The organism is Phyllobacterium calauticae, from assembly GCF_019991125.1.
Lineage (GTDB): Bacteria > Pseudomonadota > Alphaproteobacteria > Rhizobiales > Rhizobiaceae > Phyllobacterium > Phyllobacterium calauticae.
In genome coordinates this window covers 1-109,732 of record NZ_JAGENB010000010.1, presented here as the reverse complement: position 1 = coordinate 109,732, position 109,732 = coordinate 1, and the positions used below count along the sequence as shown (strand labels likewise).

The 109,732-nt window shown below is 58.3% G+C and carries 121 protein-coding genes, 1 tRNA gene and 2 pseudogenes; 59 read left to right on the top strand and 65 right to left on the bottom strand.

Translation table 11 applies throughout. The features are described from left to right. Positions 1-98 precede the first annotated feature (98 nt). Both J1W56_RS23825 and J1W56_RS23820 read right to left on the bottom strand, forming a co-directional pair. On the bottom strand, positions 99-728 hold the full coding sequence (locus tag J1W56_RS23825) for an ATP-dependent Clp protease proteolytic subunit (RefSeq protein WP_091883799.1): 630 nt from the start codon (positions 726-728) through the stop codon (positions 99-101). 146 nt (positions 729-874) lie between these two features. Beyond that, a complete protein-coding gene (locus J1W56_RS23820) occupies positions 875-1,978 on the bottom strand; it encodes an NAD(P)/FAD-dependent oxidoreductase (protein ID WP_223615761.1) in 1,104 nt (367 codons plus the stop codon). 40 nt (positions 1,979-2,018) lie between these two features. Between J1W56_RS23820 and J1W56_RS23815 the strand changes: the two genes are divergently transcribed. Together J1W56_RS23815 and J1W56_RS23810 are read left to right on the top strand one after the other, a co-directional pair. Beyond that, positions 2,019-2,171, top strand: a complete 153-nt coding sequence (locus J1W56_RS23815) for a hypothetical protein (RefSeq protein ID WP_223615760.1) — start codon at positions 2,019-2,021, stop codon at positions 2,169-2,171. Positions 2,172-2,173: 2 nt separating this feature from the next. Beyond that, entirely contained in the window at positions 2,174-3,424 is a 1,251-nt protein-coding gene (locus J1W56_RS23810; RefSeq protein WP_223615759.1) for a cytochrome P450, read from the top strand. Between the two features lie 168 nt (positions 3,425-3,592). Here the strand turns inward: J1W56_RS23810 and J1W56_RS23805 are convergent, their stop codons facing one another. From J1W56_RS23805 to J1W56_RS23785, 5 genes are all read right to left on the bottom strand, one after another. Further along, positions 3,593-3,943 carry a cupin domain-containing protein gene (locus J1W56_RS23805; protein ID WP_223615758.1) on the bottom strand — a complete coding sequence of 117 codons (351 nt, stop codon included), beginning with the start codon at positions 3,941-3,943 and terminating at the stop codon, positions 3,593-3,595. Between the two features lie 4 nt (positions 3,944-3,947). Continuing rightward, positions 3,948-5,234 (bottom strand): O-acetylhomoserine aminocarboxypropyltransferase, encoded by a 1,287-nt coding sequence (locus tag J1W56_RS23800; protein WP_223615757.1) that lies wholly within the window; start codon positions 5,232-5,234, stop codon positions 3,948-3,950. A gap of 63 nt (positions 5,235-5,297) precedes the next feature. Continuing rightward, complete coding sequence (locus tag J1W56_RS23795; protein WP_223615756.1) at positions 5,298-5,822, bottom strand: CoA-binding protein; 525 nt, start codon at positions 5,820-5,822, stop codon at positions 5,298-5,300. Between the two features lie 4 nt (positions 5,823-5,826). Beyond that, complete coding sequence (locus J1W56_RS23790) at positions 5,827-6,642, bottom strand: enoyl-CoA hydratase (RefSeq protein WP_223615755.1); 816 nt, start codon at positions 6,640-6,642, stop codon at positions 5,827-5,829. 33 nt (positions 6,643-6,675) lie between these two features. Further along, a complete protein-coding gene (locus tag J1W56_RS23785; RefSeq protein WP_223615754.1) occupies positions 6,676-7,224 on the bottom strand; it encodes a hypothetical protein in 549 nt (182 codons plus the stop codon). Between the two features lie 89 nt (positions 7,225-7,313). Between J1W56_RS23785 and J1W56_RS23780 the strand changes: the two genes are divergently transcribed. The 6 genes from J1W56_RS23780 to J1W56_RS23755 all read left to right on the top strand — a co-directional run bounded on the left by J1W56_RS23780 (position 7,314) and on the right by J1W56_RS23755 (position 11,900). Further along, the gene (locus tag J1W56_RS23780; protein ID WP_223615753.1) at positions 7,314-7,730 is read left to right on the top strand and encodes a PaaI family thioesterase; all 417 of its coding nucleotides are present in this window, start codon (positions 7,314-7,316) and stop codon (positions 7,728-7,730) included. Positions 7,731-8,011: 281 nt separating this feature from the next. Continuing rightward, positions 8,012-8,476, top strand: coding sequence for a 50S ribosomal protein L13 (gene rplM / locus J1W56_RS23775; protein WP_182547164.1), 465 nt, complete (start codon positions 8,012-8,014; stop codon positions 8,474-8,476). A 2-nt stretch (positions 8,477-8,478) separates the two neighbouring features. Next, positions 8,479-8,955 carry a 30S ribosomal protein S9 gene (gene rpsI / locus J1W56_RS23770; RefSeq protein ID WP_182547165.1) on the top strand — a complete coding sequence of 159 codons (477 nt, stop codon included), beginning with the start codon at positions 8,479-8,481 and terminating at the stop codon, positions 8,953-8,955. A gap of 125 nt (positions 8,956-9,080) precedes the next feature. Further along, the gene (gene speB, locus J1W56_RS23765) at positions 9,081-10,037 is read left to right on the top strand and encodes an agmatinase (protein ID WP_223615752.1); all 957 of its coding nucleotides are present in this window, start codon (positions 9,081-9,083) and stop codon (positions 10,035-10,037) included. Positions 10,038-10,117: 80 nt separating this feature from the next. Then, the gene (argC, locus tag J1W56_RS23760) at positions 10,118-11,053 is read left to right on the top strand and encodes an N-acetyl-gamma-glutamyl-phosphate reductase (RefSeq protein ID WP_223615751.1); all 936 of its coding nucleotides are present in this window, start codon (positions 10,118-10,120) and stop codon (positions 11,051-11,053) included. After that, positions 11,046-11,900 carry an aminoglycoside phosphotransferase family protein gene (locus tag J1W56_RS23755; protein WP_223615750.1) on the top strand — a complete coding sequence of 285 codons (855 nt, stop codon included), beginning with the start codon at positions 11,046-11,048 and terminating at the stop codon, positions 11,898-11,900. The genes argC and J1W56_RS23755 overlap by 8 nt, the downstream gene beginning before the upstream one ends. Here J1W56_RS23755 and arsK read toward each other — a convergent pair. Both arsK and J1W56_RS23745 read right to left on the bottom strand, forming a co-directional pair. Further along, entirely contained in the window at positions 11,889-13,103 is a 1,215-nt protein-coding gene (gene arsK / locus J1W56_RS23750; RefSeq protein WP_223615749.1) for an arsenite efflux MFS transporter ArsK, read from the bottom strand. The genes J1W56_RS23755 and arsK overlap by 12 nt on opposite strands. Positions 13,104-13,199: 96 nt before the next feature. After that, positions 13,200-14,297, bottom strand: a complete 1,098-nt coding sequence (locus J1W56_RS23745; RefSeq protein ID WP_223615748.1) for a COX15/CtaA family protein — start codon at positions 14,295-14,297, stop codon at positions 13,200-13,202. Between the two features lie 190 nt (positions 14,298-14,487). Here J1W56_RS23745 and J1W56_RS23740 point away from each other — a divergent pair, with 190 nt between their 5' ends. Continuing rightward, positions 14,488-14,703, top strand: coding sequence for a DUF2842 domain-containing protein (locus J1W56_RS23740; protein WP_105735541.1), 216 nt, complete (start codon positions 14,488-14,490; stop codon positions 14,701-14,703). A 1-nt stretch (position 14,704) separates the two neighbouring features. Here the strand turns inward: J1W56_RS23740 and J1W56_RS23735 are convergent, their stop codons facing one another. Continuing rightward, positions 14,705-15,721 (bottom strand): polysaccharide deacetylase family protein, encoded by a 1,017-nt coding sequence (locus J1W56_RS23735; RefSeq protein ID WP_223615778.1) that lies wholly within the window; start codon positions 15,719-15,721, stop codon positions 14,705-14,707. Between the two features lie 168 nt (positions 15,722-15,889). On the opposite strand from J1W56_RS23735, the gene J1W56_RS23730 reads away from it, so the two are divergent. Continuing rightward, complete coding sequence (locus J1W56_RS23730; protein WP_223615747.1) at positions 15,890-17,020, top strand: GNAT family N-acetyltransferase; 1,131 nt, start codon at positions 15,890-15,892, stop codon at positions 17,018-17,020. Positions 17,021-17,026: 6 nt separating this feature from the next. Here J1W56_RS23730 and J1W56_RS23725 read toward each other — a convergent pair whose 3' ends face one another. After that, entirely contained in the window at positions 17,027-19,252 is a 2,226-nt protein-coding gene (locus J1W56_RS23725; RefSeq protein WP_223615746.1) for a GumC family protein, read from the bottom strand. A gap of 232 nt (positions 19,253-19,484) precedes the next feature. Between J1W56_RS23725 and J1W56_RS23720 the strand changes: the two genes are divergently transcribed. The 5 genes from J1W56_RS23720 to J1W56_RS23700 all read left to right on the top strand — a co-directional run bounded on the left by J1W56_RS23720 (position 19,485) and on the right by J1W56_RS23700 (position 24,563). Continuing rightward, positions 19,485-20,006 carry a polysaccharide biosynthesis/export family protein gene (locus J1W56_RS23720; protein WP_223615777.1) on the top strand — a complete coding sequence of 174 codons (522 nt, stop codon included), beginning with the start codon at positions 19,485-19,487 and terminating at the stop codon, positions 20,004-20,006. Positions 20,007-20,015: 9 nt separating this feature from the next. Further along, positions 20,016-21,152: a glycosyltransferase family 4 protein gene (locus tag J1W56_RS23715; RefSeq protein ID WP_223615745.1), complete on the top strand. Its 1,137-nt coding sequence runs from the start codon at positions 20,016-20,018 to the stop codon at positions 21,150-21,152. Positions 21,153-21,241: 89 nt separating this feature from the next. Further along, positions 21,242-22,786, top strand: coding sequence for an undecaprenyl-phosphate glucose phosphotransferase (locus tag J1W56_RS23710; RefSeq protein ID WP_223615744.1), 1,545 nt, complete (start codon positions 21,242-21,244; stop codon positions 22,784-22,786). Next, on the top strand, positions 22,783-24,042 hold the full coding sequence (locus J1W56_RS23705) for an O-antigen ligase family protein (protein ID WP_404928777.1): 1,260 nt from the start codon (positions 22,783-22,785) through the stop codon (positions 24,040-24,042). Before J1W56_RS23710 ends, J1W56_RS23705 begins: the two co-directional genes overlap by 4 nt. Positions 24,043-24,350: 308 nt before the next feature. Further along, positions 24,351-24,563 (top strand): hypothetical protein, encoded by a 213-nt coding sequence (locus J1W56_RS23700; protein WP_223615743.1) that lies wholly within the window; start codon positions 24,351-24,353, stop codon positions 24,561-24,563. Here J1W56_RS23700 and J1W56_RS23695 read toward each other — a convergent pair. From J1W56_RS23695 to J1W56_RS23680, 4 genes are all read right to left on the bottom strand, one after another. Continuing rightward, positions 24,541-25,341: an ABC transporter ATP-binding protein gene (locus J1W56_RS23695; RefSeq protein WP_223615742.1), complete on the bottom strand. Its 801-nt coding sequence runs from the start codon at positions 25,339-25,341 to the stop codon at positions 24,541-24,543. The two genes, J1W56_RS23700 and J1W56_RS23695, sit on opposite strands and share 23 nt — an antisense overlap. A 13-nt stretch (positions 25,342-25,354) precedes the next feature. Beyond that, entirely contained in the window at positions 25,355-26,053 is a 699-nt protein-coding gene (locus J1W56_RS23690; protein ID WP_223615741.1) for an ABC transporter permease, read from the bottom strand. 9 nt (positions 26,054-26,062) lie between these two features. Continuing rightward, entirely contained in the window at positions 26,063-26,785 is a 723-nt protein-coding gene (locus tag J1W56_RS23685; protein WP_223615740.1) for an ABC transporter permease, read from the bottom strand. A 133-nt stretch (positions 26,786-26,918) separates the two neighbouring features. Beyond that, the gene (locus tag J1W56_RS23680) at positions 26,919-27,758 is read right to left on the bottom strand and encodes a transporter substrate-binding domain-containing protein (RefSeq protein WP_223615739.1); all 840 of its coding nucleotides are present in this window, start codon (positions 27,756-27,758) and stop codon (positions 26,919-26,921) included. Positions 27,759-27,951: 193 nt separating this feature from the next. Between J1W56_RS23680 and hutC the strand changes: the two genes are divergently transcribed. Further along, positions 27,952-28,707: a histidine utilization repressor gene (hutC, locus tag J1W56_RS23675; RefSeq protein ID WP_223615738.1), complete on the top strand. Its 756-nt coding sequence runs from the start codon at positions 27,952-27,954 to the stop codon at positions 28,705-28,707. Between the two features lie 88 nt (positions 28,708-28,795). On the opposite strand, the gene J1W56_RS23670 is transcribed toward hutC, so the two are convergent. Then, positions 28,796-28,872, bottom strand: a tRNA-Pro gene (locus J1W56_RS23670). A gap of 209 nt (positions 28,873-29,081) precedes the next feature. Here J1W56_RS23670 and J1W56_RS23665 point away from each other — a divergent pair. Together J1W56_RS23665 and J1W56_RS23660 are read left to right on the top strand one after the other, a co-directional pair. After that, positions 29,082-29,663: a cysteine hydrolase family protein gene (locus tag J1W56_RS23665; protein ID WP_223615737.1), complete on the top strand. Its 582-nt coding sequence runs from the start codon at positions 29,082-29,084 to the stop codon at positions 29,661-29,663. Next, positions 29,648-30,025, top strand: a complete 378-nt coding sequence (locus tag J1W56_RS23660; RefSeq protein ID WP_223615736.1) for a VOC family protein — start codon at positions 29,648-29,650, stop codon at positions 30,023-30,025. The genes J1W56_RS23665 and J1W56_RS23660 overlap by 16 nt, the downstream gene beginning before the upstream one ends. Before the next feature lie 82 nt (positions 30,026-30,107). Here the strand turns inward: J1W56_RS23660 and J1W56_RS23655 are convergent, their stop codons facing one another. The 3 genes from J1W56_RS23655 to J1W56_RS23645 form a co-directional block, all read right to left on the bottom strand. Further along, a complete protein-coding gene (locus J1W56_RS23655; RefSeq protein WP_223615735.1) occupies positions 30,108-31,250 on the bottom strand; it encodes a GGDEF domain-containing protein in 1,143 nt (380 codons plus the stop codon). 129 nt (positions 31,251-31,379) lie between these two features. Next, complete coding sequence (locus tag J1W56_RS23650) at positions 31,380-32,234, bottom strand: heparin lyase I family protein (RefSeq protein ID WP_223615734.1); 855 nt, start codon at positions 32,232-32,234, stop codon at positions 31,380-31,382. Positions 32,235-32,444: 210 nt separating this feature from the next. Then, positions 32,445-33,422: a LysR substrate-binding domain-containing protein gene (locus J1W56_RS23645; RefSeq protein ID WP_223615733.1), complete on the bottom strand. Its 978-nt coding sequence runs from the start codon at positions 33,420-33,422 to the stop codon at positions 32,445-32,447. Positions 33,423-33,594: 172 nt separating this feature from the next. Between J1W56_RS23645 and J1W56_RS23640 the strand changes: the two genes are divergently transcribed. Further along, positions 33,595-33,783, top strand: coding sequence for a hypothetical protein (locus J1W56_RS23640; protein WP_223615732.1), 189 nt, complete (start codon positions 33,595-33,597; stop codon positions 33,781-33,783). A 442-nt stretch (positions 33,784-34,225) separates the two neighbouring features. After that, positions 34,226-34,555, top strand: a complete 330-nt coding sequence (locus tag J1W56_RS23635; protein ID WP_223615731.1) for a VanZ family protein — start codon at positions 34,226-34,228, stop codon at positions 34,553-34,555. Positions 34,556-34,600: 45 nt separating this feature from the next. Here the strand turns inward: J1W56_RS23635 and J1W56_RS23630 are convergent, their stop codons facing one another. Next, positions 34,601-35,179, bottom strand: coding sequence for an isochorismatase family protein (locus J1W56_RS23630; RefSeq protein WP_223615730.1), 579 nt, complete (start codon positions 35,177-35,179; stop codon positions 34,601-34,603). 886 nt (positions 35,180-36,065) lie between these two features. Here J1W56_RS23630 and J1W56_RS23625 point away from each other — a divergent pair. After that, positions 36,066-37,187: a porin gene (locus J1W56_RS23625; protein ID WP_223615729.1), complete on the top strand. Its 1,122-nt coding sequence runs from the start codon at positions 36,066-36,068 to the stop codon at positions 37,185-37,187. 781 nt (positions 37,188-37,968) lie between these two features. Here J1W56_RS23625 and J1W56_RS23620 read toward each other — a convergent pair. Continuing rightward, complete coding sequence (locus J1W56_RS23620; protein WP_223615728.1) at positions 37,969-38,526, bottom strand: fasciclin domain-containing protein; 558 nt, start codon at positions 38,524-38,526, stop codon at positions 37,969-37,971. Positions 38,527-38,709: 183 nt separating this feature from the next. Here J1W56_RS23620 and J1W56_RS23615 point away from each other — a divergent pair, with 183 nt between their 5' ends. Beyond that, positions 38,710-38,961 carry a DUF883 C-terminal domain-containing protein gene (locus tag J1W56_RS23615; RefSeq protein ID WP_223615727.1) on the top strand — a complete coding sequence of 84 codons (252 nt, stop codon included), beginning with the start codon at positions 38,710-38,712 and terminating at the stop codon, positions 38,959-38,961. Between the two features lie 15 nt (positions 38,962-38,976). Beyond that, the gene (locus tag J1W56_RS23610; RefSeq protein ID WP_223615726.1) at positions 38,977-39,282 is read left to right on the top strand and encodes a hypothetical protein; all 306 of its coding nucleotides are present in this window, start codon (positions 38,977-38,979) and stop codon (positions 39,280-39,282) included. A 331-nt stretch (positions 39,283-39,613) separates the two neighbouring features. Here the strand turns inward: J1W56_RS23610 and J1W56_RS23605 are convergent, their stop codons facing one another. The 6 genes from J1W56_RS23605 to J1W56_RS23580 form a co-directional block, all read right to left on the bottom strand. Further along, entirely contained in the window at positions 39,614-40,171 is a 558-nt protein-coding gene (locus tag J1W56_RS23605) for a MerR family transcriptional regulator (protein ID WP_223615725.1), read from the bottom strand. Positions 40,172-40,302: 131 nt separating this feature from the next. After that, entirely contained in the window at positions 40,303-40,623 is a 321-nt protein-coding gene (locus tag J1W56_RS23600) for an integration host factor subunit alpha (RefSeq protein ID WP_091883889.1), read from the bottom strand. Positions 40,624-40,746: 123 nt separating this feature from the next. After that, positions 40,747-41,718 (bottom strand): beta-ketoacyl-ACP synthase III, encoded by a 972-nt coding sequence (locus J1W56_RS23595; RefSeq protein WP_105735591.1) that lies wholly within the window; start codon positions 41,716-41,718, stop codon positions 40,747-40,749. Between the two features lie 9 nt (positions 41,719-41,727). Continuing rightward, the gene (gene plsX, locus J1W56_RS23590; protein ID WP_223615724.1) at positions 41,728-42,807 is read right to left on the bottom strand and encodes a phosphate acyltransferase PlsX; all 1,080 of its coding nucleotides are present in this window, start codon (positions 42,805-42,807) and stop codon (positions 41,728-41,730) included. A 221-nt stretch (positions 42,808-43,028) separates the two neighbouring features. Beyond that, entirely contained in the window at positions 43,029-43,592 is a 564-nt protein-coding gene (locus tag J1W56_RS23585; protein ID WP_223615723.1) for a YceD family protein, read from the bottom strand. 13 nt (positions 43,593-43,605) lie between these two features. Further along, the gene (locus J1W56_RS23580) at positions 43,606-44,166 is read right to left on the bottom strand and encodes a ubiquinol-cytochrome C chaperone family protein (RefSeq protein ID WP_223615775.1); all 561 of its coding nucleotides are present in this window, start codon (positions 44,164-44,166) and stop codon (positions 43,606-43,608) included. A gap of 123 nt (positions 44,167-44,289) precedes the next feature. Here J1W56_RS23580 and J1W56_RS23575 point away from each other — a divergent pair, with 123 nt between their 5' ends. Then, the gene (locus tag J1W56_RS23575) at positions 44,290-44,796 is read left to right on the top strand and encodes an outer membrane protein assembly factor BamE (protein ID WP_223615774.1); all 507 of its coding nucleotides are present in this window, start codon (positions 44,290-44,292) and stop codon (positions 44,794-44,796) included. A 68-nt stretch (positions 44,797-44,864) separates the two neighbouring features. Here J1W56_RS23575 and J1W56_RS23570 read toward each other — a convergent pair whose 3' ends face one another. From J1W56_RS23570 to J1W56_RS23520, 11 genes are all read right to left on the bottom strand, one after another. Further along, positions 44,865-47,021 (bottom strand): sodium-translocating pyrophosphatase, encoded by a 2,157-nt coding sequence (locus J1W56_RS23570; RefSeq protein ID WP_223615722.1) that lies wholly within the window; start codon positions 47,019-47,021, stop codon positions 44,865-44,867. 279 nt (positions 47,022-47,300) lie between these two features. Then, positions 47,301-47,807 (bottom strand): transcription antitermination factor NusB, encoded by a 507-nt coding sequence (gene nusB / locus J1W56_RS23565; protein ID WP_223615721.1) that lies wholly within the window; start codon positions 47,805-47,807, stop codon positions 47,301-47,303. Between the two features lie 4 nt (positions 47,808-47,811). After that, positions 47,812-48,273 (bottom strand): 6,7-dimethyl-8-ribityllumazine synthase, encoded by a 462-nt coding sequence (gene ribH / locus J1W56_RS23560; protein WP_091883905.1) that lies wholly within the window; start codon positions 48,271-48,273, stop codon positions 47,812-47,814. A 56-nt stretch (positions 48,274-48,329) separates the two neighbouring features. Then, positions 48,330-48,944 (bottom strand): riboflavin synthase, encoded by a 615-nt coding sequence (locus J1W56_RS23555; protein WP_223615720.1) that lies wholly within the window; start codon positions 48,942-48,944, stop codon positions 48,330-48,332. Positions 48,945-48,954: 10 nt separating this feature from the next. Beyond that, entirely contained in the window at positions 48,955-50,064 is a 1,110-nt protein-coding gene (ribD, locus tag J1W56_RS23550; protein ID WP_223615719.1) for a bifunctional diaminohydroxyphosphoribosylaminopyrimidine deaminase/5-amino-6-(5-phosphoribosylamino)uracil reductase RibD, read from the bottom strand. Positions 50,065-50,069: 5 nt separating this feature from the next. Next, the gene (gene nrdR / locus J1W56_RS23545; protein ID WP_105735609.1) at positions 50,070-50,552 is read right to left on the bottom strand and encodes a transcriptional regulator NrdR; all 483 of its coding nucleotides are present in this window, start codon (positions 50,550-50,552) and stop codon (positions 50,070-50,072) included. Between the two features lie 333 nt (positions 50,553-50,885). Next, the gene (gene glyA / locus J1W56_RS23540; RefSeq protein WP_223615718.1) at positions 50,886-52,196 is read right to left on the bottom strand and encodes a serine hydroxymethyltransferase; all 1,311 of its coding nucleotides are present in this window, start codon (positions 52,194-52,196) and stop codon (positions 50,886-50,888) included. A gap of 187 nt (positions 52,197-52,383) precedes the next feature. Then, the gene (locus J1W56_RS23535; protein ID WP_374042779.1) at positions 52,384-53,673 is read right to left on the bottom strand and encodes a L,D-transpeptidase family protein; all 1,290 of its coding nucleotides are present in this window, start codon (positions 53,671-53,673) and stop codon (positions 52,384-52,386) included. Positions 53,674-53,987: 314 nt separating this feature from the next. Continuing rightward, a complete protein-coding gene (gene ldtR, locus J1W56_RS23530) occupies positions 53,988-54,503 on the bottom strand; it encodes a transcriptional regulator LdtR (RefSeq protein ID WP_105735615.1) in 516 nt (171 codons plus the stop codon). A 138-nt stretch (positions 54,504-54,641) separates the two neighbouring features. Beyond that, positions 54,642-55,070 carry a DUF6163 family protein gene (locus J1W56_RS23525; protein ID WP_223615716.1) on the bottom strand — a complete coding sequence of 143 codons (429 nt, stop codon included), beginning with the start codon at positions 55,068-55,070 and terminating at the stop codon, positions 54,642-54,644. Further along, positions 55,067-56,122 (bottom strand): enoyl-CoA hydratase/isomerase family protein, encoded by a 1,056-nt coding sequence (locus J1W56_RS23520; protein WP_223615715.1) that lies wholly within the window; start codon positions 56,120-56,122, stop codon positions 55,067-55,069. The genes J1W56_RS23525 and J1W56_RS23520 overlap by 4 nt, the downstream gene beginning before the upstream one ends. A 159-nt stretch (positions 56,123-56,281) precedes the next feature. Here J1W56_RS23520 and hemB point away from each other — a divergent pair, with 159 nt between their 5' ends. From hemB to J1W56_RS23495, 5 genes are all read left to right on the top strand, one after another. Then, the gene (gene hemB / locus J1W56_RS23515; RefSeq protein ID WP_226904791.1) at positions 56,282-57,319 is read left to right on the top strand and encodes a porphobilinogen synthase; all 1,038 of its coding nucleotides are present in this window, start codon (positions 56,282-56,284) and stop codon (positions 57,317-57,319) included. Positions 57,320-57,458: 139 nt separating this feature from the next. Then, on the top strand, positions 57,459-57,872 hold the full coding sequence (locus J1W56_RS23510; RefSeq protein ID WP_403177534.1) for an RDD family protein: 414 nt from the start codon (positions 57,459-57,461) through the stop codon (positions 57,870-57,872). 47 nt (positions 57,873-57,919) lie between these two features. Next, positions 57,920-58,348 (top strand): hypothetical protein, encoded by a 429-nt coding sequence (locus J1W56_RS23505; protein ID WP_223615713.1) that lies wholly within the window; start codon positions 57,920-57,922, stop codon positions 58,346-58,348. A gap of 142 nt (positions 58,349-58,490) precedes the next feature. Beyond that, positions 58,491-59,237 (top strand): arginyltransferase, encoded by a 747-nt coding sequence (locus tag J1W56_RS23500; RefSeq protein ID WP_223615712.1) that lies wholly within the window; start codon positions 58,491-58,493, stop codon positions 59,235-59,237. Positions 59,238-59,557: 320 nt separating this feature from the next. After that, complete coding sequence (locus tag J1W56_RS23495) at positions 59,558-60,457, top strand: DMT family transporter (protein WP_223615711.1); 900 nt, start codon at positions 59,558-59,560, stop codon at positions 60,455-60,457. Positions 60,458-60,463: 6 nt separating this feature from the next. Here J1W56_RS23495 and J1W56_RS23490 read toward each other — a convergent pair whose 3' ends face one another. The 4 genes from J1W56_RS23490 to parC form a co-directional block, all read right to left on the bottom strand. Next, positions 60,464-63,613 carry an efflux RND transporter permease subunit gene (locus J1W56_RS23490; protein ID WP_223615710.1) on the bottom strand — a complete coding sequence of 1,050 codons (3,150 nt, stop codon included), beginning with the start codon at positions 63,611-63,613 and terminating at the stop codon, positions 60,464-60,466. Further along, positions 63,610-64,812 (bottom strand): efflux RND transporter periplasmic adaptor subunit, encoded by a 1,203-nt coding sequence (locus tag J1W56_RS23485; RefSeq protein WP_223615709.1) that lies wholly within the window; start codon positions 64,810-64,812, stop codon positions 63,610-63,612. Before J1W56_RS23485 ends, J1W56_RS23490 begins: the two co-directional genes overlap by 4 nt. A gap of 48 nt (positions 64,813-64,860) precedes the next feature. Beyond that, positions 64,861-65,559, bottom strand: a complete 699-nt coding sequence (locus tag J1W56_RS23480) for a TetR/AcrR family transcriptional regulator (RefSeq protein WP_223615708.1) — start codon at positions 65,557-65,559, stop codon at positions 64,861-64,863. Positions 65,560-65,672: 113 nt separating this feature from the next. Further along, positions 65,673-67,955 carry a DNA topoisomerase IV subunit A gene (gene parC, locus J1W56_RS23475; protein WP_223615707.1) on the bottom strand — a complete coding sequence of 761 codons (2,283 nt, stop codon included), beginning with the start codon at positions 67,953-67,955 and terminating at the stop codon, positions 65,673-65,675. Between the two features lie 222 nt (positions 67,956-68,177). Between parC and J1W56_RS23470 the strand changes: the two genes are divergently transcribed. After that, on the top strand, positions 68,178-69,377 hold the full coding sequence (locus tag J1W56_RS23470) for a hypothetical protein (RefSeq protein ID WP_223615706.1): 1,200 nt from the start codon (positions 68,178-68,180) through the stop codon (positions 69,375-69,377). Positions 69,378-69,454: 77 nt separating this feature from the next. Here J1W56_RS23470 and aspS read toward each other — a convergent pair whose 3' ends face one another. Continuing rightward, positions 69,455-71,245 (bottom strand): aspartate--tRNA ligase, encoded by a 1,791-nt coding sequence (gene aspS / locus J1W56_RS23465; RefSeq protein ID WP_223615705.1) that lies wholly within the window; start codon positions 71,243-71,245, stop codon positions 69,455-69,457. 225 nt (positions 71,246-71,470) lie between these two features. Here aspS and rnd point away from each other — a divergent pair, with 225 nt between their 5' ends. Both rnd and J1W56_RS23455 read left to right on the top strand, forming a co-directional pair. Continuing rightward, positions 71,471-72,628, top strand: a complete 1,158-nt coding sequence (rnd, locus tag J1W56_RS23460; RefSeq protein WP_223615704.1) for a ribonuclease D — start codon at positions 71,471-71,473, stop codon at positions 72,626-72,628. 96 nt (positions 72,629-72,724) lie between these two features. Then, positions 72,725-73,627: a DMT family transporter gene (locus tag J1W56_RS23455; protein ID WP_223615772.1), complete on the top strand. Its 903-nt coding sequence runs from the start codon at positions 72,725-72,727 to the stop codon at positions 73,625-73,627. Between the two features lie 10 nt (positions 73,628-73,637). Here the strand turns inward: J1W56_RS23455 and ppx are convergent, their stop codons facing one another. Together ppx and J1W56_RS23445 are read right to left on the bottom strand one after the other, a co-directional pair. Next, entirely contained in the window at positions 73,638-75,149 is a 1,512-nt protein-coding gene (gene ppx / locus J1W56_RS23450; protein WP_223615703.1) for an exopolyphosphatase, read from the bottom strand. Then, positions 75,146-77,347 carry an RNA degradosome polyphosphate kinase gene (locus J1W56_RS23445; RefSeq protein ID WP_105735647.1) on the bottom strand — a complete coding sequence of 734 codons (2,202 nt, stop codon included), beginning with the start codon at positions 77,345-77,347 and terminating at the stop codon, positions 75,146-75,148. The genes ppx and J1W56_RS23445 overlap by 4 nt, the downstream gene beginning before the upstream one ends. Before the next feature lie 337 nt (positions 77,348-77,684). Between J1W56_RS23445 and J1W56_RS23440 the strand changes: the two genes are divergently transcribed. After that, positions 77,685-77,933: a zinc-finger domain-containing protein gene (locus J1W56_RS23440; RefSeq protein WP_223615702.1), complete on the top strand. Its 249-nt coding sequence runs from the start codon at positions 77,685-77,687 to the stop codon at positions 77,931-77,933. Then, positions 77,934-79,211 carry an FAD-dependent monooxygenase gene (locus J1W56_RS23435; RefSeq protein ID WP_223615701.1) on the top strand — a complete coding sequence of 426 codons (1,278 nt, stop codon included), beginning with the start codon at positions 77,934-77,936 and terminating at the stop codon, positions 79,209-79,211. Here J1W56_RS23435 and J1W56_RS23430 read toward each other — a convergent pair. From J1W56_RS23430 to J1W56_RS23405, 6 genes are all read right to left on the bottom strand, one after another. Beyond that, positions 79,172-79,903, bottom strand: coding sequence for a TIGR02117 family protein (locus J1W56_RS23430; protein ID WP_223615700.1), 732 nt, complete (start codon positions 79,901-79,903; stop codon positions 79,172-79,174). The genes J1W56_RS23435 and J1W56_RS23430 overlap by 40 nt on opposite strands. After that, the gene (locus J1W56_RS23425) at positions 79,900-80,703 is read right to left on the bottom strand and encodes an amino acid ABC transporter ATP-binding protein (protein ID WP_288194976.1); all 804 of its coding nucleotides are present in this window, start codon (positions 80,701-80,703) and stop codon (positions 79,900-79,902) included. The genes J1W56_RS23430 and J1W56_RS23425 overlap by 4 nt, the downstream gene beginning before the upstream one ends. 11 nt (positions 80,704-80,714) lie before the next feature. Beyond that, entirely contained in the window at positions 80,715-81,872 is a 1,158-nt protein-coding gene (locus J1W56_RS23420) for an amino acid ABC transporter permease (protein WP_223615699.1), read from the bottom strand. A gap of 2 nt (positions 81,873-81,874) precedes the next feature. Next, complete coding sequence (locus J1W56_RS23415) at positions 81,875-83,068, bottom strand: amino acid ABC transporter permease (RefSeq protein ID WP_223615698.1); 1,194 nt, start codon at positions 83,066-83,068, stop codon at positions 81,875-81,877. A gap of 122 nt (positions 83,069-83,190) precedes the next feature. After that, complete coding sequence (locus J1W56_RS23410) at positions 83,191-84,219, bottom strand: amino acid ABC transporter substrate-binding protein (protein WP_223615697.1); 1,029 nt, start codon at positions 84,217-84,219, stop codon at positions 83,191-83,193. Between the two features lie 232 nt (positions 84,220-84,451). Then, positions 84,452-85,249 (bottom strand): phosphatase PAP2 family protein, encoded by a 798-nt coding sequence (locus tag J1W56_RS23405; protein WP_223615696.1) that lies wholly within the window; start codon positions 85,247-85,249, stop codon positions 84,452-84,454. Between the two features lie 134 nt (positions 85,250-85,383). Between J1W56_RS23405 and J1W56_RS23400 the strand changes: the two genes are divergently transcribed. The 3 genes from J1W56_RS23400 to copM all read left to right on the top strand — a co-directional run bounded on the left by J1W56_RS23400 (position 85,384) and on the right by copM (position 87,419). Then, positions 85,384-86,562 carry a cystathionine beta-lyase gene (locus J1W56_RS23400; protein ID WP_223615695.1) on the top strand — a complete coding sequence of 393 codons (1,179 nt, stop codon included), beginning with the start codon at positions 85,384-85,386 and terminating at the stop codon, positions 86,560-86,562. A 55-nt stretch (positions 86,563-86,617) separates the two neighbouring features. Next, on the top strand, positions 86,618-86,977 hold the full coding sequence (locus tag J1W56_RS23395) for a hypothetical protein (RefSeq protein WP_223615694.1): 360 nt from the start codon (positions 86,618-86,620) through the stop codon (positions 86,975-86,977). A gap of 61 nt (positions 86,978-87,038) precedes the next feature. Further along, positions 87,039-87,419: a CopM family metallochaperone gene (gene copM / locus J1W56_RS23390; protein ID WP_223615693.1), complete on the top strand. Its 381-nt coding sequence runs from the start codon at positions 87,039-87,041 to the stop codon at positions 87,417-87,419. 84 nt (positions 87,420-87,503) lie between these two features. Here copM and J1W56_RS23385 read toward each other — a convergent pair whose 3' ends face one another. After that, complete coding sequence (locus J1W56_RS23385) at positions 87,504-87,854, bottom strand: BRA0787 family protein (RefSeq protein ID WP_223615692.1); 351 nt, start codon at positions 87,852-87,854, stop codon at positions 87,504-87,506. 379 nt (positions 87,855-88,233) lie between these two features. Between J1W56_RS23385 and J1W56_RS23380 the strand changes: the two genes are divergently transcribed. Further along, complete coding sequence (locus J1W56_RS23380; RefSeq protein WP_223615691.1) at positions 88,234-88,560, top strand: hypothetical protein; 327 nt, start codon at positions 88,234-88,236, stop codon at positions 88,558-88,560. A gap of 81 nt (positions 88,561-88,641) precedes the next feature. Here J1W56_RS23380 and J1W56_RS23375 read toward each other — a convergent pair whose 3' ends face one another. Further along, complete coding sequence (locus tag J1W56_RS23375) at positions 88,642-89,370, bottom strand: hypothetical protein (RefSeq protein WP_223615779.1); 729 nt, start codon at positions 89,368-89,370, stop codon at positions 88,642-88,644. Positions 89,371-90,106: 736 nt separating this feature from the next. Between J1W56_RS23375 and J1W56_RS23370 the strand changes: the two genes are divergently transcribed. From J1W56_RS23370 to J1W56_RS26010, 6 genes are all read left to right on the top strand, one after another. After that, complete coding sequence (locus tag J1W56_RS23370; protein WP_223615690.1) at positions 90,107-90,286, top strand: Flp family type IVb pilin; 180 nt, start codon at positions 90,107-90,109, stop codon at positions 90,284-90,286. A 343-nt stretch (positions 90,287-90,629) separates the two neighbouring features. Continuing rightward, positions 90,630-91,103 carry a hypothetical protein gene (locus tag J1W56_RS23365; RefSeq protein ID WP_223615689.1) on the top strand — a complete coding sequence of 158 codons (474 nt, stop codon included), beginning with the start codon at positions 90,630-90,632 and terminating at the stop codon, positions 91,101-91,103. Between the two features lie 178 nt (positions 91,104-91,281). Continuing rightward, entirely contained in the window at positions 91,282-91,506 is a 225-nt protein-coding gene (locus tag J1W56_RS23360) for a hypothetical protein (RefSeq protein ID WP_223615688.1), read from the top strand. Positions 91,507-91,801: 295 nt separating this feature from the next. After that, complete coding sequence (locus tag J1W56_RS23355) at positions 91,802-92,056, top strand: hypothetical protein (RefSeq protein WP_223615687.1); 255 nt, start codon at positions 91,802-91,804, stop codon at positions 92,054-92,056. A 45-nt stretch (positions 92,057-92,101) separates the two neighbouring features. Further along, positions 92,102-92,386, top strand: a complete 285-nt coding sequence (locus J1W56_RS23350) for a hypothetical protein (protein WP_223615686.1) — start codon at positions 92,102-92,104, stop codon at positions 92,384-92,386. Between the two features lie 286 nt (positions 92,387-92,672). Continuing rightward, positions 92,673-92,801: a hypothetical protein gene (locus J1W56_RS26010; protein WP_264319180.1), complete on the top strand. Its 129-nt coding sequence runs from the start codon at positions 92,673-92,675 to the stop codon at positions 92,799-92,801. 91 nt (positions 92,802-92,892) lie between these two features. Here J1W56_RS26010 and J1W56_RS23345 read toward each other — a convergent pair whose 3' ends face one another. Continuing rightward, positions 92,893-93,204: a DUF982 domain-containing protein gene (locus tag J1W56_RS23345; protein ID WP_223615685.1), complete on the bottom strand. Its 312-nt coding sequence runs from the start codon at positions 93,202-93,204 to the stop codon at positions 92,893-92,895. Positions 93,205-93,295: 91 nt separating this feature from the next. Between J1W56_RS23345 and J1W56_RS23340 the strand changes: the two genes are divergently transcribed. After that, positions 93,296-93,529, top strand: a complete 234-nt coding sequence (locus J1W56_RS23340) for a hypothetical protein (RefSeq protein WP_223615684.1) — start codon at positions 93,296-93,298, stop codon at positions 93,527-93,529. Between the two features lie 107 nt (positions 93,530-93,636). Here the strand turns inward: J1W56_RS23340 and J1W56_RS23335 are convergent, their stop codons facing one another. After that, positions 93,637-93,948 carry a PepSY domain-containing protein gene (locus J1W56_RS23335; protein ID WP_223615683.1) on the bottom strand — a complete coding sequence of 104 codons (312 nt, stop codon included), beginning with the start codon at positions 93,946-93,948 and terminating at the stop codon, positions 93,637-93,639. A gap of 138 nt (positions 93,949-94,086) precedes the next feature. Beyond that, the gene (locus tag J1W56_RS23330; RefSeq protein ID WP_223615682.1) at positions 94,087-94,629 is read right to left on the bottom strand and encodes a phosphatase PAP2 family protein; all 543 of its coding nucleotides are present in this window, start codon (positions 94,627-94,629) and stop codon (positions 94,087-94,089) included. 265 nt (positions 94,630-94,894) lie between these two features. On the opposite strand from J1W56_RS23330, the gene J1W56_RS23325 reads away from it, so the two are divergent. Beyond that, positions 94,895-95,239: a YnfA family protein gene (locus tag J1W56_RS23325; RefSeq protein WP_223615681.1), complete on the top strand. Its 345-nt coding sequence runs from the start codon at positions 94,895-94,897 to the stop codon at positions 95,237-95,239. A 76-nt stretch (positions 95,240-95,315) separates the two neighbouring features. Here J1W56_RS23325 and J1W56_RS23320 read toward each other — a convergent pair whose 3' ends face one another. Then, complete coding sequence (locus J1W56_RS23320; RefSeq protein WP_223615680.1) at positions 95,316-95,657, bottom strand: hypothetical protein; 342 nt, start codon at positions 95,655-95,657, stop codon at positions 95,316-95,318. Between the two features lie 106 nt (positions 95,658-95,763). On the opposite strand from J1W56_RS23320, the gene J1W56_RS23315 reads away from it, so the two are divergent. Beyond that, positions 95,764-96,219: a pyridoxamine 5'-phosphate oxidase family protein gene (locus tag J1W56_RS23315; RefSeq protein WP_223615679.1), complete on the top strand. Its 456-nt coding sequence runs from the start codon at positions 95,764-95,766 to the stop codon at positions 96,217-96,219. Between the two features lie 274 nt (positions 96,220-96,493). Here the strand turns inward: J1W56_RS23315 and J1W56_RS23310 are convergent, their stop codons facing one another. Beyond that, complete coding sequence (locus tag J1W56_RS23310) at positions 96,494-96,925, bottom strand: DUF2750 domain-containing protein (protein ID WP_223615678.1); 432 nt, start codon at positions 96,923-96,925, stop codon at positions 96,494-96,496. Positions 96,926-97,124: 199 nt separating this feature from the next. After that, positions 97,125-97,313, bottom strand: coding sequence for a hypothetical protein (locus tag J1W56_RS23305; protein WP_223615677.1), 189 nt, complete (start codon positions 97,311-97,313; stop codon positions 97,125-97,127). Positions 97,314-97,739: 426 nt separating this feature from the next. Here J1W56_RS23305 and J1W56_RS23300 point away from each other — a divergent pair. Continuing rightward, positions 97,740-98,101, top strand: a pseudogene (locus tag J1W56_RS23300) (LysE family translocator). A gap of 165 nt (positions 98,102-98,266) precedes the next feature. Here J1W56_RS23300 and J1W56_RS23295 read toward each other — a convergent pair. Continuing rightward, on the bottom strand, positions 98,267-99,970 hold the full coding sequence (locus J1W56_RS23295) for an HAD-IIIC family phosphatase (RefSeq protein ID WP_223615676.1): 1,704 nt from the start codon (positions 99,968-99,970) through the stop codon (positions 98,267-98,269). Positions 99,971-100,332: 362 nt separating this feature from the next. Continuing rightward, positions 100,333-100,575 carry a hypothetical protein gene (locus tag J1W56_RS23290; RefSeq protein ID WP_223615675.1) on the bottom strand — a complete coding sequence of 81 codons (243 nt, stop codon included), beginning with the start codon at positions 100,573-100,575 and terminating at the stop codon, positions 100,333-100,335. Positions 100,576-100,760: 185 nt separating this feature from the next. On the opposite strand from J1W56_RS23290, the gene J1W56_RS23285 reads away from it, so the two are divergent. From J1W56_RS23285 to J1W56_RS23240, 10 genes are all read left to right on the top strand, one after another. Further along, on the top strand, positions 100,761-100,931 hold the full coding sequence (locus J1W56_RS23285) for a hypothetical protein (protein WP_223615674.1): 171 nt from the start codon (positions 100,761-100,763) through the stop codon (positions 100,929-100,931). A 382-nt stretch (positions 100,932-101,313) separates the two neighbouring features. Further along, positions 101,314-101,652: a hypothetical protein gene (locus J1W56_RS23280; RefSeq protein WP_223615673.1), complete on the top strand. Its 339-nt coding sequence runs from the start codon at positions 101,314-101,316 to the stop codon at positions 101,650-101,652. A gap of 56 nt (positions 101,653-101,708) precedes the next feature. After that, positions 101,709-102,161: a DUF2750 domain-containing protein gene (locus J1W56_RS23275; protein WP_223615672.1), complete on the top strand. Its 453-nt coding sequence runs from the start codon at positions 101,709-101,711 to the stop codon at positions 102,159-102,161. Positions 102,162-102,263: 102 nt separating this feature from the next. Further along, the gene (locus tag J1W56_RS23270; RefSeq protein WP_223615671.1) at positions 102,264-102,455 is read left to right on the top strand and encodes a hypothetical protein; all 192 of its coding nucleotides are present in this window, start codon (positions 102,264-102,266) and stop codon (positions 102,453-102,455) included. Position 102,456: 1 nt separating this feature from the next. Then, the gene (locus tag J1W56_RS23265; protein ID WP_223615670.1) at positions 102,457-102,774 is read left to right on the top strand and encodes a hypothetical protein; all 318 of its coding nucleotides are present in this window, start codon (positions 102,457-102,459) and stop codon (positions 102,772-102,774) included. A 244-nt stretch (positions 102,775-103,018) separates the two neighbouring features. Then, a complete protein-coding gene (locus J1W56_RS23260; RefSeq protein WP_223615669.1) occupies positions 103,019-103,267 on the top strand; it encodes a hypothetical protein in 249 nt (82 codons plus the stop codon). 503 nt (positions 103,268-103,770) lie between these two features. Beyond that, positions 103,771-104,445 carry an SOS response-associated peptidase gene (locus J1W56_RS23255; protein WP_223615770.1) on the top strand — a complete coding sequence of 225 codons (675 nt, stop codon included), beginning with the start codon at positions 103,771-103,773 and terminating at the stop codon, positions 104,443-104,445. Positions 104,446-104,457: 12 nt separating this feature from the next. Then, positions 104,458-104,829, top strand: a complete 372-nt coding sequence (locus J1W56_RS23250) for a hypothetical protein (protein WP_223615668.1) — start codon at positions 104,458-104,460, stop codon at positions 104,827-104,829. After that, positions 104,819-105,055: a hypothetical protein gene (locus J1W56_RS23245; protein ID WP_223615667.1), complete on the top strand. Its 237-nt coding sequence runs from the start codon at positions 104,819-104,821 to the stop codon at positions 105,053-105,055. The genes J1W56_RS23250 and J1W56_RS23245 overlap by 11 nt, the downstream gene beginning before the upstream one ends. A gap of 4 nt (positions 105,056-105,059) precedes the next feature. Next, entirely contained in the window at positions 105,060-106,319 is a 1,260-nt protein-coding gene (locus J1W56_RS23240) for a hypothetical protein (RefSeq protein WP_223615666.1), read from the top strand. 417 nt (positions 106,320-106,736) lie between these two features. Here J1W56_RS23240 and J1W56_RS23235 read toward each other — a convergent pair whose 3' ends face one another. From J1W56_RS23235 to J1W56_RS23225, 3 genes are all read right to left on the bottom strand, one after another. Further along, a complete protein-coding gene (locus J1W56_RS23235) occupies positions 106,737-107,039 on the bottom strand; it encodes a hypothetical protein (protein WP_223615665.1) in 303 nt (100 codons plus the stop codon). Positions 107,040-107,129: 90 nt separating this feature from the next. After that, on the bottom strand, positions 107,130-107,408 hold the full coding sequence (locus J1W56_RS23230) for a hypothetical protein (protein WP_223615664.1): 279 nt from the start codon (positions 107,406-107,408) through the stop codon (positions 107,130-107,132). After that, positions 107,408-108,235 (bottom strand): lysozyme family protein, encoded by an 828-nt coding sequence (locus J1W56_RS23225; RefSeq protein WP_223615663.1) that lies wholly within the window; start codon positions 108,233-108,235, stop codon positions 107,408-107,410. The genes J1W56_RS23230 and J1W56_RS23225 overlap by 1 nt, the downstream gene beginning before the upstream one ends. A 169-nt stretch (positions 108,236-108,404) precedes the next feature. On the opposite strand from J1W56_RS23225, the gene J1W56_RS23220 reads away from it, so the two are divergent. Then, positions 108,405-109,286 carry a class I SAM-dependent methyltransferase gene (locus J1W56_RS23220; protein WP_223615662.1) on the top strand — a complete coding sequence of 294 codons (882 nt, stop codon included), beginning with the start codon at positions 108,405-108,407 and terminating at the stop codon, positions 109,284-109,286. A 258-nt stretch (positions 109,287-109,544) separates the two neighbouring features. Here J1W56_RS23220 and J1W56_RS23215 read toward each other — a convergent pair. Next, positions 109,545-109,732 (bottom strand): annotated as a pseudogene (locus J1W56_RS23215) (hypothetical protein); the annotation flags it as partial.

Here is a 109,732-nt window from a genome sequence, read left to right as displayed (position 1 = left end):
AGCGTCTGTTGGCCTGCATGCAAGCCGGATGTGTGGCAAAAAGTCCGCATCCGGGTCAAAAAAAGTTCATTCTCGACCCGGTGCGGCCATTTAGCCGGTTACTTTGCATCCCCTTCGATGATCGCACGGGATTCAAGCACCTTGTCGATAAGACCGAACTCGAGTGATTCCTGTGCCGTCATGAAGTGGTCGCGGTCGAGAGTCTTCTCGATTGTCTCGTAGTCGCGGCCCGTGTGCTTGACGTAGATCTCGTTGAGGCGGCGCTTCATTTTGATGATGTCCTGGGCATGGCGCTCGATGTCCGATGCCTGGCCCTGGAAACCGCCGGATGGCTGGTGCAGCATGATGCGGGCGTTGGGCAGCACGAAGCGCATGTCCTTTTCACCGGCTGTCAGCAGCAACGAGCCCATCGACGCGGCTTGACCGAAGCACAGGGTCGAGACAGCCGGACGGATGAACTGCATGGTGTCGTAGATCGCCATGCCCGACGTGACGACGCCGCCGGGTGAATTGATGTAGAGGTTGATCTCTTTCTTCGGATTTTCCGATTCAAGGAACAGAAGCTGGGCGCAGATCAGCGTCGCCATGCCGTCCTCGATGGGTCCGGTAATGAAAATGATGCGTTCTTTCAGCAGGCGCGAGAAAATATCATAGGCCCGCTCGCCCCGGTTGGTCTGCTCGACGACCATGGGTACGAGGTTCATTGCTGTTTCGATTGGATCTCTCATCGGTGGGCCTCAGCGTTTTGGAGAACAAGGGGTTTGAACGCCCCCAAGATTCGTGGATTACACTTTCGATACATAGGGTGTTGCCACCCTGTTCCGCAAGATGTTCTGCCGCCATCCGGTAAGGAGCGCAAGCGCAGAACCGCTTTTTACGCGGCTTCCGCCCGCAACCAGCGTTGCAGCAGCGGCACATCGCCGGTTCCCAGCGTTTGCGCTACCCGCCGCCCGACCGCCGCGCCGAATTTGTACCCATGTCCGGAACAGGCCGAGACGACGAGGCATTTGTCCCGTTCCACTGCGAAAAACCGTTCATCGGCGGTGAATGTATAGGCGCAGGTGACAACACTGCTCACCCTGTATTCGCCGATCCGCTGCAGCGGCGGGGCGAAGAGATCGCGGATCGCTTCGCCCTCGCCCGGTTCCGCAATGCGGGCGGCGTCGGCATCCGCCGATTTGCGCTTGTGCAGGCCCGAGCCGAATTTCAGGCCGCCGCCGCCGCTGGCCGGAATGATATAACCGTCGGTACGCCCGCCCACATCGAGCACGACGGGAGAATGCTCCCAGGCCGCGTGCAAATCCGCCGGCGGTTCGAGATAGACCACGGCCGTCCGGTAGGTGGTGAGCGAGGAGACGAGATCGGGGAACAGTTTTGTCACCCAGGCACCCGCCGTGACGACCACCCTGTCAGCAGCAATGACCGTACCATCGGCCAAGGTCACCGTCCCTGCGGCGCTGTCGACGGCAGTCACTCCGGTGTTTTCCAGCAGCGCGGCGCCGTGCGCGCGCAGCCAGCGCGCCATATCCCCGGCGATCCTGCGGCAATGCAGCGCGCCGCCCTCCGGCGAGAAGAACGCATAGCGGAACGTGCCCGCTTCCAGATAGCCATAGCGCTTTATGGCCTCGGCGGGCTCATAAAGCTCAAGGGGATAACCGCCCTGCTCAAGCCCCTTGCGGTATTCCTCGGCGTCATCGCCCGCGTCGCGCGATATGCAGATGAAGCCGCGCGGATCGAGATGGCTCGTGCCGATGTCCTGCCACAGCTCGTCCCAGGCCGCATAGGCCTCCGAAATCGCATCCGCGTAACCGCCCGCGGCTCCATAGGCGCGGCGGATGATGCGGTGATGATCGCCCGAGGCTGCCAGCGGATTGGGAATCGGCCCCTGCTCGATCAACGTCACCGCATGACCGGCCTTGGTCAGCGACCAGGCGCTGGACAGTCCGGCAATTCCTGCTCCGACGATGGTGATTTTCATGATGGGGTCCTGCTATGACTGCTGAAGGAGGGAGATTCGCATGCAATATGAAACCATTCGCATCGATTGCTCAAACATTTTCGACGTGGAAAGCTTTCATCCTGTGTTTGCCGCGACCTGCGGCTTTCCTTCCTGCAAAGTGGTGACCCGCCTGTTCCCTGTCCTTCCTTCGTCTGACCCACGGTATATCTGATCATGACCCCTGCCACGCCCGCCTCATTCCAGTTCACGCCTGCCACCCGCCATCTGCGGCTCGATCCGCACGACCAGGTCTTCGTGCAGAATCCCTACGGCACCTATGCCGCGCTGCACGCGCAGACATCGGCGTTCTTCTGGGAGGAATACGGCTTCTGGTGTTTCATCGGCTATGACGGCGTCAACAAACTATTGCGCGACCGCCGCTTCGGCCGGGAAAACCGCCATGGCATCGCCGATTCCCAGGGCAACACCGGTGATCGCACGCATCTGAAGGATTTCGACCACGTCGAAAAATTCTCGATGCTGGAACTGGAACCGCCCACCCATACCCGGCTGCGCACGCTGGTGAACCGGGCCTTCGTCTCCCGGCAGGTGGAAAGGCTCCGCCCGCGCATCGAGACGCTGGCGCACACGCTGATCGACCGCTTCGAAGCAAAGGGCAAAGCCGATCTCATCGCCGATTTCGCCACGCCCATTCCCGTCACCGTGATTGCCGAAATGCTCGGGGTGCCGACGGAAGCGGCGCCGCGGCTTCTCGACTGGTCACACCGCATGGTGGCGATGTACATGCATGGCCGCAACCGCCGGTCGGAAGACAGCGCCAACGCCGCCGCTGCCGAGTTCTCCAGCTTCCTCAGGGACTATGCCGGACGGCGGCGCAGCGAACCGGCCGACGATCTTCTCAGCCTGCTGCTGGCGGCCGAGGCGGATGGCGCGAAACTATCCGAGGACGAGCTGATCACCACGGCGATCCTGCTGCTCAATGCCGGGCACGAAGCCACGGTGCACCAGACCGGCAATGCGGTCAAAACCATCGTGGAAAGCGGCCGCAGCGCCGCCGACCTGTTTTGCGATGCGGATTCGACGGCGCGGACCATCGAGGAATGCCTGCGCTTCGACGCGCCGCTGCACATGTTCACGCGCTATGCCTATGAAGAAATCGACCTTGGCGACGGCATTGCGGTGAAGCCCGGCGACCAGATCGGCCTGATGCTTGGCGCGGGCAACCGCGATCCCAACGCCTTTGCCGATGCCGGAGCTTTCCTGCCGGGACGGTCAGACCAGAAAAACCTCTCCTTCGGCGCGGGTATCCATTTCTGCATCGGCGCACCGCTGGCGCGGCTGGAACTGCAGGTCTCGCTCAAAGTGCTGTTCGACCGGCTTCCCGGGCTGCATTTCAAGGAAGCCCCGCGCTTCAAGGATACCTATCATTTCCATGGATTGGAGCGGTTGGAGGTGGAGTGGTGATTGTGAAGAACGCTTGCACAACCATCATGCGTGGTTCGACAAGCTCACCATGAGGGAATTGGTCTGATTGCAAAGCTAACCAGCAACTTTGCAGAATAAACGCCCTGCAACCCACTCATTTCCCTCATGGTGAGCTTGTCGAACCACGCACAGTGGCAATGCAAAAACTCACAACCTGATCACATATTCCTTGCGCGTTGTTTCGATGACTTCCCAGGTGCCGCGAAAGCCGGGGCGCAGCACAAAACTGTCTCCGGCCTGCAAATGCCGTTCCTTGCCGCCCTCTTCCGTGACGATCGAGCGGCCCGAGAGAATGTGGCAGAACTCCCACTCGTCATAGACGATGCGCCATTTGCCCGGCGTTGCTTCCCAGATCCCGGCGTAGAGGCCGCCATCGGCCTCGTCGCAGTTCCAGGTGCGGAACTGCGGATCGCCCGCGATCACCCGATCTGCCGCCGGAGCGCCGTGTTCGGGATCGATGCTGCCGAAATCGATGGTGACGAAATGCGACGGTGCCATGGGTCTATCCCGCCTTCGTCAAAGCCTGGTCGAGATCGGAAATCAGATCCTCGACGGTCTCGATACCGATGGACAGTCGCACCACATCCGGCCCCGCACCTGCGGCGATCTTCTGCGCATCGCTCAATTGCCGATGCGTGGTCGATGCGGGATGGATGATCAGGGACTTGGTATCGCCGATATTGGCCAGATGCGAAAACAGCTGCAGGTGCTCGACCAGCTTGACCCCGGCTTCGTAACCGCCCTTCAGCCCGAAGGTGAAAACCGCACCGGCACCGCGCGGCGCATATTTCTGCTGCAGGGCATGATAGGGGTCGTCCGGCAGCCCGGCATAGCTGACCCAGGCAACCTTTGCGTGGCTGGAAAGCCACTGCGCCACCTTCAACGCATTGTCCGCATGGCGCTGCATGCGCAGCGGCAAGGTCTCGATCCCCGTCAGTATCTGGAACGCGTTGAACGGCGACAGCGCCGGCCCGAGATCGCGCAGGCCGAGGACGCGGCAGGCAATGGCAAAGGCAAAATTGCCGAAGGTTTCGTGCAGCACGATGCCGTTATACTCGCTGCGCGGCTCGGACAGCAGCGGATAGTTGCCCGACTTCGACCAGTCGAACGTGCCGCAATCGACAATCACCCCGCCCATGGAATTGCCATGGCCGCCGAGGAATTTGGTCATGGAATGCACGATGATATCGGCACCATGTTCGATGGGACGGATGAGATAGGGCGACGCCAGCGTGTTGTCGACAATCAGCGGCAGGCCATGCTTGTGGGCGATGGCGGCGATGGCCTCGATATCGGTGACGATGCCGCCGGGATTGGCAAAACTTTCGATGAAGATCGCGCGCGTCCGGTCGTCAATCTGCGATTCGAACGAGGCGAGATCGTCGGGTTCGGCCCAGCGCACATGCCAATCGAAGGACTTGAACGACTGGCCGAACTGATTGATCGAACCGCCATAGAGCTTTCTGGAGGCAATGAAATTGTCGCCGGGCTGCATGAGTGTGTGAAACACCAGGAACTGTGCCGCGTGGCCCGACGCAACCGCCAGCGCCGCGGTGCCGCCTTCCAGTGCCGCCACGCGCTCTTCAAGCACCGCATTGGTCGGGTTGGTGATGCGGGTATAGATATTGCCGAAGGCCTTCAGGCCGAACAGCGATGCGGCGTGGTCGGCATCGTCGAAAACAAAGGCCGTCGTCTGGTAGATCGGCGTGGCACGCGCGCCGGTTGCCGGATCGGGCTGGGCGCCCGCATGCACGGCAAGAGTTTCAATTCCGGGTGCGCGGTGCGCCATGGTTCATCTCCCTGTCATTCCTGATTTTGCTACACGCTATGGGATCGCGGCTTTGCCGCCAACCTATTTTGGCGATCTGAGGCCAAAACTCTGGAAGCCCTGCCGCATCTGCGGTTTTTTCGCCGACAGGATGCGCGAATTGACGCCGCTCCAGCCGATCTCGCCGCACAGCCGCGCATATTCGATCTTCGGGCAGCGATTCATCACCACCTGGATACCCGCCGCTTCGGCCTTGCGTGCCGCTTCGTCGTGGCGAACCGTCAACTGCGTCCAGATAACCTTCGGCAGCGGCGTCAGCGTCAAGACCTCATCGACAATTGCCGGCACGGCCTCGGAGGCGCGGAACACGTCGACCATGTCGATCGCTTCAGGGATATCGGCGAGGCGCGCAAAAACCTTCTGGCCGAGAATGTCCTTGCCCGCCTGTCCCGGATTGACCGGTATGACCCGGTAGCCCTTGTCGATCAGGTACTTCATGACAAAGAAGCTTGGCCGCACCTCATTGGCTGATGCACCCACCATGGCAATGGTTTTGACGGATGAAAGAATGCCGCTGATATAGTCGTCCGGGTAATGATCGTGATCCATGCGCTTATTCGCCCGTCCATTCCGGCTTGCGCTTTTCGATGAAAGCGTTGATGCCTTCCTCCGCATCGCGCGCCAGCATGTTTTCCACCATCACTTGCGCCGTATAGGCATAGGCCTCGGAAAGTCCCATTTCGGCCTGCCGGTAGAAGGCTTCCTTGCCTGTTTTGACGGTTAAAGTCGATTTCTCCGCAATGGCTTGCGCGTATTTCCTGACAATCGGATTCAGGTACTCCTGCGGCACGACCCGGTTGACCAGACCGAACTCCCGTGCGGTCGAGGCATCGATGGTCTCGCCGGTGAGGAGCATTTCCATGGCCTGCTTGCGCGAGACATTGCGCGACAGGGCCACCATCGGCGTCGAGCAGAACAGGCCGATATTGACGCCCGGCGTGCAGAATGTCGCCTTGTCCGAGCAGATCGCCAGGTCGCAGGACGCGACAAGCTGACAACCGGCAGCCGTTGCAAGACCGCCGACGGCGGCAATCACCGGCCTTGGGTGGTGCACGATGGCCTGCATCAGTTCAGCGCAGAGCAGCATCGTCGTCTCGAAAAAGGCCCGGCCCCGATCAGCATCCTGCCGGTGCGCGGTCAGTTCTTTCAGGTCATGGCCCGCCGAAAACAGCTTCTGCGCCGAATCGATGATGATCACGCGCACCGCCTTGTCATCCCGCGCCGCATGCAAATGATCGAGCAGCAGGCGCATCATGGCGAGCGAGAGGGCATTGGCGGGCGGATTCTGCAATGTCAGGCGCAGAACGCCCGAGGCAAGCTCATATCCGACGATTGGTTCATCCTTGCGGATAATGTGAACTTCTCCCATATCGCTCCTCATTCCCCAGCGCTTGCAACCCGGTCAAAGGCTGGTCCATTGTTTATAGAGTGGTTTGATCGAACTCACGTGCTTTTTGACAATAGCGAGATTCTCCGCCGACGGGCGTGCTTTCTCGACCGTTGCCAATCCGCTCCTCAGGCCGTCGATCATTTCCGCCTTCTGCTTATCGGTCAGGTTGGGCATGGACGGAATGGAGGCGATGGCCTTTTCCACCTCCTCGCGCGGTTCCGGATTGGTCACCCAATGATAGGTCACCATGATCGTTCTTGTGGTTTCGCCCCAGTCATTGAAATCCTTGAAGCCGTATTCCGCCGCCTTTTTGTCCAGCCGCGCCGTTGCTTCCGGTGAAAGAACGGCGCTGCCCGCCGCTTCTTCCTTCATCTGCGCGCCAACGGGGGCAAAGCTGTAGAGAAAGCGCTTGATGATATCCTGGGTCAGCGCCACCGGTCGAACCGGCAGGCTGAAAGGTTCGATCTGCGGCGCGGTCTGTGCAAAGGACGGCACTGGAGCCGTAACAGCGAGCCCGACCATGATAATCAGCGAGCCGGATAGGGATCGAAGCAAAGTCATAACTGGCTTCCTTGCAAAGAAGACACGGATGATTAGGAATACCAGCGATCATCGCCAGAGAACAGATGGAGTGCCCTTTGGAAACGGCAATGGATGTAACAGCGTTAACGGCCTTTCTCGAGCGGGAGTTTCCACAGGTGAACGCCGACGGGGTTGCCTACACCGTCACCGGTGCCGGCCCGGGTTATGCCACGATGCGGCTTGATCCGGCGGACCGGCACCTGCGCCCCGGCGGCACGGTATCGGGACCCACCCTGTTTGCCCTTGCCGATATTGCCGCCTATGTGGCGATCCTCGCGCAGATCGGCCCGGTCGCGCTGGCGGTGACGACCAATCTCAACATCAACTTTCTGCGCAAGCCGCAACTCGGGCCCATCGATGCCACGGCAAAGGTGCTCAAGCTGGGCAAACGGCTCGCGGTGATGGATATCGCGCTCACCAATGGCGACGACAACGAACTGGTGGCCCATGCCACCGCGACTTATTCGATTCCGCCGCGCAGCTAGGGCTGCAAGCGGGCTTAAAATCCCGCAAAACGCTGCAAATCCGGGCAAGAAACATGTGGTAATATAATACCTTTTTCGTAAGCTATTGTTTTATAAAGAATATTTGTCAAAACCGCCAAAAACATCTGCTTGACGCGATCCTGTTGGGCCGGTATTGAACCCCTCGACTGCGGTAGGTTCTTCCTGCCGCATTTAACTGTTGCGTGAATGACTACCATTGACGCAACGCAAGCAACAAGAAAAGCCTTCCTATGTGAAGGATGATCTCAAGGACGAACACAATGGCTACCTTCTCTCAGAAGCCAGCAGATGTGACGAAAAAGTGGATCCTGATTGACGCCGAAGGTCTCGTCGTCGGCCGTCTCGCTTCCATCGTCGCCAACATCCTGCGCGGCAAGCACAAAGCAACCTTCACCCCTCACGTTGACGATGGCGACAATGTCATCATCATCAATGCGGAAAAGGTTGCACTCACCGGTAAGAAGTTTACCGACAAGGTTTACTACTGGCACACCGGCCACCCAGGTGGCATCAAGGAACGCACCGCCCGTCAGCTGCTCGAAGGCCGTTTCCCGGAACGCGTCGTTGAAAAGGCCATCGAGCGCATGGTTCCCCGTGGTCCGCTCGGCCGTCGCCAGATGAAGAACCTCCGCGTTTACGCAGGTTCCAATCACCCACATGAAGCTCAGGCCCCAGAAGTCCTCGACGTTGGCGCGCTGAATTCCAAGAACAAAAGGAGCGCATAAGAATGGCTGAGCTCAATTCGCTCGCAGATCTCGGTACTGCCGCCGCATCGACGCAGGCAGCTGCACCGGTTCATGTCCAGAAGCTCGACGCCAATGGCCGCGCCTATGCAACAGGCAAGCGCAAGGATGCGGTTGCCCGCGTCTGGATCAAGCCAGGTTCCGGCAAGATCATCGTCAACGAAAAGGAATACGGCAAGTATTTCGCCCGTCCGGTTCTGCAGATGATCCTGCAGCAGCCAATCGTTGCCGCCAACCGCGCCGGCCAGTACGACATCATCGCGACCGTTGCCGGTGGTGGTCTGTCCGGTCAGGCCGGTGCCGTTCGTCACGGCATTTCCAAGGCCCTCACCTACTTCGAACCTGCCCTGCGCGGTGTTCTGAAGAAGGGTGGTTTCCTCACACGCGACAGCCGCGTTGTTGAACGTAAGAAGTACGGCAAGGCGAAGGCCCGTCGTTCCTTCCAGTTCTCGAAGCGCTAATCCAGCGTTTCAATTGGACAGAACAAAAAGCGGGCCCTCGGGTCCGCTTTTTTGTTGCCAATAAATGCGTTTGCGGTAGCTTCGCCGCCAAGCTGAAGATGCATTATCCCGGAGTTAGAAATCCAATGCCATCGAAGACCATCGATCACGCCTTCACCGCACGGACCCCGACCAGCGCTGCGACCGATCCCACACATGCAGGCGCACTGTCCTTCATGCGCCGGCGCTATACGAAGAATCTGAACGGTGCGGAAGTGGTGGTCTGGGGCATTCCCTTCGACGCCGCGGTTTCCAACCGGCCGGGTGCGCGGTTCGGCCCGCAGGCGATCCGGCGGGCATCGGCTATTTTCGACAATGACCCGCAGTACCCCTTCCAGCGCGATCTGTTCGAAGACCTCGCGGTGATCGACTACGGCGATTGCCTGCTCGACTACGGCAATCACCAGAAGACTCCAGCGACAATCGAGCGCGAAGCGGCCAAGATCGTCAAATCGGGCGCGTTCCTGCTCTCCATGGGCGGCGATCACTTCGTCACATGGCCCATCCTGAAAGCGCATGCGGCCAAGCATGGCCCGGTGGCACTGGTGCAGTTCGATGCGCATCAGGACACCTGGTACGATGACGGCAAGCGCATCGATCATGGCTCCTTTGTCGGCCGGGCAGCGCGCGACGGCGTCATCGACCCCGCGCATTCGATTCAGGTCGGTATTCGCACCCACGCGCCGGATGATTGCGGCCTGCAGATCGTCTACGGTTATGAAGTCGAGGAAATGTCGGCTGCGGAGATTGCCAAGGCGATCATCAAGCGCACCGCGGGCAAACCCGTCTATCTCACCTTCGACATCGATTGCCTCGACCCGGCTTTTGCCCCGGGAACCGGCACGCCCGTTGCCGGCGGCCCGTCGTCGGCGAAAATCCTTTCGGTGCTGCGCCATCTGACCGAACTCAACATTGTCGGCGCCGACGTGGTGGAGGTCGCACCCGCCTATGACCATGCGGATGTGACAGCCATCGCCGGTGCCACAATAGCGATGTACTATCTTGGTATTCTTGCGGAGAAAAAAGCCAAGCGACGAAGCTGACATTCTGATTCAGGGTTCTTACATAATGAATCCGGTTTTCTCGCTAACTCTCTGAATATCAAGCGCCAAAGGCATCTCACATGAAACCGAAAATCTTTATCGACGGCGAACACGGCACCACAGGACTGCAGATCCGGACACGGCTTGCCGGCCGCCACGATCTCGACGTCCTCTCCATTCCGGAAGCGGAGCGGCGCAACAAGGACATGCGCGCCGACTTCCTGAAGAGCGCCGACGTGGCAATCCTCTGCCTGCCGGACGACGCGTCGAAGGAAGCCGTCGCCATCCTTGAAGGCCATAATTCCACGCGGATCATCGATACATCGACGGCGCACCGGATTCATCCTGATTGGGCCTATGGCTTTGCCGAGCTCGACCGGGCGCAGCGGCAGAAGATCGCCGATGCACGGCTGGTGGCTAATCCCGGCTGCTATCCGACCGGCGCGATTTCGCTGGTCCGGCCGCTACGCGATGCCGGCATTCTTCCCGGCGATTACCCGATCACCGTCAATGCGGTTTCCGGCTATACCGGCGGCGGCAAGCAGATGATCGCGCAGATGGAAGATCCCGCTAATCCGGACCATATCAGCGCCAACAATTTCCTCTACGGCTTGCCGCTCAAGCACAAGCACGTGCCGGAACTGCAGACGCACGGCCATCTCGACCGGCGTCCGATCTTCAGTCCCAGCGTCGGCCGCTTTGCCCAGGGGATGATCGTGCAGGTTCCCGTGTTCACCGGCGACCTCAACGGCAATGCCTCGCTGGAATCCATCCATGCTGCCCTGACAGCCCATTATGAAGGTCAGGATATCGTGCAGGTGGTGCCGCTGGCTGAAAGTGCATCGCTTGCAAGAATCGATGCGGAGGAACTGCGCGATACCGACATCATGAAGCTGTTCGTGCTCGGCACGGAAGGTCAGGGACAGGTGAACCTCGTGGCGCTGCTCGACAATCTCGGCAAGGGCGCTTCCGGCGCGGCCGTGCAGAACCTCGACCTCATGCTGAACCATGGCTGACAGCATCCACGAGACGTTCCCGGCCGAATGGCAGATATCTTCTCCGGAACTGTTCGTTGAAACCCATACCAGCCGCATCATCATGGTGCGGCTGGCGGACGGCACACCCGCCGTGGTGAAGGCACTCAACGAAACCGGCATGCGGGAAGAGTTGCGCGGCGTGCACTATCTCGACTGGCATGACGGCAACGGCTCCATCCGCGTGCTGGCCGAAAATGGCAATCTGCTGCTGCTCGAACATGCCGGCAGCCGCACTCTGCTGGACCATCTGAACGCGCATGGCGACGACGCGGCCACTGCGATTGCTGTCGATGTCCTGCTGAAACTGCTGGGCAATAATGGCCAGGGCAAATCCTTCGCACCGGACCTGCGGCCATTGCGCGAACAATATGCCAGCCTGTTCAAGAAGGCGGAAATCGACCGGAACAACGGCGATGCCAGCATTTTTGTTGCAGCGGCGGGAATTGCCGACACGCTGCTCAGCAACCCGGTCGACGTTCAGCCGCTGCATGGCGATGTCCACCACGAGAACATCCTTTTGGGTGATCGCGGCTGGCTTGTCATCGATCCGCAGGGGCTTCTCGGCGATCCGATGTATGATGCTGCCAACATGTTCTACAACCCGTTGGAACGGCAGGATTTGCGCACCAGCGACCAGCGTGTTGCCACCATGGCCCTCACCTTCTCCCGCGCCTTCAACCGCGATATCGGCACCATCCTCGGCTATGCCATGTCGCATGCGGCGCTGTCGGCTTCGTGGCACACGGAAGACGCGAATTTCGAGGAAGCGGAGCGGAGCCTCGGCGTCGCACGGGCAGTGCAACGGGTGATGGCCTCACTGGGTTGAGCGCCGGACCAGGCGGGCGACCGTCAGGAATGTCAGGACGCCGAGAATGCCAACCATGGCGGCAACGGACAGCGCCAGCGTCGGCCCGAGCTTTTCCATGATGAAGGCGAAAATGAACGGCGCGGACGATGATACGATCAGGCGCGCCGAGGTGATTTTACCCAGAATCTCGCCATAGCCCTGATGCCCGAACAGCGCCAGCGGCAGGGTGCCCTGAACGATGCTGTTGAGCCCCGATCCCATGCCGAAGAGCATGGCGAAGACCACGGCGCCCGCCACCAGCGGCACCGGCAGCGGCGCGATCAGCATCAGGAACGACAGGGGGATGAGGGCCGTCGACAGCACGGCGATCGACATCGCCGACAGCTTGGTGCCAAAAACCATGTTTACCAGACGTGCGGCGAACTGCGACGGCCCGAAGATGGCGCCGACCAGAACGGCAGACGTGCCGACACCCACGGCAGCCAGAACAGGCACCAGATGCACGAGCATGGCAGACAGCGAAAAGCTTGCCAGCGAGAACCCCGCCATGATCAGCAGCAGCGCCGAACGCCTGTTCTCGACGGGCAACTGCCCGCCGACGCCCCTGGCGGGTTCATCCGCGCGTTCCTCATGCAGTTTTGGCGAGCGCCGCGTCATCTGCGACAACCAGAAATGGATGGGAAAACAGATGAAGACCTGCAATCCCGCATAGAACAGGTAAATCTCCCGCCACGTAAACACTGTCAGCAGATGTGTTGCCAGCGGCCAGAACAAGGTCGAGGAAAACCCAGCTATCAGCGTCAGATAGGTGATCCGGCGCGGCGCCGTCTGCGGATCGATCTGCACAAGCACCGCGAAGGCGGTGTTGTAGAGGATGAACGGTGTGGCCATCCCCGTTGTCACGAGTGCCGGAGCGAACCAGATCCAGCTTGGCGACAGGACGCAGAGGATGAGTGACAGCGCTGCGGCGAGCGAGCCGAATGTCATCACCCGCCCCGCTCCGAAGCGGTCGGCCCAGCGGCCGGACCATGGCGAGATGATGCCGCCGATCAGAAGCGTGCCGGAGAAGGCCGCAAACAGCCATTGGCGGGACTGGCCGAACTCCTGCGCCATGGCCGGTTCGAGAATGCTGAAACTGTAATAGAGCGTGCCGTAGCTGACGATCTGCGTGACACCCAGACCTGTAACGGCGGCCAGTGAGCGTCTTGCGCTGAGAATCATGATGGTTGCTTTCGATACGGCGGGAATGCCCCGCTGTCCGTAGCCAGCGAAGCTCTCGAATCACTACACCGAGTCTCGGTGCAAATACAGTTCACCCTATCGCCGGGCAGAAATTTCCGTTGGCAAGGGGTATGCGCCCTTGGTTGCGCGCCAATGGGCAACGGCGAAACCCAGGATGACGATGGCAAATCCCTGATGCAAAAGGCCCAGGCTCATCGGCACCTGCATCAGCAGCGTGGTGATGCCGATGGCTGCCTGCGTGAGGACAAGGACCACCAGGAATATCGCACGCCGCGCATGGGTGGTACCCGGCAGGCGCCGCACCGTCGAGACCGCCTGCCACAGCGCCGCAAGCAGCACGAAATAGGCGAAGCAGCGGTGAACGAACTGCACGGTCTTGGGATTCTCGAAGAAATTGTGCCAGATGGGCTGGATCGGGAACATGTCGCCGGGAATGACGGCCCCATCCATCAGCGGCCAGGTATTGTAGGAAAGACCGGCATCCAGCCCGGCAACCAGGGCGCCGAGGTAAATCTGGATGAAGACAAACACCACGAACCAACCTGCCAGACGTTGGATGCCGCTGCCGGCCGGCCGTTCCGAATAGACGGCAAGACCGCGTGCCACGTACATTACGGCGGCAAAGATGATGCAGGCGAGCGTCAAATGGGTCGCCAGCCTGTACTGGCTGACGTCGACGCGGCCGCTGAGACCCGATGCAACCATCCACCAGCCCACGGCGCCCTGCAGGCCGCCAAGCGCCAGGATGCCGATCATGCGCGGCTTCAGCAGCCGTTCAAGCCGGCCGGTCAGCCAGAAGAAGGCAAGCGGAATGGCGACGAGGAAGCCGACGCCCCGCGCCAGGAACCGGTGCGACCACTCCCACCAGAAAATGCGCTGGAATTCGCCAAGGCTCATGCCCTTGTTGAGCTGTTCGTACTGCGGAATGAGCTTGTATTTCTCGAACTCTTCCAGCCATTGCGCGTGGTTCAAGGGAGGAATGATGCCGTGGATCGGCTTCCATTCGGTGATTGAAAGGCCCGAACCGGTCATGCGCGTCGCACCGCCGACCAGAACGATCGTGGCGAGCACAAGCAGCACGAGATAGAGCCACACGCGGATCAGTCTGCGGTTGCGCGCTTCGCGATCTCCGGCGGAGGACACAGCGCCTTCGGATAGGGTGTGGGCGGCCATTCAAAACACTCCTGTAACTGGCCGGATAGGTGCAGCATATGCGCCGGGATGACAAGCCGGGTTTACGCGACAAGCCGTCGCGTTTTTACCGCAAGGGGGGCTTTTTTGCTTTTCGGCTGCGGCTTAACCGGTTAGATGAGACCCTTGCGCACGTGTTGCAGATGAAAAAGACCAGAACTGGAATGGATTCATGCCCGTAAGGCTCAAGAAACTCATCGGAACCATCCTGCTGGTTACCCTGGTTTGCGTCTACGCTATCGTCGCCACGATCTTCGCCGTGGCGCTGCTTGCCAATGCCAGCCCGTGGATCCACCTGATCTATTTTCTTGGCACCGGCCTGCTTTGGGTCATTCCCGCCATGTTCATCATCAGCTGGATGGAAAAAGCACCAAAGAAGAAAGCCTAACTCAGGCCTGAATGACGCGCCGCCCCGCATTGGCAATCGGCGTCGTCACCCCGCTCATCATCGTCTGGGCGTAAACCAGCTTCTGGAAGCGGCCATTGATGGAGATGCGCGGCAAGGCATGCAGATTGTTGCTGTGCTCGGTATGGATGGTTCCATGCCGGGTCGTAACACCAGACAGGAAACCCTCTGCCGCGGCAATTTCCGCCTCCCGCTTACCGGCCGCCTTGGCTGAGCCGTAGGGATAGGCAAAATGCTGCGGCCGCCGCCCGAGCTGGTCCTCGATCATGCCTGCCGACAGATGCATTTCCTGCGCGACCATGCCCGCCGTCAGCTTTTTCAGATTGTAGTGGTGCACCGTGTGGCCGCCGATGGTGCACAGCGGATCGCGGTCCATCTGGCGGATTTCGTTCCAGCTCATGACATCGCGGTCCGGCGCGACGCTGCACACCATATCCTCCGCCGCGCACATCTCGCGCAGGACAGGCATCTGTTCCAGTTCGGTCAGCGTATATGAGAAATACCGCATAATGGCATGAAAAGCCGATCTTTTCTGGGAAAGCGTCCCGCATCGCCATTCCGGCCCGTCGGGGATTCGGATGAAATCCGCCTTGGCGACAAGACTTTCGACCACTTCCCACCACAGCACCGCCGCCCCTTCGATGAAACCCGGTGCGACATACACGACGAACGGCACCGAATGTTTCTGGAAGACGGGATAGGCGTGGTGGAAATTATCGTCATAGCCATCGTCAAGCGTCACCGCGACGAAACGCCGGTCGGAACGTTTGCCGCTCTTCACCCGTTCGACCACCTCGTCCATGGAAATGAACTCGGTTCCCTCGGATTTGAGCGAAACGATGATCTGTTCAAGGAACGCTGGCGCGATGGACAGGGAGCGCGTCACGCCAAGCGGGCTGACGCAGTCCGGACGGACGCGATGCAGCATGATGATCGAGCCCAGCCCGCCAAAATGCTCGCGCGCCGTCGACGCAAAACCGGTGTGCCACGCCAGTCGCATCACGGCCTTTCGTATCAAGTCGGCCGCGTGGACCATTCCTTCACCAATTCGCGCTAATAGGCATGTTGAAACGGGATCGTGACCGTCATTTCATGCAGATTAAGTGTTTATATATCGTTGATCAACGGCATGGTATTTGACGCAACACCGCTTTCACTGGAACCCGCCATGCCTTTACCCCATCTCGATCCAAGAATCATTGCGGCACCCGGTGAAATCGCAACAATCTGGCGATCCCTGCCGCAGAACCATGTCTGCGGCCCGGCACAGTCCGAAGATTGGGTTTCCCTGTGGCAGTCGAATGTCAATGCGGATTGCCTGATCGCCTGCCTCTGCGCCGGAGAAATACCGGTCTTCGTTCTGCCGCTGGCGATCAGCCGGTCCGGCCCCTTCAGGGTCGCCGCCTACCCCGGCGGGCCGCATGCCAACTGCAATTTCCCCGTTGTGTCCCCCGCGCATGCCGTCAGCCCCGGCGACCTGAACCGGCTCTTCGAGGCCCTGCACCAGTCGCGGCCGGACATCGACCTCGTCACGCTGGAACGGCAGCTTCCGCTGCTCGACGGTTGCGCCAACCCGCTGCTGCAACTGCCGAACCGGGAAAATGCCAATATCAGTCTGGCGATCACGCTGGACCGCAATTTTCAGACGGTTCTCGAGCGCCACAACGCCAAGCGCAAGAAGAAAAAACACCGCAACAGCATCGGCAAGTTTGCGGAGGCCGGCGGGTATCGCATTGTCACGGCAACAGTGCCAAGCGAGGCCGATGCCATGCTTGAGAGCTACCTTGCAAACAAGGCGGAAAAGTTCGCCAGATCCGGGATCAGGAATACCTTTGAACCCGAGGAAATTCAGCGTTTCTTCCAGCAGCTGTTTGCCCGGCACGCGGCGAAGGAACAGCCCTTGTTCCAGCTCAAAGCCGTCGAGGTCGCCGGGCGTTATCGGGCGGTCCTCGGCAAATCCCGGGCGGGAACGCAGACCTTCATCGACTTCATCGGCATTGCCGACGATGACATGAGCAATGCCAGTCCGGGTGAGTTCCTGTTTTTCGAAGACATTCAGGACAGTTGCAACGCCGACCTTGCCTCCTATAGTTTCGGGGTCGGCGACGAGCCGTACAAGCGGAACTGGTGCGATGTCGAAACGCTGCTCCATGACACGCAGCACAGCCTGACGGCCAAGGGCCGCGCCTGTGCCGCCTACCGCGCCGCCCGCGGCAATCTCGTGCGTGCCGTCAAGAGAAATGACCACCTGTGGACCGCGGTGAAAAAACTGCGGTCCCGGCTCTTTGGCCGCGCCTGAACAGTCTCAGTGGCGATGGCTCGTGGCAGCGGCGCGGACGATCAACCCGTCGTCCAGCTCAAGCGAGCCATCCTTGAACGGGGTGAGAAGCTCGGGCTTGATGAACTCGCCGTCAAACAGCGCCATGGATATCGCCTTGACGCCACGGTCTTCAGGATCGACCAGGCTCAGCACGAGTTCGGAACCATCGTCGACAATGTGCTTCAGCTCGGCCGCCGTGGCCGGTCCGCTGTCGATGACCACCAGATCATAGGCGGACTGCAAGGCATTGAGAATCATCGGCAGGCGCCCGATGGACTGCATGGCCTTGACGGGGTCATGGATGCCGAGGGGAATGAGTTCCGCCTGCGAATAATGATCGGCGTGGATGACTTCGCTGAATGACCGCTCATTGGCCAAAAGGTCGGTCATCCCCGCGAGATTCTGGCCATCCAGCATGGAACGGCCGATTTCACCCGATCCGGTCATATCGATCAGAACGACCCGCACGCCGCGATCGGCAAGCTCCCGCACCAGCAATATGGTCAGCGCGGAGGCCTCGTCCCCTTCCGGCGACACGATAACCGCGCGGGCGGCGCCGCTTGCCATCAGGCGGTCGGCAACGCCGGCAACACCCGAATGATCCGCATGGTGATCGGGACTTTCTGCGGATGGCGCGGCAGCCAGAACCGGGGCTGCAACGGATGGCGCCGTGAATACCGGTGTGGCAACCGGCGACGGCTCCGCATGCAGGGGCTTGCTGTTTTCAACCGGAGGCACAGCCGCTGCCACGATTGTCGGGGGAGCGACCACCTTGGGTTCCACCACACCAACATCTGCAACGGCCGTGTGCGCAGGACGCAGGGCCCGGCCGCTGAACAAGGCGCTGAGCAGCGTGCCGATGCTCAGGACCAGCAGCGAGGCGACAAAGGCCGCAGCGGTCATCGGGAAAACCTTGGGGAAATACGGCTCGACCGGCTTGTCCGCACGGGAGAAAATCCGGACATCGGCAGGCAGATAGCCGCGATCCGTGCGTGAGGAAGCCTCGCGGTAGCGCGTCAGGTATGATTCGAGCAGCTGGCGTTGCGCCGTCGCCTCGCGCTCCAGTGCGCGCAATTCCACTTCTTCTTCGCCTGCCTTGGATGATTGCGCCTTCAAACCGTTGAGGGTGCGCGTCAGTTCGGATTCACGCAGACGGGACGTTTCCGCCTCGTTTTCAAGGCTGGCAAGCACCTTGCGGGCCTCCAGCCTGATCTGCTGATCGAGATCGGCCAGCTGTGACCGCAATGCCTTGATGCGCGGGTGGCCGCTGAGCAGGGACGCGGACAGATCGGCAATGTCGTTGTTGAGCTGAACCTGACGTTCGCGCAGCCGCTGGATCAGCGGCGACGCCATCACATCAGGCAGGGTTTCCACCGGGGCACCCTTGGCGAGCGCTGTGCGAATACCCGTCGCTTTGGCTTCACTGGCCGCCTTGCTGGCGCGCACGCGCGACAGTTCCGATGACAGTTCGGACAGCTGCTGCGTGGCCAAAACCGCATTGTTCTGGCCGATCAGCAGGTCAGACGAGCTGCGATAGGCGGCAACCTTGGCTTCGGCATCCTTCACCCGCTTGCTCAGATCGGCAATTTCAGGTTCGAGCCAGCCGGTGGCATCGGCATTCGACTGGGATTTCGACGCCTGTTGCGTTGCCACATATTCATCCGCGATGGCATTTGGCACCGCGGCGGACAGCGTCGGGTCCTTCGAGGAAAACTGGATGACGATGACGCGCGAATTCTGAACGCTGTAGACCACGAGGCGATCGCGCACGGCCTGCAGGATATAATCATCGCGCGCCGTGGCATCGGGATCGGCCGCCAGGCCAAGCTTGGCCAGGATACGCGTCAGCGCTGACGGATCGGCACCAGCAGCGAGTTCAGCATTGTTGCCCAGGTCGAGTTTTGCGATCACCCGCTTCAACAGGTCGGACGAACCGATGAGTTCCACCTGGCTCTTGATTCCCTCCTGATCGAGAATCGGCCGGTCGTCACCCTGCTCGCCGCTGGGGCGGGTAAACACGGATTCGCGCGTCTCGATGAGAATGCGTGTTTCCGCGCGGTATTTGGGCGAAATAAGCGAAAGAACCAGGAACGCCGCCAGCGTCAGCAGAATGGCGCCCAGCAAAACGCGCACCCTGTTGCGCCATAAACTGGCAAACAGCGCACCAACGTCAATATCCACGTCACTATCGACAGAGCCAGCCCGAGGCATTCCCCACTCCACTTTGAATGCCGCAATGGTAAAGACCCATGGTAACCAGCGGGTTAAAATATCCGGACTATAAAGCAGACAGCGCAACAAAAGTGCACGCGCAGTTTACCAGCCATTAACCCTAATGAACTGATAATCCCGCTCAGAGTCGAGCGAATTCGTCGCCATTGTTGCAAGGGTATTTACGGTGTTCAGCAAGCAAATCTTTCTGGTCGCGATCAGCGTTGTGTCGATGACACTCGGCGGCTGCGCCAGTTATCGCCCTGCCCCTGCGGCATTTCACGACGCCATCAACAAACCCTACCTGCTCGATGCGGGTGACCGGGTGCGCCTGACCGTGTTCGAACAGGAAGGCTTGACCAATACCTACAGCGTTGATCAGGCCGGTTATATCTCGGTGCCGCTCATCGGCAGCGTGCCTGCCCGCGGCAAGACAATCCAGCAGATCGAAGCCGCCGTGGCCGCCAAGCTGCGCAAGGGCTATTTGCGTGATCCTGATGTCGCCGTGGAAGTCGACCGCTACCGGCCGATCTTCGTCATGGGCGAAGTCGGCGCCGCCGGTCAGTATTCCTACGTGCCGGGAATGACCGCCCAGAAGGCGATTGCCGCTGCCGGCGGTTTCAGCGCCCGGGCCAATCAGGGGGATGTCGACATCACCCGCCAGCTCAACGGTGAAATCCTCACCGGCCGCGTGACGATTTCCGATCCCGTCCTGCCCGGCGATACCGTCTATGTGCGCGAGCGCTTCTTCTGATCGCGGGAGATGAGCGACAGCCGATCCCTTCGTATTGTTCACTGCTTTCGCGCACCTGTCGGGGGAATATTCCGGCACGTGCGCGATCTCATTGATGCGCAGATAAAGGCAGGACATCAGGTCGGCGTTGTCTGCGACGCCTCGACCGGCGGGGATTTCGAAGAGGCTCTGCTGGCACAGATGCGGGACAAGCTGGCATTGGGGATGAAACGCATTGCCATGCAGCGGCAGATCGGCCCCGGCGATGTGATGGCGGCCGTGCGCACCCGCAAGACGCTCAAGGCAATGCAGCCGGATATCCTGCATGGACACGGCGCCAAGGGCGGCACCTATGCCAGACTGTTCGGCTCGCTGCTGCGGCTTTCGGGAAAGCGCGTTGCGCGGTTTTACTCTCCGCATGGCGGCAGCCTGCACTACAGCCCGGCCACCACGGCCGGCCGCGTGATTTTTCGCATCGAGCGCTTCATGGAAGGGATGACCGACCGGATCATCTTTGTCTCCGCTTTCGAGCGTGACACATACATCACCAAGGTCGGCGCGCCGCGCTGCAAATCCGCGCTGATCTATAACGGTCTGGCGGATGCTGATTTTGAACCCGTCCGGCCGGACAAGGATGCCGCGGATTTCCTGTTCATCGGCGAACTGCGCAGCCTGAAAGGGCCTGATATTTTTATCGACGCCCTGGCAGGCGTGAGCACCATGGGCGGACAGGCGCCGACCGCCATCATGGTTGGCGATGGCGGCGAGCGCGATCCGCTTGTCCGGCAGGCTGAAGCGACGGGCATGCACGCGCAGATCAGGTTCCTGCCGCCCATGCAGGCGCGCACAGCGTTTCGTCTTGCCCGGATTGTGGTCATTCCCTCCCGCGCCGAAGCCCTGCCCTACATTGTCCTGGAAGCGCTGGCCGCCGGCCGGCCCGTCATCGTCAGCCGTGTCGGCGGCATTCCTGAGATAGTGGGTGAGAATTCCGTCGCCCTGGTGCAACCGGATGCGCAGGAGCTTGCCCGCAAGATGGTCGCCGTTCTCGGCGATCCCGCCGCCTATCTGGCTGCCCTTCCCGGTCCCGATCAGATCAGGCAACGCTTCAGCGCCGACAGCATGGCGGCGCAGCTCGAGACGGAATATTTTGCCGCGCTGAATGAATAGGCCGAACCCCGTCCGCATGCATTTTTCAGGCAAGCATTCCTTAGCTCATCCGTGATATGACGGATCAATCGAACTCTTCAAGGTGCAGTATGAAAGACAGAAAAGGGGAAAACAGGTTCTCGCGGGATGCCGTGCGCGATCTTGCGGCCGATGCCGGGTCGTCCAAACCGGCGGAAAAGGTCAAACTCAGCCCTGTCGCCTACCAGATTGCCTCGCAATATGCGCGCAACAGCAATTCACCCGTCATGATCAGCGGCATCATGCGCATCGTGGAATTCCTGATTATCCTGTTGACCGGCATGACGGTCTTTCTGATGTATGTCGGCCCGCAGCGGGGGGCAATCTTCAGTTATTTCTCCGCCGTTCTTGTGACCGCCATTGTCGGCGTGCTCGTCCTGGAACTCACGGACAGTTACCAGCTTGCGGTGATGCGCAATCCGTTCACCCGATTCGGCCGCCTGCTGATGGCGTGGTCCGGCACCTTTGCGCTGATGGCGCTGGCCGCCTTTTTCCTCAAGATTTCCGAGGCCTATTCGCGGGTCTGGCTGGGTACCTGGTATGTCTCCGGGCTGATCCTGTTCATTGCCTTTCGCGTGATCATGTCGCGGCTTATCCGCCGCTGGGCCCGCAACGGCAAGATGGAACGCCGCGCCGTGATTGTCGGTGGCGGCAAGCCGGCCGAGGACCTGATCCGCTCGATCGAGCAGCAGCCCTACAACGATATCCGCATCTGCGGCGTCTTCGATGACCGGGATGCCAAGCGTTCCCCGCCCGTCGTCGCGGGTTATCCCAAGCTGGGCAATATTTCCGAGTTGATCGAGTTTGCGCGCATCGCGCATATCGACATGCTCATTGTCTCGCTGCCGATCACGGCGGAAGAGCGCGTTCTGGCGCTTCTCAAGAAGCTCTGGGTCCTGCCGGTGGATATCCGGTTGTCGGCCCACAACAATCATTTGCAGTTCCGCCCGCGCGCCTATTCCTATATCGGCTCGATCGCCATGATCGATCTGTTCGACAAGCCCATCAATGACTGGGATTCCGTGGCGAAACGGGCATTCGATATCGTCTTCAGCCTGTTCGGCATCATTGTCTTCAGCCCGATCATGCTGGCGACCGCCCTCGCCATCCGGCTGGAGAGCAAGGGCTCGGTCATTTTCAAGCAGCGGCGGCACGGCTTCAACAATGAAATCATCGAGGTCTGGAAGTTCCGTTCCATGTATACGGAAATGTGCGATCCGACGGCGCGCAATGCGGTGGTGAAGAACGACCCGCGCGTCACGAAGGTCGGACGCATCATCCGCAAGACATCCGTCGACGAATTGCCGCAGTTTTTCAATTCCCTGATGGGAACGCTTTCGCTGGTCGGGCCCCGGCCGCACGCCATATCGGCCCATACCCACAATCTGCTCTACAATGAGGTCGTGGACGGCTATTTCGCCCGCCACCGGGTCAAGCCGGGTGTGACGGGGTGGGCTCAGATCAATGGCTGGCGCGGTGAAATCGATACGGAAGACAAGATCAAGATGCGGACGGAGTTCGATCTCTACTACATTGAAAACTGGTCATTGTGGTTCGATCTGAAAATCCTGTTCCTGACACCGGTCCGCCTGCTCAACACGGACAACGCCTATTGAGCGCCGCCGCCGATCCCACTGATTCAGCCCATGTCGGCAGGGCCGCCGGCAACCGTGCGCTGATCCGGATGTTTTCGATGACGGCTGTCGGGTTCGGCGTGTTCCTCAGCGGGTTCGTCATCAACGAACCCGCGCCCTACGAGTTGTACATGGCTACCCTGATCGTGGGCTGGGCACTCTTCGGCCTGCGCTTCTCGCGCAGCGTGGTGGTTCTTCTCGCAACGCTTGTGCTGTTCAATCTCGGCGGCTGGCTGTCGGTGGCGCAGATGGCCGATCTGAAGACCGCACCGATGTATATGGCCGTGTCGCTGTTTCTGGCGCTCACGTCCGTATTCTTCGCTGCGATCATAGAAGGCAACCACCGCATTCTGCGGGCGATCTTCAACGGCTATGTGATCGCGGCGGTCTGCACGACGATGCTGGGGATTCTCGGCTATTTCGACGCCTTCCCGGGGGCGGAGGTTTTTACGCGCTATGGCCGCGCCATGGGCGCCTTCAAGGATCCCAACGTCTTCGGCCCCTTCCTGATCCTGCCGATTGCCTGGCTGGTGCATGGCATACTGGTGGGCGATCTGCGGACCCTGCCGCTGCGCCTCGTGCCCACGCTCATCCTCACCCTCGGCGTTTTCCTGTCGTTTTCCCGTGCCGCATGGGGCATGGCCGTGCTGGTGATTGCGGGCCTTGCCCTGGCGCTGTTCATCCGCAGCCCGAGCCGCCTCTTCCGCATCAGAATCATCCTGCTTGCCGGCCTGGCGGTCGCGATTCTTCTCGTCGCCATCGTCATCGCGCTGCAGATTCCCAGTGTGTCGGAACTGTTCTTTGCGCGCGCCCAACTGGTGCAGGATTACGACAATGCCCAGTTCGGACGCTTCGCCCGCCACTGGTATGGCCTGCTGATGTCGGTCGATCATCCCCTCGGGATCGGACCGCTGGAGTTCGGGCCCATCTATGGCGAGGATACCCACAATATCTGGCTGAAGGCGGCGCTTGATTATGGCTGGATCGGCTTCGTCAGCTACCTGACCCTGACCATGCTGACGCTGGGTCTTGGCCTGCGCATCCTGTTTCGCGACAGGCCCTGGCAGCCCTTCCTGCTATGTGCCTATCTCACCTATCTCTCGCATGTGGCCATCGGCAATGTCATCGATACCGATCACTGGCGCCATTTCTACATTCTTGTGGGTATCATCTGGGGCTGCGTCGCGCTGGAAGCCCGATATTCCCCGGCGCCCGCCGCTTCTGAAGCAAGGGTGTGAAGCCGTCGCGACAGGCTTTACCCGAGCGCATTTTTCCTATGAATTCCAGTTACATATTTAGCGTAAATAGGCACTTCGGAACAACAGCCGGATAATCACTTATAATAGATTTCCAATGTCACCTCCGTGCGTTACCTTGAGAAAGACGCAATTTCTACGCAGCATCAGGCGATTAAATCAAGCTTCTAATACAAGTAGAATTTATAAACTACCGGTTGCATCCAACACATAAAAATAATGGGTGGAAATGGTCATTGACGTTTTTAGATACCGATAATCCGAATTATTCAACGGCCGACGGCGAACTCATGCAGCAGGCGCTGGACGGGGCGGCAAGGACGTTGAAAATCGAGGATGACAACGATCCGGAACGGAAAATTCTGGAGCGTTTTGTCCGTGCCGCATTCATTATCGGCAACCGGGATGCCCAAGCGATAGCCCGATTTGCCGTGAATGCTGTACTCGTCCGGCGGAAAACCGCCAAGGGCAGAATCCGCCCTACCCCCGGAAATTACCGATAAACTGGCGAAATGCGGGCGACGTTGCGCCGCTGAACATCTCCGCCGGCGAACCGTCGCAATCGATCAGCCCTTCGCGCATGAACACGACGCGGTTGGAAACATCCCGCGCAAAATTCATTTCATGGGTCACGACGAGCATCGTCATCCCCTCCTCCGCCAGCGAGCGCATCACCCGCAGCACTTCACCGACCAGTTCGGGATCGAGCGCCGATGTGGGCTCGTCAAACAGCATGACCTTCGGTTTCATCGCCAGGGAGCGGGCAATGGCTGCCCGCTGCTGCTGACCGCCGGACAGATGGGCCGGATAGGCATGGCGCTTTTCCGCGATCCCCACCTTTTCCAGAAGCGCTTCCGCCTCTGCGATACATTCCGCCCGGGGGCGTTTGAGCACGTGAACGGGGCCTTCGATCAGGTTTTGCAGGATGGTCATATGCGACCACAGATTGAACGACTGGAACACCATCCCCAGTTCCGCGCGGATATGGTCCACCTGCTTCGAACTCGCAGGGACATTCCTGCCGTGCTTCCTGACCATGTTGATATGTTCGCCATCCACCCAGATCTCGCCTTCATCGGCAATTTCGAGAAGATTGATGCAGCGCAGGAACGTCGATTTGCCCGAACCGCTCGACCCCAGAATGGAAATGACGTCGCCGTCATGGGCTTCGAGCGAAATCCCGCGCAGGACTTCCAGTGAACCGAATTTCTTGCGGATATTGCGCACGGAAAGCCGGTTGACGGTTGCTGCGGCGGGATCGGCGGAATGTTCATGCACCATAATACAAGGTTCCTTACGGCAAACGCGGAACAGCGCGCCGATGCTGGGAAAGCCGGTGTTCCAGCAGCGCCATGGCCTGCAGGATCAGGAAATTGAGGATGAGATAGATCGCCGCCGCGCACAAAAACACTTCCATGGTGCGGTAGGTCTGCGAAATGAGACGCTGTGCCACGCCCGTGACCTCCCATACCGTCACGAGGCTGGCAAGCGCGGTCGATTTGACCATCATGACGATTTCAGTGGAATAGGCGGGAAGCGCATGGCGGAAGGCGATCGGTCCGATGATCCGCCGGACGAGCAGAAAACCCGACATGCCGATGGAGCGCGCGGCCTCGATCTCCTTGACGGAAACGGCCCGCAGACCGCCGCGAAATATCTCGGCGGTATAACCGGCCGTGCACAGCGCCAGCGAAAGCACGGCGCAGACAAAGGGTTCGCGCAGGAACGGCCAGAGAAAGCTGTAGCGGATGAAGCCGAACTGACCGAGGCCGTAAAACACCAGAAACATCTGGATCAGCAGCGGCGAGCCGCGGAACACGAAAATGTAACCCTTGGCAAAATTGCGGAGGATCGGGTTTTTGGCGACACGCATCCACACGATCAGCAAGGCCAGCAAACCGCCGAAGAAGATCGAGAGGAAAAACAGCGCCAGCGTCATCGGCACCGCTGCCAGCAGGGTTTTCATGGTCTGGAAAATGAAGACAAAATCCATGACCGCTCCTCAGGCGTGACCGAGGGACGACGGCATGGAGCGGTTGGCACGCCGCTCCGCCCGGTTGAACAGCCGGTCCGACAGGCTGGTCAGAACGAGATAGAGACAGCCGCCGGCAATGAAGAACAGGAAATATTGCCGGGTCGATCCGGCGGCGACCTGGCTCGTGCGCATCAGATCCGCCAGCCCGGTCACCGAAACCAGCGCCGAGTCCTTCAGGCTCAGCTGCCAGACATTGCCGATACCGGGAATGGCAAAACGCAGCACCTGCGGCGCGATGATGCGGCGAAAGCGCAGGCCGCGATGCATGCCGATGGCCTCTGCAGCCTCCAGTTCTCCCTTGGGAATGGCCAGAAAAGCGCCGCGATAAACCTCCGCCTGATAGGCGCCGGAGATGATGCCGACCGCCAGCGCGCCCGCGGCAAAGGACGGCAGGCCAAGAAAGCCTTCATAGCCGAGATAGCGCCCGATGGCGGTGACGGCGCCCGATCCGCCGAAATAGATGAGATAGATGATCAGAAGTTCAGGAACACCGCGAAACACGGTCGTATAGGTGTTTCCGAGCGCGCTCAGAACCCTGTTTCCCGACAGTTTCGCCCAGGCAACCATGGTGCCGAGAACAGCGCCGAGCAGCAGGGCGACGATGGTTACGCACAGGGTCATCAGCGCACCGGCGATAAGCAGCCCGCCCCAGCCCTGCTGTCCAAATCCGAGCACCTCGATTATCCACATGCGCCGTGTTCCCGCTCCGCCCGGTTGATCCGGTTTTTCAGAGTATAGGCGGGCATTGTCAGATGCTGCAAATGCCGCGCCTTTCTGACAATGCCCCATTCATCCAGAGGGCGTTACCGCCTCGCGGCGATAGTCACGGGCTGACGTCGGTCTTGAACCACTTCATCGACAGGGTCTTGACCGTACCATCCGCCAGGGCGGCGGTGATGGCCTTGTCGAACATGGCCTTCAGATCCGTGTCGGCCTTGCGGATGCCCAGTCCCTCGCCGATGCCGAAGATCGTACCGCCGAATTCGGGGCCGGTGAAAACCAGCGCGCCGTTGGCCTTTTCGAATGTCGTGCCGAAATACACGGCATCGTCGAAGGCAAGATCAATACGGCCGGACTCCAGATCGAGATCGCGCTCCGCGCCGGTCTTGTATTCGCGCACGGTGGCGATGCTGCCGAAATTGTCATAGATGAACTTGGCATAGACGGTCGCCGCCTGGATGCCGATGGTCTTGCCCTTGAAGGCTGTCTTCATCGCCTCAATTTCGGCAACGCCGGTCTGCCCCGGCGTGAGCTTGAGAACCGAACCGGTTCCGGCCGCATTGGCTAGCGGGCTGTCCTTCTGGGTGGCGAAACCCGCATGGGTATTGGCATAGGGGATCGTGAAATCGATGACCTGCTTGCGCTCGTCGGTGATCGACAGCGCATCCATGATGACATCGAACTTGCCGGCGTTGAGCGCCGGAATCATGCCATCCCAATCGGAAGCCACCAGTTTGCACTCGATCTTCATCTCGGCACACATATGTGCGGCCAGTTCCGGCTCGAAGCCGCCCAGCGTCCCGTCCGGATTGGTGACATTCCAGGGTGCATAGGCGCCCTCCAGCGTGATCGTGACTGTCTTCCAGTCCTTCGCATGGGCCGCAGACATGGACAGCGCGGAAAGCGCCATCGCACCCGACAGCAGGAGCTTGTGTAGTTTCATCAGCCTTCTCCTCTTGAGGTTGGCAAGTGTTGAACCCGTGTTCCCGTGCCACACTGCGGTGGCTTTTGAGCTTTTGTCTTTTGGCAAGTTGTATATGGTACCTTATGACATCCCCTGTGCCGCGCAAGAGGGAAAGTCGCACAGCGAGGCAAATTCTGATCCTGCACAAGGAATGAGCAATGAAGGGCCTGCGATGACCGATGCCATGCTCAAGAAGCAACCCGCCACACGTTATGGTGCGCCGCTTTATGCCCATGTGAAACGGATGATCCTCGGCCGCATTCACAGCGGCGAATGGCCGCCCGAGCATCGCGTCCCCTCGGAGAACGAGCTGGTGGCCGGATTGGGCGTCAGCAAGATGACCGCCAACCGCGCCCTGCGCGAGCTTGCCAATGAGGGTGAGCTGGTGCGCATCCGCGGCGTCGGCTCGTTTGTCGCGGCGCGCAAGGGCCATTCAACGCTGTTCGAAGTGCGCAACATCGCCGATGAAATCATCGAGCGCGGCCATGTCCATAGTGCATCGGTGGTTCGCCTCAATCAGGAAAGCGCCGCCTGTGCCGTCGCTGATGCGCTTGAACTGCCATCCGGCGCACCCGTCTTTCACTCGGTGATCGTGCACCGGGAAAACGGCATCGCCGTGCAGATCGAGGATCGTTTCGTCAATCCGCGCGCGGCTCCCGATTATCTGGCCCAGGATTTTACGGCGCGCACGCCCAACGCCTATCTCAGCGCGATTGCCCCCCTCAGCGGATCGGAACATATCGTCGAGGCTGCCATGCCGTCGGCACGCGACCGCAAGCTGCTCGGCATTGCACGCAACGAGCCATGCCTTGCCATCCGCCGCCGCACCTGGTCGGGCGATACCGTGGTCTCGCTGGTCCATCTGGTCTATCCCGGCAATCGCTACCGGCTGGAATCGCGGACGGGTGCCACGCCGGACAAGCTTTGACGCACTTTACCAAGCAAAAAAGCCAGACCCAAGGTCTGGCTTTTTGATAACCGATCTATCCAGCCAATGAATGATCTGGCGGGATAAATGGTCGGAGCGGCCGGATTCGAACCGACGACCCCTTGACCCCCAGTCAAGTGCGCTACCGGGCTGCGCTACGCTCCGCCGGTGCCGAACCCCTAGAATACTGGGGTTTTTTTGGCAATAGCCGATTTGGAAGAAAAAGAACAAACTGCACACAAATGCACGGCGTGGGCGTTTTCGGCACGGATCGTCCCACGGATTTCTTTACGTTCCCCACCCTTACCTCATACTCGCCGGGCGAAACGGGATGATTCGAATGCGGAATTCGGATTTCATTTTGGAGGACTGTCATGTTGATCGATTTCCAGGGCCGCTATATCGAGAGAGCGGCCCTCGTCATTATGCACTATCAAGCCGACGTGTTTGCAATCCTGTTCGGGGAGCAGCCGTCGCCCTTGCTGGATCGGTGCAACACTCTGATCAGGCGCTGGCGCGCCACCGGCCGGCCGGTGCTGTTCCCCAACTTTTCACTGGGCGAAGCGTATGAACACGCACCGCCGGCAAGCAACCGCCAGATCTCGCCCTATATATCGTCCGGACATTTTCGCACCGGCCGCCCCGTTGCGGGGCTTGCGATCCAAACGGGTGACCTTTTCTATGCATGTCCGCGAGCCAGCGTTTTTCACGGCACATCGCTCGATGCCGATCTTCGGACGCGCGGTGTAAGCACCCTTGTCATGGCCGGGATAAGCACGACCGGCGTCGTTCTTTCAAGCGTCGCCTGGGCCAGCGACGCGGACTACGATGTGCGTCTGGTCGAGGACTGCTGCTATGATCCGGATCAGGATGCACACAACGCCCTGTTTCGGTCCGGGTTCGGCGGACGCGCCCAGGGCCACACACTTCAGGAGAAACCATGTTTGACCATGTGAAATTCGGCGTAAGCGACTATGCAGCCAGCAAGGCGTTCTACCTCAAGGCACTCGAACCGCTCGGTATCGCTGTCGTCGCAGAGGGGACGACACCGGCGCAGGGTGTCGAGCTCAGCCCAAAGGGCAAGGCCTCCCTGTGCCTCTACCAGACCGAGGAGAAGCCGGCGCATCTTCACCTGGCGTTCACGGCCGGGAATCGCCAGCAGGTCGAAGCTTTCCATCGGGCGGCTCTGGCCGCGGGCGGCAAAGACAATGGCGCGCCGGGTCTGCGCCCGCGCTACCATGCGAACTACTATGCGGCCTTCGTCATTGATCCGGACGGGCACAACATCGAAATGGTTTGCCACGAACCCGAGGCCTGAGGGACGACCACGGAAAGACAGGGCGCGCTAAGGTCCTCGCCCGTCTCAAAATGGACAGGGGATATGCCATATTCAGCTGGACCTAAAGCGCGATCGCGTGCCTGTTCTTTCCCGCAGCTTTTGCCTGATACAAAGCTTTGTCGGCCTTATCCAATAAAACGCCGGCTGCACTTCCGTGCCGCGGAGCAAGGGCAATTCCCATGCTGGACCCCACTTCCACGCTGCTGCCGACGTTCAAGCGGATGCGCTCGCCTATGTTTTCAGAGATTGACGCCGCAAACGCCGTAAGGTCCTGATCGTCGCCGCCCGCTTTCACAACAACAAACTCATCACCGCCAATACGGGCCGCTGCGTCTTCGGGCCCGAGATTGGCTAAAATCCGCCTCGACACTTCAAACAGCACCTCATCGCCGCTTGCGTGGCCATATTGATCGTTGACGAGTTTGAAGCCATCCAGATCGAGGTAAAGCACGGCAAAGCCTGTCTGATCCTGCTGCAGCGCCGACAAACGATCATTGATGTGTGCCAGCAGGCCCGTGCGGTTCAGCAGGCCCGTCAGCGCATCTTCATTTGCCCGGCGCTCATTTTCGCGTTCAGCCAGCTTTGTCGCAATCAGCATCGCGTTGAGCTTGTGCGAGGCCATGGCCATGCTGATGAGATAAAGCGGAATTTGCAAAAGCGTGACGTATAAGATCGGCTCGCCGGACATCGCACCGCCGAGGCAAGCAGGTCCAAGGCTCAAGATGATCATGACCGAGGCAAGACGCGGCGCGCCAAAATTGCGAAAGCAGATGCCCCCCACCATGGCGCCGGCGGATAGGCAGGCGAGCGTTGCCACCACCCAATCCCCGCTCATCATGCTGATGAAACAGCCGTAACCGACGGCGCCTGACCAGGCTAGAGCCAGCAGAATGTAAATGTCGGTAGGCGTGGCTTTACCCGCTTTGGCATTCCTGTGGCTGATGAGCAGCACCACGAGCCTCATGCCGCAAATCAACAATTCACATCCCAGCCAGAAGATGAATTCCGGTCGAGGTATCCGGTATGCGATGAATGCCGATACCAGAATTGTATTGATAACGCCGCCGGCAAAAATCGGTAGTGTTCCGAACAGGCTCGCAATCAATTCCGATCGAATATAGCCAGGCACATTGGATCCAGCATCGGCCAGCCAGCGTGTCAGCCGCCATCTCGGTACACTGAATCCTGAAATATCCTCGCGCATAGGCACCTGCTCCGCTGTCGGCGAGATGCGTAGCGAAGAGTCGTCAAGAATTAGAGAATCCCGTGATAGTTCCGAACCGGATAGTTAGAAATGCCTTAAGATGTGAACAGCGGTGTTGATGACCGGGCATCATCGCATCGGCAACGGATTTTCCGACCACGAGGGATCGCCTGCCGGATTTGCGGACCAAAACCGAATACCCGTGAAATCGATCGATTGCACATTGTCCGGCAGGGCATCACGATAAATGCCAAAGCGCGGCTGGACGTCGATAAACGGGCGGCCGGAATCATCGCGGACACCATGATCGGGATAGCCGAGAAGCCCTGTATACGGATCGCAACCGCGCCCGTTGAGCCAGACCTGCACCTGGCTTGCCCCCTCCTTCAGACTGGGCTTGATCATGACCTTCACATCATTCCAGTGGTCCAGGTCCAGGTGCCATGGACCGCATATTATTGTGGATTCCCCGAGATTGCAGTCGCTGGTTCCGCGCACCTTGACCAGGAAATCCGCCCCCGTGGCCGACGGGCGGGCCTCGACCTTGAAGAGGGGATTGGCGGCGGGACACGCCCCTTGCGGCTTCTCGTCACGCGCCTGGATGTTCTGTTTTACCTGATGAATGACTGTCCGGTTGCCAATGCCCTGCCAGGGACGTTCAAGACGGAACCGAAAACGGTACCAGGTCGGCGCATCGAACTTGACGACCTCCTTTCGCATCTGGATTTCCACACGTTCCGTCGATTTTTCGTCGGACTCTTTTTCAACGGCATCGCCCGGATGCACGGAGAGACGCAACACCGGCCCGGACGAAGGGGCAGCGCCGGAATCACAGGACAGACGCGACCGCCATGCCCCCTGATCCAATTTCTTGCTGATCTTCCATAGGCTTGGGGGATGCTGCGGATCGGGTGCGCACAGCTCGGCAAGGTCACCTGACAGAGCCGGAGCCGCCTCCTGCGCTGTGACTGACCCCACAACCATCAAGCTTAGGCTGAAGAAAACACAAGCTATCCACGAAAGACGTGCGTTCACGAAACGAACTCCCCCTGCCCCATATCCTCTCATTCCCCCTGGTCATAAGCCGCAATCCCAATGGCAACATGACACAGAAGTGTAAACCTGTATAAAACTTTACATTGCCTGGGCCGAGTGGCCAGGCGCCGGCAGTTTGCCTATGACGCTTGTCCTTGCTCAGGCAAATGTGCGGATCGCCGGATGTTGAAACCGGCGCAGATTGGCGCCGAGCTGTTCAAAATCCTCTGTCCGGGGATCGCTGCGCCGCCAGGCCAGGACAATGGTGCGCGCATATCCGCTGCCCTGCAGCGGCAGGTAGTGCAGCCCATGAACGTCACTCACCGCAAGGACGGGCAGCAGGGTACATCCCTCGCCTGCAGCCACCATATATTTCAGGGTCTCCAGACTGGTCGCGTGCCGGTTGGTGGTGTCGATCTCCGCACAGGCGGCAATGGCCTGATCCCGCAGGCAATGCCCCTCCTCCAGCAGCAATCGCTCATGGGCAGACAGATCTTTCCATCCGGCACCGCCAGCCAGCGTTGCCGCATGTCCCTCGGGACAGGCCATCACGAACGGTTCGTGAAACAACGGGATTTCGCTCAAGCCCGGCTCTCCGGACGGTGTCGACATGAGCACGGCATCGAGGTCACCGCGCAGCAGAGCCGTGACGAGGTCGTCGGTGCGCCCTTCACCCAGCACGAAGGCAAGCGCCGGATAGTGCGCGCGCAAGCTCTGGAGAATGCGCGGGAAATAATAGGGGCCAAGCGTGGCGATTGCCGACAAGCGCAACGTGCCGCCGAAGGCCTCCGCGGAGCGGACGGACAGATCCAGCAGCCGGCGCGCCTCCAGTACCACACGGCGCATCTGGTCAAGGAGTTCGTGGCCCTGCGGCGTGACGATGACCCGCCGCGTCGTGCGTTCGAAAATCACCGTCTTCAGCCGGGTCTCAAGCTTGCTCACCTGTACGGAAAGCGAAGGCTGCGCAACCCGGCACTGTTCGGCGGCCTTGCCGAAGCTGCCCAGATCCGCAACCGCAATGGCATATTCCAGATCGCGAAGCGACAGGCCGGACAACGTCATGACGATCATACTTCTTTCGATACAGGCCAATGGTTGAGTCACCTTCACGCGATTGGCCCATCGCACGGCAAGCATGAACTACTCATAGTCTATGCCTATTAGAATATGACAATTCTTATATTATGCCAATGTATATCAGCGCGGTATATCGGACATGCCTGACAGGGCGCGCATGAGCAGCGCCCGGGGCAAACGAGCCAGGCCCGGTAAGGGCCAAGGCATTTCCCGTTGTGTAAAGGAACGAATGATGACAACGAACGAGCAGATACCGGTCAAGGAGATGGAAGTCGCGGCCACGATCAAGGCACTGAATGCCGCACTGTCTGAAGCGGGTGTAGAGGCCGACAAGATCATCTCGATCCATTTCGTCCTGGGGGTCAAGGCAACGGTTGGACAGCCGGTCGAAGACAGGTACCGGGTCCATTACCGCAGCTGAATGAACGGCATGGGACGAAGCGGGAAACATGACGGCTTGATTGTGACAAACGCCTTTGGCAAGTGAGCGTCGCTTGAGCAACCCAAGCATGGGGTCCAGTGCAGTGCCTGCCTTCGCCTGGCACTGCACTGGGCCTCGCCACGGGCGCATCCGCGCGCCGGCAGACATGCTGTCCCCGTGGCCGGACTGCATCTCAGTTTCGCCTCAGGTTCGGATAATCTTCTGCTCAGGTTCTCGTGTTATCACCCGCACGTTGTCACCTTCGGGCAACGGAGGCTCGGCATCTCATCACCCCCCGATGCCCCTTGCCGGGCCTCACCCGAAGGATACGGGTACCGCGCAACATGAAGTTTGCGCCGCCCGCACGCCGACATCCGGCTTTACCCTAAATTGCAGATTGTGACGGATTGGAACCAGGCGTTGAATGCGCTATGGGGTATGCATGAAGCTCATTCAAATCGCCGCCTGGCTGCTGTTCGCAGCCATACTTTTCATCACGGTCGACCCCATCAGCCTGCGGCCGGAGAGCGGCTTGCCGGTCAATGTCGAGCGCTTTGCAGCTTTTGCCGTGCTTGGCTTCGTCTTTGCGGCGGCCTATCCGCGGCGGTGGCTGCTCATCCTGGTTTTGGTGGTTGGCGCGGCTTTCGGTTTCGAGCTGGCGCAGATGCTTGCCCCAACCCGGCATGCCCGGCTGCTCGATGCCGTGGTGAAGGCGGCCGGCGGAACCTTCGGGGTTGCCGCAAGCACGCTCTTCCTGCGCCTTTTGCGCTAAGGGGATTCGCCCTGCCATTAGCCAACGGCAAGCCCCGGAAGCATTTTACCTGCGGCGGGCCGTCTGGAAGCGGATATCGCCCGCAGCGGCCAAAAGGATAATATCGTCGCCCAGCGACCATTCTGCCGCCCGCGCCGCCAACCGTGCGGGAACAGCCTCTGAATTGCCCGGACCAACCGGCACATCGTAGGTTGCGTGGCCATCATGGGAAAGGATCACCGCAAATCCCTTTTCCAGCGCAGCTCGCGCCGTCGCCGCCAGGCACATTTCCGACAGCATGCCGCAGATCGCCATCGACCGGACGCCCTGCGCCCGGAGCATATTCTCGAGCCCGGTGCCATCGAAGCCATTATCTCTGGACTTGCGGATCACCGTTTCGCGCGCCTCCGGCGGAAAGAACAATTGCCAGCCATCGGTATTCGGCGCGTCAACCGCGCCGGCAGGACCGTCATTCTGCAGGAAGACAACAGGCACCTTGGCCGCGCGCGCATTCTCGAGAAGCCTTTTCACCGCACCCTGAAGCTGGACGCAATCCGGGACGGCTTCGGCTCCCGTAATGAAGGCATTTTGCACATCGACGATCACCAGGGCGTGGGCAGTTATCTCATCTTTTGTAAACGCCAAGTCTCCACCCTCCTCCGTCCGCAGCGCCAACCGATACGATAGTCCCGCGCCGAGGTTTATTCACTGTTTCGTGTACGGCCAGCCCGGCATTTGAACACCGGATATATTCCAAACCACCCGGAATCATTGCATATATTAGGTCTCTCAAAAAAAGTCATAAGACATGAGGGGTGTGGAACATGCGAACAAGAATTAAGTTTCTGGGACGACAGAGCTGCAAGGAAAAAATCATCGTTCAGGCGGAGGAGCGGAGTCGCGCTGCCGAGATGAATTTTCAGGATTGCACGGTCGATGTGCCGGCGCTCGTCAGGCGTATACGACGAAAGGCGAGAATTAAACTTCTGACAGCGCACAGATAATCCGGATTTCGGATGTGGCTTTCACCCATGCGCGCGTTGCGGCTGGCTGCAGCCATTGTTGAATGGCGTATCAATTGCGCTCAGAATCAGCCACAACCAAGCTGCCCGCAAGGGCAAGGCGCGACTGCTATCAACTTAAGGATAGGGTCGGGCGGGCTGATTGACGTCTCACCCGCTGCCACGAACGGACGTGGCCGCCTCTAGACTCATGCCGGGCGGTCAGGCACGGGAAACAGCATATCCACCAGACCGCCGGACGCCACGCAGCTGACGGAAATACCAAGCGAAAACCTGATAATATTTACAAGCCCTATCACAATTTTGTTACAATAGCATGATATGCTTATACTTTAAAGTATTCATACTGATTATACTTGATATTAACCCTGTGTTAACTTATAGTTGCAAATCCGCAACAATAAAAATCCCATCGCTCCCGGCATTAAAGATTTGTAATTTGACATTTGACTCTACGACCAAAGTCGCAGAATACCGAATTGTCACTACCAATCTCATGGAGAGCAACAATGAACATTAAGAGCCTGCTACTCGGCTCCGCTGCAGCTCTGGTTGCAGTAACTGGCGCGCGCGCTGCTGACGCAGTTGTCGTCGCCGAACCTGAAGCTGTCGAATACGTTCGCGTTTGCGATGCATACGGCAAGGGCTTCTTCTACATTCCTGGCACCGAGACCTGCCTGAAGATCGGCGGCTATGTCCGTTACGACGCCAAGGGCGGCGACAGCGTATACACCGGCGGCCATGTCAGCGGCATCAAGGGCTCCGACGGCCTCAACGAAGACACCTATTACAAGCGCACACGCGCCACAGTTCGTTTCGACGCCCGTTCGGAAACAGAACTCGGCACACTGCGTTCGTACATTGAAACACGTTTCAACTACACGAACGGTTCCAACAGCGGTGGCCTGATTCCTAACGCGTTCATCGAACTCGGCGGTTTCCGCATCGGTGTTGCTGACGAACTGTTCGGTTCGTTCACCGGTTATGCCGGTAGCGTCATCAACGACGACGTGATCAACTATCAGTCCGGCACATCCAACCAGGTTAGCTACACGTTCGCAGCTGGCAATGGCTTCTCGGCCATGATCGGTGCTGAACAGGGCGAATCCGAATCCGACAACGACGGCGTTTCGCACGACTACCGCATCAACGATTACATGCCGCATGTAGTCGGCGGTGTGAAGTACGAGCAGGGTTGGGGCGGTATCTCGGCTGTTGCTGGTTATGACTCGGTTATCGAAGAATGGGCCGGTAAGGTTCGTTTGGACGTCAAGTTCACCGACACTGTCAAGGCATTCGTCATGGGTGGCTATCAGTCGAACTTCGACGATAACTACGCGCATGCACGCAGCCTGAACTGGTTCGGCCGCTGGGAAGGCGACTGGGCTGTTTGGGGTGGTCTGTCTGCCAAGGTTACAGATAAGGCAACTGTCAATGCACAGGTTGCATACGAATCCGAAGGCACCGTTGCTGGTACTTTGAACGTTGCTTACGAGCTCGTTCCTGGCTTCACAGTTACGCCAGAAATCAGCTACACCAAGTTCGACGGTCATCGTAAGGATGTATCGATTGCCAACGGCGGCAACGACGATGCATTCGGTGGCATGATCCGCTTCCAGCGCAACTTCTAATCCTTAACAGGATTTGAAGATGTATCCGGGGCCCGTCCCCGGATACTCAGGCCTTGGCCCAACAAACATATGAATTGTGTTTGGCAATGGAGAAGGACTGCATTGCTGAACTGCGATGATGAGATCTCCAGTCACGTCATTTTTTTGAAACGGTGGGCTTCGCGGCTCACCGTTTTTTACATGTGCAGCGTTGCGCGCGCTGCACGCCGGCCGGATCGACATGTTGTGATTTGGAAACCGGCGCGTTTCCCGCTATATTCCGCCCTGGAATGCAGGAGGTTACGGATATGCGTGATCTTGATTTCTTGCTTGCAGTCATTGTGATTATCTTGCTGGCGTACCAGGCGAAACCGTCGCACCGGGTGTAAACGGCAAGAGTTGACTGACCTCTCCATAGAATGATCCAGGCAAGGATCGACTGTCCGTCGTATGATCCGGGAATATCCGTATACGAACCACAGCATTGGGCTTTCGGCATGGGCCGGGAGCGGAACGTCGTCAGGGAGCGAATGAACTATGGGAGAAGCGATTCTTCACACGCCGCACCATGCACAGCCTGCATCGCCCAAAACGATGCAAAAGGTGAGCAAACAAATTCCTAAAACTGCCTGTGACCCGACAAAACTCTCTTCAATCCTGCGGTTGGCCAAAGGCGGATTCAGCCACCGGCGCTTCAAGCATGACACCAAGTAGGTTTTGACCGGAGAAACAAAAAGCCCGTTATCGGAACGCCGATAACGGGCATGCGGGGGTGTCCGCCGGAGCAGCGTTTGCCGCTGTCTTATTTTGGCAGGAGAACCTTGTCGATCACGTGAATGACGCCGTTCGACTGCTTGACATCAGCGATCGAGACATGAGCGACGTTGCCCTTCTCATCCTTGATCGAGATTTTGCCGCCCTTTTCGCTGACGGTCAGAATGCAACCACCGACCGTCTTTACCTTGTGCGAGCCGCCATCGTCCTTGATCATCTTCTTGATCGTCATGGACATGGCGTCAGCAGCCACCACATGGCAGGTGAGAACCTTGGTGAGCGTCGCCTTGTTTTCTGGTTTCAAAAGCGTCTCGACAGTGCCTTTTGGCAGCTTGGCGAAAGCTTCGTTGGTTGGCGCGAATACCGTGAACGGTCCCTTGCCCTGAAGCGTTTCGACAAGACCGGCCGCCTTGACTGCGGCGACAAGTGTTGTGTGGTCCTTGGAGTTGACCGCATTCTCGATGATATTCTTGTTGGCATACATCGGTGCGCCGCCAACCATCGGGTTGTCCTTTGCCAATGCTGCTCCGCTCAGTGCTGTAACCGCCAAAAATCCGGCGAAAATACCTGCAGTCAATTTACCCATTGTATTGCTCCGCGTTTGCCTCCCCTTCCTGGGGAATGCAAACAAGAACGAGGGCTTGACCGGGAAAGTTTCCGGCAGGTGCATTTATTATTTTTCCGGGCGCTGACATTCGAACAAAGCCCGAGGGGAACCTAAGGGGCCCCTGCCCGTTATAGGCTTGTCATGCACAGGAGCAGATAAAGAATGGCAATATTTTCCAAAACCACCGATGATATCCAGGACGATGTCGAGGCTCAGATTGCAGCCTTGCGCAAGGAAGTGTCGAAACTCACGGCCAATCTCGCCGACATGGGCGGTGAAAAGCTGGACGATGTGAAACGCGTTGCCACCAACCAGGTGCGCTATGCCGCCGATGCGGCCAAGGAAAACCCGCTGGCAACCCTTGCTATCGTGGCGGGCGCAGCCCTGCTCATCGGGCTTGTTTCAAGACGCTAACGAAGGGTGATGGCCATGGACAGTGCTGAACCAAGCCATAACGATGAAGATCGCGCACGTTTGCAGCGCGAAATCGAAGATCTGAAGCGCGATCTGGCGGCGCTGACGCAGTCGCTCGCCGACAAAGGCGTGCAACTGCTCGATGATCTCGAAGGCGATGATTCCTCGGCCTTTGACGCCATCAAGGACGGCGGACGGCGGGCAGCACATGCTGTCGGCCATCAGGCCCGCAAAATCGGCGGTATCCAGACGCAGAATTCCGTCTCGACGCTGATGGTCATTGCAGGCCTCGGCATCGTCATCGGTATGCTGGCCCGTTGAATCAGTTCCAAATTTTTTCAAAATATTTTGGAACTTTTGGCGGATGGCGGCGTTTCCACAATACTGGTCCCCCAACCAGCTAGGCTGAACCCCACAGCCAACCCCAAATCCCAGCTTTCACTCCCCGTGGAAGCTGGGTTTTTTTATTGGCGGGAGCGCGGTGCGCGGTTCGACAAGCTCACCATGAGGGAATTCATTTGATTGCAAGGCCAATCGGATACGTTGCAGCATATGGCTCCCCGCAATCCTCAACCTCCCTCATGGTGAGCTTGTCGAACCACGAACAACCTATTTGCCAGCCTGCAACCCTGCAGCGAATTGCGCGGTGAACCTAGCGGACCTGATCCAGCAGGCGCTTGCATTCCAAGAGGTCGAAAAGCGTTTCCTGCAGCAGGGTCCGGTTGTCCTTTGACAGCCGCTTGCCGTCGGCAGCCACCGGCCCGTCGTCGTCGCCCTTGATCAGGCCAAAGAGACGCCGGCCATGGGACGATGATTTCGGCGATCCCATGACGGCGGCTTCTTCCGCCGCGTCGGCGCGTTCCTGCTCGGCGGAATGTGCTTCCTCCTCGCGAACGGCCGCCTGCTTCTGCTGGCTGATGGCTTCGGCGGCAGCGGTGTCGCCGCTGCCGAGCGCGATGATGAACTGCGCGCCATTTTCCCGCAAAAGCCGCTGCACGCCCTTGATCGTATAGCCCTGATCATACAGCAGATGGCGGATGCCCTTGAGCAGGTCGACATCGAGCGGGCGATAATATCGTCGTCCGCCGCCGCGCTTCATCGGTTTGATATGGGTAAAACGCGTTTCCCAAAAACGCAGAACATGCTGGGGAAGATCGAGATCTTCAGCAACTTCACTGATGGTTCTAAAAGCGTCGGGACTCTTGTCCATGTTTTCACCCTTTCAGGAGAAAATCTGATTCGACGCCCATTTCAGCGGTTTATCAAGTGGTTTTCAAGTACAACGCGAGATTGCCCCACAGCAATCTCGCCCAGGGAACCGAAGCGCCCTGCATAAATCCGCTATGCAGATTTCTTCTTGCGTGCCTGATGCGAGCGCAAAATGCGCTGTTTGAGCACATTGGACGCCTTGAACGTCATGACCCGGCGAGGCAAAATGGGCACCTCTTCACCCGTTTTCGGGTTGCGGCCGATGCGTTCGTTCTTGTCCCGGACCTGAAACGTGGCGAACGATGACAATTTGACCGTTTCGCCACGAACAATGGCATCACATACTTCATCGAGAATGGTTTCGACGAGTGAAGCTGACTCCGTGCGTGAAAGCCCTACCTTGCGATAGACTGCTTCGGCCAGATCAGCGCGCGTAATGGTCTTACCCCCCATACGATCTCTAAGCTCTCGTTTGTTGCAAAACTATCAAGGTGGAAGCGGAAGTTATAGGATCAAATCCGATAGGGCAAGCAGGTAAAACAGTTGATAAAACAAACTGCTGACCCAACCGGACCATCACCACCGTAGCAGAACTGCACCCCACGTAAAGCCCCCGCCCATGGCTTCAAGAAGGACAAGATCGCCCTGCTTGATCCGCCCGTCGGCAACCGCTGTCGCCAGGGCCAGCGGGACGGACGCCGCGGAGGTATTGCCATGCTGGTCAACCGTAATGACCACCTTTTCCTCGGCAAGGTTCAATTTCTTGGCGGATGCGTCGATGATGCGCTTGTTGGCCTGGTGCGGAACGAACCAGTCGACATCCTCGGCGGTGATCCCGGCTTCCGAGAACGAGGCTTCGATGACGTCGGTGATCATACCGACCGCATGCTTGAAAACCTCGCGGCCCTCCATGCGCAGGTGACCGACGGTCTGGGTGCTGGATGGTCCGCCATCCACATACAACTTCTGCTTGTGCGAACCGTCGGACCGCAGGTTGGCGGTGAGGATGCCGCGATCGGATGTCAGGCCGCGTCCCTCATTGCCCTCAAGCACGACGGCACCGGCGCCATCGCCGAACAGGACGCACGTCGTGCGGTCATTCCAGTCGAGAAGCCGCGAGAACGTCTCCGAACCGATGACCAGAACGCGCTTGGCCATGCCGCCGCGAATGTAGAGGTCGGCAGTGCTGATGGCATAGACAAAGCCGGAGCAGACCGCCTGCATGTCGAAGGCAAAGCCATGGGTCATGCCGAGGCGTGCCTGGATGTCGACGGCGGAGGCCGGGAACGTATTGTCGGGCGTCGAGGTCGCCAGAATGATCAGGTCGATGTCGTCCGGTGTCATGCCGGCATTGTCGAGCGCTGCGCGTGCTGCTGCCTCGCCCAGCGAAGCGGTTGTTTCGCCCTCGCCTGCGATATAGCGCTGACGGATGCCCGTCCGCTGCACGATCCACTCGTCGCTGGTTTCGACAATGCCTTCCAGATCGGCGTTCTTGACCAGGCGCGCCGGTTTGGCCGCCCCTACACCTCTAACAACGGACCGGATCATTTATTTTTCCTACGCCTGTGGTTCTATTTCAGCTTCTGAATCATTTTCGGTCTCGCCCTGAAAAGCGACCCCGACCGGGCTTTTGTGAAAATGGCTCAGATCCGAGGCAATTTTGCTCAGGAGCTTGTTGCGCGCCATATCATAGCCGACATCGACGGCGGACGCGAAGCCCAGCGCATCGGTTCCGCCATGGCTCTTGATGACAACGCCATTGAGCCCAAGAAACACGCCGCCATTGATCTTGCGCGGGTCCATTTTCTCCCGCAGATGATTGAATGCGCCCCTGGCGAAGAGATAGCCGATCTTGGCCATCAATGTGCGGCCCATGGCATCGCGCAGATACTGCGCGAACTGCTTGGCCGTCCCCTCCGCCGTCTTCAGGGCGATGTTTCCGGTAAACCCTTCGGTGACCACCACATCGACGGTGCCCTTGCCGATGTCGTCGCCTTCGACGAAGCCGTAATATTCAAGGCTTGGCAAGGGAATCTCGCGCAAAATGCGCGCAGCATCCTTGACGTCGTCCTGTCCCTTGATTTCTTCAACCCCGACATTGAGCAGGCCGATCGTCGGGCGTTCGATCTCGAACAGCGACCGGGCCATGGCGGCGCCCATGACGGCATAGTCGACCAGCTGCTGCGCGTCGGCACCGATGGTCGCGCCGATATCGAGCACGATGCTCTCACCGCGCAATGTCGGCCAGATGCCGGCAATGGCCGGACGTTCGACATTGGCCATGGTGCGCAGGCAGAATTTCGACATGGCCATCAGCGCGCCGGTATTGCCCGCCGATACGCAGACATCCGCCTCGCCGGTTTTCACCGCCTCGATGGAGCGCCACATGGATGACTTCCAGCGGCCGTTGCGCAAGGCCTGGCTGGGTTTTTCGTCCATACGCACCGACACGTCGCAGTGGTGGAATGTCGAGCTCGCAAGCGTGGGATGACGGTCGAGAACCGGCCTTACCTCTTCCTCACGACCGAAGATCACAAACCGGATATCAGGATGGCGCTCCAGCGCCGTTGCCAGACCGGGAATGACGATCTCAGGACCGAAATCACCGCCCATGGCATCAATGGAAATTCTGATCACTCTCGATTGTCCTGTTCAGTGAGTATGCTTGCTGGGTTTATCAATTGCTCAAAGACTCGGCGAAAATAGTCAATTTCCGTCGCTGTACAACCGGAATCTGCCGGACCTCCGGCACATGGACTGGAATCATTGTGAAAAACACTGCCCCTTTTTGGGTATTTTCCGTTGTTATAGCCCATCAGGGCAGTATTTCGATAGTCAGCCTCAGGAAATCGTCACAATCAAGGCTTCTGTTTCCAGTCCTTGAGGCCGGCAAACGGACTGACAGGCTTTTCCGCTGTTTCGTCATCACCGAAGACAACCTCGATGGGCGTATCCGATACGCCCTCCTTGCGGGGGTATGGATCAATGGCCAGCTCGAAAAACTCCTCGGCTATGGCACCGGCATCCAGCGTATCGCCGGAAAATGTCTCCGGTATATCGGGACCGTCGGCGCTGATGATCAGCTCGCCGTTCTCATCGAGCGGCAAACGCGCCAGCTTGGAGTTCTCCGGCACGAACAGCGTATCCACCTCCGCATTGACGACCGCATCGACAGGATCCGACGTGACAACGCAGGACTGGACGATCCGGGCCTTTACCACGCCGCGCACGCGTATGCCGTCCTTCTTCCAGGGAACAATCTGCAGATCGGCCTTGAACGACGTTACATCCTGCAATTCGTGAAAGTCCCGCAGCGCTATGCGCTCGCGCTCGTCCGCTTCGATCTTGACGGTCAGTCCCTTCTGCGGAAGCCGTTTGACCGAGACCGGGAAACTGAGTGCGCCATCGATATTTCTTGTCATTTTGCTCCCCTTCCTAATTCTGCAGGGTTTCTGCATCGGCGCTGGCGTCCGGAAAGGCCAGCTGCCCGCGGGCTATATCTTCATCCGACTGGTTTTCCAGGAACAACGCCGCTTGGATGGTGTATCCGGCCAGCGCGAAGGCGCCTGTCCATTCGCGGGTGTCAGGGCGGACATTGCGGGCCAGTGCGGCCGCCAGGGCCGGATGGTCGTTGGTCTGGAGCGCCTTGTCATAGGACTCCACCCGGCCATAGAACATGCGCGCCAGCTTTTTCATCCGCTTCGGGATACCGGAGTCGCCGATCCCAAGCTCCCGCAGCGAGTGATCCACGTCCCGGAAGAATTCATCCGTCACTTCCTGTCCGATCATCTTGAGAGCTGGTGTCCTGCCCTTTATCCGGCGCATGAAAAGAAAAACGTGCAAAGATACCATTTCATAGCGTCCGAGCGGCGAATCCGGCACATCAATGTCAGAATAGAGGTATGGCTGCCGCGCCGCCGCCACGATCACATCGTAGAGGGCTGTGGTAATCGCCTCATTTGCTTTGGCCTTACGGCTGAATAAATTGAGAATCATATATGTGCTTTCACTTGGGTCGGACCGCAACACGAGTCGCCGGTTGCATCGGACTTCAAGGTGGTTTACCGAAGTTCTGCGGGCAGCGAAAGACGTGGCCCCACTATTGAAATGGAGATGTCGTTGTTGCAGCGGATTTTCAAGGCCGATCGTTCCCGGGAATATCTTCTCGCCGGAGCTCTGTTTTTTGTCGTAGGGCTTGCCGGCTGTAATACCGCCAACCTCAATCCATCCGAAACATTGTCGGAAGGTTATATTCTCGACGAGAAGGCGCTGGCGTTCGTTCCGGTCGGTTCCAGCCGCGAGCAGGTCATCCTGTCGCTTGGCAGCCCGTCTTCGACGGCAACGTTCGACAACGAAGTCTTCTATTACATTTCCCAGAAGCGCAAACGCAGCGTCGCCTTCATGCAGCCGAAGGTGACCGACCGTCGCATTCTTGCGGTTTATTTCGACCAGAAAAGCAAGGTCGCCAGCATTTCCAATTACGGATTGCAGGACGGCAAGGTTTTCGACTTCATCTCCCGCACCACGCCGACCGGCGGCAAGGACCTTTCGTTCCTCGGCCAGCTGCTTGCGGGCGTTGGCAAGGCACCCGGTTCCATTGGTGCAGGCGGACCTCCCGGTCAGTAATTCCTGCGCTGAAAACAAAAAACCCGCGAAACCGGATTTCGCGGGTTTTTCTTTGACGTGACGGGCGGTTATCCGTGCGCAAGCACCGCCAGCAGCAGCAAGGCCACGATGTTGGTGATCTTGATCGCCGGATTGACCGCAGGGCCAGCCGTGTCCTTGTAGGGATCGCCAACCGTATCGCCGGTCACGGAAGCCTTGTGGGCATCCGATCCCTTCATGTGACGAACGCCATCCTTGTCGACAAAGCCGTCTTCAAAGGACTTTTTGGCATTGTCCCAGGCACCGCCGCCGGATGTCATCGAAATGGCAACGAAAATGCCGTTGATGATCACGCCGAGAAGCGAAGCACCGAGCGCGGCGAAGGCCGAGGCTTTTGAACCGGAAATCAGCAGAACGCCGAAATAGACGACGAGCGGCGCCAGAACCGGCAGCAGCGACGGCACGACCATTTCCTTGATGGCGGCGCGGGTGAGAATATCCACCGCCCGCGCATAGTCCGGACGCTCCGTACCGGCCATGATGCCCGGCTTTTCACGGAACTGCCTGCGCACCTCTTCCACCACGGAACCTGCTGCCCGGCCAACGGCCGTCATCGCGATACCGCCGAAGAGGTAGGGGATGAGACCGCCGAAGATCAGACCGGCGACAACGTAGGGATTGGACAGTTCGAACGATACGGCGCCCATTCCCTTGAAATAGGAGAAGGCCGTCGAACCATCCTTGTTCGCTTCGCTGATGAAGAACTGCAGGTCGTTGGAATAGGCGGCAAACAGCACCAGCGCGCCCAAACCGGCCGAACCGATGGCATAGCCCTTGGTCACGGCTTTCGTCGTGTTGCCAACGGCATCCAGCGCGTCGGTGGACTTGCGCACGTCCGGATCAAGCCCGGCCATTTCCGCGATACCGCCGGCATTGTCCGTCACCGGACCGAAGGCATCGAGCGCAACGATCATGCCGGCAATGCCGAGCATGGCGGTAACGGCGATGCCGGTGCCGAACAGCCCGGCAAGCTGGTAGGTCGAGATGATGCCGCCGACGATGACCAGGGCGGGCAGCGCCGTCGATTCAAGCGACACGGCCAGACCCTGGATGACGTTGGTGCCGTGACCGGTGACCGATGCCTGGGCAATCGAATTGACGGGGCGCTTGCCGGTGCCGGTGTAGTACTCGGTAATCACCACGATCAACCCCGTCACCACAAGCCCGACCAGGCCACAGTAGAAGAGATTGATGCCGGTGATCGATTTACCCGCAACAATACCCACCTCGCCCCAGCCGACAGTCATCGACGTGGCAAGGGCAAGACCGGCAATCGACAGAAGACCCGTCACGATGAGGCCCTTGTAGAGCGCCCCCATGATCGAGTTGTTCGCACCGAGCTTGACGAAGAACGTCCCGGCAATCGAGGTGATGATGCAGGCGCCGCAGATCGCCAAGGGATAAAGCATGACCGTGCTCAGGACGGGCGTTGCGGCAAAGAAGATGGCACCCAGAACCATGGTGGCAACAATGGTCACCGCATAGGTTTCGAAAAGGTCGGCGGCCATGCCGGCGCAGTCGCCGACATTGTCGCCCACATTGTCGGCGATGGTTGCCGGGTTGCGCGGGTCATCTTCGGGAATTCCGGCTTCGACCTTGCCGACGAGATCGCCGCCGACGTCGGCACCCTTGGTGAAGATGCCACCGCCAAGACGGGCGAAGATGGAAATAAGCGACGCACCGAACCCGAGGGAGACAAGCGCGTCAATGACAACACGGTCCGCAGGCAGATGGCCCATCGGGCCGGTCAGGATATAATAATAGACCGAGACACCCAAAAGGGCGAGACCGGCCACGAGCATGCCGGTGATCGCGCCGGATTTGAACGCGATCTCGAGACCGGCGGCGAGACTGCGGGACGATGCCTGCGCCGTGCGCACATTGGCACGGACGGAAACATGCATGCCGATGAAACCGGCAAGCCCCGACAAGACGGCACCGATCATGAAGCCGACTGCCGCGGTGGAAGACAAGAGGTACCAGACTGCTAGAAAGACAACGACGCCAACCATGGCGATCGTGGTATACTGACGTGTGAGATAGGCCTGTGCACCTTCGCGAATTGCACCGGCGATTTCTTGCATGCGCGCATTGCCCTGGTCCGCTGCGAGCACCGATTGGGTAGCCCAGAAAGCGTAAACGACAGACAGCAGACCGCAGGCGATGACGAGAAACAGTATAGTCATGCCACTCCCTCAGATTTTGACCCGAAAAATACCCCTCCCCAGGTCAGGTTCGGTACGGCACGCAAAATCTGCCAGGCCGGCAGAAACGCGACCGTATGTACTAGGAGTAACGAAGCGGATGCGAAAAGGTCAAGGCCTTTCGCTGAGGCGGCTCAGGGTTGGGATAGACCGATCTGATTCAGCAGGTTTGGCGCATTGTGTTCTGGCTGGCGCGTGGTTCGACAAGCGCACCACGCACCACGCCAAAGGCGGGTGTCCGCCATTTTCAATGAAGGGACGTCAGCCGCGCGGGTTCTTCGCGCCGCGGCTTTCACCGCGCAATTCGAAGGCCAGACGGTCGAGCACGGCATTCACCAACTTGGGTTCGTCTTCCGTGTAGAAGGCCTTGGCGATGTCGATATATTCCGAAACGATAACCGCCGTCGGCACATCGGGACGGTTCTTCAGTTCCCAGATACCGGCGCGCAGGATCGCCCGCAGCGTGGAATCGAGCCGTGACAGCGGCCAGTCTTCGGTCAGGGCCTGGCGGATCATCGGGTCGAGGGATGTCTGCTCAGCAACCACACCGGCGACAATGGCACGGAACCATTGCGGATCGGCATCCAGATACTGCGTACCGTCGACTTCCTTGCCGAGACGGTGCGCTTCATATTCCGCCACCACCTCGATCACGCCGGTTCCGGCAACGTCCATCTGGTACAGTGCCTGCACCGCCGCCAGGCGGGCAACGCCGCGCTTGTTGGCGGGCTTTACAGCGGGACTTTCCCCATCTTTGGAAGCAGGCATCCGGTCAGGCTCCGAGTTTTTCCTTGAGGGCAATCATGGTCAAGGCAGCGCGCGCTGCAAAGCCACCCTTGTCCTTGTCCTCGCGGCGGGCACGGGCCCAGGCCTGCTCTTCGTTCTCGACGGTGAGAATGCCATTGCCGATGGCAATGCTTTCATCCACCGCAAGCTCCATCAGAGCACGGCAGGATTCATTGGCAACGATATCGAAATGATAGGTTTCGCCGCGAATGACCGTACCAAGCGCCACGAAGCCATCATACTCCGTTCCGCCGTCTTCCGCTGCATCGAGGGCAAAAGAAATGGCGGCAGGCACTTCAAGCGCGCCGGGAACGGTCACGACATCATAGGTTGCCTTGCCTTCATCGAGCGCCAGTTTGGCACCGTTCAGCAGGGCATCCGACAGGTCGTCGTAGAATCGCGCTTCCACGATCAACAGATGGGGCGCATGCGCCTTTTTTTTGGACATGGAAAACTCCAGAACTCAATGGGGGTGGCGAAGATGCTCCGCCTCTGCGTGTGGTCCTAGGCTGATTTCGGATATTCCGCAAGCCGTGCAGCGTATCTCGCCATCTGATCGATCTCGATATTCACCTTGTCACCGGCCTTGCGGTCGCCCCAGGTGGTGACTTCGAGCGAATGGCGGATCAACAAGACGTCGAATTCATTGCCATTGACGGCATTGACCGTCAGTGACGTGCCGTCGAGCGCCACGGAGCCTTTCGGCGCGATGAACCGCGCCAGTTCTTCCGGCACCCGCAGCGTGAAGCGGACGGCATCGCCCTCATCCTCGCGCTTGACGATCTCGGCCATGGCATCGATATGGCCGGAGACAAGGTGCCCGCCCATCTCGTCGCCCAGCTTCAGCGAGCGTTCCAGGTTGATCCGCGTGCCGTTCTTCCAGTTGGCGATGCTGGTCAGGCGCAGAGCCTCTTCCCAGGCTTCCACCTCGAACCAGCGGGCATTCGAACCCTTTTCCGGCAGCGTCACGACGGTCAGGCACACGCCTGAACAGGAGATGGAGGCGCCGATCTCGATCGTCTGCGGATCGTAATTGGTCTCCACGCGCAGAAGCACGCCTTCATTGAGCGGCTTGACCTGACCTATCTTGCCGATATCCGTTACAATTCCCGTAAACATGCATAGTTCCTCAGATGGGTCTTACGTATTCGCGATAGTGATCGTCACCGAAGCGGTCATCCCGCGACAGCGTGAAGTCACGAGCGATATGGGAAGAAAGTTCCGGTACTGCAAGACCGCCGTTCGATCCGATTGCCAGCGGGCCTTCAAAAAGCGCAATGCGGTCAACGAGATCGTCCTGCAGAAGCGCAGACGCGACGGCGGCACCGCCCTCCACCATCAGCGTGGCGATGCCCTGCGCCGCCAGATCGTCGAGCAGTTCCGGCAGCGCGGTTGCGCCGCAGTCGGTTTCGGTCGCGAGCATACGGCAGCCCGCCGCGACCAGCGCCTGGCGCTTGGCCGGATCGGCCTGGGCGCTGGCGGCAATCCACAGGGGAACGCTACCCGCCGATTGCACCAGCTTGCTGTCCAGCGGCAGACGCAGCCGGCTGTCGAGCACGACGCGCACCGGCGAGCGGTTTTCCAGCCCCGGCAGGCGGCAGGTCAAGACGGGGTCATCGGCCAGCGCCGTGCCGATTCCCACGAGAATGGCATCGGATTCAGCCCGCATCAGGTGCACCTGCGCCCGCGCGACCGGGCCGGTGATGGCAATCTGGCCCGTCCCGTGCCTGCCGATATAACCATCGGCGGAAAGTGCAAGTTTCAGAGTCACTTCCGGGCGCTTTTTCGATGATCGAATCAGGTAGCCGGCGAGATAATCGGCGGCTTCGGCCGCCAGAACGCCGGTCACCACCTCGATGCCGCCATTGCGCAGGATGGCATAGCCCCTGCCCGCCACCCGGTCATCCGGGTCATTGGCGGCGGCAACGACGCGGCTGACGCCCGCTGTCACAAGCGCATCGGCACAGGGCGGCGTCTTGCCGTGATGGGCGCAGGGTTCGAGCGTGACATAGGCCGTGGCGCCCCTCGCCCGGTCGCCAGCCTCGGCCAGGGCTTGTGTTTCCGCATGCGGCCGCCCGCCGATGGCGGTCACGCCGCGCCCGGCAATGACACCGTCCTTGTCGACAATCAGCGTGGCGACGGACGGGTTTGTTCCCGTCAGCCCCTGATGGCTGCGCGACAGACGAATGGCCGCAGCCATGTAGCGCCGGTCAAGCGCACTCTGCTCCGATGGGTTCATGCGGTTCACTCATCCTCGACCGGATCGGACGCAACATCGCCAGCGGTGATTTCGTCGATCACATTGTGGAAATCCTTGGCCTCGCGGAAATTGCGGTAGACCGAGGCGAAGCGGATGTAGGCGATGTCGTCGATGCCTTTCAGCGCATCCATGACCAGCCGGCCGATTTCGTCGGAGCTGACCTCCGGTTCGCCGGAGCTTTCGAGCTGGCGGACAATGCCCGACACCGCGCGCTCCACCCGTTCCGGATCGACCTGCCGCTTGCGCAGTGCCACTTCCACCGAACGCATCAGCTTGTCGCGGTCGAAAGCCACCTTGCGGCCGCTCTTCTTGATCACGCTGAGATCGCGCAGCTGCACGCGCTCGAAGGTGGTGAAGCGCCCGCCGCACACGGTACAGATGCGCCGTCTGCGGATCACCGCCCCATCTTCGGCGGGGCGGGAATCTTTCACCTGAGTATCCTCAGACTGGCAGTAGGGACAACGCATCGTTTGGCTTTCCGGAGATGATTCTGAAATCGTTAGGGAAGATAGTGGCTTTCGGTACGATATAAAAGCACCCTGGCCGCAACGATGTGTCAAAGAAATGGTTGGTCTGGCTAATCTTGACCGGCTGGTGGCAAAGCTGCTGTGCGTGGTTCGACACGCTCACCATGAGGGAGATGGAGGATTGCAAGGAGCCATACCCTGCAACCGTTGCGATTAGCTTGAAGCCAACTCACCTCCCTCATGGTGAGCGTGTCGAACCACGCACTTCCGCCCGCACCCGCAAACAAAAATGGCGGCGCTCAAGCACCGCCATTTCCAGTATTTCTCCCGGATTTACTGTCCGAGATAGGGGTAAAGCGGGAAGCGGCCAGTCAGCTCGACCACCTTGGTCTGCACGGCCTTTTCAACCGCTGCATTGCCCTCGTCGGAATTGGCAACCTTCAGGCCATCGAGCACTTCCGAAATCAGATTGCCGATCTCGGTGAATTCGGCCGCGCCGAAACCGCGCGTCGTGCCGGCCGGGGTGCCCAGGCGCACGCCCGAGGTGACGAACGGCTTTTCCGGGTCGAACGGGATGCCGTTCTTGTTGCAGGTGATGTTGGCGCGGCCAAGCGCGGCTTCCGCACGCTTGCCGGTGGCATTCTTGGGACGCAGGTCCACCAGCATCAGATGGTTGTCGGTGCCACCCGAAACGATGTTGAGGCCGTTCTTCTTCAGCGATTCCGCCAGGGTACGGGCATTGTTCACGACATTCTGGCCGTAGGTCTTGAATTCCGGCTTCAGCGCTTCGCCGAAAGCCACGGCCTTGGCGGCGATGACATGCATCAGCGGTCCGCCCTGCAGGCCGGGGAAGACAGCCGAATTGATCTTCTTGGCAATATCAGCGTCGTTGGTCAGGATCATGCCGCCGCGCGGGCCGCGCAGGGATTTGTGCGTCGTGGTGGTGGTGACATGCGCATGTGGCAGCGGCGACGGGTGCACACCGGCAGCCACGAGACCGGCGATGTGCGCCATGTCGACCATGAGATAGGCGCCGACCGCATCGGCGATCTGGCGGAAACGCTCGAAATCCCAGACGCGCGAGTAGGCCGTGCCGCCGGCAATGATCAGCTTTGGCTTGTGCTGATGCGCCAGGCGTTCGATTTCGGCCATGTCGAGCAGGTTGTCGTCCTGGCGCACGCCATAGGAAACGACATTGAACCACTTGCCGGACATGTTGACGGGCGAACCGTGGGTCAGGTGCCCGCCGGAATTGAGGTCAAGACCCATGAACGTGTCGCCCGGCTGCAGCAGTGCCAGGAATACGGCCTGGTTCATCTGGCTGCCGGAATTCGGCTGCACATTGGCATATTCGCAATTGAACAGTTTTTTGGCGCGCTCGATGGCCAGTTCTTCCGCGATATCGACAAACTGGCAGCCGCCATAATAGCGCTTGCCCGGATAACCCTCGGCATATTTGTTGGTCATGATCGAGCCCTGTGCCTCAAGCACGGCACGCGAAACGATGTTTTCCGAGGCGATCAGCTCGATCTCGTGGCGCTGGCGGCCCAGTTCCTTACGGATGGAGCCAAAAATTTCCGGATCGATGTCTTCGAGTGATGCGTTGAAAAATGTATCTGCAACGGAAGCGCTTGCATTCGACATGGTGCCTGGACCCTCATTTGCCGGTAAGTGAGTAGGTATTTCCGGCGCATTATCATACTTAAACGATCAAGGCCAATGGCCGGTGGGCGAAAAGCACTAGCCCGAAACCGCCATCCACCATTCAAATGCAAAAAGACCGCCCGGAGGCGGTCTTTGCAATATCAGCATATTCAAGCAGATGCAGCGATCAGGTGTTGGTGCCGATCGACAGGGCCTGCTGGCCATCGCGCTCGTAAATATCGTCGCGCAGCTGGACGACGCCGTCGCCGGTCGACCAGGCGCTGACATAGACGAAATGCAGGGGAACCGGATCGGCAACGGCGATCGGCGTGTTGACGCCGGATTTGATCGTCGCATCCATGGTCTGGCGGTCCCAGCCCGGCGTGTTGCGCAGCAGCCAGACATTCAGGTCGCGCACGTTCTGCACGCGCACGCAGCCGGAGGAATCGAAGCGCATCAGCTTGTTGAAATTGCCCTGCTGCGGCGTGTCATGCATGTAAACCGCATAGGGATTGGGGAAGTTGATCTTGGTCGAGGACATGGCGTTGATCTTGCCCGGGTCCTGACGGAACATCAGCTTGACCGCATCGTCGGTGTTCCAGTCGACGCTTTCCGGCGGCACTTCCTGGCGCTGTTCGTTGAACAGGCGGATCTTGTTGCGCGTGAGGTATGTCGGATCCTTGCGCATCAGCGGGATAATGTCCTTCTGGATGATCGACTTCGGTGCCGTCCAGTAAGGGTTGAGAATGACTTCGGAGATCTTGGAGTCGAGAATTGGAGTCTGGCGGTCGATCTTGCCGACAATGGCCGTATGGCGCTGCACGACGCGGCCGCCCTCGACGGCTTCGATCTGCGCGGCCGGAATATTGACCATGACATAGCGGGCGCCCTGGTTGGCAGCGGCGAGCGTGCGCACGCGCTCCAGATTGGTCTGCAGCTGGCCGAGCCGGATATTGGCCGGAATGTTCATGGCGGCAATGGTGAACTGGCCCATGACACCATCAGCGGGAAGGCCGTGACGGGTCTGGAAACGCTTCACCGCCGCATCGACATAGGTGTCGAACGAATTGGAAATGCCGGCGCTCGCGGACAGATCGCCCGATACCATCAGGCGCTTGCGCAGGATGGAAACGGAAGGATCGACAACGCCGAGTTGCAGTTTGGTGGTAACCGGCACGTTCGGCCAGCCGCCACCGGCAACGATCTGGTTGTAGCTGTTGATGGCCGCCTGAATGAAGGACACCGTCTCGGGGCTGGCAATCGGCTGGAAGCTGGCCACCTTGGCATGGGCGCTGGAGCGTGCGTCGAACTGGTCGTCCCAGTTGCCGCGGCGTGGAGAAGCAAGGATGTCGTTGATTGCGGCATCTTCCGCCCAGGCGGACGATGCAATGGCAGCCAAACCAGCTGTTGCCACGCCCGTGAGGAATGTGCGGCGATCAAGCGCTGATGATCCTAGTTTCTTCATAGTATTGCCCAACCCAATTGGAAGTTCTGTAACCAACCCGTCGCCTCATAACGCAGAACACGGATTATGGTTTCCAAAATTATCAGGAACACCCTTAATAAACAGCAACTTTTGCACTGATCGCGTTATCGTGATGGTTCGAGCGCCGATCAGCCCGTGCGGAGGCCGCTATTTAAGCTTCACTGAATTATGGAATAACTCAAAACGCCTTTCCACGCCATTATGGCGGATTGATGACTTTTGGCCCGTTGGCACAGCCCTGCACAGCAAAGCCCGCCTTCGCTGTCACGCGAAGCCGGGCTTTTGTTTGACAGTGGTTTCGAGGATTACATGCGGTAGGCGATGGTATCATTCCAGAAGCGGTCGAGACGCTGCAACGCCTTGTTCATCGACTGGAATTCTTCCGCCTTGATACCGCCGACATGCTCGATCGACGCCACGTGACGCTCGTAAAGGCCTGCAACCAGTTCGGCCACTTCATTGCCCTTCTCCGTCAGGCTGACGCGAACCGACCGGCGGTCGGTGCGTGAACGCTCGTGGGAGATGAAGCCGAGCTCGACCAGTTTCTTCAGATTGTAGGACACGTTCGAGCCGAGATAGTAACCGCGGCTGCGCAGTTCACCGGCGGTCAGTTCAGCATTGCCGATGTTGAAAAGCAGCAATGCCTGGATGGCGTTGATGTCGCTGCGGCCGTTGCGGTCGAATTCATCTTTGACAACGTCAAGTAAACGACGATGCAGACGTTCGACCAACTGAAGTGCTTCAAGATAAAGAGTCCGCAATGCTGTATCATTCACGGTCGCATGCGGGCTCGTGCCAGACTTTCTCTGTATGTTGTTCATAATACCTGCCTCACTGTTGTTTCGGTGTATTTTTCTCACCGTTGAGGCAACACTATCGAATACGCATAAAATTCGAATTAAAACTCAGACTTAACAGTACCTTACCACGAGGCATGCAATTTCAGGCTTAATGAAGACTTACCGCTGCGGCATGGCCTGCTGGCGCTTCTGCAGCAAAAGCACGATACGGAAGGCGATATAGAGCAAGGCGACGCAGCCATGGATAACGGCGATTGCGGGCCGGTAATAAAAGTATTCCCAGAACACCGTGAACATCAGCGTCTCACCCGCGGCAGCCACGAACCAGATGACGGGACCCCAGGAAACCATCATCCAGAGCCCGGTCGCCGCCACGGGAAACAGCATGGCCAGCGACACGGACGCCACCTTCCATTGCCAGGGCATCAGGTCGAAGCGCCAGAGCAGCCCGTCGTAATAGCCCATGATCTGCACCCAGTAACCGACACCGGCCGCGAGGCAGTACAGCGACACCAAACGCAGCAGCCAGATGAATCCGGTCTGGGCCAGGGTCGAATCGAAGGGCAGATGGGTGGGCTTCTCGATCATGTAAGCTGCAGTTCCCGCTCGCCCAGCGGCGCGAAATAAGCGTCCACCAGCTCCGGCGTCACGTCTTCGACCGTTGCCGGCTGCCAGACCGGCGCATTGTCCTTATCGACCAGCAGCGCCCGGACACCTTCATAGAAATCATGGTTTTCCAGCATTCGGGACAGGATCCGGTATTCCATCTGCATGCATTGATCCATGTCGAGATCACGTCCTTCTTCGATCTGCCTGAACGTCACGTGCAGGCTGGTGGGAGAACGTGTCCTGACGATATCCAGAACGCGCTGCGCATCCTCGTTTCCGTTCACGCCGGCGGCAGCCAGGCGGATGAGACAACCGCCAAGCGTTTGCGAATCGAAGAGCACGCCGATCATATCGCGTATTTTTTCACTGGTTTCATAGTCCGGATTGATCGTTTTGCCGTGCAAGGCTTCCGCCGGGTCGCCTGTTTTGATCAGGCTATGGCGGATCGCCTCCTTGTCCTGCGCCCGGATCGCATGGGTGGCAATGCCGCTCTGCAGGCAATCGCCCTGGCGGATACGGTTGCCGGTCAGGGCAAGATAGGTGCCGAAATGCTCTGGCAAATGCGGCAGGAAGGCGCTGCCGCCCACATCGGGAAAGAAGCCGATACCGACTTCCGGCATGGCGAACATGACATTTTCCGTGACGATCCGGTGTGAGCCATGCACGGAAATGCCGACGCCGCCGCCCATGACGATGCCGTCGATCAGGGAAACATAAGGTTTTGGAAAATGGCGGATGAAGGCGTTGAGCCGGTACTCGTCGTAAAAGAAGTCATAGAGCGGCTTGCCCGCCTGCCCCGCATGGTAGACGGCAAGAATATCGCCGCCCGCACAAAAGGCGCGGCCTTCCCCCTCAACGATAACGCAGGCGATATCGGGATCGGCGGCCCAGGCCTGCAGGGCGCGATGCATCGCCCGGACCATGATCGGGGTCAGGGCATTGAGGGCTTTCGGGCGTGTCAAACGAACCAGTCCGGCCTTGCCCCTGGTTTCGAATACTACTTCGCCTTCGCCGCCGAAATCGATTTCCATGCACCCCTCCTCATTGATTATTATGAGGTTAGGAAACTCCGGCGCACCGCGTCAATGGATCACATCTGTTGCCAAGCATCTTGGTCCGAGGGGGGAAGCCTGTTAAAACACTTCTAAACAACAGCAGAAAGTCCGCTGCACGCGGATAAGGCAGCCATCATGAACAAAGTTTCCCCTTTTCATGCCAGCACCGGCAGGACCGTCGATGAAATCACGCAGAGCCGCCGCCTGCGCCGCATGCGCAAGGCCGACTGGTCGCGCCGCCTGGTTCAGGAGAACCAGCTGACGGTGAATGACCTGATCTGGCCGATCTTTCTGTGCGAGGGAACGAATCGCCGTGAAGACATTGCCGCCATGCCCGGCGTGCAGCGCTTTTCTGTGGATATGGCCGCGCGCGAGGCGGAGCGTGCCGCAAAGCTCGGCATTCCGGCCATTGCCACCTTCGCCAATATCGACCCGGCGCTGCGCGATGAGACGGGATCGGGCATTCTCGATGCCGACAACCTGATCAACCGCGCCACCCGCGCCATCAAGGACGCAGTGCCGGAAATCGGCATGATCACCGATGTGGCGCTCGACCCGTTCACCAGTCATGGCCATGACGGCATTCTGCGCGACGGCATCATCGTCAATGACGAGACGGTGGCGCAGATCACCCGCGGCGCCGTGCTGCAGGCAGCGGCCGGTGCCGATATCATTGCACCGTCCGACATGATGGATGGCCGTATCGGCGCCATCCGCGAAGCGCTGGACCAGAATGGTTTCCAGGATGTGGCGATCATGGCCTATGCCACCAAGTTCGCATCGGCCTTCTATGGCCCCTACCGCGAAGCCATCGGCACGTCGGGACGCCTGAAGGGCGACAAGAAGACCTATTACATCGATCCGGCCAACACGGACGAGGCGATCCGCGAAGCGGAGCAGGATCTGGCGGAAGGCGCCGATTCACTGATGGTCAAGCCCGGCCTGCCCTATCTCGACATCATCCACCGGCTCAAGCAGACATTCTCCGTCCCGACATTCGCCTATCAGGTGTCCGGCGAATACACGATGATCAAGGCCGCCGGCGCCAATGGCTGGATCGACGAGGAACGGGTGATGATGGAAACGCTGCTGGCGTTCAAGCGTGCCGGTTGCGACGGCATCCTGACCTATTTCGCCCCGCTTGTCGCCGAGCGCCTGAAAGCCGGCCTGTAAAAAATCTGCTTGAATTTCCATTCTGGAGTTCCCACGTTCTGCAGCACGGCACTGTGTCCGTGTGTTTGAAACGGGAAACGAAATGAATACGAGCGCGCTTGACGGCGAAATAATCACCAACCGCCTGGATGACTGGCGGATGTATCAGGGCGTGCGGTCCAGCCGCATTTTCGCGTTCCTGATGGATTATGTCATCGTGTTTTTCCTGTGCATCCCGGTCGCGATCGTCATCGCCATTCTGGGTGTTGCAACGCTTGGCCTTGGATGGATGCTGTACGGCATCATGTTCCCGGCCGTGGCGCTCGCCTATGTGGCGACAACACTCGGCGGACCGCGCCAGGCAACCAAGGGCATGCAGATGATGGGCCTCCGGCTCGAACGTCTTGACGGCCAGAAGGTCGATGGCCTGCTTGCGATCGTCCATACGGTCCTGTTCTGGGGATTGAATGTGGTGCTGACACCGCTTATCCTGCTCGCAACTTTCGTTGTCGACCGCAAACGCACGGTCCACGATCTTCTTCTTGGTACGGTCGTCGTACGCGCATATCATTAATCCAGAAGGCTCCCGTCGGGAGCCTTCTTCCTTTACCGGCCACATCCATGACACATCTCAGGCTTGCTGCTCTCGCCGCAATGGCATTTGCATTCTATGGTTCCGGACTTGGCGACAGCATCGCTGCTTCGCCGGCCGGACGGTTTTGCGGCGAGGTGATTTCAAGCGGCGACTACCGGGATGTCGTCACGGCGCTCAATGTGGATCGTGATGGCCGCATATCGGGCACATACCAGATCGAAGCGCGCGATGGCCTCGTCATGGGAACCCTCGCGGAAAAAGATCCGGCCAAGGGTACCGAGCGCACGATGGTCTGGGTCGACAAATACGGCTCGGGTCTGCTGACCATTCGCTTTTCCAACGATTACCGTTCCTTCGCCGGCCGCTGGGGCCGTACGGTCGACGGCAAGGCGGACGCGCCGAGCCATTCATGGAACGGCCAGCCCTGCTACAATCTCAATGACGAGCACGGCTGACATTTTGCTTGGCACCTCGGTCCTGGCCGTAACGTTTGCAACGACGACCCGCGACATTCACATCTGAATGCAATATAATTGAATTGACGTTTTCGGGGGTCTTACGATTCTATAGGGGTTGCAGACTGTTCCAGGATAACGAATGACGCATCAACCGCAGCAATCACCGCAGTTCTTCCTGACAGCACCCTCGCCCTGTCCTTATCTGGAAGGGCAATTGGAGCGCAAGGTTTTTACACACCTCGTCGGCGGGCGCGCCGCCGAGCTCAATGATCTCCTGACCCAGGGCGGTTTCCGCCGCTCCCAGAACATTGCCTACCGTCCGGCCTGCGAGAATTGCCGGGCCTGCGTTTCCGTGCGGATTCTGGCCGGGGAGTTCAAGCAGGACAAATCCATGCGCCGGGTCTGGAACCACAACCGGGACCTGATCGGCAATATCCACCAGGCGGAGCCTTCGACCGAACAATACGCCCTCTTCCGGCGCTATCTCGATGCGCGGCACAACAAGGGCGGCATGTCGGAAATGACGGTGCTCGACTATGCGATGATGGTCGAAGACACCCACGTCCCCACCCAGATCATCGAATACCGCCGCCGCGGGCCGGATTCCTTCATCACCAAGAAGGGCGAAGGCGAGCTGATCGCCGTGGCGCTGACCGATGTCATGGGCGACGGGTTGTCGATGGTCTATTCCTTCTTCAATCCGGATTACGCCGACCGTTCGCTCGGCACCTTCATGATCCTCGATCACATCCAGCGCGCCGCTGCCGCCGGCCTCCCGCATGTCTATCTCGGCTACTGGGTCGAGGGCTCGCGCAAGATGCAGTACAAAATCCGCTACAAGCCCCAGGAACATCTGGGCCCGAAGGGCTGGGAACGCCGCGATTGAGCTGGGTTGCAGCACATCCTATTGCAATTCACCCCCCTCTGGGCTGCCGCCCATCTCCCCCACAAGGGGGGAGATCACATCGACATCAATAGTTTACCAGTTTTGCTGCCTTTGAGATTAACTGAAACAGCTTTGAAGGCTGATCTCCCCCCTTGTGGGGGAGATGTCCGGCAGGACAGAGGGGGGTGACCGATTGGTTCCAGCACCGCTTACCCGTTTCCTTCGAAACAGATTAATGAATCCCGGCCCTAGAATAAGCCAGCGCTTGCGGCTAATGCTCGGGCCTCAAAACAAGAAAAAGACTTGGAAAGTCAGAGGAAATGTCCCAACCGCATCTCGATCACCGCAAGGGCCTGCTCATCACGGGCATAGGCGGGCTGATACTCTCCGTCGATATCCCGCTGCTGCGCCTCGGCCAGGGGGAAACCTGGTCGACGCTGCTGCTGCGCAGCGGCACGACCTTTATCTGCGCCCTGATCATCTGGGCGGTGTGGAGCATGGTGACCGGCCGGGTCAAAACCATTCTGCCGGGGCGGATCGGCTTTGCCGTGGCCGGGCTTTACGGCCTGGGCTCGATCTTCTTCATGATCGCCGTCTACAACACCTCGACGGCCAACCTTGTCTTCATCCTGGCGTTCAACACGGTGTTTGCCGCGCTGCTTTCCTGGATCTTCCTGAAGGAGCGCCCGAAAACCGCAACCTTCGTCGCCATGTTCTTCATGCTGATCGGCGTGGGGATTATCGTGCGCGAGGGCCTGTCATCGGGGCACCTGTTCGGCAATATCATCGCCCTGATGTCGACATTCTTCCTCGCCTCCGCCATCACGGTGACCCGCGCCTCGAAGAAGGATATGAGCTTTGCGGCCATTATCGGCACCGTCCTGCCGATGACCGTGGCGATTTTCATGGTTTCACAGCACGGATTTTCCGTCGCGGCGCCCGGCTGGATCATCTTCAACGGCGCCGTGGTGACGACAATCGCCTTTGCCTGCCTGGCAACCGGCCCCCGTTTCCTGTCCGGGCCTGAAGTGGCGATGTTTTATCTCCTGGAGACGGTTCTGGCGCCGATCTGGGTCTGGCTGGTCTTTGCCGAACGTCCGAGCGACCCCACCCTGCTCGGCGGCATCATCATCATCACCACGCTGGTCAGCCATTCGATCTGGCAGATGCACAGCGCCCGCAAGCGCTCGCGGATGGCGGCGTTCCGCCACCCGATCTGAGAACCCCTATTCGGCTGCCTCGCTGGCATAGCCCGGTGCCGGATAGGCGGGCACGGTACGCACGCCAGGGCGTGCGGCCGCTTCGGCTTCGTCCGGCTTGTTCGGACGGAAGCCCCAATGGAACGCACGCGCCATCCAGCGGCTGAGATCGTCCATGATCGTGTAGAAGGACGGCACGAAGACCAGCGACAGGACGGTCGAGATCAGCAGCCCGCCGATCACCGCGATGGCCATGGGCGCCCGGAACTCGCCGCCGTCGCCGAAGGCCAGCGCCGCCGGCACCATGCCCGCGGACATGGCAATCGTCGTCATGACAATGGGACGGATGCGCTTGCGGCCCGCATCGATGATGGCCTCATTGCGCGGAATGCCGTGCTTGACCTCTTCAATGGCAAAATCGACCAGCATGATGGCATTCTTGGTGACAATGCCCATCAGCATGAGAATACCGATGACCACGGCCATGGATACGGAATTGTTGGTGAGCAGCAGGGCGGCGGCCACGCCGGCAATCGACAACGGCAATGACATCAGAATGGTGAAGGCATGGAAGATACTGCCGAAGAGCAGGATCAGCACCACGAACACCAGCATCAGGCCCATGATCATCGCATCGCGGAAACCGGCAAAAACTTCGCCCATGACTTCAGCGTCGCCGGTTTCCTGAATGCGCACGCCATCCGGCATGGATTTGACCTGCGGCAAGCCCTTGACGATGGAAAGCCCCTCGCCGATCTCCTTGCCGCCGGCCATGTTGGCGCCGACGACGACGCGCCGTTGGCGGTTGAAGCGTTCGATGGACGACGGTCCCTGACCGAAACTGACCTGCGCGATGGATGCCAGCGGCACCACGACGCCGGATGGGGCGGTCACGGTCAGCGTGTTCAAGACGGTCAGATCGCGGCGGGCGTCCTCGGTCAGCTGAACCCGGATCGGAATCTGCCGGTCACCCACGGTGTATTTCGCCAGATTGGCATCGAGGTCGCCAAGCGTCGCCACGCGCAGCGCATCGGAAACGGCCGACGTGGACAGGCCAAGCTCGGCCAGCTTGTCCATGCGCGGTGTCACGATGATTTCCGGACGGTCCAGCGCAGCGCTGGAGGACACCGCCTGGAAGCTGCCCGTTGCCGTCATGCCGCTCTGCATGGACCGGGCCTGCTCGCTCACCTTCTGCCCGTCCGTGCCGATGACGCCGACGGCAAATTCGCGCTCGCCGCGATCATTGACAAAGTTCGCGCGCAGATCCGGCACTTCGGAAAGCTTGGCGAAAATCTCGGCTTCGATCTGCTTCTGGCTCCGGTTGCGCTCGCTCTTGTGGCTGAGCTTGACGATCATGGTCGCGCGGCGCGTGTCCGTCTCGCCCTTTGGCGACGACCCGCCGACGACATAGGTCTGCTGCACTTCCGGGATTTCCCGGACCCGCAGCGCCGCTTCATCGGTGACGCGGCGGGTTTCATCGATGCGCGAACCCGGCGTCAACTCGAGATTGACCGCCACGCGCGCCTCGTCCTGTGCCGGGACAAACCCGGATGGCAGGAACCCCATGGCCCAGATGGCCGTTGCAAACAGCAGGACGCCGCTGATCAGCGTGAGCCAGCGATAGCGCAGCGTCACGCCAAGGAAGCGTGTATAGGCGCCAACCCAGCCGGTGTCATTGTCCTCATGGTGCAGGTTCTTGCCGTCGCGCAGGAGATAGGCGGTCATCATCGGCGTGATCAGGCGGGCGACCAGCAGCGAGAAGAACACCGCCACGGCGACCGTCAGGCCGAACTGCTTGAAATATTGTCCGGCAATGCCGCTCATGAAGCTGACCGGGGCAAACACCGCAATGATCGTCACGGAAATCGCGATAACCGCAAGTCCGATTTCGTCGGCCGCCTCCAGCGACGCGCGGTAAGGCGATTTGCCAGACCGCATGTGCCGGACGATGTTCTCGATCTCCACGATGGCGTCGTCGACGAGAATACCCGTCACCAGCGTGATGCCGAGCAGGCTGATCAGGTTCAGCGAGAAACCGAGCATATCGATGGCCCAGAATGTCGGGATGGCGGACAGAGGCAGGGCAATCGCCGCGATCAGCGTTGCGCGGATATTGCGCAGGAACAGGAAGACCACGACGATCGACAGCAGCGCGCCTTCGACCAGCGAGCTCATGGCGGCTTCATAATTGCCGTAGGTGTAGTTCACCGCATTGTCGATGATGCTGAACCGCACATCGGGGTATTTCTGCGTCAGCAGGTCCATGCGGTCCTGAACCCGCTTGAACACATCCGCATCGCTGGCACCCTTGGCGCGGAACACGCCGAGGGACACCACGGTCTGGTTGTTGACCCGGGCAAAGGATTTGGGTTCCTGGAACGAATCCGACACGGTGCCAATGGCATCCAGCCGGACAGAGCGGCCGCCGGCCAGCGGAATTTCGACGCTGCGCAGGTCGTCCAGCGTGCGGGATGCGCCAAGGGTGCGGATGGTCTGCTGGGTTGAACCCAGATCGCCGCGCCCGCCGGTCAGATCGGCATTCATCGATTTCAGCGCGCGGTTGACGTCAAATGCGGTCACGCCCAATGCCGTCAGACGGTCCGGATCGAGCGAGACGCGGATTTCCCGCGTCACGCCGCCATAGCGTTCGACACGGCCGACACCCTTGACGCCCTGGATATCGCGCAGAATCTTGTCGTCGACGAACCAGGACAGTTCCTCGGATGTCATCGCCGGCGCGGAAATCGCATAGGTCAGGATTGATGACCCCTCGACATCGACAGAGCTGACAATGGGTTCCTTGATCGTGGCAGGCAGATCGCTGCGGATACGGGTAACCGCATCCTTGACATCGTTGAGCGCCTTCTGCGTATCCACTTCGAGGCGGAACTCGACGAGCGTCGTCGAAATGCCTTCGGTCAGCGTGGTGGTGACGTTCTTCACGCCGGTGATGTTGGCAACCGAATCCTCGACACGCTTGGCGATCTGGGTCTCCAGCTCGCTCGGCGCAACGCCGGGATCGGTGACCGCCACGGAAATCAGGGGAACATCGATATTGGGAAAGCGGGTGATCGGCAGCTTGGAAAAGCTCATCAGGCCGAGAACGACGAGCACGACAAACAGCAGGATCGACGGAACCGGATTGCGGATCGACCAGGCGGAAATGTTCCAGTTCATTTGACTGCCCCCGTCGTTTCCGCTGCAATGCGCAGGGGCGTCACCCGGTCGCCATTGGCAACGAACGTACCGGCCCGCGCGACAACGTCTTCGCCGTCGGCAAGCCCGTCGAGCACTTCCACAGCGCGGTCATTGCGAATGCCGAGGGTGACCTTGCGCGTGTCGACCACGCCGTCCTTGACCACCTGCACAAGGGCCGTCGTGCCGCGATAGACAACGGCCGAGAGCGGGACGCTGACACCATTGCGCCGGGTCAATTCGATGACCGCACGGGCAAAGTTGCCGGGCCGGATGGCGTCATTGTGCTCCAGTGAAATCTTCACCGCACCGAGGCGCGAGCTTGCGGTGATTTCCGGGGAGATGAGGCGCACCCGGCCGGAAACCGGCTGCTCCATGCCGGACACGCGCACAGCCACCGGCATGTCAGGCTTGAGGCGCGGCAAATCCACTTCCGGTATATTGGCCGAAAGTTCGAACTCGCCGTCGCGGGCGATGCGGAACAGCGGACCGGCATTCATCGATACAATGCCGCCAAGCAGTGCATTGCGGCTGAGGACGACACCGGTCGTCGGTGCCTTGACGTCGGCCTTTTCGATGCGCAGCAGGACATCGCGTTTCTGCGCGGCCACCAATTGCAGCTGTGACTGGCTGGCAACCAGCGCCTGCCGGGATGTGTTGAGCCGGGCATTGGCGCTGTCATAGGCGTTGGTGGCATTGTCGAAATCGGCTTTGGAGGTGATGCCCTTGGCCGACAGGGCGCGGGCGCGGTCGAGCGCTTCCTGGGCCTGCCGGACGGCGATCTGCGCATCGACGATCTGCGCCTCCGACTGGGCGATGGATGCTTCGGCCTGGGCGCGCTGCGCCTCGATCTGCGCCAGCTGGATTTCGAGGGATGATTTGTCGAGGCGGGCGATGATGTCGCCCTCCTTCACCCGGTCACCCTGATCGGCGCCGAGTTCGAGCACGATCAGCCCCGTCACATCGGTTCCCACGGCAACTTCCTGACGCGGAACGATGGTGCCGGTGACGGTGATGGACGCGACCATCTCGGTCTCGACGGCCGGAATGACATTGATGACCGGTGGCTTGACCGCCTGTACGGCCGTCTTGTCTTCGGCCATGGCGGCAGGGACGAGCGCGGCGGTGAGGCCGAGAGCCAGAACGACGGATGCCAGAAGTTTAGTGCGACGGTTGCGCATCGGATTACCTGATCAAAAGAGGTATTTGCTGGATCGTTATGTCAGTATTTATGCTTGCACGGGGCGCAGGATGCCGACCGCAAGAGCGCGGAACATCGGCTCCAGCGCCTCGACAGGCACACCCTGTGCCGGAAAATTCCGCATGATGATCCCCTCGCCCATGGCGGCAAGGCTCGCCACGACAAGCTCAAGGTCACCGACGGGATCAATCTCGCCCCGGGCCTTGGCGGCACCGACGGCCGACAGAAGCTTTTCGCGCATCTGCCCTTCATAAAGCTCGCACTGGGCCGCAACGGCTTCGTTGCGGATGGCTTCCGCCCGCACCTCGGCGAAAAGCCGCGCGCTGGCGTCGTCAACGCCGTTCGCCGACTTCTGGCGAACGTGATCGAGACCCACCATCACAAGCGCATCGATGATGTTGCCGTACCCGCTCATGCGGTCGAGAATTTCGGCGCTTGCCTTGCGATGGCCCGCGACGATGGCTTCGATCAGGGATTCTTTGGAGGGGAAGTAACGGTAAAGCGCACCGGGGCTCATGCCGGCCTCGGAGCAGATGTCATTCATCGATGCGCCACGAAAGCCCGCACGGACAAAACAGTTGGTGGCGGCTTCAAGGATGCGCGCTTCCTGCACTTCGCGGTTCTGCGCCCGCTTGCCGAACAGCTTGGCGACAAAACAGCCGGATTCCCTGTCCGATCCGTCATCGGTCAGGAGCTTCGATTGCTTTGGCAGAATACTGTCGGTCACGAGGCACCACAAAAAAGAGCGAATGTTCACTCTCATTTATAGCGAAACGTAAAACCGGTCAATACGAGAATGAACGCTCTCGTTTAATTTTTCAATCGGCCGTCACATCGATGTCAGGAAAACTTGCCCGAGCGCGGGAAACCCTTCGGCACCATGCGGCCGGCGGAAGCACGCGGCCCGATCCATTCGGCCAGTTCTTCCCGGCTGCGCGTGAACGTCCGGTCCGCTGCATCCTGCCATGTGAGCCCCCGCTCCATGGCAAAGACGCGGATATCGGAGACGCCGCCATCCTTGTAGCGCTGCAGGCGTACGCCTTTGCCACGCCCGAGTTCGGGGATTTCCGACAGCGGGAACACCAGCATCTTGCGGTTCTCGCCGACGATCGCCACGCTGTCGCCGGTGACGGGAATGCAATGGCGCGCCTCATCCGGCGCCTTGACGTTCATCACCTGCCTGCCCTTGCGGGTATTGGCCATGACATCCGCCTCCGGCACGAGGAAGCCGTTGCCGTCATGGGATGACAGCAGCAGCTGGCGTCCGGGGTTGTGCACGAAGGCCGTGACGATGTCCTGATCGTTCTCCATATCCACGATGATGCGGATCGGCTCGCCATGACCGCGCCCGCCGGGCAGGCTGTTGGCGCCGATGGTGTAGAACTTGCCGCCGGTGGTCAGGATCAGAATCCGGTCCGTGGTTTCCGCGTGGAATGCCAGCTTGAGCTTGTCGCCCTCCTTGAAGGTCAGCGACGAGAAATCGGGCAGATGCCCCTTCATAGCGCGCAGCCAGCCCTTTTCCGAGACGACGACCGTCACCGGCTCCTTCTCGATCATGGCATGGTGAATATCGGCCTGGTCATGCTGCGGCGCATCGGCAAAGGTGGTGCGTCGCTTGCCGAGCGGTGTGTCGGCCGCATATTTCTTCTGCATTTCGGCGATCTGCCAGGAAATGGTCTGCCACTGCTTGGCATCGGAACCCAGCAACTGCTCGATTTCGCCCTTTTCGGCGGTCAGCCCGTCGAATTCCTTGCGGATCTCGAATTCCTCGAGCTTGCGCAACGACCGCAGGCGCATGTTCAGGACCGCTTCCGCCTGAACATCGCTCAGCCCGAAACGGGTCATCATTTCCTGCTTGGGCTCATCCTCCTCGCGGATGATGCGGATCACCTCGTCCAGGTTGAGATAGGCAATCAGGAAACCGCCGAGAATTTCCAGGCGGCGCTCGATCTCGGCCAGCCGGTGGCGCGAACGGCGGATGAGGACGTCCTTGCGGTGTTCGAGCCATTGCTTGAGCACGTCGCGCAGCGACAGGACGTTGGGCACCTTGCCGTTCGAGAGAACATTCATATTCAGGGGAAAGCGTGTTTCCAGCTCGGACAGCTTGAACAGGGATTCCATCAGAATGTCGGGATTGACGCTGCGGCTCTTCGGTTCGAGCACGATGCGCACATCCTCGGTGGATTCGTCGCGCACATCATCCAGCAAGGGAATTTTCTTGGCGATCAGGAGCTCGGCGATCTTTTCGATCAGCCGGGATTTCTGCACCTGATAGGGAATTTCGGTGATGACGACGATCCAGGTGCCGCGCCCCTGATCCTCCACATGCCAGCGGGCGCGCAGGCGGAAACCGCCGCGCCCGGTCTTGTAGGCATCGAGAATGGCATCGGCGCTTTCGACAAGCACGCCACCGGTCGGGAAATCCGGCCCGCGCACCCTGGTCCTGGTGTGATCCTCGGGATCGTCCTCCAGCGACATCAGCTCTTCGACCGTCGCCTCGGGATGCTTGATCAGGTGCAGGGCAGCGGCGCAGAGTTCCGACACATTGTGCGGCGGGATCGACGTGGCCATACCAACCGCAATACCGGACGAGCCGTTGGCGAGCAGGTTCGGGAAGGCGCCGGGAAGAACGATCGGTTCTTCGTCTTCCTCGTTGTAGGTCGGGCGGAAGTCGACGGCATCCTCGGTGATGCCTTCGAGAAGCAGCATGGCGACGTCGGTCATCCGCGCTTCGGTATAGCGCATTGCCGCGGGGTTATCGCCGTCGATATTGCCGAAATTGCCCTGCCCGTCGACAACCGGATAACGCACGGCGAAATCCTGCGACAGGCGCACCAGCGCATCATAGATCGACTGGTCGCCATGCGGGTGGAACTTGCCCATGACCTCGCCGACGATGCGGGCGCATTTGGCATAGGACTGGTCGGGCGAAAGCCGCAAAAGCCGCATCGCATGCATGATTCTGCGGTGGACGGGTTTGAGCCCGTCGCGCACATCCGGCAGGGCACGGTTCATGATTGTCGAAAGCGCGTAGGCCAGATAGCGTTCTTCCAGCGCGGCTTTCAGATCAACCGGTTCAATATTATCGTCGCCATTGTCTGGCGGAATCAGGCTTTTTCCCATGTCAATGGGTTATCAACTCACCGATTCACGGGCAAGCAATGATTCGCTCAGATCACAGCCTGTTGCCTATCGTGATGGGCAAAAAATGGGCAGGGCTTGCGTCCACCCGCCAAATCTGACTTTCTACCGCCCAATTGGCCCGATTTCGCAGGGAAAGACTGTCATAGTTTTGCCGCGCGGCATGGGATAGATTTGTTTACCGAGCAAAACAAGGAACACACTATGCGTCCAACCTACTCTCTGAAATCCGGCTTGCACCTCATGGCTGCGACCACTGCACTTGTCGTTGTCTTTGCCGGTTCAGCCTATGCGGTGGACGGCAATGCGGTGGCTGCCCGTCTGAAGGGTATCTATTCCCAGTATGGTGCTACGCTTGAGTACGGCAATGTGGAAAGCAGCGGCACAACGGTTGTTCTGAAGGATACAAAAGTATCAGGCAAAGACGATAAGGAAAGCTTCAAAGTTGGCGATGTGACGCTTAGCGATATTGCTGATGCTGATGGCGGAGCATTCAAAGTCGGACTGATTACCGTGCCGGATATTGATCACACATCCAAGGAAGAGGCCAACGGCAGAGTCATTATTCAGGGCATCAGTATTGAAGGTGTTATGCTTCCGCCTGAAAACTCGACCGACCCACTCGCACAAGTTCTCCAGTTCGAAAAAGCCGAGATAAAACACGTCGCTGTCTCCGCGAACGGCAAGGAGGCTCTTACTCTGGATGCTCTGTCTGGTATCCGTTCGCCCCTTTCCGCAACGACGCCAATGAAATTCACATCCAACATCGGAAGTTTTAAAGCTGACCTGTCTGAAGTCCAGGATCCGAAAACCAAAGATGCTCTGAAAGCGCTTGGTTACGAGACTCTTTCCGGAAAGTTCGACATGGGCGGCACCTGGAATACCTCTGATGGCCGCATCAACGTCGAGAAAATGGACGTCACGTTCGATAATGCGGGTGCTTTGGGTATAAAAATTGATCTTGCCGGCATCACTCCCGATTTCGTCAAAAATGTCAAAGAGGCGACAAAGAATGTGGACGGCAAGCCAGACGATGCCAAGGGCATGGCCATGCTCGGCCTGATGCAGCAGTTGAGCTTCACTGGCGCATCGATCCGCTTCGACGATGCTTCGCTCACCAACAAGGCTCTCGACTACGCTGCCAAGCAGCAGGGCGCCAAGCGCACCGACCTGGTCAACCAGGGCAAGGCCATCCTGCCGATGATGGCAGCGCAGCTCGGCAATGCCGAATTTGCCCAGGCCCTGGGAACAGCGGTCAGCGCCTATCTCGACAGCCCGAAGAACATCGAGATCAAGGCCGCCCCGGCCAAGCCCGTGCCGTTTGCCATCATTGCAGCCGGCGGCATGGCCGATCCGAAGTCGTTGATCAAGACGCTCGGCGTCACGGTCAACGCCAACCAGTAATCGATAGAGACGGCAAAGAAAAAGCCCGGCGAGATGCCGGGCTTTTTTGTTTGTCCAGAGTCGGTTGGAAAGGGTTTTTAATCCTCTTTCTTCATCGGTGCGAGGCGGATGTTGAGGTCGCGCAGCTGCGCGGGCGACACATCCGACGGCGCGTTCATCAGGAGATCGTAGGCCTGCTGGTTCATCGGGAACATGGTGATCTCGCGCAGGTTCTTGGCACCCACGAGCAGCATCACGATGCGGTCGATACCGGCCGCCATGCCGCCATGCGGCGGTGCGCCATACTGGAACGCGCGGTAGAGGCCGCCAAAGCGCTCTTCCACGGTTTCCCGCGAATGGCCGACCGCCTCGAAGGCCTTCACCATGGTTTCCGGCAGATGGTTGCGGATGCCGCCCGAGGAAATCTCGAAACCGTTGCAGACGAGATCGTACTGGAACGCCTTGATCGTCAGCGGGTCCTGGTGCTCCAGCGCGTCCATGCCGCCCTGCGGCATGGAGAACGGGTTGTGGGCGAAATCGATCTTCTTCTCGTCTTCCAGCCATTCGAAGAACGGGAAGTCGACAATCCAGGCAAGCTTGAACTGATCGCGGTCGACGAGGTTGAGTTCTTCGCCCGCACGGGTGCGTGCGGCACCGGCAAAGGAGACGAACTTCCTGGGATCGCCCGCAACGAAGAATGCCGCGTCGCCATCGTCCAGACCCAACTGCACGCGCAAGGCTTCGGTGCGTTCCGGTCCGATGTTCTTGGCCAGCGGACCGGCGCCCTCAAGCGCTTCACCTTCCTTGCGCCAGAAGATATAGCCGAGGCCCGGCTGGCCCTCGCCCTGCGCCCAGGAGTTCATGCGGTCGCAGAAGGCGCGCGAGCCGCCTGTCTTGGCAGGGATCGCCCAGATTTCCACCTTCGGATCGTTGGCGATCATGTTGGCGAAAACCTTGAAGCCGGAACCGGCGAAATGCTCGGTCACGGCCTGCATCTCGATCGGGTTGCGCAGGTCTGGCTTGTCCGAACCGTATTTGCGCATGGCATCGTCATAGGCGATGCGCGGGAACTGCTGCGTGACCGGCTTGCCCTCGGCAAATTCCTCGAACACACCGCGCAGGACCGGTTCCATCGTCGACAGCACGTCTTCCTGCTCGACAAAGCTCATTTCGATGTCGAGCTGGTAGAACTCGCCCGGCAGGCGGTCGGCACGCGGATCTTCGTCGCGGAAGCAGGGTGCGATCTGGAAGTAGCGGTCGAAACCGGACATCATGATCAGCTGCTTGTACTGCTGCGGCGCCTGCGGCAGGGCATAGAACTTGCCGGGATGAATGCGGCTGGGCACGAGGAAGTCGCGCGCACCTTCCGGCGACGATGCCGTCAGGATCGGCGTCGAGAATTCGGTGAAGCCGATCTCGGTCATGCGGCGGCGCATGGCGGCGATGATCTTGGTGCGCGACATGATGTTCTTGTGCAGCGTGTCGCGGCGCAGATCGAGGAAGCGATACTTCAGGCGGATGTCTTCCGGATAGTCCAGCTCGCCGAACACCGGCAGCGGCAGTTCCTTGGCGGCGGACAGGATTTCGATCTCGCGGGCGAACACCTCGATCTCGCCCGTCGGCATGTTGGCATTGACCGTATCATCCGTGCGGGCCTTCACTTCGCCGTCGACGCGGATCACCCATTCGCCGCGCACCGTCTCGGCCAGCTTGAAGGCGGGCGAGTCGGGGCTGGCGACGATCTGGGTCAGACCGTAGTGATCGCGGATGTCGATGAAGAGAATGCCGCCATGATCGCGGACGCGATGAACCCAGCCGGAAAGACGAACTGTCGAACCAACGTCGGATTTCCGCAGGGCGGCGCAGGTATGGCTGCGGTAACGGTGCATGATATGTGCCTCTGAGATGCTTGATGCTTGCTGCCGGAAGACGTGAAGAAAGCCCCGGCCATGATCTTGGAATTTGCGCGGACAAGCGCATTTTGACGGCGATTTGTCAAGATTGCGAATGACTGGAGGACGGATTTGTGGGCCTATCAACCATATAGACGCGACAAGCAGCGAAGAAACTCGGACAGGCGAGACAAATGCATTTCCATTCGCTATAGAAATTTCATGACCATGATTACAACCACAGATCAGCTTGACCAGGCTGTAGCCGCCCTTTCGCAATCCGATTTCGTAACAGTCGACACGGAGTTCATCCGGGAGACCACGTTCTGGCCGGAGCTTTGCGTTATCCAGCTCGCATCCCCTGATCATACTGCCATTGTCGATGCCCTCGCACCGGGCCTCGACCTTGCGCCGTTTTTCCGGCTGATGGCGGATGAGACCATCGTCAAGGTGTTCCACGCGGCGCGGCAGGATATCGAGATCGTTTTCCATCTCGGCAATCTGATCCCCCACCCGGTCTTCGACACGCAGGTGGCGGCAATGGTCTGCGGCTTCGGCGATGCCATTGCCTATGACCAGCTGGTGCAGCGGGTGAATGGCGCGCAGATCGACAAGTCCTCGCGCTTCACCGACTGGCGCCGCCGCCCGCTCTCCGACAAGCAGCTCGACTATGCGCTGGCCGATGTCACCCATCTGCGCGACATCTATCTGCACCTCAAAGCAAAGCTCGAGGAAGAAGGCCGCACCGACTGGGTGCTCGACGAGATGAAGGTGCTGACGGCGCGCGAGACCTATGACATGCATCCCGACGATGCGTGGAAGCGCCTGAAGATGCGCCTGCGCAAGCCGCAGGAGCTCGCCGTGCTGCGCAGCGTTGCCGCCTGGCGCGAACGCGAAGCGCGCGAGCGCAACGTGCCGCGCGGCCGCGTCCTCAAGGACGACGCCATTTACGAGATCGCCCAGCAGCAGCCGCGTGACGTGGAAGCGATGGGCCGGTTGCGCACCATCCCCAAGGGCTGGGAGCGCTCCAGCATCGCCACGGGGCTGCTCAATGCCGTCAACATCGCGCTGGACCTGCCGAAGGAAGACATGCCGCGCCTGCCGAAATCCGTGCAGTCGCCGGAAGGTGCGGGAGCAGCGGCCGAACTGCTGAAGGTTCTGCTGCGTCTCGTGACGGAAGAACACGGCGTTGCCGCCAAGGTTGTCGCAACGTCAGACGAGATCGACCGGATTGCCGCGGAAGGCGATGCGGATGATATTCCGGCCCTGCAGGGCTGGCGCCGCGAGGTTTTTGGTGAAAAGGCGCTGCAGCTGATCAATGGCGAGTTGTGCCTGAAGTTCGAGAACAAGCGGATCCGGGCCGTGCCCTGCACGGACTGATACTTCGGCCTCCACCGAAGTACCGGCCCGCCAAAACTGGCTAGCATCGGCCCGTTGAAACCATGCTGATGTGAGGCAATGATGTCTGCTACCCCCGTGCAAACCCCGTCTCTGGCCAAAGAACTGGCGCTTCTCGCCATTCTTGCCACGCTGTGGGGCGCCTCCTATACCTTCATCCGGGTCGGGGTCGAGACGATCCCGCCGGTCACATTCATCGCTGCCCGCACGCTGATCGCCGGCGGACTGCTGCTGGCCATCATCAAGCTGCGCGGCCTTGCCCTGCCGCGCGATCCGGCGATCTGGAAACGCTTTCTCATCCAGGCCTGCATCAACAGCGTGATCCCCTTCACCCTGATCGCCTGGGCAGAATTGACCGTCAATGCCGGTCTTGCCACCATTCTCAATTCGACAACGCCGATCTTCGCCTTTCTGCTGACGGTCCTGATCACCCGCCACGAAGCCGTGACCACGCGAAAAGTCTTCGGCGTGGCGGCCGGTGTCATCGGCATTTCCCTGATCATCGGGCTCGAGGCATTCAACGGCATCGGCAAGGAACTGGTGGCGCAGCTTGCCATCGTTGCGGCAACGATTTCCTATGCGGCGGCCGCCATCTTCGGCAAGGGTTTCAAAAATCTCGATCCGATGATGCCCGCCGCTGGCTCGATGCTCTGCGGCGCCGTCATCCTCATCCCGGTCAGCCTCGTGGTCGACCGGCCATGGACACTGGCGCCCTCTGCCCACTCGCTCCTCGCGCTGCTCGGCCTTGCCGTGTTCTCCACCGCCCTCGCCTTCGTGATCTATTTCCGGCTGATCAATACGCTGGGCACGGTCGGCACGACGTCGCAGGCCTATCTGCGCGTACCGATCGGCGTCGGCATCGGCGTGCTGTTTCTCGGCGAAAGCCTGGCATCGACCGCATGGATCGGCCTGATCTGCGTGATTGCCGGTGTCGCGGCGATGACCCTGCCCGGACGCAAGAAGGCGGCCATCGCCGCCTGAGCACCGGCACTTATTTGCCGATGGCCATTTTCAGCGGCTTGCCCGTCAGTTTCGCCAATTGCTGCAAGCGGCCTTCCGGCACATCGCCGATCAGGTCGGCATTCCTGGCCGCCACTTCGAGATAGATGCCGTCAGACGCCTGTTTCCACGAGAGGTTGGGAACCACCCCCGCCATCGATGCGGAAAACGGATAAACAATCCGCATGATCGCCGCCAGTATCTTCGAATATTCCAGCAGCCGCGGCGTAGCGAGCGCCGCCAGTTCCGGGTCCGCCGCGCTGTTGGCAATGCCCTCATGGCGGAAGAAATTGGCAAGCGCGATATAGGCCCGGCCCGGATGATCAATGCCGACAAAAGCAGCGTTGGAGATCATGTTCAGCGCCTGCGAACCGCGATAATCGGGGTGGGCACGCCAGCTGATATCGGCGATCAGGCAGGCCGCGCGGCGATAGCGCTTCTCGTCCTCCGTCTCGTCATAGCCGAGCGCGGCAAAGGCATCGCCGCTCCACTCCGCCAGCTCGCGCGCATAGGCGGGCGAGCGGGCGCGCAGCACGGCCAATTCGTCGGCTGCGGCAATCAGCGGGTCTTCCAGCTGCTCGGATTCCGACAGCAGCGAGAACAGAAACCCTTCCCGCACGCCAAGGGCCGAAAAGACAATCTTTGACGGACGCATCTTGCGGATGGTCTCAAGCAGGGCGATGGCGCCGTAGGACAGCAATGCACGGCGGTTCTTCGAGACATCCTCGATCCCGCGCATATTGTCGAGATTGCCGTCCGCGACGCGCTTGAGAAAGCGCTGTGCTTCCTCGAAAGGAATTTCATAGTGGTGCATGACGTGCAGCGGATAGTGCTCGGCACTCATGTGCAGCTTGGCGAGGTTTCGCCAGGTGCCGCCCACGGCGTAGAACGCCCGGCCCTTGCCCTTGGCCAAAAGCTTCGCCGATTCCAGCGTCTTCTTGGCGATATCGGAGGCGGCGGAAAGATCGCCGTTCGACATATCCTGCAGACGCAGGCCGCCCAGCGGCAGGGTGATGCCGTCGCCGATGGTGCGGCCCTTGACATCGACCAGTTCGAGACTGCCGCCGCCCAGATCGCCTGCGATACCATCGGGATCATGAAAGCCGGAGATGATCCCCAGCGCGGAATAATAGGCCTCTTCCCGGCCGGACAGAACCTTGATCGGTTCTCCCAGAACGATTTCGGCCTGGGCGATGAAATCGGGACCGTTTTCGGCTTCGCGCGCTGCGGCCGTCGCCAGCACATCCAGCGAGCGGGCGCCCGCCTGATCAGCCAGGGCGCGGAACCGGCGCAGCGCCCGCAAGGCGCTTTGCACGGCCTTTTCATTCAGCTTGCCGGTTTTTACCAGGCCTTTGCCAAGGCCGCAGAGAATCTTTTCGTTGAAAAGGACGGTCGGCGAACGGGTAACCCCCTCATAGACGACCAGACGTACAGAGTTCGAGCCGATGTCGATGACACCGGCCGGATGGCGTCCTTGCACACGCCCCTGCGCTGCGGATATCATGCAGTCTTGTTTTTCGCTGCTTTGGATCGCTTGCGGTGAGCGATCAAGCGTGGTGCTGAAGACTTCAGCGACTTGCCGCGGCCGGACAGGCTGGGATTTGTCATGAAATATTCCTGCGCGTTAAAAGCATCTTCTCCATCCGCCGGAACAATCCGGCGCGACGTACCGTCTGCTAGTAACTCGTAACTCTGCTGGTTGTCGAGAAGGTTTGCCAGCATAATCTGTGAAAGAAGCTGTTGATGCACAGTTGGATTGGTGATCGGAACCAGCGTTTCGACGCGGCGGTCGAGGTTGCGGGTCATCATATCGGCTGAACCGATATAGACGAGCGCCTTTTCCGACGGCAGTCCCGCACCGTTGCCGAAGCAGAAAATACGGCTGTGTTCGAGAAAGCGGCCGACGATGGATTTTGCCCGGATCGTGTCGGAAAGCCCCGGAACCTGCGGGCGCAGGCAGCAGATGCCGCGCACGATGAGGTCGATGTCGACGCCGTGCGTGCTGGCATTGTAGAGCGCATCGATGATCTGCGGATCGACCAGCGAATTCATCTTCATCCAGATTGCCGCCGGACGGCCGGCCTTGGCGTGCTCGATTTCTTCGGCGATGTGCTGGAGAATGCGCGGGCGCAGGGTGGTCGGCGACACGGCAATGCCCATCTCGCCGGATGGCTGGGTATAGCCGGTGATGAAGTTGAAGATCTGCGCAACGTCGCGCCCGATCGACGGTTCGCAGGTGAAGAACGACAGATCCGTATAGATCTTGGCGGTGATCGGGTGGTAATTGCCCGTGCCGAGATGCACGTAGCTGCGCAGCTTCTGTTCCTCGCGGCGCACGACCAGCGACATTTTCGCGTGGGTCTTCAGCTCGATGAAGCCGAAGACGACCTGAACGCCGGCGCGTTCCAGATCGCGCGCCCAGCGGATATTGGCTTCTTCGTCGAAGCGCGCCTTGAGCTCGACCAGCGCCGTCACCGACTTGCCGGCATCGGCGGCGTCGATCAGCGCGCGCACGATGGGGCTGTCATTGGAGGTGCGGTAGAGCGTCTGCTTGATGGCAACCACTTCCGGATCCGCCGCCGCCTGGCGCAGGAACTGCACCACGACGTCGAAGGATTCGTAGGGGTGGTGCACCACGATGTCCTTTTCGCGGATCGCGGCAAAGCAATCGCCGCCATGCTCGCGCACCCGCTCGGGGAAGCGCGGGTTGTAGGGCACGAATTTCAGGTCGGCGCGCGGAATGCCGACGATTTCGGAGATGGTGTTGAGCGCCAGAAGGCCTTCGAGCACGCTGATGCGGTTGTCGGGAACACCGAGCTCCGTCGCCACGAAAGCACGCAGCGATTCCGGCATTTCATCATCGAACTCGATGCGGATCACCTGGCCGCGGCGGCGGCGCTTCAGCGCGCTTTCGAACAGGCGCACCAGATCCTCGGCCTCTTCCTCCACCTCGATATCGCTGTCGCGGATGATGCGGAATGTACCGGCGCCCTTCACCTCATAGCCGGGGAACAACCGCCCGGTGAACAGGCTGATGGCATCCTCAAGCGTCAGGAAGCGGAAACGGCCGGCATCGTCGGGAATCTGGATGAAACGTTTCAACGCCTGCGGCAGGCGCAACAGCGCCGTCATCGGACGGTTGTCGATGCTGCGGCTCAACAGCATGGCGATGGTGAAACCGAGATTGGGAATGAACGGGAACGGATGTGCCGGATCGATGGAGAGCGGGGTCAGGACGGGATAGATGGTTTCGAGGAAGTGATCCTCGAGCCAGAGGCGCTCGCTTTTGGTCAGCTTGTCCGGGCGGACGATTTCAATATTTTCGGCCAGCATCTCGACGCGCAGTTCGTTCAGGCGCAGCTGCTGGGCGGCCTGCAGCTTGCCGACTTCATCGAGCACGAATTCCAGCTGTTCCTGCGGCGTGCGCCCGTCCGGGCTGCGATTGGCTACCCCGGCACGCACCTGCCCGGCGAGACCGGCAATGCGCACCATGAAGAATTCGTCGAGATTGGCGGCGGAGATGGACAGGAAGCGCAGGCGCTCCAGCAGCGGCTGGTGCACATTGTGGGCTTCTTCCAGCACGCGGCGGTTGAACTGCAGCCAGGAGAACTCGCGATTGACGAAACGGTCGACACTGGTGTGCAGATCCGGCAGACCGATGGCTTCGACTGCATTCGTTATGGCGGGTGACTGATCGTTCATTGTCATTCTCCGATTGGAATAGTCCCGTCAAAAGCGGAATCACAGGCCACATTAGTCAAGTCTCTTGAAGGTTTTATAGCAATCGCGGCCCAATCCCTCCTCAGCCCGATAAAAATCGGCACGCGGCAGCTTACACCGGAAACAAAGCCTTTCGCGATGAATTTCTCATGCGGCACCAGGCTGAAGACCCGCCATAATGCCGGTTGCGGCGGAACCAGCCGCCACTTGTGTCAGATTGCCTCGCTTTAGCGCAGCAGAAGCGATTTTCTTCGCCGCGGAATTGCTCTATGAGAATGACAACACCTTTGCCTATCGACTGAAAGCCCAGGAGCGACACATGGCCGGACACAGCATTCCCCACTTCCAGAACAGCGCTGGTCACGCCGCCATTAGCATTGGCGTCAAGGAATTCATGTGCGTCGGCGCCAATCCGCCTTTCGATCACCCGCATGTCTTCCTCGACCTCGGCGATGACAATGAAAAGGTCTGCCCCTACTGCTCGACGCTGTACCGTTACGATGCGGCGCTCTCCGCCGGGGAAACGGTTCCTGCCGGCTGCACCTATGTGGACAACAAGGCTGCCTGATTGCAAACGCCCGTCATCGATCTGAAGACGGCTCGCAACAGGCGAACTCCCAATCCTGATCAAATCATCATTGCGGGTGCCGGTATCGCCGGCCTGACACTGGCGCTGGCGCTGAGCGCCAAAGGCTTTGCCGTCCAGATCTTTGAGAAGAGCGCCATTCTGGCTGAAGCGGGCGCCGGATTGCAGCTTTCGCCCAATGCCACCCGCCTGCTCGGCCGCCTCGGCGTCCTGGACAGGCTGATGCCCCATGCCGTGCAGCCGGATGCGGTCTGCCTGCAGGACGGCGTGAGCGGGGAGAAGCTGTTGCACCTGCCCATCGGCAAGGCCGCGGTACAACGCTGGCACGCGCCCTACATCGTCTGCCACCGCGCCGACCTGCAGCAGGCACTCCTTGCCGAAGTGCGCCAGCGCGGCAACATCGCCATGCAGCTGGAATCGGCCGTTACCCATCACAACAGCGACGCTCAGGGCGTGCTGGTTCGCGTGCAATACAACGACCGCATCGAAGAGCATCGCGGCGCCCTGCTGGTGGGCTCCGACGGTGTCTGGTCGAACACCCGCAATGCGCTGTCAGACCTTGATCGCGCCCGCTATACCGGCTCCATCGCCTGGCGCGTGTCCGTGCCTGCCAATCGCCTCCCTGCTTCGTTCAGCGCCCTCCTGCCTGAAGGAACCAATGTCGTTGCCTGGACCGGCGGCAATGCGCACCTTATCGCCTACCCCATCCGTTCGGGCGAGCTGATGAATTTCGTGGCGGTGGCGCGCGACCGGAAAAACCCCGGGCGCTGGGAGATCGAAGTCAATCCCCAGGCGCCGAACCAGAATTTTACCAGGGATTTCTACTGGTGGCATCCGGGCATCCGCGACCTGGTGCTGTCGGCCGGGCAGTGGACACCCTGGCGCCTGTTCGAAATGAAGCGGTGCAGCTTCCTGCGGGATGAGCGGCTTGTGCTGATCGGCGACGCGGCCCACGCGATGACGCCCTATGCGGCCCAAGGCGCAGCCATGGCCATCGAGGACGCCTGTGCTCTTGCCGCCGCACTCGGCCATGGCCGCGAGGACTGGCCCGCAGCCCTGGCGGCCTATGCCAGGAACCGGACAAAGCGCATCGAGTCGGTGGTGCGGCGCGGCGCGCTCAATCAATTGGCCTATCACGCCAAGGGGCCGGTGGCGCTTGCCCGCAACCTGCTGCTGCGCAACCGGCCTGCTGAAAAGTTCGTGGCGGGTTTCGACTGGCTTTATGGATTTGATGCGGAAAAGCCCAACGGCGAGATTTGATCGCCAGTCGCATTGTTGTAGCGCTTGAGTGACCAGACCAGGCTTTGCGGCAAGGGATTCCAGGCGCCGGTGCGCAGGCCGCCGGCCCGCAATACGGCGCCGGTCCAGGTATTGCAGCCGAGCAATGCGGTGAAATAACCATTGGCTTCGAAGAAACGGTCATTCAGACCATATCCGGCGCCTTCGATCATCATCGCCTTGCCCTCGGCGTTCAGCCGGAAACTACCGAGCATATGCGCAAGCATCGCTTCGAAGGCTTCGGGGCCGACCGTCAACCGCTCGATACCGGGCTGGTCCGTGTTGACGACCCCGATGGGCTCCACATGCATCGTGGAACGATCAAGCGTCAAACCACGCATCAGGGGCATGAATTTGAGTTCGGCCCAGGTGGGGGTTTCAAGATAGAAGCTGCGCCCTCCCCAGCCCACAACAATCCAGGCAATACGCGGGTCGGTCAGTTGGAAATTCTCCCCGTTCAGGATGGACAGCCGCGCCATGACATCGGGATCGGCGGGAAATGCAATGTCCGTATGAATGGGATTGGACAAGAGAAGGACGGTACGGCCAGCGAGCGGCGGAGAGGCTGTCTGCACGAAGAACGCCCGCGGTATCAGGGCACCCGCCACAAACAGCAAAACAGCGGCCACGAGGGCCGCTGCGATGGATGTCACGACGATGCGCAGAATTCTCAATGCAGGATCTGGCTGAGGAACAGCTTGGTGCGCTCGTGCTGCGGATTGTCGAAGAATGCCGCCGGTTCGTTCTGCTCGACGATCTGGCCCTGATCCATGAAGATCACACGGTTTGCCACCTGACGGGCAAAGCCCATTTCGTGGGTGACGCACACCATGGTCATGCCCTCTTCGGCCAGTTGCACCATGGTGTCGAGCACTTCCTTGATCATTTCCGGATCGAGCGCCGAGGTCGGTTCGTCGAACAGCATGATGCGCGGGTTCATGCACAGCGAACGGGCGATGGCTACACGCTGCTGCTGGCCGCCGGACAGCTGGCCGGGATATTTGTTGGCCTGTTCCGGAATCTTGACGCGCTCGAGATAATGCATGGCAATCTCGTCCGCCTTCTTCTTCGGCATCTTGCGCACCCAGATCGGCGCGAGCGTGCAGTTTTCCAGAATCGTCAGGTGCGGAAACAGATTGAAGTGCTGGAACACCATGCCCACTTCGCGCCGGACTTCATCGATCTTTTTCAGGTCGTTGGTCAGTTCGATGCCGTCGACAAGGATCTTGCCGCTCTGGTGCTCTTCGAGGCGGTTGATGCAGCGGATCATCGTCGACTTGCCCGACCCCGACGGTCCGGCAATGACGATGCGCTCGCCGCGCATCACCTTGAGGTTGATGTCCTTGAGGACGTGGAAATCGCCATACCACTTGTTCATGTTGGTAATCTCGACGGCTACATCGGTCTTGGAGACCTGCATGAGCGAGCGGTCGACATGAATTTCGGATGGATCGACAACGTTTTGAGTGGTCATGCAGATGCTCCTTAGCGTTTATGTCCTGTGTCCAGCCTGCGTTCCATGAAGATGGAATAACGCGACATGCCGAAACAGAAAATCCAGAATACGAAACCGGCGAAAATCAGGCCGGATATGGGGGTTTGCGGGGATGCCCAATTGGCATCGTTGAAGTGCTGACGCACGGTTCCGAGCAGATCGAACATGCTGATGATGGACACCAGCGATGTATCCTTGAACAGACCGATGAAGGTATTGACGATCCCCGGGATCACCATTTTCAGCGCCTGCGGCAGGATGATGAGGCCGGTTTTCTGCCAGTAGCTCAATCCCAGCGAGTCAGCACCTTCGTACTGCCCTTTGGGAATTGCCTGCAGGCCGCCGCGCACCACTTCCGCCATATAGGCCGATGCGAACAGCGCCACGCCGATCAGGGCGCGGAGGAACTTGTCGAAGGTCACGCCCGGCGGCAGGAACAATGGCAGCATGTAACTGGCCATGAACAGCACGGTCACCAGAGGGATGCCCCGCACCATTTCGATGAAAACGACGCACAGCATCTTGATGACGGGCATTTTCGACCGGCGTCCCAAGGCCAGGACGATGCCGAGCGGCAAGGACACGGAAATGCCGACGAAAGACAGGACCAGCGTGACAAGCAGACCGCCCCACGTCGCCGTTTCGATATAGGGAAGGCCAAACCAGCCGCCAACCAGCAGGAAGAATGCAACGATCGGGAAGACAAAGAAAAACACGATCGCATTGGCGGATTTGAAGGGAATCCTCGGGATCAGCAGCGGAACCAACAGGACGACGAACATGACGCCGACAATGTTGACACGCCAGTGCTGGTCCTGCGGATAGCGGCCATACATGAACTGGTTGAAATTGGCGTTCACATAGGCCCAGCAGGCACCCGACCAGCCTTCCGGCTGGGTACCGCCCTGGGACACCGTCGCGCAGACCGCCCGATCCACCCCCGACCAGGAAGCCTGGACGAACAGCCAGTTGATCATCGGCGGCACGAACCAGACGAGAAGGAAGAGCGCAAACACCGTCAGAGCGGCATCGACGGGCGTTGCCATCAGGTTGATGCGTATCCAGCGGACGATTCCCCGCTCGCCCAGCGGCGGCGTCTGGCCCTGCAGCATTTCAGTACGAACGAAACTCAGATTGTTATCGGCCATGATCAGCGCTCCACCAATGCCATTTTGGCGTTGAACCAGTTCATGAACAGCGATGTGAGCACGCTCAGGCTGAGATAGATCACAATGAAAATCGCCACCACTTCAATGGAACGGCCGGTCTGGTTGAGGATGGTTCCGCCGACGGCAAACAGATCGGGATAGCCGACCGCGACCGCAAGCGACGAGTTCTTCGTCAGGTTGAGATACTGGCTGGTCAGCGGCGGAATGATGATGCGCAGGGCCTGCGGCACGACGACAAGCCGCGTCGTTGTCCCTGCGCGCAGCCCGAGCGCATGCGACGCCTCACTCTGGCCTTTTCCCACACCGCGAATGCCGGCCCGGACAATCTCCGCAATAAAGGATGCGGTGTAGAAGGACAGCGCGAGATAGAGCGACATGAACTCCGGTCCGACCAGAGCGCCGCCCTTGATGTTGAAGCCGCCGAGTTCCGGATAATTCATGGTGACCGGAAAGCCCTTGAGCGCGAATGCCAGGAAAGGCAGGCCGATGATCAGCGCCAGCGAGGTCCACAACACCGGAAAGCGCTGGCCGGTCGCCATCTGCCGTTTATTGGCCCAGCGACGGACCAGAAAGGCGCCGATGACGGCAAGCACAAAGGCAACGCCAGCCAGCCAGGCACCCTGGCCGAAAACCGGCACGGCAAAGAAGAAACCGCGATTGTTCAGGAAACTGAACGGCAGCGCGATGCTCTGGCGTGCCTGGGGCAAAACCGCCAAAACGCCGGAATACCAGAAGAAAATAACCAGCAGCGGCGGAATATTGCGGAAAACCTCGACATAGACCGTGCACAGTTTGCGGATAAGCCAATTGTGCGAAAGCCGCCCGACGCCGATGATGAAGCCGATGATCGTCGCGGTGATGATACCGACGACGGCAACCAGCATCGTGTTCAAAATACCGACATAAAGCGCCTTTATATAGGTCGAGTCGCTTGAGTAGTCGGTGAACGGATGCGAGCTGATATCAAATCCGGAGCGGCCATCGAGAAAACCGAAACCCGTTGCCAGATTGGCGCGCTGCAGATTGGCAATAGTGTTGTTGACAAACCAGTAACCCACAGCAACCAGTACAACCAGAACGACGAGCTGATAGATATAGCCGCGAATTCTCGGATCGTTCAGAAGTGATACTTTGGCGCTGCCTGTACCGGCAGGCGTAATATCCTGCGATGCCATTGACCCCTCATTTCTTTTAACCGTTTATTTTTATTATTTTTATTTTTGTTATTTTTTTAATTGTTCCCCCGGAAAGGAGGACGAGCCCCCTTCCCGGATTTCAGATCGATGACTTCAAAAAATCAGCGGATCGGCATTGCGTATTGCAGGCCGCCCTTGCTCCACTGAGCATTGATGCCGCGCGCAATCTTCAGCTTGCTGCCGGAACCGATATTGGATTCGAACACTTCGCCGTAATTGCCCACAGCCTTGACGATGTTGACAACCCAATCATTGGTCAGGCCGAGATCGGTGCCAAGCTTGGTGTTGGCTTCCTGGCCGAGCACGCGCTTGATTTCCGGGCTGTCGCTCTTGATCAGATCCTGGACATTGGCCTTGGTGATGCCAAGCTCTTCGGCCGTCAGCATGGCGTAATGCACCCAGCGGATGACGTGCGCCCACTGGCTGTCGCCCTGACGGACAACGGGACCGAGCGGCTCCTTGGAAATGATTTCCGGCAGAACGACGTGATCGTCCGGTGCCGAGAGCGTCAGGCGAATGGCGTACAGGCCGGACTGGTCCGTGGTGTACACGTCGCAACGTCCGGCATCATAGGCGGCGTTGACCTCTTCAAGCTTCTCGAACACGACGGGATTGTATTCCATCTTGTTGGCCTTGAAATAGTCGGCCAGATTGAGCTCCGTCGTGGTGCCGGACTGAACGCAGACCGAAGCGCCCGAAAGCTGCAATGCGGAATTGATACCCGACAGCTTCTTGGCGTTGATCATGAAGCCCTGGCCGTCGTAATAATTGACGCCGGTGAAATCAAAGCCCTGCGAGTCACGGCTCAGCGTCCATGTGGTGTTGCGAATCAGAACGTCGATTTCACCGGACTGCAGCGCTGGCAGGCGGTCCTTGGCGGAAAGCGGCGTAAATTTCACCTTGGTTGCATCGCCAAAAATGGCGGCGGCGACAGCGCGGCAATAGTCGACGTCAAAACCGGACCATTCGCCCTTGTCGTTCGGCGAAGCAAATCCGGCCAGACCGGTGTTGACGCCGCATTGCAGAAAGCCCTTTTTCTTGACGTCATCCAGCGTGCCGGCAGAGGCCGCAGAAGCCAGCAAGAGCAGCGCCGATACCCCCAGAACGCTCTTCAAAACAAGATTTTTCATAACGACTAAACCCTTTTAATTGTTGCCCGTGGTTCCCAAGAGAGAAATTTTACATGCCAGCGGGTTCCCCCACACCCTTTTAAGGCTCCAGCATGTCTCCCATTCACCCCTGTATCGAAGGCCATTCTACGTGTTTGGTCAAGGGATAATCTTTGCTCAATATTTTTGCAGAAACGGCGGAATGGCTGCTTCGGAATGGAATTTTCGATTATTTCTTGGTCAAAAACCCCGATCAGCGCCAGAAGCGCTCGCGAAAACGCAAAACCGGGAAGAATCGAGTGCCATCGAACAGGAAAGCCGCCCGGCGCCCGGCGAGGAATCTGGCAAGCGCAAGAGTGAATAGGAAGCCCACGCTGTAGCCCGCGACCACATCCGTTGGATAATGCGCCCTGGCGATGATGCGCGTAAAGGCAATGAACATGGTTGCCAGGATGATCGGCACGCGCCAGCGCGGAAACCAAAGCGCCAGAACCGCACCGACCGCACCCATCGTGGTTGAGTGCCCCGAGGGGAAACTGGCGAAATCATACCCTGCGTGAAACGGCGAAAAGCCGTTGGCCCCAAGGGTGTCGATGAATTTCGGCCGGGCCCGCCCGATGCAGAACTTGGCGATATTGGTGAGAATTCCCGACAGCGCCACGGACCAGAAGGCAAACGTCGCCTGAGCATAGATGAGGCCGAGACGCACGCGTTTGGCATGGGGCAGCTTGCGCCAGTCGATGCCGATCAGACAAACCGCAATGACAAACGCCGGGATCAGATACCATTGCGACAAACCGATATCCGTCAGCAGCCGCAGGGAACTCAGCGGCCCCTGATGCGAGGACAGGTTGCGCGACAGCGGATCGTCGAAGGGATGCAGCAGCAGAATGAAGAAAAAGATCAGGACCGCCGCCATCGACATGCCCCCGGTCCAGGCTGCCGGGCTGTTCGGATAGGCCGGTGCCCGCATGCGGCGCAGGAAATTGACGATCGAGCGGCGCGCGCGCTTCAGGCCGGACAGGGATTGCGGATTGCTGGCATCAGTCATTGTTTCTCCCATCGACCCAAGCGGCCTTATTCTTCCACGCCCGCTGTGCTCGCCTGTTGCAACAGGAACGCCGTGGCTTTATCGACTTCTCCCAGCAGTTACAATTGTTGGCATCGCAGTGCAGAGGATATTCCATGGGCAGAGAGTCGGACAAAATGGCAAAATTCGGGATCAACACACGCCTGGCCCATGGAGGCTACGATCCCAGGGATTATCACGGTTTCGTCAATCCGCCCATTGTCCATGCCTCGACGGTGCTGTTTCCCGATGCGGAAACCATGGCCAGCCACAAGCAGAAATACGGCTATGGCACGCATGGAACCCCCACGACCGACGCGCTGTGCCAGGCCATCGACGAACTGGAGGGCTCGTTCGGCACGCTGCTCGTGCCGTCCGGCCTTGCCGCGGTAACCATTCCCCTTTTGGCGTTCCTGTCGCCGGGCGATCACCTGCTGATGGTCGACAGCGTCTACGGCAACACGCGCTATTTCTGCGATACGACGCTCAAGCGGCTCGGCATCGAGGTCGAGTACTACGATCCGCTGGTCGGCGCCGGCATCGAAAAGCTCATCCGTCCCAACACGGCTGTTGTCTTTACCGAATCCCCCGGCTCCAACACGTTTGAAATTCAGGATATTCCGGCAATCGTCGAGAAGGCGCACGCGGCAGGCGCCATCGTCATGATGGACAACACCTGGGCAACGCCGCTCTACCTGAAGCCGCTGGATTTCGGCGTCGATATCTCCATTCACGCGGCAACGAAATATCCGTCCGGCCATTCGGATATTCTCATGGGCACGATTTCCGCCAATGAAAAATGCTTCAGGCAGCTGGACGATACCTATACGGCCATTGGTCTGTGCGTGGGCGGCGACGATGCCTATTATGTCCTGCGCGGCTTGCGCACGATGGCACTGCGCCTGGAGCGCCATGGCGAAAACGCGCTCGAAATAGCGCGATGGCTGGAAAAGCAGCCCGGCGTGATCGAGGTCCTGCATCCGGCGCTTGAGAGCCACGCGGGGCATGCCCTGTGGAAGCGGGATTTCAGCGGCGCTGCCGGCGTGTTCTCGATTGTCATCGAAGGCGAGACAAAACAGGCCCGGGCTTTCCTCAATGCCCTTGATATTTTCGCGCTCGGATATTCCTGGGGCGGCTATGAGAGCCTCGCGCTTCAGGTCAACCTGTCCGACCGGGTGCTGACGGGCAAGCATTACAAGGGTCCGCTCATCCGCCTGCAGGTTGGCCTCGAGGATACCAAAGACCTCATCGCCGATCTGGAAAAGGCGCTCGCCGCGGCAAGAAGTGCGCAATAACGCAATAAACAGAAGGTGATTTCGTCTTCCCGATTGTTCCTGTTATGAAAACGCCATGAGCAGGCTTGCCATTCTTCTGACGTTCCTCACGGCGTTTTCCGTCGGCTGGGTGCCGGTGTTTGCGGCGCCCGTCCGGTTGGCCGACGAAATGGCGGCACAATCGACCGGTCAGATGGCCGGCCACGCCCATGCCTGTGCCGGCGACCAGAAGCATTGCACGGACACGGCCAAGCTGCCCCATCCCGCGCTATGCTCCGCCTGCATCGCCATTCCCGCCATCGGCATTGCCGCCGTGACCACGGCCTCGACCCGGATGCTGGTGCCGCACGGCATGGAGCTGCCCCTCATTGCCCAGGCCAGCGCACCGCTGTCGCCGCCGCCCAAACCGCTATTGATCGCTTCCTATCCTTCATAACGCACGGGTGAACAGGTCATAGCCTGTGCTTGTCTGTCTGACCTAAGGAAAGATCAATTCGATGAAAACCTCTTATCTCTCCGCCGCAGCCCTTGTCTGCGCCCTCGCCTTCACCGCACCAGCCCTGGCGCAGGAGCATAAGATGATGAAGCATGATGCCATGGCGATGCAGCCAACCGGCGATCAGGGCCCGTCATCCAAGGCATTTGCGCAGGCAAACACCAAGATGCACAAGGACATGTCCATCAAATTTTCCGGCGATGCCGACAAGGATTTTGTCCGCGGCATGGTTGCGCACCATCAGGGCGCAATCGACATGGCCAAGGTGGAGCTGAAATACGGCAAGGATGAAGAAATCCGCAAGCTTGCGACCGATATCATCGCCGCGCAGGAAGGCGAAATCAAACAGATGAAGGCGTGGCTGGCCAAACATGGCGGCTAAACCGTCGCGCCATCCATAAGGCATGCGAAAAAAATTACCCGCCGGGTCAAAGCGGCGGGTAATTCAAAAAGCGTCCAATGTGTCTCAGGAGGCGTTGTGATGCTGCATTTCGTAGGAGGCCGCGCGTTTCTGCAGGCTCAGTTCCCATAGACTATGGGCAGCATCGGCATAGGTTGACGTGCCGGCCTTGAACTCCGCCGAACGCAATGGCAGCAGGTCTTCCACGACATCCAGCGTTCTCGATGGAAGAATGTCGGTGCAGGTCCACAGACGCCGGAACACGGCGCTGATCAGAACCTGCCGGTCGTTGACCTCGATCTGAGGTTCATCGTGCCCGAGTTCCCAATCCTCCAAAGCATCAAGGGCGTCTTGAAAGGCACTATGCAATATGATGGGCGCGTGGCCGTCATGAAGTGGGTGCAGCAAACCAGGCATTCCTGTCTCCTCACTCTTGCGTTGCAATGCCGGGTGCTCCCGGAAACAGAATCATAAGGGCGAGCGGGCGTCATCAGCAAGCCAAAACTTCAATACAAGACCAATTGGCTAGAGATTTCTGATTAAATCGATATTTCACTACAGTTTTAAGCATCGACGTTGATATATTCATTATGAAAATCAGCACAACACGTTGATAAATTTGAGTTTACAGACAAATCATACGGCAGCGACGTTGCCGCCGTCCACCACCTTCCCCTGGCCCGGAGCAATGCTGCGCTGCCGCAAGTGCCGGCGAACTGATTCACGCTGCCATCTTGCCAAAACGGCGGCATTGGCCCATTCATGTCCCGCTATTCGTGATCGAGGAAACTGGCACATGACGACGAAACACCTTCCGCTGATTATTGTGGCTGTGCTGCTGGCCGGCTGCGGCAATATACAGGGGCAGCTTGATCGCGAGAAAATTTCGTCCCTGCACTACGATACGGTCGAGTGCCCCGCTTTGATTGCGCAAAAGAACAGCGCGATGGCCGAGATCAGCAGCCTGACCAATGGCGCGGGCTACCGGGAACCGAGCGTGATCACGGGCTTCGGTCCCATTCTGCCGGATTATCGCACCGCCAACCAGAAGAAGGCCGGCGCCCTGCAAGGACAGGTTGATTCCATGACCCGCTCCATCGCACGGCGGAAATGCACGGGCTGATTGCCCGGCAGACACCCGCCGCGCCGGTCCCGGCAAAGAAATGGCCCCTGTCGGGGCCATTCTTGTCTCATGTGCCTGTTCTCATGAGCCGCGCAGCAGCTTGCACAGGGCAACCAGCGAGCTGTCATAGCTCATCGCGTTGGATGAAATTTCCGCACAGCGGATTTTCAGCTTCATCCTGTCCTGAGCCGTGAGCTGTGCCAGTCTGGCGGCGATCGCCTTGTTGTTCACACCGGGATTGAGGCTGCCCGGCTTGGTGCCGCCGCCAAGAATACCACCACCCGTCGTGACCCCGCCAGTATTGACCCCGCCAGTATTGACACCGCCGGGACTGGTACCGCCCGGGCTGGTGCCGCCCGAATTGGCGCCACCACCAATGCCAACGCCGACCCCGGCGCCAATGCCACCGGTTCCACCGACATTGGCTCCAACTCCTGCGCCGATCCCGCCTGATCCGATATTTGCACCAGCTCCAGCTGTCACACCTTTGGATCCGCCGACATTGGCGCCAAGTCCGGCACTAACGCCATTGTTGACGCTGGCGCCCGCCCCCGCATTGATTCCGTTTGAACCGCCGACCGATGCGCCCACGCCCGCGGCAACACCCTTGGAGCCGCCAACCGATGCATCAGCACCCGCCTTTACGCCGCCGAGATTGGCGCTGGCACCAACGCCCAGACCGCCATTCTGCGAACCGCCGACTGAAACGCCGCCCACCGACAAACCGCCGGCAAGCGCCGACGTCGAAAGGACCGCAAGTATGAAAGAGCCAGCTACAATGCAGCTCGTCTTCTTTTCGAACTTATTCATTACAACCTCCCGATTATTACTATTATACCCAAGCATTCACAAACCAAGAACACCGATATATGCATCATTAATTGAAATAAATCAATACAACACTTGATATTCGATACATATTTTCTAAATAACATTATTAAAACACAAAGATTTTTACGCGAAACAATGATGCGTTTCGTATTTTCACTTATATCTATTCATATATTTTCTTAAAATTCTAAACTTCCATCGATCTCCACCGCAAAAAACCTCCAAAATCAGCTGGAATGGATATATTGCGATACGTAAGAACATGGCGTTTAGTTTCATTTCTCAATATTTTTTCTTTCTTATTATAAATTACGTCACATTTTCTTTAGTTAAGCGCATGGTAAAATTGAAAAACACATGATTACTTACATTTTTAATGAAAACTTATTTTGAAGGGCTGCCTCGAACGCCACAGGACGATTGCACCTGCCTGCCCAAGCGAAGGCATTGCCGGGGATCGGGCTGATAGCGCAGCGGTTTTGAGGGGCCGGCGTCGGGGTACGCCGCACGGCACGGCGCGGGAAATGCCCGACCTGCGGTCATGACTTTCATTTTACTTAAAATATTCAGGGCGATGTAAGCGATGATTAAGCAAGAAATCCGGTGATACTTTGCTAACCAGTTTTTTTAAGTCAGCCGAAATTGTTGAAAGCCTAAATTCACGACGGTTCAACGAAACCGCGTCACAAGCAACGCTTCAACAGGGATACAGAACATGACAAATCTTTTCACACGTTTTCTCAAGGATGAGTCCGGCGCAACAGCCATCGAATACGGCCTGATTGCTGCCCTCATCTCCGTCGGCATCATCGCCGGTGCAAGCTCCGTTGGTACAAACCTCGGCACGCTGTTCACCAACCTCGGCACAAAGTTCAAGAATACGACTGTTAACTAACATGTCGTTGGGGTTGCCTGGCCACAGGCAACCCCAATTTCATATCCAACGCCAATGCCGTTGACGTTGGATATGAAATTATCCGGACCGGCCCCAGCCCGCCATTTCCATGGCTCCGGTCAGCCTGGGCCAAAATCAGCCCGATCAGCTATATGCATGCATAGGCCTGCTGATTACTTCGGGCCTTGATCTATTCCTCTAATAATATTGACTATTTTACTCATATATCGCTTCACGGCGCTATATATTTACAATTTCCCTTAAACGTTGTTTCGTCTTCCCAGTTTTGATTCAGAATGCGCTTGAACAAAATCATGGAGGGGACCGCATCATGATCTTTGGCATGACTTTCTTTACTTTCGTTCACGTCCTGATCAGCCTGATCGGGATCATATCGGGGCTGATCGTTCTCGCCGGACTGCTTGCGTCCGACAGAAAGGACGGATGGACACTGATCTTTCTGGTAAGCACGGCAGCCACAAGCCTGACGGGCTTCGGCTTTCCCTACCAGGGTTTTACGCCCGCCATCGGCGTCGGCATCCTCTCGATCATCATTCTCATCATCGCGATCGCCGCCCGTTACCCCCTGCATCTCGCCGGGCCGTGGCGGTGGGTCTATGTGGTCGGCGCCGTGATCTCGCTGTACTTCAATGTTTTCGTGCTGGTCGCCCAGTCATTCCAGAAAATACCAGCTTTGAATGCCCTGGCGCCCACCGGCTCGGAGCCGCCTTTTGCAATCGTGCAAGGGATTGTGCTGCTCCTGTTCATTGCCGCCGGCTTTGCCTGCCTGCGGCGGTTTCATCCCGTCATACGGTGAAAACCCGGACCGGATACCCGGCAGCTCCGGGTCATCGCACCGCACCGGCCTGCGCTTTGCCGCTCTCCCCGGCCCATCAAAGGGCCGGGCTCCTCAATCGGATGTACTAGAATATTACACCTCCCGATGCCGCCGGGTCAGTGTTATGATCGTGTCTTGAAATTGTTCTCGAATTGCCATGCTGGTCGAACGTGACTTGCTCCTCACCGCAATTGCAGGTTCAAAGTCCGTTAACCCCTGCCTGGCCAAGCCCATGCAGGAGAAAGCAATGGAGGAGGAGGACGAAGAAAGCAGGGAGAAGGACGACTACGCGCCCTATATGACATCCATATGGGGCTATCTCGTCGTCTTCCTGATCATCATTCCCCTTGTGCTGATTCTCGGCCGCAAATTCGGGCGATGACCCCGTTCCATCGGTCTTTGCCCCGGCCCGCCCACGGCGAAATTGCGGTTCACCGGCAGGAACATCAGGCCACGCAATGTGGCTTATCTATCGGATTTCACGTGGTTTTGTCATATTCATCCCCCGCGTGGAACCGTGCAACACGACACAACTGAAGAATGACGACAAAAGTACCAAAGCTTGTCGCTGGCGGGCCTTTTGTGGCGCATATCGTCTTGTGCTTCACCCCGTCGTCCAATTTGCTGACACCCACCTGCATTGCGTTGGCAGGGGATGTTTGGAAAGGGTCATCTGAGTGCTTACTTTGTACTTTTTGGAAGACTACCGTAATCCGGGCCATTCAAATCGCGAGACCGAAATGGCAACACATCGCCCCGAGAACCCAAAGCCAGTCAAAAAGGCCGGGAAAGTCAAACCCGTCAAAGCCGCGGCGGTGACGAACTGGGATGAACTTATCGCCCGGAACGTCAAGCTCGAAGACAGGCTTATCAAGAAGCTGAGATCGCGCCATATTGTTCGCAAGCTCAAGGTGAGGTTTCTGACCAAATAGGACTTCGGTATCCGACACGGCACCGGTGCAATGGAGCGATGATCGGTGCCATCGATGCCCGGCATTCGACCGGATTTGTTCACGGCGCCTCAGCTCGAAACGCTGGCGTCGGCGGCCGGACACAACATTTCACCTTCCATAGTTACAGAAGTTCTCATTGCATATTCGCGCAATAGTTGTATTCATTTCGATAAAATTTTAATCGCTCTGGAATCTTCAATGTCTGATGATAACAAACAACCCGGCGTATTCGCAGGTTCCTGGCGGCTTGCGATTATCATGCTTGTCATTCTGGCCGCCGTCTGGATACTCGGCCGCGCCTTCGCATAACAACCCTAGGTTTAGTAAACGATGATTCAACCGGATATTACCGCTCCGGTGGGATGCATTCCGGCTGCGCTTGCAACCGCAATCCCTGCCGCGTCCGGTGACGGCACATGAGAATCCCCGTTTTTGATGCACTGCAGCACGCTTCTGTGGGTCGATTCCGCAACACTTCTCTGCCCAACAGGTCATTTTCGGTGCATTTTCTGAATTATTTTCATGCACACGCTTTGACATTTAACTTTCATGTTGATGGAATAGGCACCTGCAGACGAATTAGGGGAACATTCGAATGTATGAAGATGATGAGGACGAACAGCACTTGCACTATACCACGCCCGCGTGGTGCCATTTGCTTGTGTTTGGCTTTGCCCTGGCAATCGCCGTGCTGATTAGTCAGATTTGTTCTTCCATGGCCTGACGGGCTCCCGTCAGTTCAACCGTCGATCCATCGGGATACTGTCCCATAAGGCCCTCACCTGATCGCCCGGCCAGACCTGGAGTGCTGACCCCTAGATCGTATTGGCGGGTTTTCCCGGCTGATCGGTCGATGCGCCGAGCGTGGTCCCCAATTGCGATCCGGTGCGCTCGCTGACATCGATACCCGCTTCCAGCGATGCGGCGACAAAGGCTGCGCGTGCATCCTCGGCGGACAATTTTTCCTCAAGGGCATTGCGGCATGCGTCACAGGCGATCCTGTGCTTTTCACCCCGGCGCCTCGACCAGTACTGCGTCAGCATGGTCAGCGCGTCGCGCACGTTGCGCACAACGATGACGCGGCCGGTACGCGGCGACTTGATGGTCACATGCGTGAATGAAAGCATTTCCATAAGCTTCAAATGCATCAGAAGGCAAGTGGTTCCATCGACCTTGATTGACGAACTGTCCGGCTTGAATGACACTGGGTTTTTCCGAATGAAAGGGCTGCCCATGGAATATGACAAGGAGACAATCAAAGGCTCGACCAATGGCTACGGGCTTGGGGTAAAATTCGAACTCACCAATGGCCAGGTATGGGAGCAGACCAGCAGCGACGACGAGTATCTGCACCAGTTCATGCCGGAAGTTCTGCTCGATACGGCCGGAAACATCGGAAAACTCAAGATCAACGACATGAATGACTGGGTGGAGGTCAAGAGAATTCTCTGACACTCACTCATGGCGCGCCGGACCACAGCGCGGGTGTGACGGCAAGCAAACGAAAACGCCCCGCCATCCCCTGGGGGCAGCGGGGCGGATAAAGCTTCAACCCGGCGTTAATTGACCGAAATCACTTCTCCGGTTCGACGATCAATGGAGACACTGATGTCGTCGCCCTGATAGTCCGTTCCTTCCACGATGATGCGCGACCGCGTCCGCCGGATATCGTCGACTTCGCGCACGCCTTCGGACCGGGCGATCCGCACCGCCGTCCGATCAGTGATGCTGACGCTGCGATAAGGACGATCCATTTGCGGATCGACGAGGCGAACGCCGCCGGGACCTATTTCGATTGATTGCGCGAATGACGGCGCTGAAGCCAATAGCGTCAGAGCCGTTACACCCGCCATTGCCAGAACTTTGAACATGACACTCTCTCCTTAACACGACCCACCAAAACCATACACCACATATGCCTTTGCCGACGCCCCCCGAAGCAGGGTTAATGATTAGTTTAGGGCTATAGTGTGGCTGAATTTGCCGCGACATTGCGTTCCGGATAACTTTCAGAATACGCGTGTTACGAAGCGATCGATTTTCGACCCCTCCCGATAAAAAACGGCAACCGCCAGGGCCCCCAGCAGGGCCGTCACACCGCCGCCGATCACGTCGGAAACATAGTGCGTGCCGACATAGATGCGCGACCAGCAGACGAAAAAGGCCATCAGCCCCAGCAGAATGGTGCGGCGCGCCAGACCGTGAAGCGCAAAGGCCGCGACGATGGCAAGCGATGCCGTCGCATGGTCCGACGGAAACGACCAGTCGGCGCTGGGGGGAACGAGGAGATGCGTGATATCAGCATCATAGGGCCGGATGCGCTGCACAAACAACAGAATGATCTGGTTCAAGCCCAGTCCGATCAGAAAGGTCAGCCCGGCCGAGACGCAGGTATGCCGCACGTGCAGCCTGTCCGCCTTGCTCCACCATTGGCCAATGACAGCCACGATCATCAGCGGTACGCCGAAGCTGGTGACGGTCAACATTATTCCGTCGAGAACCGGAGTATGGCCAGCGGGCGAATTGAGCCATTGCGTGATCGTTTGATCCATTCTCTTCTCTGCTTCCTTAACCTCGAGCGGACTGCGAAAGCCCCGGAATGGCATGTCCTGTCCATCCGGTCTTTCGAATCGGTTTTTCCTGCGTCCTCACTGACCGTGAATCGCAACGATTTCATGGCGGAGAACTGGTTCCGTCGACTGGCACGCTGCGGATTACCGGTCAATGCCGGCTTGGCATGCGTTGTTGCCGCCGCTTCAATTTCCGCAGTTGTCTGCTATGCAGGATCGATCCGCTGTCAGGAAATCCGGGGGCCCCATGCAAACCTACGTCACAACCGCACTGATCTACAGCGCCGCCGCCCTGGCCGAGATCGCCGGATGTTTCGCATTCTGGGCATGGCTGCGCATGGAGCGATCGGTGTTTTGGCTGGCGCCGGGCACATTGTGCCTTGTCGCCTTTGCCTATTTGCTGACGCTCGCGCCGTCGGGCGAAGCGGGACGCGCCTATGCCGCCTATGGCGGTGTCTATATCTTTGCATCGCTGATGTGGCTTTGGCTTGCGGAAGGGCAGTGGCCGGACCGCTGGGACATGGCCGGCGCCATTCTTGCGCTTGTCGCCGCGGGGATCATACTTTTTGCGCCGAGAGGAAGCGCCGCCTGACGCCTGCGGCATGAATCGGGTGGCTGGCCATCAAGGGCAAGCGATACACTGAATCCACACCCCAGGGAGTGTGAGTTCAATGTTGTCTCTCTTGAATGCTTTGCATGCAATGGCCGCCCGACGCGGCGAGGGTCTGCACCCCGAATTGGCCGCGCGGCTGGAACAGCACGCCCGCAACAGCACGGAGCGACCGGGCGCGGCTCTGCACCCGGATCACACCGGCCAGCAAGAGGGCGGTCAGGTCGTTCAGGTCGATCTCGGTGTGATGCTGTTCAGGCACGGCCGCGGTCGTATCGACAAAACCTGAGACGACAAGCGCGCAGATCCTTATGCTGATCGCCTCGTTTGCGTGAACACGCAAGCATGAAGGCTGGTCAACCCACGCCTCCCCTGCATCCTCGCACATAGGGTGACGCATCACATTGCCCTGCCAAAGTCATTCACCTGTTTGACAACGAACAAAGCGCCCTCAATAATTATCGCGGCGGCAGTCCGCCTGTTCAAGAAGTCCAGGAGCAACCTCGATGATCATTAATGAGATGACGAAGGCGGAGATCAATGCCTTGCTGAGCCGCGCGAGCATTGGCCGCCTGGCCTGCTCCAGGGATGATCACCCTTACATCGTTCCGCTCAGGTTCGCCTATCACTCCGTCTTTCTCTATTCTTTTACAACGGTCGGCCGAAAGGTCGAATGGATGCGCAATAATCCGCACGTCTGTGTCGCGTTCGATGAGATCGACGCAACCAATCGCTGGCAAAGCGTGATCGTCAACGGGCTGTATGAAGAACTGTCGAACGATCCGTCCCATGTCGACGCGCGCGCGACCGCGCACCACCTTCTGAGCGCATCCGCCGAATGGTGGCAGCCCGGGTACACGAAGACGGTCATTCGCGATGCGGAGCGTCCGCTTGAACCCGTGTTTTTCCGGATATCGATCCTCGAAACAAGCGGGCACAAAGCCGTCAAAACCGCGAGCTAGCGGTCCGGCACAACCCGGCAAAGGAATTGGCACCGGCATTTTTCAACAGCACCGTCCTGCGGGACTTGACGCGGCGAATGATCGTATCGCCAAAATTGCTGCGGAACCTCTCACGTCCCCCGCCGTTTACCCCATTCAATTGGAGGTAATACGATGCTTACAGCAGCAGTTTTATGGTGGCTGGGCGTTCCGCTCATTGTTGTCGTTTTGATTTTCTTCATCTTTTTGCGGCGCCGCTGAATGGGACGCCTGTTCGGTGCGGCGGGGTCAGCCCCTATGGTTTCAGGTAGGAAAACCCCGTCTGGATCTCATGCCTGATATCGGCGATCACCTTGTGGACGGACTCAATGCGTCCGTCGCTTGCCTGATCGAAGCAGATCCCGACTTTAAGTCCGCGTTGCCGCAATGCCGGCAGAAAATTCTTGAGCACCGCGTCAAGTTCCATCTCAACGATTTCTGTTTTGATTTGCAGGCCTGTACCGCGGTCAAGTGGCCCCAGCCACAGCTCCGCCAAGATGGCATCCGGCCAGAGCGGGCAACACATCGATGTCCCGGCTGCGTCATTGAGAATGAGATAATTCGAACCAAGATTGATGGTGTATACTTTGTAGGTCTCAACCGACTTCTTGATGAAATATCTGTAACGCATGGCGTGTGAGAGTTTGAGAACTCTTGTTGCCTCTTCAATACTCTGTGTTGACTCCATGTGCCCACCCTCGTTGCTGAGGATAGACCAGAATATTAAAGATTGAAGGACAATAATTCCAAAGCGAGCGTTTATTCCGGCCGCGTAGACCGAAATTGATGATCGAGGGTTGGAGAGCGCTTATTCCAGCGCCTGGGGACGATCGGTTTTATATGGATGGGAGCGATGCAACCATGTTGCGCACCCCCGCTGGGTCCATTTAATTCACCCTCTGCAAAGTGACTTTATCTTGCTGCTCGGCATTCAAACGATGAACGCCCGCGTCTGCTGCAGTTCTTGTTGCCGCATAATATCGGCCGAGGCCAAATGACAGTGCCGCCAGAAACAGGACAACGCCGATATATTTCCAAGCATTGGCTTGATAGGGCTGCGGATCAATCGAATACATTCTAAACTCCAGGGTGACGGCATTGAGCGGGGAAAGCTGGCGCTGTAAAAACCCCACCATCCCGAAAGACGGTGGGGTAAAGTTTGTCTGGAACAGGATTTTGCAGCACGTCCTTCCATCGATAAGTCAATTGACCCAACTCCCTGCACCCGATGGGAGCTTGGATTTCGTTCTTCTCAGGGAACGTGTTGTGGCAGTGTCGTTTCCGGCATATTTGAATTATTGACGGGCAACAGAACAACGTTGCCAGTCATGGACATATCATCAAAACCGGCGTGACGTGAGCGTGACGGAAATCCCGGATCAGATCGGCATTGTTGGGCAAAAAGCGTCCATGGCCGTCTTTACAGGAATGACGAGCCAACCCCTTGTCAATCAACGCACAAATGCTAGACAGGAATTCCGGCAAACTCGCAGGAAAACGATATGCCGGACTTCTCAACACTCCTGCTTTTTGCCGCCGCGTCCGTGGTTCTCACGGCCACGCCCGGTCCCGATATGCTTCTCATTGCCTCAATCTGCTCAATCCCAAAATGGCACTGTTCGTGCTGGCGCTGTTTCCGCAGTTCGTCAAACCTGAAGCCGGTTCTCTGGTCGTGCAGATGCTTATTCTCGCCACCGTGCTCAATGGCATCGGCTTTGTCGTCAATGGCACGGTGATTCTGCTGAGCAGCCATATCCGCAGCCGGGCCGGCAGCTTCCCTCGCTTCCGCAAACTGCCGCAATATTTGCTGGCAACGGTCTTCACCGGACTTGCCTGCAGCCTTGCGCTTGGCAGCCGGAACTAGGTCGTACACGGTGTGGCAGCCGGATTTTAGCTGCAGCCCATGCGAGGCACGCTGCAAAGCAAGCCTTGGACACGTCGTTCATCTCGAATTGCACCGGGAGCCTGTGAGACTCCCCGAACCGTGATGCCGTCGATCATGTGCGGCCGGTCGTTGGTCAGCCCCAGCTCAACAAGGGTCGCCGCGAGCCAAGTCTGACATCTCACGGAATTTGACGTGCGGCGGGGCTGTGACGGTATTGTCCTGCAACGTCCATATCCCGCCGTCCAATGTAAATCCGTGTTTTTGGTACAGGTCGCGGCACAGGCCGTTGGCTTCGGTCGGCGTATAGACGCCCTTCAGGGGAAGGTGGTTTGCGGCAAGCCCGGCGATAATCGCCTGCTCAACACCAAGGCCAACCACCCGGCAACTCATCACGAACTGGATGATGATGTGATCTCTGACAATGGCGATTCCCACCAGACCATAATCGGTGTATTTGTCGCCGACTTCGAAAGTCTCGAAGATGGCACCCGAGAGAAAGGCCTGCTGACATTCACCGATGGTCCAGCGCTTGCCCGTGGTGTTGAACTGGTTGGATTTGTTGAGCAGTTCCAGCGCGCGTGGAAAACGTTCGTCATCTATGGTGTTGATCGGGCGGATGCCGACGGAAACGTCGAGGGAAGCCAGAAACTCTTCCCGGGTCATAACGGCCTTCGCGGTTTCCCGCTGTACCTGAGCCTGCATCATCTCGGTGCGCCTGCTTGACTCCGGCGTGACGTACGGAACCTGCGTTTCCGGGGCCCAAAGCAATGTGCTGCGGATCGAATACAACTCGTCGCCAAGTACCCGCATGGCCGGAAATGCCGCTTGCACGCTTTCCCGCTCAACGGGATTATCGTCAATGAAGAGAGCGTTCTTCGGCAAGAGATTGGTTTCGCTGAGAATATCCTGGATGTTTTCCGCTTTTGGCCGCCAGTTTATTTTCCGGACCGCGAAGTCATCGATATTCAGTCTGTGCTTCAGGAACTGAGGCCACAAGTCGAGGATTGTCGCTTCGTCATTCTTGCTGACGATCGCCAGGACGATACCGCGCTGCTTGAGAAATTTCAGGGCTTCGATCAGGCCGAGCGGCCATCCTTCCAGGACAACGCGATTGTGTATGCCTTCTTCCGCGATAACCCCGCGCCAGAGCGTATCGTCCAGATCGAGGATGACCAGCTTCACGCTGTCTTGCTGCGTGAGCGTGCGATACATGGCATGTATCTCGCTCCAAAACCCGAAGATGAAATCTTCTATGTTGATCGGGTAAAGGCTGGTGAGTTTGGTTGGCTGGACAATACGGGTTGTGTCGTGGATGCAATCCCAGTCATTGGCATAGCTGGCATGCGACCAGTTCCAGACGAGATCCTCTTGAATGAACTTTCGGCCGAATGTCTGCGCGATGGCATCGGCCTGGACCATATGTGCCGCATGTTCCCGCGCCAGCTCATGCAGTTTGCGGTTCAACTGCTCGACGAAATAGGTGGGGTTGCGCAGGTCATAGCGCGGCAGAAGCCGCCCCATGTGGTTCTGCTGCGGTATGAAATATTCGGAAACGAAGGTCATGAGCTTGGTGTTTTTTGCAAACGCCAGCGCGCCCGTAAACGTTTGGATCAAACGCTGCTCGCACTCCCGCAGTTTTTCCTCGAACGGTTCCTCGCTGGTGTGCGGTATATCCGAAAGCATGGTTTCCGGCACAATCGTCCGCAACGGCAAATGTATAAGCTGGAAAGCATACTCTTCGATTGGATGCGGCGGTTCTGTCAGGTCACCGGGATAGTTGTACAGGACATGATCGACTTCCGCGCCCTTGAAAATGACATGAGCGTAGTGGAACAGACCCGCTGCCATGCACGATCCGACAACGAGGATCCGCTTAACAGCGACGGGTGTTGCCTCCAACGTGTCGGGTGTTCTGAATTTATAGGCAACCTTTTGATTTCGCACAGAAGCCATGGTTTCAAGCATTCAGAGCATCTCCAATCAATCGCAGATCAAGCTAAGCGGTGCCATTCAATCGCCGCAAGACAGATCGCGAAGGCAAAGGACGAAAAACGCAGCATTGAGAATTGGAGTAAACGCGCATCCCGATGGCCTTGCCGCATAACCGGCTTCTGCGGGGAATAGCGTGGACGACAGGCCCCGCACGCGGCTGGGCGGTATCAGGACGTGTTCATTTCACCGGGAAGACTATGTTTTGTGCAATTTTGTGGTCATTTTAACAACAATTGCATTGACACGGCGGCCATAGCCATCTCGATTTCGTGCAACTTGTCACCTGTTTGGATTGCAACGAAAATGATGAAAATACTCGTTATCGCCATATCCGCCCTTACCCTATCAAGCGTTGTGCTTGTCAGCACAGCGGACGCAGCGCGATTTGGATTGAGTTTTGGCGGGCCCCGCAAAAGCACCGGCAAGGAAAGCGGAAAGGCAAAGAGCAGCAACCCGGGCAAGGGAAGCTCCCGTGGTGGCAGTGGTGGCGGTGGTAACGGTGGCGGACACAGACGATAGATGTCAACGTCACCCGCCGACGCGGCTTCGGCGCTGGGCGCGACACACAGACAGGGACATCGTTGTCACCTTGATTTCCCGATTTGGACTATGTTGTTCTGTCTTCCAAAAACCTGGGAGAAGAAGCGTGGGCGACAACAACAGATCCGATGAGATTGACTCTCTGCCCGCTGCTCTCGAACTTATCAACACTGTTGACGATCCGGAGCACAAGGTGGCGTTTCTCAAAGACGTTGTCAGTACGCTGGTGGAGGAAGTATTAGAGCTTCGCAAGAAAGTTGCCGAACTCGGTGGCTGAGACCTTTCCTGCTTCGACCGGCTTCTATGAAAGCTTGTTGGTTTGCACGGCAGACCAACGGCTGGATTGCCTCGCTATCCGGGAAACAGAACTGGTTTTCTTGGGTAAGTGGCGATCCCGGCTGTAACGAAATAAATATTTGAAAACAATATATTAGACGTCTCACTTGGTGTTCATGGCGCTATTGATTCAATTGAGGAATTACCGGCAGCTGTCGCACCTGTTCCCGCGGCATCATTTGCTGAAACATTGTTGAACGGAATGTTTCGACTGCGGGCATTTCCAATCTGCTTTCGATACATTTTGAACGTTTGTTTAAATTTCAAAACAATGAAACTTTGGTAGGTGCATGGTCAAAGATGACGCATCAAAGGGAGCGACTATGAGCAGATCAAAGTCCACTGTTCTTGCCATGGTATCCATAGCGGTTTTGCTTCCCGCCTTTTTGTATTGCCGCTTTTTCTTGAGTCCAGAATGGGCAATCCCTGTGTCCATATTTCTTCTGTCGGCGTGGTTGCTGGCCTATCTTTGGTATTGCGTTGGGTTCTTTTTTGGAATCAGCGTAGCCGCAGTGTGTTCTGCCACCATGGTGCTCAGTGTTTACGTGAACTTTTATGTGTCTTTGATTGCCGGAGTTGCTGCGATCTATGTTGCAGATAGAACTCAATTTATGAAACGCGTGGGTGCGGCGTCCAAGCAAGATGGAGCCGATCCCTCTTGACTCTCGCACCACATGAGAACAAATATAGAACATTGAGTACATAAGGAGGTACGGCAATGTCGGGGTTTATCGTCACGACAGACACGCGCACCGATAGGCAGAAGGCCAACGAACCTGATATGGCCGAGGTTTTAAAGGTCGTTCAATATGCCCCGATGAAACGCTACAAGTATTTCATCAACAAGGTGGTCCAAACTGAAATGCTCTGGGCTTGTGGTGCGGACGACCGTTGGGCAATGATGGACGACGAAAATCGTGTGCCGTTCATGTTCCCGGTCTGGCCCGCAAAACTATTCGCCTATTTGTGGTTGCCACCCCAACCGGACATGTCGGAGATCGAGGTAAGGGCAATCGCTCTTGATTTCGCACTCGAAACGCTACTGCCGTCGCTTGAAGTAGACCAGATTGCGGTCTGTTTCGACGCAAGCGACAAAGGTCCAATCGTTACGGTTGAGAAGCTCATTACGGATCTGAAGAAGGCATTGTCAGCAAAGAAGCGGCTCAACTGACACTGCAGAACACTCACTAATCACAACTTGAAACTTGATAACCCCTACTGTCTCGCGTGATGGGGAGCGGACAGGCTTTGTCTCTTGAAGGAGAAACGGGCTATGAATGAGCCGGTACTGAAACACGATGATGAAATTGAACAAATCATTGCCGACCACGGCGGAGATTTCCGGGCAGCGATCGACGCGCTCCTGAAGGACAACGCCTTCCTGATCAGAGAGATTGAGTATGCCTCGCTGATTGCCGGGCACGGCTATGCCCGTGGATGGAAGCCCAGAACATTCAGGAATTGAGATGGCCGGCCGTAGTAGAGGTGCTGTCTCGGCATCATCGGTTGACCTGGAATACCCGTATCAAGTGGCATTGCTTGCGTGCGAGGTGAGATACCGATTCGACAACGTCGAATTTCTCTCAGCAAAGCTCGGCAGATACCGCCTCAATCACTCCTATCATGACGATGGCGAAGATTTTATCATCTACTGCTTTCCCGAGCAGGAGAGCGCCGAGGTATTCCTGAAGGCGTTTGATGGGCGCTGGATTACTCCAGAACAACGCAAGAAGCGCACATGGAAATCTCCATGGGTTCGGCAGTTGGTCGGCCGCTATGGCTAGGAAGAAGTTCTTGGACGGCCTGAAAGACACAGACCGCTTCTGTGATCTGGAAAGCTGGGATGACCTCTATGGCTATTGTGGAGACTGTTGCCGGGCTGGAATGATCGATCGGTATGAGCTTGAGCGGAAGTACGGCAAGTACACCAGGATCAATGATCTGATCCCTCGCCTCAAATGCAATCTTTGTGACGGCAAGACTATGAATGAGTTTGGCCGCCGGAATCGGGTTCGGGATTGAGGCGTGATGGCAAAGCTGCGCGTCTATATGGCGTTCGTGACCAACTTGGATGCGTTCATTGATCTGGCCAGCTACGAGATACTGTTTGCTGTTTGCACGGAATGCGGACGGGCCAAGCAAATCGACCGCTACGGGCTCGCAAAGAAATACGGGGTGTACTCACCAATCAATGTAATCAGGCCAAAACTCTTCTGCAAAGCGTGTGACAGGAGGACTGTTTCCGTTGTCGGCAGAGCGAATGGACCGCGAGACTGAGCATCTTGTGATCGCAGTGAGATCAAGTATCATTTGCCAATGGAAACAAACCCGAGTGCGCCACTTGATCCAGAAAAAAACGAAGGCATCGTACTTCTTTGCCGTTTCCTTTTATTCTTGGTTGGCTTCTTATTTTTTGTTTCCATTATAAGTGGAATCACAACGTACTTTTACGTTGGCTGGCAGGGCGGCAAGAATATCGTTCCTGGTATAACAATCGATAGCGGATTCGAAATGGCCGTCTTCGTGGCAATATTGCTTTCGATTTTTTCATTCATACCAGCGGTGATCATGACCGTAATTACATTCTACCAGTCGCACAACAATGCCATACCACTTGCCTTGTTGGGCGGGATAACCGGGGTAGTGGCCGCGGCCCCTTTCTTGAGCACGAAGCTTGCAACGATCTTGGTTCTGCCTGGAGTTGGATGGGCATCTGGCTACATTCTTCACTTTATTTCCGTCCGTATTTCGGACTATTTCTGGAGAAGGTGGTAAGTGAGATGTGCAACCTTTACAGAATAACCACCGGCTTTGAAGCAATGCGCGACCTCTTCAAGGGGATCGGCAACCGTACGAACAAGACCGAGTTCGATGACAATATCTATCCGGACTACCCCGCCCCAATAGCGCGGAAGGATAAGGACGGGGATCTGGAGCTTGCGATGCTCCGCTGGGGCATGCCGACTCCGCCCATGTTTGTAAAGGGTGAAACCGATAGCGGCGTGACCAACATCCGAAACGTGAAGTCTCCCCACTGGCGGCGCTGGCTTGGCACTGACAGCCGCTGTGTCGTTCCGGCAACCCGATTTTCTGAATATGGCAGTGTCCGCGATCCCGAGACAAAAAAGCTGCCGCTTCACTGGTTCGCGCTGAACGAGGAAGAACCGCTGTTCTGGTTTGCTGGTGTGTGGACCAAATGGCACGGAACCCGGAAGAAGAAGGAAGGCCCGGTCGATACCGAGATATTCGCTTTCCTGACCACCGATCCAAATGCAGTCGTGAAGCCGATCCATAAGAAGGCAATGCCGGTCATTCTACGAACAGCAGATGAAGTCGACGTGTGGATGAATGCGCCGGCGGAAGAAGCCCTAAAGCTTCAAAAGCCCCTGCCCGACAATGATCTGATTGTCCTGGCGCCCGAACCTCCCAAACCTGAAGAACCAACATTCGCCTGATGGAGGAAAGACATGCCCTTTGCTGTTAAATTCCGCGGGAAGGATTTCACGCTCGACTTCAACTTCGCGGCTGAAGACATCGACAATCTGCTAGATGGCATGCCGGATGTCCAACAACTCCCCGGGTCGTTTAATATTATCTTGCATGAAGAGCATGACCGCATAACCGATATCACGTTCGACGAGTCCGCCGTCCCCGACCAATTACCGTTCACGGGAGTGCATGGAACCCACGATGGCGATCCATCTTTTGGTGAGGTCTACATTTTCACTGGCGTGCCTGATGAGGGCGAAGGCGAGGTCCTTGTGTTGCATTCACGTGAATTCGAACCACCAGCAAACGCAGTGAGATTCCCAAAGCAGGAACACTCCCATGAAAATTAAAGCCCCCAAGGCGACAGGCAACTACCCTGACCGTTTCGAGGATTGCCAGACTGCAATCGAGGAAGTGTTCGTTCAGCTGGTTGTCGAAGCGACCCGCGCTGGATGGCGCCATGAGGAAGTGCTTGCAGCAATTACATCGGTTGCCGATATCACCGCAATTGCCCTAGATACAAATGGCAAGGCAGACGTTGAGATTCGCCTGTTGAAATTGATGAAAAAGAAATAGCTTTATGGAATCCAATAGTCGGCGCAACTTGAAAAGCACGCTTGAAAATATTCATCATTATAAGTGGCTGTATCCACTCGTTGCCATAACTGCCCTGTTTTGCACCGCGCCATTTCTATTTCTTGACCCTCGCTTTTGGGCCGAGGAAGGCAGCGTATACTATCAAGCGGCAATTGCATCGAACTATACCTTTGTGTTCACATTCATCGCCCAAGGCAATTACCAATTTCTCACGAATTTACTGGTTTTTCTATCCACGCACGTTGATACAAAATATGCTCCAGCCGTAACGACTTACCTTTCAATTGCACTATTTGCCGTTGTGGCGATGCAATTCAATGTCATTGCTAAGCAGTATAAGATACCGCCAGAGGCATCCATTTTGTCATTGGTTGCCTTCAGTCTATCTCCTGCAACGGCTGAAATTTTTGCGTCGGCTACGAACATTCAATGGATTGCCGCCCTATCGATTACGTTGATGACAATCACAGATTATTCCGAGGATCAGCAAGGGCGGCGACTATGGATTTATGGGTGGGTGCTCGCTTGCGGCATGACGGGCGTTCCATCGCTACTATTGACACCATTCTTCTTTATACAAGCCTACCTGAATAAATCTCGAACCCACTTCAATATCGCCTGCGTCTTAGTTGCCTGCATAGCCGTCCAAGCCATAGTGATGACTGGAACCAGCCACCCCACGCGGCAGCTAATTTTCGCCCCTCGCTTATTGTTCGGCCCATTCCTATTGCAGACGGTTTTCACGCAATTTACGGGGCCGGGCTTCACCAAAACATTGGGAGCTATGGTTGTCGGAAGCCGGGCATTTTTCCTAGCGATCGCAACGATAGGTGTCACCGTTGTTGGCGTCCTTCTGTACTTCTCAAGGGAGAAATCGACAAGGAATGCAGCAATAACACTGGTCCTGACATGGATATTTGTGTCCATACTACAAACCTTAGGAGCACTTGGAGGTGTACCAGAAAAGCTGCGATTGCTTTCGGGAGCCGGTGCGGCGCGTTACTATGCGACTGGAACGCTTGCCATACTCGTTCTACTAAGTTTCACGGCAAGGAGTCGTGGCCGCATTATTGTTGCGATTGCATTCGTTGTGGTTGTGATCAATGGGGCATCCTATTCCCAAAGTACGCAAAGAAACAGAGCTGCACATTCTTTGTCGTGGAAGGACCAAGTCCAATCATGTCAGTTCCCATGTACCGTTAAGATTTGGCCGGAAGGCTGGACGGTAACACTACAACATTAAGATGTCTGGTTCGCTTCACTTACCGATTCAAGTCAGTTTGCCAAAGCGAGGCAATCAACCTGACTTAATTTGCCGAATTGAAGGGTTTCTGCGCTTGAGTACTGTCCACATACCGCGCAAGCATGAGGCCCCGGTTCGCGCCTTCCTTCGATAAGCAGTTGCTGCCGGGCCTCTTCTTGAAAGAGCGTCACTTACCGCAAACGTCAGCCCTTTGATGATTCTCGACAATATAATGTCCCGAAGACTGATCATAGCATTGGTCAACATAATCGTTGGTGACCCAACAAGAAACCCCGGCGAAAACAATCGCGGCAAGCGATAAACCCGATAATATCCAATAGGCATACCGTCGCATTGTGTTGCTTCCTTCGTAAATCCCCATTCAATAGATGATCGGAAAATCTGCCTGTGACAAGTCTACTGCCGTTTTCCCGGTGCTAAGGCAGCAAGAACTGCATCCAACCGCCGATTGGTCTCCCGCTGCCCTTCTCGCATTTCATCGCGCAATTCCTTGATCGCATCGTCGGTTCGAGTCTGTTGCCCGTCGTGATCCACACGCCGAACATATTCGTCACGAACCCGGTTGATCCGATCATGGAGCGCATTGTCTCCAGCCTCGCGCGATGCCGTGAGCGAGCGAAAGGCGGCAATGATTGTCCCGCCTAGAAAGGTGAACAAGCCCGCAGAGATGCCGATGAGCCATTGCAAGTCTTTATCCATCACCAGCACTTTCGTGTTTTGCCGAAGGCGTTATGCGAAGCGACCTGATTGGCAAACGGCCGATCTGTTTTCAGAAACGAGACCGACGTCTCAAGGCTTGGAGTTAGCTTCGAGAAGCCGTCGCACACATTTTGCTTTGTCGTCGACAGACAGCCCGAAATCACCGCACAAAGCAGCAGCACCGGAAGAAGATACCGTTTCATTGATTTCATTCCTTTTGCGGAGAACCTGGACCGGTGATTCAAGCGCCGACACAGCAGCTTGCTGACGGCCTTCATGCTTGCCGTAGAGATAGACAGGGGTCGAGGCGATCAACGCGCCCAGCACAGCCCCTGCCCCGATCTGCCAGTATTTCAGAGCGGTCAGCATCAGGTCAGCCCCAATAGCTTGCGGACCTGCGGCATGGAGGTGACGGCATAAACACCGACGCCGGTCACCACAGCAACGAGGGCAAGCTGCACGCGCCAGTCAAGGGAACCGAATGCGGCAAGCGGAGTGCCGATGATGGTAGCAAACCATGTCCAGAACCGCTTTGACGTGCTCAATGACTTGGCAGCATCCTTCTTTGTTCCCGTGATCGGCACGTCAGGCTTGTCGACCTTGCCCTCAACTATAGGTGCCCGTCGTGCCGCCTTGACCCGATCAAGAACGGCCTCGACGGTCTCAGGCTTAACAAGCGATTTGTTGAGACCGTCGCCAGCGTAGAACGACTGGCCACGCCTGACCGACCGCTCGCTGCCCTTTGTATCCGCAAGCACTGGCAGCGATGCCCATTCCTGCGCCAGGCGCTTACCGAATTCGGTTCGGTCGATATTGCCCGCCATGAACTCGTTGTAGCCCCGGCGTTTCAAGAGGTGATACGCAAGTCGATCCTGAAAGTCTGCGTCAAACACCAGCGATCCCGACAAACCAAGTTCGCGCGATAAGTCTTGAAGTGTGGCCCGCATGAATTGGGCCGCGCCGGACGCAGATGATGCCGTGCCATAGCCCCAATAATGCTTCACCCAGACTTTGTTTGACCAGTTACGCTGTGCGTCGATCAACTCGCCCAATGTCATCTTTGTGATGGGCTTGGGGAGCCTGTTCTGGCGATTGCCGAAGATGGTTTCATAGCAATCAGGGGGCGGGCTGCCGGCGTCTGTTCGATACACGAAGTCGAGCAGCAGCGCCGCCCCGCGAGGGATGGTTCTGTCCATGATGATTTCCTGTCTTGGTGGTGGAGAGAGAAAAGTGTTATGACGCCCTGACAATTCTGGTCGGGGGATCGATCGTGTTTTGACTAGAGTGAATGGCTATTTGGATGATGAGCGAAATTATCTACGCAGCCGGAATACAAGTCGGAGATAACAAAAGTGGGGGGAAAACGTGGACTATACATCTGAAACCAACTTTTCATTGTTTTCGCACACCAGACCGATTCTCAAACAAGCAGAACTTCTGGCGGAACAGAACAAGCCTTTGGAAGTCATGCTGGATGTTCTACGGAAGCTAAGTTTGGAGGACTTTGGCCTCCTATTGATCTCAATGCCCAACTCACGCTACCCGTCGTTGTCGAAGGTCTTGCCCAAAATGGCGGATGCAGCCATTCAACAGCAATGGACTGGTATTACCGGATTAGAACTGTTTTCGCAGACCGCCGCATTTGCCAGACAACTTGAAACTGCCTTCGTGCGCTTTGTCGGACGACCACTTCAAGGCTCTAACATCCTTGACCTAGGGGTCGGGTACGGACGCAACATGCGCTCCATGCTATACTATTCTAATCCAGATAAGCTTTGGGGGGTGGACCCTTGGCAGTCGTCACTAGATCTATCCATAAACGATGGAGTTCTTGCGCATCTTGTCAGAAGTGATCCAATCCCCGAAACTCTCCCGGTAAAAGGGACAAAATTCGATCTTGCTTTTGCGTTCTCAGTCTTTACTCATCTCTCACAGGAGGCAGTGATAGGTGCTTTGAAAGCCGTCAGGAAATCTATTGAACCTGATGGCATTTTTGTTTGTACAATTCGGCCTATTGAATATTGGTCTGTCAAAGGTCAGCTCTTTACGCCTGAACAAAGCAAGCAAGCCATTGATGACCATCGCGAACACGGATTCGGGTTTTATGCTCACGAATGGTCAGATGGCTCGTATGGGGACACATCGATTGATCTACGATTTTTTGAGCGTGATGGATGGACGGTGGCTGGATATGATACAACGGTGTCCGATACCTATCAAATCGCAGTCATTCTGAAGGCAGTTTGATCGATTTCACAGTGAGATCCTGTTCAAGGCCTACGTGCTCGATTGCTTGCCCCAACTCGTAAACTTCGTTGCGTGCTTTTCCGGGAAACTGCATGTGATCGAGCAGCAATCAGCGAGCTCATTTCATCTCGCCGACAAGAAATCCTACAAATTGCTCAAAACGGCGCAAATCCCGGACCAATCAAGAACCTGATGGAGATCCAAGGGGCTATTGACGCATTACTTCGGGCGCGCGAGCAGGAACAGGCAACTTAGCCGCTATATAGCAGCAGCCGACATGAAAAAAGCATCGACCTGTTCCGGCGTGAAGCCGAGAGATGTAAAGCCTTGCTGCAGCATTTCATCAGTGCGGACGAATGAGCCCGCCTTTTCATAGACAAGACGGATGGCGCGCGGCTGCGATGCCACCCAGTCTTCGACCTGATCGTAAATACCCGGATGGGTTG

What these genes read in the sequence shown, in the direction of transcription:
- J1W56_RS23265 (WP_223615670.1), top strand. Translation starts at nt 102,457, where the DNA reads ATGGCCGGCCGTAGTAGAGGTGCTGTCTCGGCATCATCGGTTGACCTG.
- J1W56_RS23735 (WP_223615778.1), bottom strand. Translation starts at nt 15,721, where the DNA reads ATGCGACTGGCGTGGCACACCGGTTTTGCGTCGACGGCGCGCGAGCAT.
- J1W56_RS23270 (WP_223615671.1), top strand. Translation starts at nt 102,264, where the DNA reads ATGAATGAGCCGGTACTGAAACACGATGATGAAATTGAACAAATCATT.
- J1W56_RS23380 (WP_223615691.1), top strand. Translation starts at nt 88,234, where the DNA reads ATGACGACGAAACACCTTCCGCTGATTATTGTGGCTGTGCTGCTGGCC.
- J1W56_RS23755 (WP_223615750.1), top strand. Translation starts at nt 11,046, where the DNA reads ATGGCTGACAGCATCCACGAGACGTTCCCGGCCGAATGGCAGATATCT.
- ldtR (WP_105735615.1), bottom strand. Translation starts at nt 54,503, where the DNA reads ATGAACAACATACAGAGAAAGTCTGGCACGAGCCCGCATGCGACCGTG.
- J1W56_RS23330 (WP_223615682.1), bottom strand. Translation starts at nt 94,629, where the DNA reads ATGGATCAAACGATCACGCAATGGCTCAATTCGCCCGCTGGCCATACT.
- J1W56_RS23815 (WP_223615760.1), top strand. Translation starts at nt 2,019, where the DNA reads ATGCAATATGAAACCATTCGCATCGATTGCTCAAACATTTTCGACGTG.
- J1W56_RS23405 (WP_223615696.1), bottom strand. Translation starts at nt 85,249, where the DNA reads ATGACTGATGCCAGCAATCCGCAATCCCTGTCCGGCCTGAAGCGCGCG.
- J1W56_RS23240 (WP_223615666.1), top strand. Translation starts at nt 105,060, where the DNA reads ATGGAATCCAATAGTCGGCGCAACTTGAAAAGCACGCTTGAAAATATT.
- J1W56_RS23385 (WP_223615692.1), bottom strand. Translation starts at nt 87,854, where the DNA reads ATGCCTGGTTTGCTGCACCCACTTCATGACGGCCACGCGCCCATCATA.
- J1W56_RS23660 (WP_223615736.1), top strand. Translation starts at nt 29,648, where the DNA reads ATGTTTGACCATGTGAAATTCGGCGTAAGCGACTATGCAGCCAGCAAG.
- J1W56_RS23230 (WP_223615664.1), bottom strand. Translation starts at nt 107,408, where the DNA reads ATGCTGACCGCTCTGAAATACTGGCAGATCGGGGCAGGGGCTGTGCTG.
- J1W56_RS23250 (WP_223615668.1), top strand. Translation starts at nt 104,458, where the DNA reads ATGCCCTTTGCTGTTAAATTCCGCGGGAAGGATTTCACGCTCGACTTC.
- ppx (WP_223615703.1), bottom strand. Translation starts at nt 75,149, where the DNA reads ATGATATCCGCAGCGCAGGGGCGTGTGCAAGGACGCCATCCGGCCGGT.
- J1W56_RS23445 (WP_105735647.1), bottom strand. Translation starts at nt 77,347, where the DNA reads ATGAACGATCAGTCACCCGCCATAACGAATGCAGTCGAAGCCATCGGT.
- parC (WP_223615707.1), bottom strand. Translation starts at nt 67,955, where the DNA reads ATGGGAAAAAGCCTGATTCCGCCAGACAATGGCGACGATAATATTGAA.
- J1W56_RS23785 (WP_223615754.1), bottom strand. Translation starts at nt 7,224, where the DNA reads ATGACTTTGCTTCGATCCCTATCCGGCTCGCTGATTATCATGGTCGGG.
- J1W56_RS23275 (WP_223615672.1), top strand. Translation starts at nt 101,709, where the DNA reads ATGTCGGGGTTTATCGTCACGACAGACACGCGCACCGATAGGCAGAAG.
- J1W56_RS23320 (WP_223615680.1), bottom strand. Translation starts at nt 95,657, where the DNA reads ATGCGTCACCCTATGTGCGAGGATGCAGGGGAGGCGTGGGTTGACCAG.
- J1W56_RS23745 (WP_223615748.1), bottom strand. Translation starts at nt 14,297, where the DNA reads ATGGCCGCCCACACCCTATCCGAAGGCGCTGTGTCCTCCGCCGGAGAT.
- J1W56_RS23790 (WP_223615755.1), bottom strand. Translation starts at nt 6,642, where the DNA reads ATGGGAGAAGTTCACATTATCCGCAAGGATGAACCAATCGTCGGATAT.
- J1W56_RS23310 (WP_223615678.1), bottom strand. Translation starts at nt 96,925, where the DNA reads ATGGAGTCAACACAGAGTATTGAAGAGGCAACAAGAGTTCTCAAACTC.
- J1W56_RS23600 (WP_091883889.1), bottom strand. Translation starts at nt 40,623, where the DNA reads ATGGGGGGTAAGACCATTACGCGCGCTGATCTGGCCGAAGCAGTCTAT.
- J1W56_RS23725 (WP_223615746.1), bottom strand. Translation starts at nt 19,252, where the DNA reads ATGCCTCGGGCTGGCTCTGTCGATAGTGACGTGGATATTGACGTTGGT.
- nusB (WP_223615721.1), bottom strand. Translation starts at nt 47,807, where the DNA reads ATGCCTGCTTCCAAAGATGGGGAAAGTCCCGCTGTAAAGCCCGCCAAC.
- J1W56_RS23425 (WP_288194976.1), bottom strand. Translation starts at nt 80,703, where the DNA reads ATGACCACTCAAAACGTTGTCGATCCATCCGAAATTCATGTCGACCGC.
- rplM (WP_182547164.1), top strand. Translation starts at nt 8,012, where the DNA reads ATGGCTACCTTCTCTCAGAAGCCAGCAGATGTGACGAAAAAGTGGATC.
- J1W56_RS23520 (WP_223615715.1), bottom strand. Translation starts at nt 56,122, where the DNA reads ATGGAAATCGATTTCGGCGGCGAAGGCGAAGTAGTATTCGAAACCAGG.
- J1W56_RS23365 (WP_223615689.1), top strand. Translation starts at nt 90,630, where the DNA reads ATGACTTTCTTTACTTTCGTTCACGTCCTGATCAGCCTGATCGGGATC.
- J1W56_RS23295 (WP_223615676.1), bottom strand. Translation starts at nt 99,970, where the DNA reads ATGGCAGCGGGTCTGTTCCACTACGCTCATGTCATTTTCAAGGGCGCG.
- J1W56_RS23625 (WP_223615729.1), top strand. Translation starts at nt 36,066, where the DNA reads ATGAACATTAAGAGCCTGCTACTCGGCTCCGCTGCAGCTCTGGTTGCA.
- J1W56_RS23315 (WP_223615679.1), top strand. Translation starts at nt 95,764, where the DNA reads ATGATCATTAATGAGATGACGAAGGCGGAGATCAATGCCTTGCTGAGC.
- J1W56_RS23505 (WP_223615713.1), top strand. Translation starts at nt 57,920, where the DNA reads ATGACACATCTCAGGCTTGCTGCTCTCGCCGCAATGGCATTTGCATTC.
- J1W56_RS23500 (WP_223615712.1), top strand. Translation starts at nt 58,491, where the DNA reads ATGACGCATCAACCGCAGCAATCACCGCAGTTCTTCCTGACAGCACCC.
- J1W56_RS23820 (WP_223615761.1), bottom strand. Translation starts at nt 1,978, where the DNA reads ATGAAAATCACCATCGTCGGAGCAGGAATTGCCGGACTGTCCAGCGCC.
- J1W56_RS23620 (WP_223615728.1), bottom strand. Translation starts at nt 38,526, where the DNA reads ATGGGTAAATTGACTGCAGGTATTTTCGCCGGATTTTTGGCGGTTACA.
- speB (WP_223615752.1), top strand. Translation starts at nt 9,081, where the DNA reads ATGCCATCGAAGACCATCGATCACGCCTTCACCGCACGGACCCCGACC.
- J1W56_RS23360 (WP_223615688.1), top strand. Translation starts at nt 91,282, where the DNA reads ATGCTGGTCGAACGTGACTTGCTCCTCACCGCAATTGCAGGTTCAAAG.
- J1W56_RS23810 (WP_223615759.1), top strand. Translation starts at nt 2,174, where the DNA reads ATGACCCCTGCCACGCCCGCCTCATTCCAGTTCACGCCTGCCACCCGC.
- J1W56_RS23235 (WP_223615665.1), bottom strand. Translation starts at nt 107,039, where the DNA reads ATGGATAAAGACTTGCAATGGCTCATCGGCATCTCTGCGGGCTTGTTC.
- J1W56_RS23805 (WP_223615758.1), bottom strand. Translation starts at nt 3,943, where the DNA reads ATGGCACCGTCGCATTTCGTCACCATCGATTTCGGCAGCATCGATCCC.
- J1W56_RS23700 (WP_223615743.1), top strand. Translation starts at nt 24,351, where the DNA reads ATGCAGCAGGCGCTGGACGGGGCGGCAAGGACGTTGAAAATCGAGGAT.
- rpsI (WP_182547165.1), top strand. Translation starts at nt 8,479, where the DNA reads ATGGCTGAGCTCAATTCGCTCGCAGATCTCGGTACTGCCGCCGCATCG.
- J1W56_RS23225 (WP_223615663.1), bottom strand. Translation starts at nt 108,235, where the DNA reads ATGGACAGAACCATCCCTCGCGGGGCGGCGCTGCTGCTCGACTTCGTG.
- J1W56_RS23370 (WP_223615690.1), top strand. Translation starts at nt 90,107, where the DNA reads ATGACAAATCTTTTCACACGTTTTCTCAAGGATGAGTCCGGCGCAACA.
- J1W56_RS26010 (WP_264319180.1), top strand. Translation starts at nt 92,673, where the DNA reads ATGTATGAAGATGATGAGGACGAACAGCACTTGCACTATACCACGCCC.
- J1W56_RS23825 (WP_091883799.1), bottom strand. Translation starts at nt 728, where the DNA reads ATGAGAGATCCAATCGAAACAGCAATGAACCTCGTACCCATGGTCGTC.
- J1W56_RS23420 (WP_223615699.1), bottom strand. Translation starts at nt 81,872, where the DNA reads ATGGCCGATAACAATCTGAGTTTCGTTCGTACTGAAATGCTGCAGGGC.
- copM (WP_223615693.1), top strand. Translation starts at nt 87,039, where the DNA reads ATGAAAACCTCTTATCTCTCCGCCGCAGCCCTTGTCTGCGCCCTCGCC.
- J1W56_RS23325 (WP_223615681.1), top strand. Translation starts at nt 94,895, where the DNA reads ATGCAAACCTACGTCACAACCGCACTGATCTACAGCGCCGCCGCCCTG.
- J1W56_RS23415 (WP_223615698.1), bottom strand. Translation starts at nt 83,068, where the DNA reads ATGGCATCGCAGGATATTACGCCTGCCGGTACAGGCAGCGCCAAAGTA.
- J1W56_RS23440 (WP_223615702.1), top strand. Translation starts at nt 77,685, where the DNA reads ATGGCCGGACACAGCATTCCCCACTTCCAGAACAGCGCTGGTCACGCC.
- ribH (WP_091883905.1), bottom strand. Translation starts at nt 48,273, where the DNA reads ATGTCCAAAAAAAAGGCGCATGCGCCCCATCTGTTGATCGTGGAAGCG.
- J1W56_RS23340 (WP_223615684.1), top strand. Translation starts at nt 93,296, where the DNA reads ATGAAAGGGCTGCCCATGGAATATGACAAGGAGACAATCAAAGGCTCG.
- J1W56_RS23570 (WP_223615722.1), bottom strand. Translation starts at nt 47,021, where the DNA reads ATGACTATACTGTTTCTCGTCATCGCCTGCGGTCTGCTGTCTGTCGTT.
- J1W56_RS23690 (WP_223615741.1), bottom strand. Translation starts at nt 26,053, where the DNA reads ATGGATTTTGTCTTCATTTTCCAGACCATGAAAACCCTGCTGGCAGCG.
- J1W56_RS23395 (WP_223615694.1), top strand. Translation starts at nt 86,618, where the DNA reads ATGAGCAGGCTTGCCATTCTTCTGACGTTCCTCACGGCGTTTTCCGTC.
- J1W56_RS23345 (WP_223615685.1), bottom strand. Translation starts at nt 93,204, where the DNA reads ATGCTTTCATTCACGCATGTGACCATCAAGTCGCCGCGTACCGGCCGC.
- J1W56_RS23245 (WP_223615667.1), top strand. Translation starts at nt 104,819, where the DNA reads ATGAAAATTAAAGCCCCCAAGGCGACAGGCAACTACCCTGACCGTTTC.
- J1W56_RS23655 (WP_223615735.1), bottom strand. Translation starts at nt 31,250, where the DNA reads ATGCGCGAGGATATTTCAGGATTCAGTGTACCGAGATGGCGGCTGACA.
- ribD (WP_223615719.1), bottom strand. Translation starts at nt 50,064, where the DNA reads ATGAACCCATCGGAGCAGAGTGCGCTTGACCGGCGCTACATGGCTGCG.
- J1W56_RS23635 (WP_223615731.1), top strand. Translation starts at nt 34,226, where the DNA reads ATGAAGCTCATTCAAATCGCCGCCTGGCTGCTGTTCGCAGCCATACTT.
- J1W56_RS23335 (WP_223615683.1), bottom strand. Translation starts at nt 93,948, where the DNA reads ATGTTCAAAGTTCTGGCAATGGCGGGTGTAACGGCTCTGACGCTATTG.
- J1W56_RS23485 (WP_223615709.1), bottom strand. Translation starts at nt 64,812, where the DNA reads ATGCGCAACCGTCGCACTAAACTTCTGGCATCCGTCGTTCTGGCTCTC.
- J1W56_RS23715 (WP_223615745.1), top strand. Translation starts at nt 20,016, where the DNA reads ATGAGCGACAGCCGATCCCTTCGTATTGTTCACTGCTTTCGCGCACCT.
- J1W56_RS23685 (WP_223615740.1), bottom strand. Translation starts at nt 26,785, where the DNA reads ATGTGGATAATCGAGGTGCTCGGATTTGGACAGCAGGGCTGGGGCGGG.
- J1W56_RS23615 (WP_223615727.1), top strand. Translation starts at nt 38,710, where the DNA reads ATGGCAATATTTTCCAAAACCACCGATGATATCCAGGACGATGTCGAG.
- J1W56_RS23740 (WP_105735541.1), top strand. Translation starts at nt 14,488, where the DNA reads ATGCCCGTAAGGCTCAAGAAACTCATCGGAACCATCCTGCTGGTTACC.
- J1W56_RS23605 (WP_223615725.1), bottom strand. Translation starts at nt 40,171, where the DNA reads ATGGACAAGAGTCCCGACGCTTTTAGAACCATCAGTGAAGTTGCTGAA.
- J1W56_RS23680 (WP_223615739.1), bottom strand. Translation starts at nt 27,758, where the DNA reads ATGAAACTACACAAGCTCCTGCTGTCGGGTGCGATGGCGCTTTCCGCG.
- J1W56_RS23410 (WP_223615697.1), bottom strand. Translation starts at nt 84,219, where the DNA reads ATGAAAAATCTTGTTTTGAAGAGCGTTCTGGGGGTATCGGCGCTGCTC.
- J1W56_RS23595 (WP_105735591.1), bottom strand. Translation starts at nt 41,718, where the DNA reads ATGATCCGGTCCGTTGTTAGAGGTGTAGGGGCGGCCAAACCGGCGCGC.
- J1W56_RS23510 (WP_403177534.1), top strand. Translation starts at nt 57,459, where the DNA reads ATGTATCAGGGCGTGCGGTCCAGCCGCATTTTCGCGTTCCTGATGGAT.
- J1W56_RS23650 (WP_223615734.1), bottom strand. Translation starts at nt 32,234, where the DNA reads ATGGTTGTGGGGTCAGTCACAGCGCAGGAGGCGGCTCCGGCTCTGTCA.
- J1W56_RS23260 (WP_223615669.1), top strand. Translation starts at nt 103,019, where the DNA reads ATGGCAAAGCTGCGCGTCTATATGGCGTTCGTGACCAACTTGGATGCG.
- J1W56_RS23720 (WP_223615777.1), top strand. Translation starts at nt 19,485, where the DNA reads ATGACACTCGGCGGCTGCGCCAGTTATCGCCCTGCCCCTGCGGCATTT.
- hemB (WP_226904791.1), top strand. Translation starts at nt 56,282, where the DNA reads ATGAACAAAGTTTCCCCTTTTCATGCCAGCACCGGCAGGACCGTCGAT.
- arsK (WP_223615749.1), bottom strand. Translation starts at nt 13,103, where the DNA reads ATGATTCTCAGCGCAAGACGCTCACTGGCCGCCGTTACAGGTCTGGGT.
- J1W56_RS23400 (WP_223615695.1), top strand. Translation starts at nt 85,384, where the DNA reads ATGGGCAGAGAGTCGGACAAAATGGCAAAATTCGGGATCAACACACGC.
- J1W56_RS23730 (WP_223615747.1), top strand. Translation starts at nt 15,890, where the DNA reads ATGCCTTTACCCCATCTCGATCCAAGAATCATTGCGGCACCCGGTGAA.
- J1W56_RS23255 (WP_223615770.1), top strand. Translation starts at nt 103,771, where the DNA reads ATGTGCAACCTTTACAGAATAACCACCGGCTTTGAAGCAATGCGCGAC.
- J1W56_RS23375 (WP_223615779.1), bottom strand. Translation starts at nt 89,370, where the DNA reads ATGAATAAGTTCGAAAAGAAGACGAGCTGCATTGTAGCTGGCTCTTTC.
- aspS (WP_223615705.1), bottom strand. Translation starts at nt 71,245, where the DNA reads ATGCACCGTTACCGCAGCCATACCTGCGCCGCCCTGCGGAAATCCGAC.
- J1W56_RS23665 (WP_223615737.1), top strand. Translation starts at nt 29,082, where the DNA reads ATGTTGATCGATTTCCAGGGCCGCTATATCGAGAGAGCGGCCCTCGTC.
- J1W56_RS23780 (WP_223615753.1), top strand. Translation starts at nt 7,314, where the DNA reads ATGGATGTAACAGCGTTAACGGCCTTTCTCGAGCGGGAGTTTCCACAG.
- J1W56_RS23795 (WP_223615756.1), bottom strand. Translation starts at nt 5,822, where the DNA reads ATGGATCACGATCATTACCCGGACGACTATATCAGCGGCATTCTTTCA.
- J1W56_RS23495 (WP_223615711.1), top strand. Translation starts at nt 59,558, where the DNA reads ATGTCCCAACCGCATCTCGATCACCGCAAGGGCCTGCTCATCACGGGC.
- J1W56_RS23640 (WP_223615732.1), top strand. Translation starts at nt 33,595, where the DNA reads ATGACAACGAACGAGCAGATACCGGTCAAGGAGATGGAAGTCGCGGCC.
- J1W56_RS23695 (WP_223615742.1), bottom strand. Translation starts at nt 25,341, where the DNA reads ATGGTGCATGAACATTCCGCCGATCCCGCCGCAGCAACCGTCAACCGG.
- J1W56_RS23305 (WP_223615677.1), bottom strand. Translation starts at nt 97,313, where the DNA reads ATGTATTCGATTGATCCGCAGCCCTATCAAGCCAATGCTTGGAAATAT.
- argC (WP_223615751.1), top strand. Translation starts at nt 10,118, where the DNA reads ATGAAACCGAAAATCTTTATCGACGGCGAACACGGCACCACAGGACTG.
- J1W56_RS23580 (WP_223615775.1), bottom strand. Translation starts at nt 44,166, where the DNA reads ATGATTCTCAATTTATTCAGCCGTAAGGCCAAAGCAAATGAGGCGATT.
- J1W56_RS23610 (WP_223615726.1), top strand. Translation starts at nt 38,977, where the DNA reads ATGGACAGTGCTGAACCAAGCCATAACGATGAAGATCGCGCACGTTTG.
- J1W56_RS23280 (WP_223615673.1), top strand. Translation starts at nt 101,314, where the DNA reads ATGAGCAGATCAAAGTCCACTGTTCTTGCCATGGTATCCATAGCGGTT.
- rnd (WP_223615704.1), top strand. Translation starts at nt 71,471, where the DNA reads ATGACCATGATTACAACCACAGATCAGCTTGACCAGGCTGTAGCCGCC.
- hutC (WP_223615738.1), top strand. Translation starts at nt 27,952, where the DNA reads ATGACCGATGCCATGCTCAAGAAGCAACCCGCCACACGTTATGGTGCG.
- J1W56_RS23645 (WP_223615733.1), bottom strand. Translation starts at nt 33,422, where the DNA reads ATGCTTGCCGTGCGATGGGCCAATCGCGTGAAGGTGACTCAACCATTG.
- J1W56_RS23585 (WP_223615723.1), bottom strand. Translation starts at nt 43,592, where the DNA reads ATGACAAGAAATATCGATGGCGCACTCAGTTTCCCGGTCTCGGTCAAA.
- nrdR (WP_105735609.1), bottom strand. Translation starts at nt 50,552, where the DNA reads ATGCGTTGTCCCTACTGCCAGTCTGAGGATACTCAGGTGAAAGATTCC.
- J1W56_RS23710 (WP_223615744.1), top strand. Translation starts at nt 21,242, where the DNA reads ATGAAAGACAGAAAAGGGGAAAACAGGTTCTCGCGGGATGCCGTGCGC.
- glyA (WP_223615718.1), bottom strand. Translation starts at nt 52,196, where the DNA reads ATGTCGAATGCAAGCGCTTCCGTTGCAGATACATTTTTCAACGCATCA.
- J1W56_RS23800 (WP_223615757.1), bottom strand. Translation starts at nt 5,234, where the DNA reads ATGGCGCACCGCGCACCCGGAATTGAAACTCTTGCCGTGCATGCGGGC.
- J1W56_RS23490 (WP_223615710.1), bottom strand. Translation starts at nt 63,613, where the DNA reads ATGAACTGGAACATTTCCGCCTGGTCGATCCGCAATCCGGTTCCGTCG.
- J1W56_RS23470 (WP_223615706.1), top strand. Translation starts at nt 68,178, where the DNA reads ATGCGTCCAACCTACTCTCTGAAATCCGGCTTGCACCTCATGGCTGCG.
- J1W56_RS23555 (WP_223615720.1), bottom strand. Translation starts at nt 48,944, where the DNA reads ATGTTTACGGGAATTGTAACGGATATCGGCAAGATAGGTCAGGTCAAG.
- J1W56_RS23525 (WP_223615716.1), bottom strand. Translation starts at nt 55,070, where the DNA reads ATGATCGAGAAGCCCACCCATCTGCCCTTCGATTCGACCCTGGCCCAG.